Origin of the sequence: Pseudomonas delhiensis (assembly GCF_900187975.1) — a bacterium.
GTDB lineage: Bacteria > Pseudomonadota > Gammaproteobacteria > Pseudomonadales > Pseudomonadaceae > Pseudomonas > Pseudomonas delhiensis.
In genome coordinates this window covers 56,424-170,809 of sequence record NZ_FZPC01000014.1, presented here as the reverse complement: position 1 = coordinate 170,809, position 114,386 = coordinate 56,424, and the positions used below count along the sequence as shown (strand labels likewise).

Sequence of the window (114,386 nt, the reverse complement as noted above, 5' to 3'; positions counted from 1 at the left end):
TCCTGGTGGGCCTGGGCGCCCAGCACGCTGTCGCGCACCTGGGCCAGCAGGCGCTCCACCGGCGTCTGCCCGTCGAATACCGCGCGCAGCACCTGGGTGTTGACGAACAGGCCGATCAGCCCCTCCACCTCGGCGCGGTTGCGGTTGGCGATGGGCACGCCGACGCGCAGGTCGCCCTCGCCGCTGTAGCGTTGCAGCAGCACGTCGAAACCGCCCAGCAGCAGCATGAACAGGGTCAGCCCCTGGCGCCGCGCGGCGGCGCGCAGCGCTTCGGCCAGCGCAGGCTCCACGGCGAATTCGTAGCGGGCGCCGCGGTAGCTGGCCTGGGCCGGGCGCGGGTGGTCGCCGGCCAGCTCCAGCACCGGGTGCTGCTCGCCGAGCTGCTTGCGCCAGTAGTCCAGCTGGCGTTCCTGCTCGCCGGCCTCCAGCCAGCTGCGCTGCCACAGGGCGTAGTCGGCGTACTGCACCGGCAGCGCCTGCAGCTGCGCCTCGCCGCCCTGGGCGTAGGCGCTATAGAAGCGGCCGAATTCCTCGATCAGCAGGTTCATCGACCAGCCATCGGAGACGATGTGGTGCAGCGTCAGCAGCAGCACGTGCTCCCGTTCGCCCAGGCGGATCAGGCGCACCCGCAGCAGCGGGCCATTGCCCAGGTCGAAGGGCTGCAGCGACTCGCGCTGGGCCTCCTCGCGCACCCGCGCTTCCCGCTCGTCCACCGCCAGGGCGCTGAAATCCTCGTACACCACCTGCAGCTCGCCGGGCATGGGCGCCAGCCGCGGGGTGCCGTCCGCACCGGGGACGAACACCGTGCGCAGCGTCTCGTGACGCTCGACCAGGCTGGCGAAGGCGCGCTCCAGGGCCTGGCGGTCCAGCGCCCCGTCCAGGCGCACGGCGCCGGGCAGGTTGTAGGCGCCGCTGTGCGGGTCCAGCTGCCAGAGCAGCCACATGCGTTGCTGGGCGTAGGACGGCCGGTCGCGCTCGGCGCCCGGCACCCCGGCCGGAATCGGGAACAGCGAGAAGTCGACGCCTTCCGCGCTCAGGCTCGCCAGGAACATCCGGCGTTTTTCCAGGGGCAGCTCGAGGAAGCGGCGGGCGAGTTTCAGGGACTGTTCTGCGTTCATCTGTCTTCTTCCGTGCACGTGGGCAACGAGCGCCAGGGCTCGAGTGGGCTCATGGTGAACGGACAGCAACGCCGGAAAATTAGCTTCGCGGCGCAGCCGGGAACCGCCGGTTGAAGCGAATTTTCAAATTGATATCAAATACTTGTGGGCAGGCAACGACGAAAGCCGGGTGCCCTCGCCTGCACCCGGCTCGACCGTCATGCGCGAGACGTCAGAAGGTCGCGGCGGCCGCCGCCGGCGCCAGCGAACCCTCGCCGGCGCGCCAGCGTTGCAGGCGCTGCTCGATGCAGCCCAGCACGGCGGCCTCGTGCTCGTGGATGAAGAAGTGCCCGCCGTCGAACAGTTGCAGTTCCGAGCCGGCGCAGGTCTCCTCGCCCCAGGCCCGCAGCTGTTCCTCGCTGGCCTTGTCGGCGCGGCCGCCGAGCACCTGGATCGGGCAGGCCAGGGGCGCGCGGCGCTGGTAGCGGTAGCCGCCGCAGAGCAGGAAGTCGGCGCGCAGGATGGGCAGCGTAAGGCTCATCAGCTCCTGGCTGGCCAGCACTTCCTCGGGGGTGCCCTGCAGGTCGCGCAGGTCGGCGATCAGCTCGGCGTCGCTCTTGGGTTCGGCGAAGCCACGGTCGTATTCCGCGCGCCGCGAAGGCGCCGCGGTGCCCGAGGCGAACAGCCCCAGGGGCGTCGGGCTGCCCAACTCGCGCAGGGCGTAGAGCAGCTCGCAGGCGAGCAGCGCGCCCAGGCTGTGGCCGAGCACCGCGTAGGGGCCCTGGCGCACTTCGTCGTGCAGCTCACGGGCCAGTTGCCGGGCCAGGCCGGCGAGGTCGGTCTGCAGCGGCTCGGCCATGCGCGTGCCGCGGCCCGGCAGCTCCACCGGGCGCAGTTGCAGCCAGGCCGGCAGCTTGCGCCGCCAGCGCCCGTAGACCATGGCGCTGGCGCCGGAGTACGGCAGGCAGAAGAGTCGCAGCGCCACTCAGCCGGCCGCCTTTTCCATGTGCTGGCGCAGGCTCAGCGGGCGCATGTCGGTCCAGACCTCCTCGATGTAGGCCAGGCAGTCCTTCTTCAGCCCACTCTTGCCCACGGCGCGCCAGCCGGCGGGGATTTCCTTGTATTGCGGCCAGATGGAGTACTGCTCCTCGTGGTTCACCACCACTTCGAACTGGATGTCTTCGCGGTCGAATACGGACGTCATTGCACTTTCCTCAACTGGATGGACAGGCCGCCCCGTGGGTGGCCGCTATGGGTTAACGAAGTTGGCGGGGAGAAAATTAGGTGATCTTCGTAGGAGCGAGCTTGCTCGCGAACGGTGCTAGCCGGTGGTTCAGGTGTTTGGGGTTGACGCCGTCCCCTCTCCCCAACCCTCTCCCTGAAGGGAGAGGGGGCCGTTCGGCGTGGGCGGGACGTTCGGCGTCAACCTGTAGGAGCGCGCCCTGCGCGCGATTTCGCGGGCAGGGCGCGTTCCTACGGTTTGCCGGCAGGCACGGCCGCGGTCAGGGCGCGGGCGAAGCGCCGTGCCACCTCGTCGATCTGTTCGGCGCTGATGATCAGCGGCGGCAGGAAGCGCACCACCGCGCCGTGGCGGCCGCCCAGTTCGAGGATCAGCCCGCGGCGCAGGCATTCGCGCTGGATGCGCGAGGCCAGCGCGGGGTTGGCCGGCGGGTGGCCGAGGCTGTCGGCGGCGCCCTCGGGGTCGACCACCTCCACCCCGAGCATCAGCCCGCGGCCGCGGATGTCGCCCAGCTGCGGGTAGCTGCGCTGGAGGATGCGCAGGTGCTCGGCCAGGCGCTCGCCCATGGCCGCGGCATGGGCCGGGATGTCGTGTTCCTTCAGGTAGCGCATCACCGCGGAGCCCGCGGCCATGGCCATCTGGTTGCCGCGGAAGGTGCCGGCGTGGGCGCCGGGCTGCCAGGTGTCCAGCCAGTCGCGGTAGACCACCACCGCCAGCGGCAGGCTGCCGCCGATGGCCTTGGACAGCAGCACCACGTCGGGGACGATGCCGGCGTGCTCGAAGGCAAACATCCGCCCGGTGCGGCCGAAGCCGGTCTGGATCTCGTCGACCACCAGCGCCACCCCGGCCTTCTCGGTGATGCGCCGCAGGCCGCGCAGCCACTCCAGGTCGGCCGGGACCACGCCGCCCTCGCCCTGGACCACCTCGACCACCACCGCCGCCGGCAGCGGCACGCCGCTCTCCGGGTCGTTCAGCACGCTTTCCAGGTAGTGCAGGTTGGCTTTCACCCCGGCCTCGCCGCCGAGGCCGAAGGGGCAGCGGTAGGCGTAGGGGTACGGCAGGAACTGCACGCCGTTGCCCAGCAGCGCGCCCAGGGCCTTCTTCGGCCCGAGGTTGCCCATCAGCCCCAGGGCGCCCTGGGTCATGCCATGGTAGCCGCCCTGGAACGACAGCACGGTGCTGCGCCCGGTGGCGGTGCGCACCAGCTTGAGCGCGGCCTCGGCGGCGTCGGCGCCGGTGGGCCCGCAGAACTGGATCTTCGCCTCGCGCGCCAGTTGCGCCGAGAGCAGGCCGAACAGGTCCTGGACGAAGGCGTCCTTCACCGGGGTGGTCAGGTCCAGGGTGTGTAGCGGCAGTTCGTCGGCCAGCACCTGCCGGATCGCCTCGATCACCACCGGGTGGTTGTGGCCCAGGGCCAGGGTGCCGGCGCCGGCCAGGCAGTCGATGAAGCGGCGCCCCTCGACGTCCTCCACGAACAGCCCGCTGGCCTTCTTCAGGGCCAGGGGGATGCGCCGCGGGTAGCTGCGCGCGTTGGATTCCTGGTGGCGCTGGCGCGCCAGCAGCGGCGACTCGGCGAATTCGTAGAGGGTTTCGCCCGCGGCCGGTTCGGCATGGGCAGGCTGGTCATCGATGACGCTGGTAGCGACTTGCATGTCTTCAACCTCGAGACGTGGTGGTGTGCCACGGTTGACGGGTGCCCCGCGATGGCGGAGCGGCTGTAGGGAATAACGCAGCGCGGCGCTCGGGATTTACTGCCGGCCGCGCCCTGCCCCGGCGCCATTTCCGCGGGCGCGGGGCGGCCCGGGCGCGGCAGGCCACGCAGGGGTTAAAGGGGTTGGCGATGGGCCCGCGGGACCTCGGCGGCCCCGCGGGAAGCGCCGCTCTAGAGCATTTCCAGCTGCGACATCAGGTCGTCCAGGCGCGCCGCCTTGTGCTCGTCGATCGCGCTGGCCTGGGCCTCGATGTAGCTGGCCAGTTCCTCCACCGTGCTGCACTCGAACATGGCCCGCAGCGGCACGTTGCGTTGCAGGGCCTTCTGCACCCGCGAGGCGATCTGCGTGGCCAGCAGCGAATGCCCGCCCAGCTCGAAGAAGTTGTCCAGCACCCCGACGCGCTCGACCTTGAGCACCTCGGCCCAGATCTGCGCCAGGGTGCCTTCCAGCTCCGTGCGCGGCGCCTGGTAGGCGTGGGCCAGGGCCTGGCCGATGTCCAGCGCCGGCAGGGCCTTGCGGTCGAGCTTGCCGTTGGCGTTGAGCGGCATGCGCTCCAGCACCTGCCAGTGCAGCGGCACCATGTAGTCCGGCAGGTCGGCGCGCAGGTGCTGGCGCACCTGTTCCAGCCAGGCGCCCTCCTCGACTGGCGTCGCGGCGGGCACCAGGTAGCCGACCAGGTACTTGCCGGTGGCGCTTTCCTGCACCGCCACGGCCGCCTCGCGCACGTCCGGCAGCTCGTGCAGGCGCGCCTCGATCTCGCCCAGTTCGATGCGGAAGCCGCGGATCTTCACCTGGTGGTCGACGCGCCCGACGTACTCCAGCACGCCGTCGGCGCGGCGCCGCGCCAGGTCGCCGGTGCGGTACAGGCGCTCCCCCGGCGCCCCGAACGGGTGCGGCACGAAGGCCTGGGCGGTGCGCAGCGGGTCGCCGACGTAGCCGCGGCCAACGCCGGTGCCGGCCACGCACAGCTCGCCGACCGCGCCCAGGGGCACCAGGTCGAAGTCGCCCTCGGCATCCAGCAGGTACAGCTGGTTGTTGTCGGTGGGGCTGCCGATGGGCAGGTAGGTGCCTTCGGTGGAGGCCGCGTCGACGCGGAAGAAGGCCACGTCGTCCGAGCATTCCGCCGGGCCGTAGGCGTTCACCAGGCCCACCTGCGGGTAGCGCTGCAGCCACTGCCGCGCCAGTTCCGGCGCCATGGCCTCGCCGGTGGGCAGCATCCAGCGCAGGCCGGGCAGCGCCCCGCGCTCCTCGGCGAGCATGCCCTGGATCAGCGAGGGCACGCTTTCCAGCACGCTCACGCCCTGCTCCACCACATGCTCCAGCAACGCCTGCGGGTCCTGGGCGATGGCGTTCGGCACTATGGCCACGCGGCCACCGAACAGCGGCGCGGCGAGGAATTGCCAGACCGAGATGTCGAAGCTCTGCGAGGCGGTCTGGGCGATCACGTCGCCCTCGCCGAGGGCCAGGTAGGGCACCTTGCTCAGTTGGTTGTTGAGCATGCCGGCCTGCTCCACCATCACGCCCTTGGGCAGCCCGGTGGAGCCGGAGGTGTAGATCACGTAGGCCAGGTTGCCCGGCCCGCTGTAGCGCTGCGGGTCGTGCTCGGCGGCCGCGCCGTGCTGCACCTCGTCCCACACCAGCAGGCGCGGGCGGCTGCCGCAGCCCAGTTCGGCGAGCAGCGCCAGGGCCTGCTCGTGGCAGGCGGCGCTGCACACCAGCACCGGCGTGCGGCTGAGCTCGAGGATGCGCGTCAGGCGCTGCGTCGGGTGCGCCGGGTCCAGCGGCAGGTAGCCGGCGCCGGCCTTGAAGCTGCCGACGATCATGCCCAGCAGGTCCAGGCCGCGTTCGCCCAGCAGCGCCACCGGCTGGTCGAAGCCCACGCCGGCGGCCAGCAGCGCATGGCCCAGGCGGTTGGCCCGGCGGTTCAGCTCGGCGTAGCTCCACTGCTGGCCGAGGCAACTGGCGGCGATGCGCTGCGGGTGCGCCGCCACCCGCGCCTCGAACAGGCGCACGTAGCCCTGCTCCAGCGGGTAGGCGTGCTCGCTGCGGTTGCAGTCCTCCAGCAGGAAGCGCCGCTCCTGCGCGCCCAGCAGCGGCAACTCGGCCACCTCGCCATGGAAGCCGTCGGCCAGGGCCAGCAGCAGGCGCTTGAACTCGCCGAGCAGCCGTTCGATGGTCGCGGCCTCGAAGTAGCGCTGGTCGTAGGACAGGTGCAGGCCCAGGTCGTCGCCGGGGTAGCAGACCACGGTGAGCGGGAAGTTGGTGTGGGTGCGCCCGGAGTCGGAGCTGGCCTTCAGGCTCTGCGCGCGGTCCAGCACCGAGACTTCCACCGGGGCGTTCTCGAACACGAAGAGGCTGTCGAACAGCGGCTGGCCCTTGGGCAGCTCGCTGCTTTCCTGGATGGCCACCAGCGGCAGGTGCTCGTGCTCGCGCAGCTCCAGGTTGCGTTCGAACAGCCCGGCCAGCCAGTCGCGCACCGTCTGCCGCTCGCCGGGCGCCGGCAGTTGCACGCGCAGCGGGATGCTGTTGATGAACAGCCCCACGGTGCGCTGCATCTGCGGCATGCCCACCGGGCGGCCGGCCACGGTGACGCCGAACAGCAGGTCGCGCTCGCCGCTGAAGCGGCGCAGCACCAGGGCCCAGGCCGCCTGGGCGAAGGTGTTGACGGTCAGCTGGTAGCGCTGCGCCAGTTCGCGCAGGCGCGCGCCGTCGGCGGCGTCCAGGCGGGTGTAGCGGTCGCCCACCATCATCCCGCCGCTGTCCCCGGCGCGCTCGTGGACGATCGGCCGGTCGCTGGGGACGTAGGTGGCGCGCTCGAAGCCGCGCAGGTTGTCGCGCCACCAGCGGCGCGAGTGGTCCAGGTCCTGGCGCTGCAGCCAGGCGATGTAGTCGCGGTAGCGCGGCGGCGTCGGCAGCTCGGCCGCGCGGCCCTCGCCCAGGGCGCTGTAGATCTCGAAGAAGTCGCTCATCAGCAGGCCGCGGCACCAGGCGTCGATGAGGATGTGGTGGTTGCTCATCATGAACCAGTAGCGCGCCGCGCCCAGGCGGATCAGGCGCAGGTGGAAGGGCGGCGCGTTGAGCAGGTCGAAGCCGGCCTCGCGTTCCCGCTTGTGCAGCGCCTGCAGGCGTTCCTCGTGGCCTTCCTCGGGCAGCTCGCTCCAGTCGAGGTAGTCCAGCGCCACCGGGCCGGGCTTGTGGATCACCTGCAGCATGGCCTCGCCGGCGTTCCACGAGAAGGACGCGCGCAGCGCCTCGTGGCGCGCCACCACGGCCTGCCAGGCGGCGGCGAAGCGCTCGCGGTCCAGCTCGCTGTCGATGCGGTAGCGGTCCTGCATGTAGTAGATGCCGGTGCCCGGCTCCAGCAGGGTGTGCAGCAGCAGGCCTTCCTGCATGGGTGTCAGCGGGTAGACGTCGTCGATCTGCGCCGCCGGCACCGCCAGGGCGTCCAGCTGCGCCTGGCTCAGGCGCGCCAGGGGGAAGTCCGAGGGCGTCAGGCCGCCGGCCTTGTCGTCCAGGCAGTGGGCGACCAGGGCCTGCAGCTCGTCGAGGTAGGCGTTGGCCAGGTCGGCGATGGTCCGCTCTTCATAACGCTCGGCGCTGTAGGTCCAGCGCAGCACCAGTTCGCCGCCGTACACCTGGCCGTCCACGCTCAGCTCGTTGGGCAGCGGCGCGGCGGCGTCGTGGATGGCCCCGGTGGGCTCGTCCAGCGGGCGGAACAGGGCGTCCTCGGTGAAGCTCTGGTCGAACTGGCCCAGGTAGTTGAAGGTGATGCGCGGCTGCGGCAGCGCGGCCAGGGCGCGGCGCCCCGCCTCGTCGCCCAGGTGGCGCAGCACGCCATGGCCCAGGCCCTTGTGCGGCACGGCGCGCAGCTGTTCCTTGATCGCCTTGATCGAGGCCGCAAGCCCCTCCTCGCCAGCCTCCAGGGCGGGCGCCAGGCGCAGCGGGAAGGCGCTGGTGAACCAGCCCACGGTGCGGCTGAGGTCGATGTCGTCGAACAGCGCCTCGCGACCGTGGCCTTCCAGCTGCACCAGCACCGAAGCCTCGCCGGTGGCGCGGCAGAGCACCCGGGCCAGGGCGGTCAGCAGCAGGTCGTTGACCTGGGTGCGGTAGGCCGCCGGCGCCTGCTGCAGCAGCTGGCGGGTGCGCTCGCGGTCCAGGCGCAGGCTCAGGCTGCGGGCCAGGGCCTCGTCGTTGCGCCCCTCGGGGTTGTCGCAGAGCCAGGTGCCGGGGGCGCCGTCCAGCTGGCCGTGCCACCAGTGCAGCTCCTCGCGCAGCGGTTCGCTGCCGGCATAGGCCTGCAGGCGCGCGGTCCAGTCGCGGAAGGCGCTGGTCTTGGCCGGCAGTTGCACGGCCTCGCCGGCGGCGAGCTGGCGGTAGGCCTGCTGCAGGTCTTCCAGCAGCACGCGCCAGGACACGCCGTCCACCACCAGGTGGTGGATGGCCAGCAGTAGGCGCTGGGCGCCAGGGCCGTCCACCAGCACCGCGCGCAGCAGCGGGCCGTCCAGGGCCAGGCTGCGCTGGGCGCGCTCGAACACCTCGGCGCAGTCGGCGAAGCTCGCCACCTGCGCCTGCCACACCAGCCAGGCGCCGTCGTCCGGCGCCCGGTGCCCGGCCTGCCAGCGGCCGTCTTCCTGACGGAACGCCAGGCGCAGCGCGTCGTGGTGCCTGGTCAGCTGCAGCAGGGCCTGGCGCAGCAGGTCGGCGTCCAGCGCCTGGCGCGGCTCCAGCAGCAGCGACTGGTTCCAGTGCGCGCGGTTTTCCAGGGGCAGTTCGAAGAACCAGTGCTGGATCGGCGTCAGCGCGCTGCCGCCCTGCACTTCGCCCTGCTCCGCCTGGCTTGCGCCGACAGCCCGGGCGACGCCGGCCAGGCTGCGCACGCTCTGGTGCTGGAACAGGTCCCGCGGGCTGAACTGGATGCCCTGCTGGCGGGCGCGGCTGACCACCTGGATGGACAGGATGGAGTCGCCGCCCAGCTCGAAGAAGTTGTCGTCCAGGCCGACCTGGGCGACGTTCAGCACCTCGCCCCAGATCGCCGCCAGCTGGCGTTCCAGCTCGCTGCGCGGGGCTTCGTAGACACGCTCGCCGAGGCCGGCGTCCGGCGCCGGCAGCGCGCGGCGGTCGAGCTTGCCGTTGGCGGTCAGCGGCAGGCCCTCCAGCAGCACCAGGTGCGCCGGCACCATGTAGTCCGGCAGTTGCTGCTTGAGGTGGGCCTTGAGCGCCTCGCGCAGTTCGGCCTGGGCGGCCGCGTCGGCAGTCGCCAGGGCGGTGCCGACGTAGCCCACCAGTTGCTTGCCGCTGGGCCCGTCCACCGCCAGCACGGCGGTTTCGCGAACCTGCGGGTGTTCCTGCAGGCGCGCCTCGATCTCGCCCAGTTCGATGCGGAAGCCGCGGATCTTCACCTGCTGGTCGATGCGCCCGAGGTATTCCACCTGGCCATCGGTGCGCTGGCGCACGCGGTCGCCGGTGCGGTACAGGCGGCCGCCGGGGGCGCCGAAGGGGTCGGGCACGAAGCGCTCGGCGGTCAGGCCGGGGCGCTCGTGGTAGCCGCGGGCCAGGCCGGCGCCGCCGACGTACAGCTCGCCGCCGGCGCCCTGGGGCACCAGGGCCAGGTCGGCGTCGAGGATGCAGGCGCTGCGTTCGCCCACCAGGCTGCCGATGGGCACCCCGGCGCCGGCTTCCACCTGCTCCGGGGCCAGGGCCGCCAGGGGCATGACCACGGTTTCCGTCGGGCCGTAGGCGTTGAAGAAGTAGCGCGGCGCGAAGGCCTGGCGGATGCGCTGCAGGTGCTCGGCGGTCAGCGCCTCGCCGCCGGTGATGCACAGGCGCACCGGCAGTTGGCGGTTCTGCGTCTGCAGCCACTGGGCCAGCTGGCTGCCATAGCTGGGGGTGAAGCCGAGGATGCTCACGCGGTGCTCGGCGATCAGCTGGCAGATGTCCTCGGCGCCCCATTGGCCCTGGGCCCGCAGCACCACGTGGGCGCCGCACAGCAGCGGCGTCAGCAGGCGCTCGCTGGCAGCGTCGAAGTTGATGGAATAGAAGTGCAGCTCGCAATCGTCGGCGCGCATGCCGAAGCGCTCGATCACCGCCCGGCAGTGCATGGCGATCTCGCCGTGGGACACCACCACGCCCTTGGGCTTGCCGGTGGAGCCGGAGGTGTAGATCAGGTAGGCCTGGTGCTGCGCCTGGCTGAACGACGGCAGCGGGCCGTCGTCCAGCGCCGCCAGGGCCGCGCCCTCCTCCGCCGGGCAGCAGCGGCCGACGCCGGCGGGCAGCTCGCCCAGGGCCTCGAACAGCGCCGGCTGGCCGAGCAGCAGGCGCACGCCGCTGTCCTCGATCATGTAGCGCAGGCGTTCCAGCGGGTATTCCGGGTCCAGCGGCACATAGGCGCCGCCGGCCTTGAGGATGGCCAGCAGGCCGACGACCATCTCCAGCGAGCGCTCCAGGGCCAGGCCGACACGCACTTCGGCGCCCACGCCGCGTTCGCGCAGCAGGCGCGCCAGGCGGTTGGCGCGCTCGTCCAGCTCGGCGTAGCTCAGCGTCCGGCCGGCGAAGGTCAGCGCCGGCGCCCGTGGCGCGGCCGCGGCCTGGGCGGCGAACAGGCCGTGCAGGGTGTCGCTGAGTTGCGGCCCGCTGCAATGCAGCAGCGCATCGCGCTCGCCGGCCTCGAGCATCGGCAGCTCGCCCAGGCGCTGCTGCGGGTCGGCGATCATCGCCTCCAGCAGGTTCTGCCAGTGGCGCGCCATGCGGGCGATGCGCGGCTCGTCGAAGAGGTCGCGGCTGTAGGTCAGGCAGCAGCCCAGGCGCTGGTCGAGGTCGGTGACCTCCAGGTTGAGGTCGAACTTGGTGGCGCGGGCGTCGTTGACCAGGTATTCCACGGTCATCCCGGCCAGTTCGCGGGTCTGCTGGAACTCCCAGCGCTGGACGTTGCACATCACCTGGAACAGCGGGTTGTAGGCGGCGCTGCGCGGCGGCTGCAGGGCGTCCACCAGGTGGTCGAAGGGCAGGTCCTGGTGCGACTGGCCGTCGATCACCGTCTGCCGCACCTGTTCCAGCAGCTGGGCCACGCTCATCTGCCCGTCGAGGCGGCAGCGCAGCACCTGGGTGTTGAGGAAGGCGCCGATCAGCCCTTCGCTCTCCGGGCGGATGCGGTTGGCCACCGGCGCGCCGATGCGCAGGTCCTGCTGGCCGCTGTAGCGGTACAGCAGCACGGCCAGGGCGGCGGTCATGGTCATGAACTGCGTCAGGCCGTTGCCGGCATTGAAGCGGCGCACGCGCTCGGCCAGCTGCGGCGCCAGGTCGAAGCGGTAGAGGTCGCCGCGGTGGCTCTGCAGCGGCGGCCGCGGGCGGTCGCCGGGCAGTTCCAGCACCGGGTGCTCGTCGCCCAGCTGGGCGCGCCAGTAGTCCAGCTGGCGCTGGCGTTCGCCGGCCTCCAGCCACTGCCGCTGCCAGACGCTGTAGTCCAGGTACTGCACCGGCAACGGCGCCAGGGGCGATTCGCGGCCTTCCAGGAAGGCCTCGTAGAGCGCACCCAGCTCGCGGGCGAAGATGTCCATGGCCCAGCCTTCGGTGACGATGTGGTGCAGGGTCACCACCAGGTAGTGCTCGGCCTCGGCGAAGCGGACCATGTACACCCGCAGCAGCGGGCCCTTCTCGAGGTCGAAGGGCTTGTGCGCCTCGTCGTCGGCCAGTTGCTGCAGGGCCTGCTGGCGGCCCTCGGCGCCGAGGTGGGAGAAGTCCAGGCGCTGCATGCGCAGGTCGCTGTTCTCCTGCACCTGCTGGTGGGGCACGCCGTCCACGCTGGGGAAGCAGGTGCGCAGCGTCTCGTGGCGCCGCACCAGGGCCTGCAGGGCGCGTTCGAAGCAGTCCAGGTCCAGCGTGCCGCGCAGCCGCGCCATGCCGCCGACGTTGTAGGCCGGGCTGTCCGGCTCCAGTTGCCAGAGGAACCACATGCGCTGCTGCGAGTAGGACAGCGGCACCGGCCGGCTGCGGTCCGCCGGGTGGATGGCGCCCTGGCTGTCGGCGCTGCCGGCGGCGCGCAGCTGGCGCACCCGCTCGGCGAAGGCGCCCAGGGCGCTGGCCTCGAACAGCTCGCGCAGCGGCAGCTCGATGGCGAAGGCCTGGCGGGCGCGGGAGACGATGCGGGTAGCCAGCAGCGAGTGGCCGCCCAGCTCGAAGAAGTCATCGTCCAGGCCCACCTGCGGCAGGCCCAGCACTTCGCTCCAGATGGCGGCCAGGCGCTGTTCCACTTCGTCGCGCGGGGCGACGTGCTCGCGCTGCTGCCCGCTCGGTTCGGGCAGGGCCTTGAGGTCCAGCTTGCCGCTGGGGCCCAGGGGCATATTGGCCAGGCGCATGAGCTGCGCCGGGACCATGTATTCCGGCAACGCTGCCTGCAATGCAGTGCGCAGGGCCTGGTTGTGTTCGGCCTCGGCCGGGGCGTCGGCGCTGGCGGTGTAGTAGCCCACCAGTTGGCTGCCGAGGTTGCCGGCCTGGCGGATCACCACCACGGCCTGGGCCACGCCGGGCTGGGCCAGCAGGCGCGCGCGGATTTCGTCCAGTTCGATGCGGAAGCCGCGCAGTTTCACCTGGCCGTCCTGGCGGCCGAGGTATTCCAGCACGCCCCGCTCGTTCCAGCGCGCACGGTCGCCGGTACGGTACAGGCGCGCGCCGGGCGCGCCCAGCGGGTCGGCGACGAAGCGTTCGGCGCTCAGCCCCGGGCGGCCCAGGTAGCCGCGGGCCAGGCCGGCGCCGCCGATGCACAGCTCGCCGGCGGCGCCCGGCGGCAGCGGGTTCAGCTCGCTGTCGAGGACGCGGCAGATGACGTTGCCCAGCGGCCGGCCGATGGGCGAGCGCGCGCCGTCTTCCACCGAGCACTGCCAGTGGGTGACGTTGATCGCGGTTTCCGTGGGGCCGTAGCGGTTGTGCAGGGCCACGCCCGGCAGGCGTTGCAGCACGCGGTCGCGCAGCTGCGCCGGCAGCGCCTCGCCGCCGGAGAACAGGCGGCGCAGGCTGGTGCAGGCGTCCACGCCGGGCTCGTCGATGAACAGTTGCAGCAGCGGCGGCACGAAGTGCAGCGTGGTCACGCCGAACTGCCGCACCAGCTGGGCGATGCGCGCCGGGTCGCGGTGCTCGCCGGGGCCGGCCAGCACCAGCCGGCAACCCGCCAGCAGCGGCCAGAAGCATTCCCACACCGAGACGTCGAAGCTCACCGGCGCCTTCTGCATCAGCACGTCGTCGGCCTGCAGCGCATAGGTGGCCTGCATCCATTGCAGGCGCTCGGCCAGGGCGGCGTGGGTGTTGCCCACGCCCTTAGGCTGGCCGGTGGAGCCGGAGGTGTAGATGACGTAGGCCAGGTTGTCGCCATGCAGGTGCAGGCCCGGCGCGCTGGCGGGCCAGCCGTCCAGCTTGAGGCCGTCGAAGCACAGGGTGGCCACGCCTTCCTGGCTGGGCAGGCGGTCCAGCAGGTGGGCCTGGGTCAGCAGCAGCGTGGCGCCGCAGTCGGCCAGCATGTAGGCCAGGCGCTCGGCGGGGTAGTCCGGGTCCAGCGGCACGTAGGCGCCGCCGGCCTTGAGGATGGCCAGCAGGCCCACCAGCAGCTGCGGCGAGCGTTCGGCGCAAATGGCCACCGGCACGTCGGGGCCCACGCCCTTGTCGCGCAGGTAGTGGGCCAGGCGGTTGGCCTGGGCGTGCAGTTCGGCGTGGCCCAGTTCGCCGCCGTCCCATTGCAGCGCCACGCGCCCGGCATATTCCGCCTGTGCGCGTTCCAGCTGCTCCGGCAGCCAGCTTCGCGCCGGTTCGCAGGGCGCGCTGCCCCACTGTTCCAGGCGCGCCCGCTCGGCGTCGCCGACCAGGGCGATGTCGCCCAGGCACAGCTGCGGCTGCGCCACCACCTGGCGCAGCAGGGCCACGTACTGGTCGGCCAGGCGCTGGATGCTCACCGCGTCGAACAGGTCGGCGGCGTAGTCGAAGTTCAGGCGCAGGCGGCCGCGGCCGTCTTCCTCGGTCTGCAGCTGCAGGTCGAACTTGGCCTCGCGGCTGTGCCAGGGCAGTTCCTCGGCGAGCAGGCCGGGCAGCCGGCGCAGGGCCGAGAGGTCGCGCTGCTGGTGGTTGAACAGCACCTGGAACGGCTGGCCGCCGTGGCCCGGCAGGGCTTCCAGCAGGCGGTCGAAGGGCAGGTCCTGGTGTTCCTGGGCGCCAAGGGTGGCCTCGCGCACCTGGGCCAGCAGCTGGCCGAAGGCCTGCCGCGGGCCGGGGGTGGCGCGCAGCACCAGGGTGTTGATGAAGAACCCCACCAGCCCCTGTACTTCCAGGCGCTGGCGGTTGGCGCTGGGCACGCCGACGCGGATGTCGGCCTGCCCGCTGTGGCGGTGCAGCAGGGCCTGGAAGGCCGCCAGCAGCCACATGAACACGCTGGCCTGGCTGGCCCGGGCCGCCTCGCCCAGGGCCTGGCCGAGCTTGTCGTCCAGGCGCAGGCTCAGGCGCGCCGCCGGCGAGGCGGCGTTGCCGCGCGGGTGGTCGGTGGGCAGTTCCAGGCGCGGCGCTTCCTCGCCCAGTTGCGCCTGCCAGTAGGCCAGCTGGCAGGCGCCCTCGCCCGCCTCCAGCCACTGCCGCTGCCAGCTGGCGAATTCGGCGTAGCCGATGGGCAGCGGCGCCAGGTCGGCGCCCTGGCCGCCCTGGCTCTCGGCGTACAGGCGGGCGAACTCGTCCAGCAGCAGGTTCAGCGACCAGCCGTCGGCCACGATGTGGTGCAGGGTCACCCACAGCTGGTGCAGGTCGTCGCCCAGGCGCACCAGGCTCACGCGCAGCAGCGGGCCCTGTTGCAGGTCGAACGGCTCGCGGGCCTCGGCTTCGCGGCGTTGCGCGGCTTCGGCGGCGTCCAGTTCCAGCGCCTGCCAGTGGAACTCGCCCCTGGGCTCGATGCGCTGCAGGGCCTGGCCGTCGCGTTCGAGGAAGCGCGTGCGCAGCGCTTCGTGGCGCTGCACCAGGCGGGCGAAGGCGTCGTACACCGCGTCCTCGTCCAGTTCGCCGCGCAGTTGCAGGCCGCCGGGGATGTTGTAGGCACAGCCCCGGGGCTCGATCTGCCAGTTCAGCCACAGCCGGCGCTGGGCCGCGGACTGCGGCAGGTCGCCGCCGCGCGGCAGGCTGGCGATGGCCGCCTGGGGCGTGGCGCCGGCGGCCAGGCGGGCGGCCACGGCGGCGCTGAAATCGGCCAGGCGCGGCGCCTCGAACAGCAGGCGCAGGTTGAGCTCGGCGCCCAGGCCATCGCGCAGCGCGGCCATGACCTGGGCGGCGGCGATGGAGTTGCCGCCGAGCAGGAAGAAGTTGTCGTCCGCGCCCACGCGCTCGACGCCCAGGTGCTCGCGCCAGACCTGGGCGATACGCGCCTGCAGGGCGTCATCGGTCTCGACGGCGGGCACGGCGGCTGCCTGAACTCCGGGGTAGACGGCGTAGGAGTCCAGGCTGCCGTCGGCCAGGCGCGTGCGGCAGGCCGAGCGTTGCAGCTTGCCGCTGGAGGTGCGCGGCAGCGCGCCGGGGTTGAGCAGCGCCACCACCCTGGGCGCCTCCTGGCAGGCTTCGGCCACCGCCTGGCGGATCGCGTCGATCAGCTCGGCGGCCGGGATGCGTTTCTGCAGGGCGCGGCCGACCTCGGCGGCGATGCCGATGCCCTCCTCGCCGTCGACCTCCACGGCGAAGGCCGCCACCCGCCCCTTGCGCACCGCGTCCACTTCGGTTTCCACGGCGCGCTCGATGTCCTGCGGGTAGAGGTTGTGGCCGCGGATGATGAGCATGTCCTTCAGCCGCCCGGTGACGTACAGCTCGCCGTCGCGCAGGCAGCCCAGGTCGCCGGTGCGCAGCCAGGTGCGGCCGTCGCGCTCGACGAAGGCCCTGGCGCTGGCCTCGGGGTTGCGCCAGTAGCCGTGGGCGATGCTCGGCCCGGCGGCCCAGACCTCGCCCACCCGGTTCTCGCCCAGGCTGGCGCCGCTGTGCGGCTCGACGATCATCACCGCGTGCTCCGGCTGGCTGCGGCCGCAGCACATGAGCACGCTGCCGCTGCCCGCCTCGATGCGGTTCTGCGCCAGGGCCGCCTCGTCCACGCCCAGGGCGGCGATGCCCTGGCCGCGCCGGCCGCCGGTGACGAACAGGGTGGCCTCGGCCAGGCCGTAGCAGGCGAAGAAGCTGGAGGCCTCGAAGCGGCTGGCGGCGAACCTGGCGGCGAAGCCGTCCAGGCTGTCCTGGCGGATCGGTTCGGAGCCGGAGAAGGCCACGCGCCAGCGGCTCAGGTCCAGCCCGGCCAGGGCCGACTCGCTGACGCGCTCGGTGCACAGGCGGTAGGCGAAGTCCGGCCCGCCGCTGACGGTGCCGCCGTGCTGGCTGATGGCTTCCAGCCAGCGCAGCGGGCGTTCGAGGAAATAGCGCGGCGACATCAGCACGCAGGGCACGCCGCTGTAGACCGGCTGCAGCAGGCCGCCGATCAGGCCCATGTCGTGGTACAGCGGCAGCCAGCTGACGATCACGTCGTCGGCGCCGATGCCGAAGCCGCCGCGGATCAGCCGTTCGTTGGCCACCAGGTTGCCGTGGCTGACCTGCACGCCCTTGGGCAGCGCGGTGGAGCCGGAGGTGTACTGCAGGAAGGCGATGTGCTCGGGGCGGATGTCCACTTCCCGCCAGGCCTCGGCGCCGGCCGGCTCCAGCTCGTCCACGCACAGCAGCTGCGGCGCGGCGGCGCCGGACAGCGCCGGGCAGCCTTCCAGCAGCGCCCCGCGCAGTTCGGCCTGGGTCAGCACCAGGCGCGGCGCGCAATCGTCGATGATCGACAGCAGGCGCTCCTGGTGGTGGCGGCGCGCCGATTCCGGCGGGTAGGCGGGCACCGCGACCATGCCGGCGTACAGGCAGCCGAAGAAGGCGGCGACGTAGTCCGGGCCGCTGGGGAACAGCAGCACCGCGCGCTCGCCCTGCCCCGCCCGGGCCTGCAGCGCGGCGGCGATGCAGCGGGCGCGGCGGTCCAGCTCGGCATAGCTGAGCACCACGTCGCCCGCGCCGTCCTCGGCCAGGAAGCGCAGGGCCAGCCGGTCGGGTTGGGCGCCGGCGCGCATGCGCAGGGCCTGGGCCATGGAGAGGGGATGTTCGAACGCGTCCATTGTGTGTTTCCTGCTGAGTGCACCGCGACTGGTCAATCGACCGGCAAAGGCCTACTCGGGCCTACAGCCGGTTCTCTCAGAGGTGTACGGACGGTCATTCGAAATAATTAGTAATCTCAACTGGCCAAAGGCGCTGGCGGAGATAGCACAAAGCCAGTCCGGACGGGGCTTTCCGGCCTGGAAGAACATTCCTTTACAATTGTTGACAATGATTCTCATTTCAAATACTTTCCGGCTCGGCTCGCTGGATGCGTACCCCCACTAGCGAATTGCCCACCCATACTGCCGCTAGGTGATTCTCATGCTGGATGAACTGCCCACCTCCCGTTATGCCTCGCCGTTGGTCGCGACCTTCATCGAGAATCGCTCCATCCTGGTCAAGTTCGCCTCGCGCTTCCTCGGTTGCCGCGCCCATGCCGAGGACGTGGTGCAGGACACCTTCTTCCGCCTGCAGAACGCCTCCGGCAGCTCCATTCCGCTGAAGGCGCAGATGAGCTACCTGTTCCAGGTGGTGCGCAACCTGGCCATCGACCACTACCGCAAGCAGGCGCTGGAGCAGCGCCACACCGGCGCGCCCCAGGAGCTGATGGAGGCCGAGGCGGCCTACGGCGCCACGCCGGAAACCCTGCACATCAACTTCGATACCCTCGAGCAGATCGACGAGGCCCTGAGCCAGTTGCCCGAGCGCACTCGCTACGCCTTCGAGATGTACCGCCTGCACGGCGTACAGCAGAAGGAGATCGCCCGCGAGCTGGGGGTTTCCCCGACCCTGGTCAACTTCATGATCCGCGATGCCCTGCTGCACTGCTGCGCCAGCGTGGCCAGGGACGAACAGCCGGCCCGCCGCGCCTGAAGCCCCTTGCACCCCGCTGCCGACGCCAGGCACGCCGGGGCAAGGGGCGGCCCTCCCCGGCCCGTCCCCCTTCTCGTCCCCTTCTCGTCCCCTTCTCGTCCTATAGTTCCGACGGAACATTCCCGCTTTCCAAGCCCCATCTCTGAATCTCCGCCGATACCCCCGGCGCGCGCCCGGCCTTGTCCATAATGGCGCCCTAGCGTCCGCGATCCACCCGCCGCCGGCCAGGGTGGATGGCGAGGCGATATCCATAGCATCGACGGAATTCGCCATGTCCTTGGGGCCCATGCCCAGGCTCAACCTGCGCACCTTGATCCTCCTGTTCGCCTCGCTGGCGGCCATCGCGACCCTGGCCAACGACCTCTTCACCACCTACCGCATCCAGCGGGAGGCGCTGGTCCTCAGTGCGCTGGAGCACAACCGCGCCTATGCGGCCAAGGTGGCGCTGAGCATCAGCCAGAGCCTGGCCTCGTCCCTCGACCGCCTGGCCTACAGCGCGGCCCTGCTCGGGCAGGATTTCGCCGATGCGGCGGTCCGCGACGCCGAGGTGGAACGCCTGGCCCGCCAGGACGGCAGCTTCAACACCGTGGTCATCGCCGACGCCTCGGGGCGGATCCTCACCGCCGTTCCCCGCTGGCTCGGCGCCAACGGCCGCAAGATACTGTCCCGGCGCCCCCTGGAAGAGCGCCAGGCGATGATCAGCCCGGCCTTCCACTCGCAGTCCGGCGAACGGGTGGTGTTCGTCTCCCAGCCGGTGTGGAACGCCCGCGGCGACTACCTGGGCCTGGTGGGCGGCACCATCTACCTGAACCGCGCCAACTCGCTGAACCACATCGTCAGCCGGCACTTCCAGGAGGACACCTCCTTCATCTACCTGGTGGACGAACAGCGCCAGTTGCTCTACCACCCCCAGCGCGAGCGCATCGGCCAGACGGTCGGCCCCAACGCCGCGGTGGACGCCGCGCTGCGCGGCGAAAGCGGCGCCCTGCAGCTCGTCAACACCCTTGGCCTGGAGGTGCTCGCCGGCTACGCGGCGGTGCCGGACAGCGGCTGGGGCGTGGTCTCGCAGCAGCCGCTGAGCGTCACCCTCGGCGCGGTGCGCACGCTGATGCTGCAGGTGCTGGCGGGAATCGTGCCGATGATCCTGCTCGGCTTCCCGCTGCTGTGGTGGATAGCCGCGCGGATCAGCCACCCCCTGCGCCGGCTGGCCGACTACGCGGCGCAGCTGGACAACACCGAGCGCATCGAGGAAGTGCGCGCCTGGTACTTCGAGGCCTGGCGCATCCGCCGGGCGCTGATCATCGGCGGGCGGATGACCCAGGAGCGCATCGGCCAGCTCAACCGCCAGGCCCAGAGCGACCCGCTGACCGGCCTGGCGAACCGCCGGGCGCTGGAGGCCACCCTGGCGAGCTGGGTGGCGCGCGGCGAGCCCTTCGCCGTCATCAGCATGGACATCGACCACTTCAAGCAGGTCAACGACAGCTTCGGCCACGCCGCCGGCGACCAGGTGCTGCAGGCCTTCGCCGAGGTGCTGCGGTGCAACTCGCGCAGCGGCGACCTGCCGTGCCGCGCCGGCGGCGAGGAATTCATCCTGCTGCTGCCGGGCACCTCGCTCGGCGTGGCGGCGGAAGTCGCCGAGCGCATCCGCCTGTCGACGGAACAGACGGCGTTCCCCCGGGTGGGCCGGGTGACCCTGTCGCTGGGCGTGGCCTTCAGCAGCGAGGGGCGGACGGACGCCGACGCGGTGCTGGCGGCGGCCGACGCCCTGCTCTACCAGGCCAAGCAGGCCGGCCGCAACCGCGTCGTGGCGGCGGACGAACGCCCGGCCGGCGTGGCGCAGCCTCATCCTTCCTGAGGGGCGGTGACTCCGTCCGCGATTTTCCGTCGCTGAAAACCCGGCATGTTGCCAGGGAGCTTCGCGATTGCGCTTCGCGCCGAACGGTCCCCTCTCCCGCTTGCGGGGGAGGGTTAGGGAGGGGGGTGACGTCAGGGTTGGCAGAGGTGTGTGAGTGGAGTCCGTAACCCTCTCCCCAGCCCTCGCCTACGCGGCCCGCCCTGAAGGGAGAGGGAGCCGTTCGGCGTGCACGGATAACACAGCGTCAGCCGGCAAACTCGTAGGGCGAATAACCGTTCGCGGTTATCCGCCGTTGGCCGATGCGCCGATACACGACGCAAACGGCGGATAACGCCGTAGGCGTTATGCGCCCTACGGGTTTCCAGAGGAATATCCGCGCGCACCGGAGCGCCCCTTCAGAAGGCCGAGCGAAACCGGCGCTCAGGAGGTCATGCGACATGGATGTCGCGAGAGCCCCGATCAGCACAGGGACGTGCTGTCGGGGCGGGCCTCCGTGGCGGGGGAATTTGCGAGGGTAGCCCGGCTCCATCGGGCCCGTATGCGGGGCAAGCCTTTTTGGTTCCTTTTTGCGGGGGTGGCCTTCCACCGACTGACAAAAGGGACTCGCCCGAGGGGGCGAAACGAGAGACATCCGAGCACTCGGAGCGGCGCGCTACACCAAACCCGACGTCTTTTTTAGGTTCCCGCGTTCGCGGGATTGAGTGCAAAGGCTCGCAAACGAAACCATAACCCCACCCCATATGAAAAATGCCGTTTCTCCCATGAAGAGAAACGGCATTCTTCCTTAAGTGAACAGCAAGGACATTCTCGTTACGCGAACCTCAGGCAGGCTGCTTGGCATAGCGCGCCAGCGTCGGATCACGCTGCATCACCGCCAGGGTGTTGGCATAGACCTGCTCCCCAGTCGCATCCTTACTGGCAAAAATCTCACCAAAATGCCGCTGAGTAACCTGCGCGAAATGCGCACGATCCTGAGCCTGCACCCCCAGCAGGGTGGCGTAGGCGTCCAGCGCCTCGCCGTGCCCCTTGGCCATGTCCTCGGCGATGTTGTCGAGCATGCCGTTCATGGCGAAGATCGAGCGGCCGCCATAGCCCAGGCGCGCATCGGAGTTGCAGCCGTTGGTGCCGGAGGTCAGGCCGAAGGTGGCGTTGCCCGAAGTGCCGTTGGTGGTGGTCGCCAGCAGGTGCGGGAACAGCCCGCGCTGCCCTTCGAACACCATGTTGCCCCAACCGCAGCCGTTGCCGCCGGCCTGGTCCGCCTGGGCCAACAGGCTGGCGGCGCTGAGAACCGCGAAGATCGCACTCTTGTTGAGCAGTTTGCTTGTCATGGATGTCGTTCCTTGGTCGTTAGACATGGTTGGCGTGCCCTACCCCTTCGCTGCCCAGCACGGCTGAACAGCCTGGCTCGACTTTAGGTTTAGGCAAGGAATGGCCAGGTTTCAAACCCGGCGGCGCCAGGATCCGCAGAATCAATACAAAAGGGCGCGCGTATGGCGCGGAATTGTCGAGGAACCAGGGCCTGGCAGCGTTTCCAGGCACATCGGCGTCGAATCCAGGCAATTCCACTTCGGGCAATGCCCCTATGGTGACGGGCCATACCCCACCGACCTGGAGCTGACATGTCCGATTTCATCACCGTGCTGCGCGAAACCTGCCCCACCCCCGTGCTGGACGCCACCAAGTGGAAGCGCATCGGCGGCGACCCGCACACCGTCAACCTCAACGCCTACACCTCGGCGGACGGCAGCAAGATCATGGGCACCTGGATCTGCACCCCCGGCAAGTTCGAGGTGAACTACGAGAAATGGGAGTACTGCCACTTCCTCGACGGCTACTGCGTCATCACCCCCGAGGGCGAGCAGCCGGTGCACCTGAAGGCCGGCGACGTGTTCGTCATCGAGCCGGGGATGAAAGGCACCTGGGAAGTGGTGGAGACGGTGCGCAAGTACTTCGTGTTCGCCTGATGGGCCCACGGCTGTCGTAGGAGCGACACGCGCCGAGCCGCGCTTCGCAGGATGGGTTGAGCCTTGGCGAAACCCATGCGGCCATGGGTATCGCTTCGCTCAACCCATCCTACGATGGCGTCTCTCCTGTAACTGTCTTCTGGGCTCCCGCGTTCGCGGGAGTGACGGGGATTAGAATTTCTGGCGCCATGCCTCAGCGTAGGAGCAACTGTCTTGTGGCCCGCGCCGAGATGCTCTTTGTAGGAGCGAGCTTGCTCGCGAACCGCATGGCACCGTGTTTGTTCGCGAGCAAGCTCGCTCCTACGAGAAGCCATGCTCGCCTGCAACGTAGGACTCCGTCCGCGATCGGGCTTGCCAGCGGCACTGAACCGTCCGCTGGCACCCGCCCTATTCGCCCTGCTCCCGAACCAGGCTCGCGCGATAACTCCCGCAGCCTTTCCACAACAGCCCGATGGTCAGCAGCGTGGCCGCCGCGGAGACGATGGCGATGGACGCCCCCACCGCCGCCGGGTCGCCGAACACCCGGTCGGTGATCAGCGCCACCAGGGTGGTGCCCAGGCCCACCGCCAGCAGGTTGCTGACCAGCAGGAAGATCGCCGAGACCTGCGCGCGCACCTGGTTCGGCGCCAGGTTCTGCATGGCCGTGGTGGAGGTCGGCAGGGGGAAGGAGGCGAAGAACATCGCCGGCACCAGCAGCGCCAGGGACAGCCACAGCGGCTCCACCAGGGCGAACAGGGCCACCGGCACGAGCATGCCGATGGCGCCGATCACGCCGGTGCGCATGGCCGCGTCGCCGTGGCCGCGGCGGGCCAGCACGTCGGTCAGCCAGCCGCCGCAGTACACGCCGGCGGTGTTGGCCAGCAGCAGTACCACGCCCAGGGTGTAGCCGGTGCTCACCGGGTCCAGGCCGTGCTTGCGCATGTACAGCGCCGGGGTCCAGCTGAGCATGGCGTACAGGGCCATGGCGTAGCAGGAGAAGCCCAGGTACAGGCAGGTGAAGGTCAGCCGGTGGCGGCCGAGGAAGCGCACGCCGTCGCCCGGCGCCACGGCCCTGGCCTGGCCGCTGGCGTCGCGGCTCAGGCCCTTGCGCTGCGGGTCGCGCACGGTCAGCCAGATCAGCAGGCCCACCAGCACCCCGGGCAGGCCGACGATGAAGAAGGTCAGCTGCCAGGCCTTGACCTCGCCCAGCAGCGGCAGCGCCACGGCGTGGGTGTCCTTGAGCAGGTCGATGACGTAGCCGCCGACCAGGAAGGCCAGGCCGCCGCCGACGAAGGAGCCGATGGAGTAGATGCCCACCGCGCGGCCGAGCTTCTCTCTGGGGAACAGGTCGCTGAACATCGAGTAGGCCGCCGGCGACAGCGCCGCCTCCCCCACGCCGACGCCGATGCGCGCCAGGAACATGTGCAGGAAGTTCTTCGACAGCCCGCAGGCGGCGGTGGCCAGGCTCCAGAAGACCACGCCGACGGCGATGATCCGCGGCCGCGAGAAGCGGTCGGCCAGGTAGGCGATGGGCCAGCCCATCACCGCATAGAACAGCGAGAACGCCAGCCCGTGCAGCAGGCTGAACTGGGTGTCGCTGAGCTGCAGATCGGCCTTGATGGGCTCGATCATCAGCGCCAGGATCTGCCGGTCCACGAAGGAGAAGATGTACGCCACCATGCACAGGCTGACGACGTACCACTCGTAGGCGTAGCGCCTGGGGCGCAGCTGCGCCGGGGTCTTGGCCTGGGTGTTCATGGGGTCCGCTCCTCTTGGGCCACTGCGGGCGTATCCGGCAGGAACCCATCAAGGACGGGCGAAAGCGTGCGCGGGGGGAATTGGCGCATGGGGGGCCTCTTGTTGTTATTGGCGGGCGTGTCGCTACAAGGCGGCCCCGCCTTCGTGGGGCGGGGGCCAGGGGCACCTTAGGGGATGGGCCCCGGGCGGGACCATACGGGGAAACGGCCTCGGCATGGGGGTAGGCTCCCGTAGGCATTGGGGTTTTCCTTAGGCGGAAAATCCGCCCGGCAGCGCACCCATGCGCAGGAATATGCAAGACGCCCGCGCCCTGGCGCCCTAACCTGGCCGCTTCGACGATCCAGGAGCTGAAACATGCCGCAAACATCCGCACACCCTCATCAACCGGTCAACCTCGCCGCCAAGCTGGCGGCCATCCACGAGCAGTGGCAGCCGCGCGTGGTGGCCGAGATGAACGACTACCAGTTCAAGCTGGTGAAGCTGGAGGGCGAGTTCGTCTGGCACAGCCATGCCGACACCGACGAGACCTTCATGGTGCTCGACGGCGAGCTGCGCATCGACTTCCGCGACGGCGCCGTGCGACTGCGTGCCGGGGAGCTGTACGTGGTGCCCCGCGGCGTGGAGCACAAGCCCTTCGCCGCGCAGGAGGTGCATGTGCTGCTGATCGAGCCGCGCGGCGTGGTCAACACCGGCGACCAGGGCGGCGAGCGCACCGCGCCCAACGACGTCTGGATCTGAGCCCGGGCTTCAGGCCAGGCGGTACCAGGCCACGCCCTGCGCGTCCTCGCTGGCCGCCACCCGGCCGCGCTGCACCAGGTAGTTGAGGTTGGCCAGGCACTCGCCGGTGGCCAGCGCCAGCAGGTCCTGGTCGATGCGCCGGGCGAAGAGCGCGCCGAACAGGTCGATGGCGCGCTTCGGGCCTTCCGCCAGCAGCTCCTGCAGGCGCTCCAGGGCCCGCTGGTGGCCGCGCTCCAGGTGCGCCAGGCGCGCGTGCAGGGGCTGGAAGGGCTCGTTGTGGGCCGGCAGCACCAGCACGTCGTCGGGCACCTCGCGGCGCACCTTGGCCAGGGACTCCAGCCATTGGCCCAGCGGGTCGGCCTCGGGCTCCGTGGGGAACACCGAGACGTTCGGCGAAATGCGCGGCAGCACCTGGTCGCCGGCGACCAGCAGGCGCAGGTCGGGGCAGTGGAAGCTGGCGTGCTCCGGCGAATGCCCGCTGCCCACCACCACCCGCCAGTCATGCCCGCCGATGCGGATGCGCTCGCCGTCGCGCAGGCGCCGGTAGCTTTCCGGCAGCGGCCAGATGAACTTGCCGAAGCCGCCGAAGCGCGCCCGGTAGTGGGCGATGGCCGCGTCGTCCCAGCCGGCCCGGCGGTAGAAGCGGATGCCCTCGGGCGGCGCCTCGCGGCCGCTGTCGGCGGCCAGCACGCGGCAGTTCATGTACTCGCCGAAGGTCATCCGCAGTTCGCAGCCGTACTCGCGGGTGAGCCAGCCGGCCAGGCCGACGTGGTCCGGGTGCATGTGGGTGACGAACAGCCGCGTCGGCCGCCGCCCGCCCAGGGCGCCGCCGGGGCCCAGCAGCGCGCGCCAGGCGTCCAGGCTCGCCGGGGTGTGCATGCCGGTGTCGAACAGCGCCCAGCCGTCGCCGTCCTCCACCGCCCACAGGTTGATATGGTCCAGGCTCAGCGGCAGTGGCATGCGCAGCCAGTGCACGCCCGGGGCGATCTCGCGGCTGGCGCCGGGCTCCGGCGCCGGGCCGCAGGGGTAGTCCAGGGGAATGCGTTCGAATTTCATGGGGTTGCCTGAATCCTGGTGCGGTTCATCTGGGGGGGCAACGCCTGCGGCGTTATCCGCGATAGGGCTCGCCGGCCACGCCGGACGCCCCGGTAGGCCCCCACCCGACACTCATGGCAATACTGTGCCAAAGAGTCGCGCCCAGCCCCAGCCACACGGACTATCCGGCCAGGAAATGGCGCATATGCCCTCGGCAAAGGCACAGCTGCCTGCAACCCACCCCACGCGAGGCTCGCCGCCGGCCGGCGCCTGCGCTATCGTCGCCGCCGGCGCCCGCGGGCCCCCCGCTTCGATTCCAGAGAGGACTGACAAGACATGAGCACCCAAGACTCCCCCCTCGACATCCGCAAGATCGGCGTGATCGGCGCCGGCACCATGGGCAACGGCATCGCCCAGGTGTGTGCCGCCGCCGGCCTGCAGGTGGCGATGGTCGACGTCTCCGACGCCGCCGTCGAGCGTGGCCTGAAAAGCATCGACGGCAACCTCGAACGGCTGATCAAGAAGGACAAACTGGCCGCCGCCGACAAGCCGGGCATCCTCGCGCGCATCCACGGCGGCACCGACTATGCCGCGCTGAAGGACGCCGACCTGGTGATCGAGGCCGCCACCGAGAACCTCGAGCTGAAGCTGCGCATCCTGCGCCAGGTGGACGAGCTGGTCGGCCCCGACTGCGTCATCGCCAGCAACACCTCGTCCATCTCCATCACCCAGCTGGCGGTGGTGGTGCGCAACCCGCAGCGCTTCATCGGCCTGCACTTCTTCAACCCGGTGCCGGTGATGGGCCTGCTGGAGGTGATCCGCGGCCTGCAGACCGCCGACGAGACCCACGCCCGCGCCATGGCCTTCGCGGCCCTGGTGGGCAAGACCGCGGTGAGCGTGAAGAACGCCCCGGGCTTCGCGGTCAACCGCATCCTGGTGCCGATGATCAACGAGGCCATCTTCGTGCTCCAGGAAGGCCTGGCCAGCGCCGCCGACATCGACGCCGGCATGCAGCTGGGCTGCAACCACCCGATCGGCCCGCTGGCCCTGGCCGACCTGATCGGCCTGGACACCCTGCTGGCGATCATGCAGGTGCTCCACGACGGCTTCGACGACTCCAAGTACCGCCCCGCCCCGCTGCTCAAGGAAATGGTCGCGGCCGGCCGCCTGGGGCGCAAGAGCGGCCAGGGTTTCTTCAGCTATTGACCGCCCCGCGGAAGGGGCCGCGCGCCCCTTCCGCCAGGCAAACGCTATTAGATAGCCATCACATGATCCGCAGCGCCAGGCTCTAGCACGCGGCTTCCAGCCGTAGGAAATTTCCGACGAATGACGATCCGGTCACTGGTACCAGTACGAAAAGCTGCTAAAACCTGAGCGTTGGAAACCAAAGGAGCTATATCCATGAGGATCATGAAACGTCATGCGCTGGCCTTCGCCGTGATGGCCGCGGGCACCCAGCTGGCACAGGCCAGCGCCCAGGACGAGTCGAAGGGATTCATCGAGGACGCCAGGCTCGACCTGCTGCTGCGCAACGTCTACTGGAACCGCGACTACAAGGACCACACCAACGACGCCAAGGTCTGGGGCCAGGGCTTCATCGGCACCTTCGAGTCCGGCTTCACCCAGGGCACCGTGGGCTTCGGCGTCGACGCCTACGGCCTGCTCGGCGTCAAGCTCGACAGCGGCCGCGGGCGCAACTACACCGGCATCTTCAACGAACACGACGACGGCAAGCCGGTGGACAGCCTGTCCGAGGCCGGCGGCGCGGTGAAGCTGCGCTTCTCCAACACCGTGATCAAGTACGGCAACCAGTTCCCCGACCTGCCGGTGCTCTCCCGCGACGACTCGCGCATGCTGCCGCAGGCCTTCACCGGCGTGCTGCTGAGCGGCGAGGAGATCAAGGGCCTGCAGCTGAACGTCGGCAAGTTCACCGCCGACAGCCCCATGGGCAGCCCGGCGCGCGACCCCAACCACCTGGACGAGATCTACCTCTACGGCGGCAGCTACGCGATCACCGACGACCTCAGCGTGGCGCTGTACCACAGCGACGTGCGCGACGTGTTCGAGAAGAACTACGCCAACGTCAACTACACCCTGCCGCTGGCCGCCGAGCAGGCGCTGAACTTCGACTTCAACATCTACCGCACCAAGTACGACGACGGCTCCCAGGCCGCGCTGGACTTCGGCGGCGACGGCGACAACGACCGCAACACCATCTGGAGCCTGGCGGCCAGGTACAGCGTCGGCCCGCACGCCTTCATCCTCGCCCACCAGCGCAGCACCGGCGATGCCGGCTACGCCTACGACTACGGCGACGGCGGCGGCACCATCTACCTGGCCAACTCCTACTACGCCGACTTCAACCTCAAGGACGAACGCTCCTGGCAGGCCAGCTACGAGCTGGACTTCGGCGGCTACGGCGTGCCCGGCCTGACCTACAAGATCGCCTACGTGCGCGGCGACAACATCGACACCGGCGGCGACTCCGACGGCACCGAGCGCGAGCTGTTCAACCAGGTCAAGTACGTGATCCAGAGCGGCCCGGCCAAGGACCTGTCGTTCAAGCTGCGCAACTCCATCTACCGCGCGGACAACGACGTCGGCCCGGACCTCAACGAGGTGCGCGCCTTCATCGAGTACCCGCTGAGCATCCTCTGATGCCGGGGGCCCGCGGCGCCGGCCGCGGGCCCTGTGCCCTACCGTTCGTCGCTGCGGCGCCAGCCACCCGCCTGCGCGGGCCTGGCGGCGGCAGCCACGGCCGCTGCGCTTCCCAGCCCGACTGCCATTTTTTCGCCAGTATCCCGGGCCCGCATTGGCCAGTACGGTGACACCATTGCGCCCCCCTGGCGCTGAACTATGGTGGTCAACAGACCTTCGGCCCGTCTGGGCAATCGGGTTCCCGCAGTCCCGCATCAAGGCCTGACCTCGCAGCAAGGACGCGATCCCCCATCCCCCTTCCTGCCACGCCGGGCATCGATGCCCGTCTTCCCGATCGCGTGCTGTCCTGCAGTCCGCATCGTCCTCTGTGCACCGAGTAGTTCAATACCCGGTCCGCGCGCCGTTCTGCTGAGACCGGACTTCAGAGTGATTGCTGAGGAGTTCCGCTCATGCCGTCCAACCTCACCTACCCCGGCGTCTACATCGAAGAAGTACCCAGCGGCGTGCGCAGCATCACCGGCGTCGCCACCTCCATCACCGCCTTCGTCGGCCGTGCCCTGCGCGGCCCGGTGAACCGCCCGGTGCGCTTGCAGGGCTTCGCCGAGTACAGCCGGCTGTTCGGCGGCCTGTGGCAGCCGAGCACCCTGGGCTACGCGGTCATGCAGTTCTTCCAGCACGGCGGCAGCGACGCGCTGATCGTCCGGGTGTTCAACGGCGACCTCGACGACGACACCGCCACCCTCACCCTGGCCACCGCCGGCGGCAGCCTGGTGCTCGCCGCCGCGAGCCCGGGCGCCTGGGGCAACCGCCTGCGGGCGACGGTGGACCACGCCACCCGCGACAGCGCCGACAGCCTGCACCTGAGCACCCAACTGGAACGGGCCATCGTCATCGGCAACGCCAGCAGCGGCAACATCAGGGTGCTCAGCGGCGCCACGGTGCCCAACGACATCAACCTGTGCAACCTCATCGGCGTCTAAGGAAGGTGCAGCATGCCCGTCATCCCGTTCCGCGGTGAAAAGAGCCTCGGCGAAATCGCCGACAAGCTGTACAGCCGGCTCACGGTGAAGCAGCGTGAGAAGGTCGAGAGCGCCCTGCTCCGGCAGAATCCGCAGCTGGCCGACCTGGCCGCCCTGCCCAGCGGCACCCTGGTGCAGTTGCCGGCGCTGCCGGAGCTGAGCGCCAAGGCCCGGGCCGGCAGCCAGGGGCCCCAGGCCGAGGTGGCCGCGCAACTGGGCGACGGCCTCGGCGCCTACGCCAGGCAACTGACCCTGCGTTACCGCCAGGCCATGGAGGCGCTGGCGCAGGCCCAGGCGCTGCTGGGCGACGCCGAGCTGCGCCGGGCCATCGCCAAGGAGCCCGCCCTGCAGGCGCTGGCCAAGGACCTCGGCCCCGCCTGCGAGGCCCGCGCCAAGCAGTTGGAACAGCGCCAGAAGGCCGCCAGCGAGGGCCTGAAGCAGGCCCTGGCGGACCTGCAGGCGGGGTTCGGCAAAGGTTGATCAGAGCGCGGCGGCGACCTTGGCCCGCGCCGGTTCCGGCAGCCAGCCCTGCCACACCTGCGGATGCGCCTTGAGGAAGGCGCGGGCGGCTTCGCGCGGGGCCTGGCGCGTCTCGCTCATCTTCGCCAGGGCGGCATTGAGCGGCTCGATGGGGATGTCGACCTTCTGGAACAGCGCCACCAGGTCCGGGTAGTCCTCGCGGAAGGCCGCCGAAACGCCGATGGACAGGCGCGCCGGCAGCGACTGGCAGCCGCGCGGGTTGGGGTTGCCGGCGTCCACCAGGGTCTTCCAGGCCTCGGCGTCGAAGGGCGGTTCTTCCAGGCGCACCAGCTTGTAGCGGCCCATCAGCGGCGTCGGCGACCAGTAGTAGAACAGCACCGGCTTGCCGCGGCGGATGGCCGAGGCGATCTCGGCGTCCATGGCCGCGCCCGAGCCGCTGCGGAAGTTCACGTAGCTGTCTTCCAGGCCGTAGGCCTTGAGCTTCTGCGAATTGACGATCTCCGAGGTCCAGCCGGTGGGGCTGTTGAGGAAGCGCCCCTTGTCCGGCGCCTCGGCGTCGCGGAACACCTGGCGGTAGCGCGGCAGGTCGCTCACCGAGCGCAGCTGCGGCGCGGCGGCGGCGATGCCGCGGGCGGGGTCGCCGTGGATCACGTAGTCCGGCACCCACCAGCCCTCGTTGGCGTTCTTCACGATGTCGCCCAGGCCGGCCACCTTGCCTTCGGCCTCGGCCTTGATCCAGGCGGGGCTGCGCCCGGCCCACTCCTCGCCTATCACCTGGATGTCGTTGTGCGCCAGGGCCGTCTCCAGGCTCACGGTGCTGCCGGGCAAGGTGTCGGTGGGGTAGCCGTAGCCCTGCTCCACCAGCAGGCGCAGCACCTCGGTGATCAGGCTGCCGCTTTCCCAGGTGAGTTCGCCGAAATGGATCGGCTTGCGTTCCTCGGCCGCCTGCGCGCCCTGCGCCAGGAGCCCCAGGGCCAGCAGCGCGGTCCCCAGCCAGCGGGTGATCGAATGCATCGGGTCGTTCCTTCTTCGAGCCGGCCACGAGGCCGGTGCCAGGTCGAAGGCGCGCCGGCAAGCACGCCGCGTCGCCACCCGCGCGAAGCGGGCCGCCCTGTATTGATAGCCGAAACTCGCGCCGCGCGCCGCAACCGGGCCTGCCGGCGGACCATCGCCCTGGCCCATATGCACTATCAAGCGCATTCATCATTAGCCTGCGAACAGTTTGCTAGCTTATTACCCCATCAGGTGTTGCTCGCCTGGTTTTGAAGCCTCAAGGCCGTTACCACTCCCCGCTTCCCCCGCGACTCGGTAACGGCCTTTTTTTCGCCTGCCCCCGGTGCAGCCTGCGGGTTCGATCGCGGGCGGGGCCCGCTCCTACAGGAGGTACGGCATCCGCCGTCGACCTCGCGCATCGGTGCCCGGCCGCGGCGGATAACCGCGAACGGTCATTCGCCCTGCGCCATCCATGCCATTCCCCCGTAGGGCGCATAACGCCTACGGCGTTATCCGCCGTTGCCCCGCCCATCGGTGCCCGGCCCGCGAACGGTCATTCGCCCTACGGGTGCCCGTCATAGGCCCGGCGCAACGCCGCGATATCCAGTTTCTTCATGCCCAGCAGCGCCTGCATCAGGCGCTGCGACGCCGCCGTCGCCGGGCCGGCCATCATGTCCGCGAGCGCCGCCGGCAGTATCTGCCACGACAGGCCGTACCTGTCCTTCAGCCAGCCGCACTGTTGCGCCTCCACCGGGCCGCCGGCGGACAGGCGTTCCCAGTAGTGGTCGATCTCCTCCTGGCTGTCGCAGTTCACCTGCAGCGACAGCGCCTCGCTGAACTGGAACACCGGCCCGCCGTTGAGCGCGGTGAAGGCCAGGCCGTCCAGTTCGAAGGCCACGGTCATCACCGAGCCCGGCGGGTGGCCATGGATTTCCCGGCCGGCCTCGCCGTAATGGCTGACGGCGGTGATGCGCGAGTTGGGGAAGATGGCCGTGTAGAAGGCCGCGGCCTGCTCCGCCTGGTCGTCGAACCACAGGCAGGGGGTGATGCGCTGGATGCGTGGCATGGGCTGTCTCCTGTCGGGTGCGCGGCCACCGTGGCCGCGCCCTGTTCCTGGTCGTCCGGCGGGACGCGGAATCGACAAGTCTGGAACAGGCTCGACGAACGTGCCCGTGCGCGCCGCTCAGCGGCCGAAGCGGCTGGTCTGCATCTCGCGCAGGCGGCTCAGGGTGCGGCGGAACGGGAACTCCAGGCCGCCGCGGGTGTAGAGCGCCTCCAGCGCCACCTCGGCCTCCAGGTACAGCGGCACGCCACGGTCGTAGCATTCGTCGACCAGGGCGATGAAGCGGCGCACGCCGTCGTCCCGGGCCGACAGCGCCGGCAACTGGCGGTCGCCGGCCAGCACGCGCCGGGCGCCGTCCTCGGTGCCGCGGGCGATGCGCGCCTCGCGGCGTTCGCCGCCCAGTTCGGGGATGTCGCCCAGCAGGATGGCGTGGAAGCGGTCGCACAGGGCGATGAAGTCCTGGGCCGACCAGGGCCGTTCGCACAGGTCGGCATAGCGGCACCAGAGCACCCCGCGGCCATGGCGCACCACGGCCAGTTCGCGGCCGCCCAGCGCCAGCGGCGCCGCGCTGCCGCTGCCGGCCAGCGCGGCGAACACGTAGCCCAGGGCGCTGGGCACCCCGGCGCGGGCGAGCCAGTAGCGCTGCACCGGCGCGCCCGGGTGCAGGCGGTGGTCCTGGCCGCCATCGGTGGCCAGCACCTGCATGTGGCGCTCCAGCGCGGCGATGGCCGGGAGGAAACGCTCGCGGTTGAAGCCGTCGGCGTAGAGCCCCTCGGGCGGCTGGTTGGAGGTGGCGACCACCACCACGCCCTGTTCGAACATGGCCTGCAGCAGGCCGCCCAGCAGCATGGCGTCGCCGATGTCGCTGACGAAGAGTTCGTCGAAGCACAGCACCCGCACTTCCCCGGCCAGTTCGGCGGCCAGGGCCTGCAGCGGCGAGGCGGTGCCGGAGAGCTGGAACAGGCGGCGGTGCACCCATTGCATGAAATGGTGGAAATGCTGGCGCCGCGCGGGCACCCGCAGGCTGGCGTGGAAGCGGTCCAGCAGCCAGGTCTTGCCGCGCCCCACCGGGCCCCACAGGTAGACGCCCGGCGGCCGCTCGCCACGGTGCAGGGCCGCCTGGCAGGCCTCCAGGTGCTGCGCGGCGCGATGCTGCGCGAGGTCCTCGACGAAGCCCCGTTCGCTCAGGGCCAGGTGGTAGGCTGCCAATGGCGAAGACCGCTCCATGGCGACTCCTTACTCGGCCGGGACGATGATGGATACCCTGCGGTTCTCCATGCGCCCGGCGGGGCTGCTGTTGTCCGCCACCGGCCGCTGCATGCCGCGGCCGATGACTTCGAGGTTCTCCCGGGGCATGCCGATGCCGGCCAGCACCTGGGCCACCGACTGTGCCCGGCGCACCGAGAGCTGCTGATTGTAACCTGCATCGCCGTAGGAATCGGTATGGCCTTCCAGACGCAGCCTGTCGATGCCCACGCCCAGCAGCACGCGGCCGATGCGCTCGACCTCGCCACGGCTGGCCGGGTCGATGTTGTCGAGGTTGTTGCCGAACAGCACCTTGCTCGACAGCCCCAGCTCCCAGCCTTCCTCGCCCAGCGCGAAGCCCTGCTGGCGGAGCACGGCGACCTGCTCGGCGCTCAGCCCCTTCTGCGGCGCGGGCGGCGTCTGGCAGCCGGCCAGCAGCAGGCTCAGCAGCAGGCCGATGAACAGGCGGCTAGGTTTCAGGGGCTTGGCTGTCACGGGCTGTCTCCTCGTGGTCCTCGGGGGTGGAATCCGCTTCCTCGCCGGCCAGGCTGCGCATGCCGCGGCCGCTGCGCTTGGCGTGGTACATGGCGCCGTCGGCGCGCTGCAGCAGCTCCGCCAGGGTGCGCCCGTGCTGCGGGTAGAGCGCCACGCCGATGCTCAGCGAGGTGGTGATGCTGCTGCCGTCCGGCAGGGCGATGGGCGCCGCCATGCTGGCCAGGATGTCGTCGGCGATGCGCAGCGCCGCGCGGCCGTCCGGCAGCGGCGCCAGCAGCACGGCGAACTCGTCGCCGCCCAGGCGCGCCACCAGGTCGCTGTCGCGAAGCTGGCCGCGGATGCGCTCGGCGATGGCCACCAGCACGCAGTCGCCGGCCGCGTGGCCGAGTTCGTCGTTGATCGCCTTGAAGCGGTCGGAGTCGATGTACAGCACCGCCGCCTGCCCGCCGTGCTGGGCCAGGTCGCGCAGGGTGCGGCTCAGGCGGCCCTCGAAGAAGGCGCGGTTGGGCAGGTGGGTGAGGCTGTCGTGGTTGGCCTGGTGCGCCAGGGAGGCGTTCTCGCGCTCCAGGTGCTGCTGCCAGGCTTCCAGTTCGTCGAGCAGCGCGTTGAAGTCGCCGCCCAGTTCGTCCAGCTCGGCGATGCGCGCCGAGGGCACTCGCCGCGAGAACTGGCGGTCGCGGCGCACCGCGTGGGCCACCTGGGCCAGGCGGTCGAGCGGCGTGACGATGCGGCTGACCATGCGCCGCGACAGGTAGAAGGCGCCCAGGGCGGTCAGCGCCAGGCAGCCGAGCATGCCGCCCAGGCCGGTGAGCAGGAAGCTCAGCAGGCGCCCGCCGGTGCCGGTCAGGCGGACCTCGCCGATCGCCCGGCCGTCGTGGACGATGGGCTGCACCGACTCGTGGTTGAGCCACCAGCGGCCGATGAAGTGGCGCAGCGGGCTGCCCCCGTGGCTGCGCTCCCAAGTGGCCAGCAGGCGGCCCTGGGCGTCGTACACGGCGCAGCGGCGAACCTCCTCGGTGCTGGCCACCAGGCGCAGGGCCTCCTCGGCGGCGGCGCTGTCGTTGAACACCACCGCGGCCTCGACGGTGTAGGCCATCGAGCGGCCTATCAGGTGCAGGTTGTGCTCGGCATAGGCGCGCAGGGTGAGCAGGCCGACCACGCTCACCGCCAGGCCGGCCATGCACACCGAGGCCAGGGCCACCCCCAGGTGCGCGCGGTACAGCAGGCGGCCCAGCGACTTGCGCCGGGTACTGCGCCGCTCGGTCAGGCGTGGCAGGCTCATGGCGCGCCCCTCCGCCGGCCTAGGCTCAGCACGCTGGGGTGCACCCGCACGCCGCTGCGCGCCACCGAGTCCAGGTTCACCGCGAAGGACGGCGGCGCGGCGCCGAGGTCCAGGCAGAACACGCTGCCGACGCTGCAGTCGGGGTCGTCCTCGCTGAGCGACAGCACCGGGTGCCCGGCGATGTCGGCGAATGCCCGCTGGCGCTGCTCCGCATCCAGCCTGCCGAGGTAGAGCACGTTGCAGCGCTGGCCCAGGCCGGAGTCGTCCACCCGGGCCCGGCGCACCTCGACGCGGCGGCCACTGGCCTGCAGCAGGCTGCCCCGGCGCAGCAGGTCGTCGGCGTATTCGCTCTCGCCCAGCACGCACAGCTCCAGGGTCTGCGGCTCCCGCGGCCAGCGCACGTAGCTGAGGATGCCCAGCAGCATGCCGCGCAGGGCCGCGCCGTCGCCCGCCGAGGCGTTGGAAGCCGCCAGGCACAGGGGCGCCGCCAGGCCCAGCAGGGCCAGCAGCGCCGCGCGTTGCAGCACAGAGGAGCGACGGATGGCGGTGGAAGCGAAGAACACGGTGATGGCTCGGCGAGGACCAGAATACGGCGACAAAACCCGCAGCATCTTAATGGATTACCGTAAGAATGTGACGGACAACCGACTTCTGATTTGACGTGCGACAAGATTCGTCAGTTTTATGACGTCATTTTCAGCGGAGTCTCATTCCACAAGGCTGGCAGGGCATCGGCGTTGGTTGGCAGGATTCGGTCCACCCTGTCGATTGCTGCCAAAGCGCTACGGACTTCCAATGGAGGCACGGCACGACATCGCCGCGACACTCATCAGGAGGCCACCATGACGCTCGACATCCAGGGGGTGAAAGTCCCCGACAGCCAGCTCGCCCGCGAAATCACCGAACTGGTGCGCGACACCGCCACCCCGCTGCTGTTCCACCACTCCTCGCGGGTGTACTACTGGGGCGCACTCGCCGGCGCGCGCCGGGGCCTGAAGTACGACGCCGAGCTGCTGTACGCCGGCGCCATGTTCCACGACATGGGGCTGCTGCCGCGCTACTGCAGCAAGTGCGAGCGCTTCGAGGTGGACGGCGCCGACTGCGCCGCCGAGTTCCTGCGCAGCCACGGCATCGCCGAGCGCGACGTGGAAACCGTGTGGACCGCCATTGCCCTGCACACCACCCCCGGCATCCCGCAGCACATGCGGCCGGAGATCGCCCTGGTCACCGCCGGGGTGGAGATGGACGTGCTGGGCATCGACTACGCCGAGTTCCCCGACGCGGTGCGCGACGCCGTGGTGGCCGCCCACCCGCGCGGCGGCGACTTCAAGAACGACATCATCGAGGCCTTCTACCAGGGCATCAAGGACAAGCCGCAGACCACCTTCGGCAACGTCAAGGCCGACGTCCTGGCGCTGAAGGACGCGCAGTTCGAGCGCATCGACTTCTGCCGGATCATCCTCGATTCGGACTGGCCGAGCTGAGCGGGCGCGCGGCCGGCTCAGCGGCCGGCCACCTCCTCCACCAGACCCTGCAGCCACTGCATGAACACCCGCACCCGCGTTGGCTGCTGGCGGTGAGCGTAGAGCAGCGTCACCTCCAGCGGCGCCGGGCGCAAGTCCGGCAGCACCTCCACCAGGCGGCCGTCGGCCAGGTAGTCGCACAGACCGTGGCGCGGCGCCTGGATCAGCCCCAGCCCGCCGAGGCAGGCGCCTTCGTAGGCTTCGGCGTTGTTCACCGTCACGCCGCCGGCCATCGGCAGGAAGTGCGTCGCACCCTCGCGACGGAACTCGAAGCCGGCCGGGCGCATGCCCAGCACGGGTACGTAGTGCACCAGGCGGTGCCCGGCCAGGTCCTCCAGGCCACGGGGCGTGCCGAAGGCGGCCAGGTAGGCGGGGCTGGCGCAGTTGATCTGCTCGAAACCACCCAGCGGCCGGGCTACCAGCGAAGCTTCCGCGGCGCCGCCCACGCGCAGCACGCAGTCGAAACCCTCGCGCACCAGGTCGACGCGGCGGTCGGTGCTGCTCACCTCCAGCTCCAGGCCCGGATGGCGGGCGGTGAACTCGCCCAGGCGCGGCATCACCACCTTGCGCGCCACTATGGTCGGCATGTCCACCCGCAGGCGCCCGGCGAGCACCTCGCCGTCGCGGCGGAACAGCCCCTGCAGTTCGTCCATCTGCGCCAGCAGCGCCTTGCTACGCTCGTAGAACACCAGGCCGTCCTGGGTCGCCCGGACCTTGCGGGTGGTGCGCTGCAGCAGGCGGGTGCCGAGCAGGCCCTCCAGTTGCCGGACCTGCTCGGAAACGCTGGAGCGCGGCAGGCCCAGCTGCTCGCCGGCCTGGCTGAAGCTGGAGAGTTCGGTGACACGCACGAAGGTGCGCAACAGTTCGGGTTTGATCATGGGCGGCGAGGCCTGCTGATTGTTCGGCTGTGCCGACCAGTATTTCCGATTTTGCCGTGTTTATCAGAACCAGCCAGGACAATAACCTTGTCCCCGAAGCCACCCCACACAGGAGCCACGCCATGTCCCGCAAGATCGCCCTCATCACCGGCGCCAGCCGCGGCCTGGGCCGCAACGCCGCACTGCACCTGGCCGCCGCCGGCGTCGATATCATCGGTACCTACCGCAGCCAGGCCGACGAGGCGCGGATCGTCGCCGACGAGATCGAGCAGCACGGCGCCCGGGTGCGGATGCTGCCCCTGGACGTCGCCGACAGCGCCAGCTTCGCCGACTTCGCCCGGAACGTCGAAAGCGTGCTGAAGGAGCACTTCGGCCGCCCGCATTTCGACTACCTGGTGAACAACGCCGGCATCGGCCTCCACGCAGCCTTCGCCGAGACCACCGAGGCGCAGTTCGAGCAGTTGCTGAAGATCCAGTTCAAGGGCCCCTTCTTCCTCACCCAGAAGCTGCTGCCGCTGCTCGCCGACGGCGGGCGCATCCTCAACGTCTCCACCGGCCTCACCCGCTTCGCCCTGCCCGGCTATGCCGCCTATGCGGCCATGAAGGGCGCCATGGAGGTGCTGACGAAGTACCAGGCCAGGGAACTGGGCGGGCGCGGCATCTCGGTGAACATCCTCGCCCCCGGCGCCATCGAGACCGACTTCGGCGGCGGCCTGGTGCGCGACAACGCCGAGCTCAACCGGCAGATCGCCGGCAACACCGCGCTGGGCCGCGTCGGCCTGCCGGACGATATCGGTGGCGCCGTGGTCGCCCTCTTGAGCGACGACAGCCGCTGGATCAATGGCCAGCGGGTGGAGGCCTCCGGCGGCATGTTCCTCTGAGAACCGGTCCATGACCTCCTGAGCGCTGGTTTCGCTCGGCCTTCTGAAGGGGCGTTCCGGTGCGCTCGGTGGTTTCTCTGGAAACCCGTAGGGCGCATAACGCCTACGGCGTTATCCGCCGTTTTCAACGACGGATGATCGCGGACAGAGTCCGCTCGGTTCCAGGAAGCACGGTCGTAGGAGCGGGCCCTGCCCGCGATTCGCGCGCAGGGCGCGCTCCTACAGGGGAATGGCATGGCTCGGCCAGCGTAGGACTTTGTCCGCGATTGGATTCACCGGCCACGCCGGACGCCCCGGTAGCACGGCCAGCGGCGGATAACCGCGAACGGTTATTCGCCCTACGGTCGGGCACGGGTGTAGGAGCGGACTTTGTCCGCGATTGGATTCACCGGCCTCGCCGAACGCTCCGGTGGCACGGCCAGCGGCGGATAACCGCGAACGGTTATTCGCCCTACGTTCCCGCCTTCGCTGAAGCACGAACGGCATTACGCTCCCTCGCCTGCTTTCGCTCACGAGATCGTGACCGGGCTCCAGGCGGCACCGGCTACTTCAGCTGGCGCTGGGCGCAGATTTCCGGCAGGTCGGTGCGCCGCAGGTAGGTCTGCAGCGCCTCGCCGAACTCCAGGCGCTCGGCGATGTTCTGCGCCTGGAGTATCTGCAGGCATTCGCGGCTCAGCGTCATCAGCTCGCCGGTCTTCTGCGCCCAGACGAACTCGCAGGCCGGGACGATGCTGTCCTGGTCCACGTCGAGGCCGAAGGAGTCCTCGCTGAAGCGCACCAGGTACTTGCCGGTCTTGCGGTTGAAGCCGACGAAGCCCTTCAGGCGATCGGCGGCGGCGCAGATGTCGGTGGATGTCAGGGCCATGGTCTTTCCTCCCGTACTTTCTTGGCTCGCGGCCCGCGCCCTCCCCCGGCGCGGGCCGTCTGTTTCAGGCGTTCTGCGTCAGGTGCCGGGCGATGGCCTGGCGCAGCGGCGGCAGGCCCTGGGCCAGGCGCAGGCCGGCATTGCGCAGCAGGCGCGCCGGTGGGCGCGGGTCGTTGTACAGCCCGGCGATCAGGCTGGTGGCCTGGTACAGCGGCCAGGTCGCCAGGCGGTGCGCCAGGGCGTAGCGACGCAGGGGGCCGGCGGCGCCCCAGTCACCGCCCTTGCGCCTGGCCGCCAGCACTTCGGCGGCCAGGCGCCGGGCGCTCTGCAGGCCGAAGTTGAAGCCGTGGGCGGTGACCGGGTGCATGCCCACTGCGGCATCGCCCAGCAGCGCGCAGCGCGGGCCGGCGAAGCGGTCGGCGTAGACGCCCACCAGCGGGTAGCAATGGCGCGGCCCGAGCAGGGCCATGCTACCCAGGCGGCTTTCGAAGCGGCGCTCGACGTCGCGGGCGAAGGCCGCCTCGTCCAGGGCCAGCATCGGGTTCATCTCGTGCTGCGGCAGGGTCAGCACCACCGACGAGACGTCGCCGTTGAGCGGCAGCAGGGCCAGGGTCTGGCCGTAGCCGAACCATTCCCAGGCCACCTGCTGGTGGGGCTTGGCGTGGGCCATGCGACAGACCAGCATGGTCTTGCCGAAGTCTTCCATGCGCGCGCCTATGCCGAGCATGCGGCGGGTTTCCGAGAAGCGGCTGTCGGCGGCCACCAGCAGGCCGGCGGTCAGTTGCTCGCCGTCATCGAGGGTGAGCCGGGCGCGTTCGCCGGTGACGCGCACGGACTGCAGCGCGCGCCCGTCGAGCAGGGCCACGTCGGCACAATCTTCCACCGCCGCGAAGGCGGCGCGGCGGATCGCCTGGTTCGGCACCAGGTGGCCGAGCTGGCCGGCGCCGGCCAGGCCGGCATCGATGCGCAGGGCGAACAGCGAGGGGCCGTTGAGCACCTGGGCGTCGCGCAGCGGCGCTATGTCCTGGGCAGCCAGCCGCGGCCAGATGTCCAGGAGTTGCAACTGGCTGCGCGAGGCGTGCGTCAGGGCGATCTCGCGGCCGTCCTCCGCCGGCTCGGCCAGGGCGGCGCGGGCCTGGCGCTCGATCAGCAGGATCGACAGGCCATGGCCGGACAGGGCGCGGGCCAGGCAGAGCCCGGCGGGGCCGGCGCCAACGATGGCGATATCCACGTGCATGGGTGACTCCTCTCGCGGGGATGGGCGGTCCCGGAGTCTAGGGCGGGCGATCGGCGCATTTCTTGTCGTGGATCAGTAGCCGGCGGCGGATGGGCCTGCGGCGCCGGCGCGCATACCCCCTTGGAGGCATCAGGCGCCGGGGCGCAATGGCCCCAGCTCGCGCAGGCCATGGCGCACGCTCAGGCCTTGCAGCTCGGCGAGGTAGTCGTCCAGGCCCAGCAGGCCGATGCAGGGCGTGGCGCCGCGCTTGTCCAGGCGCCCGGCCGCCAGCTTGCGGGCCAGGGCGACCGCCGCCATGCAGGGGATGTTCGGCCCGTGGTCGTCGGCCGCCTGCAGCTCCCAGCACAGGTGCAGGGGCCGGCCGTCCGCGCCCTCGCCTTGCAGGCGCACGAACATGCCGCTGCGCCCGTCGCCCAGCGGTTCCAGGCCCTGGGCCAGGCGCTGCAGCCAGGGGCTCAGGCGGCTGGCGTCCCGCAGCAGGCCCAGGCGCACCAGCCAGGACAGCGCCCAGGTGCCGAAATGCGTGGTGCGCAGGCCCAGGCCGGCGCCGAAGCGCACCTCGCGCACCGTCGGGTAGCGTTGCGGGAAGAGTTCCAGGTCGGGCACGTCGCAGTTGGCCAGCCAGCGGCGCCCCAGCGGCGCCGGGAAGCGGTGGGCGACCAGGTCCTGCCAGCCGTACACCGCCTGCCAGCGGCCGTCGCGCAACTGGCGCAGCGGCTTGCCGCAGTAGCCGAGCACGGCCGCCAGGGTAGCCTGGCCGGGAATCTTCGCCGACGAACTGATGCCGTGGTGGATGGCGTCCAGGCGGGCGAAGCGCGGCAGCAGTTCATCGACCACCGCGGCGCTGAGCGCCGGCACCGAGCTGGCGCCGGCGCACACCAGCACCCCGGCGCTGCGCGCCGCCCGGTCCAGCTCGCCGATGGCGCAGACGAACTGGCGGGCGTCGGCCAGGTCGACGTAGTGCGCCCCCGCCGCCACCGCGGCGCGCGCCACCCGGTAGTCCTGGGCCTGGAAGGGGCCGGCGGTGGAGATCAGCAGGTCCACGCGCAGCTCGCGCAGGCGCCCGGCGAGGGTCGGCTGGTTCATGTCCAGGCACACCGCCTCGCCGCCCACCTCCGCGGCCAGCAGGCCGGCGCGCTTCTGGTCGCGCCCGGCGACCAGCACGCGCATGCCCTCCGCGCCGGCCAGGCGGCGGACGATCAGGCTGCCGAAATTGCCATAGCCACCGAGCACCATGACGCGAAAGCGGCTGGGTGATGCCGACATCGTTCCTCCTTGACGATCAGCCACTCAGGCGGCCCATAGGGTAACGTGCGGCGGGTGCTGCGAACATGACAAATGCCGCCTCGCTCAGCCGGGCTTGCCGGCGGGGTGCCGCGGCAGGCCGTCGTCCAGCGGCCACCAGTTGGCCGCCGAGGCCACGTGGTAGTGGGCCTCCGGCCGGGTGCGCAGCTCGCCATCGAGGGTGCCGGCGCGCAGCCGCAGGATGCCGGGCAAGGCATCGCGTTCGCTGTAGATCGGCGAGCCGCAGTTCGCGCAGAACCAACGCCGTTTACCCGGCGAGGACTCGAAGGCGCGCAACTGCTCCTGGCCCGCCAGCAGGCGCAGGGCCTCGCGGCGCACCGGGATGTTGGTGGCGAAGGGCCCGCCCTGGGCCTTGCGGCACTGTCCGCAATGGCAGACCTGGATGGGCGCCAGCTCACCTTCCAGCTCGAAGGCGACGGCGCCGCACAGACAGCTTCCCCGGTACATGCCCTGCTCCTCGACTTGCGCAAAGCGGCAGTCTAGGGCATGTGCCGGCGCCGCGCAGCCCCGCCGTCCGGGGGCAGGGCTCAATCGCCGTAGGGCGGGTACTGCTCGCCCGGCGCGCGCTTGTGGCGCTGCGGGCTGGGGCCCCCGCGGGGCGGGTGTGGCGGCTGCGGCGGGTCGATCTGCGGGTCGGCCAGGTCCGGCGAGTCGGGGTCGAAGCCCAGGGTCCTGACGATTTCCGCGTCCTGCTCTGCGTCCCGCGGGTAGCCCGGCAGGCCGCGGGCGGCATTGTCGCCGTCGCGTTGCGGCCAGGGATTGCCCAGCCATTTGTGCAGTGTCGGGTTCATGGTGACCTCCGGTCGATGCGGGGATGGCCATTGGAGGGCCGCCGGCCGCCCCGGGTTCGTTCTGTTCGTCGGGTGGTCGTTCAGCGCCCGATGGATTGCGGCAGGCGGATGTGCCGCGCCAGTTCCTCGAACAGCGTGACCACGGTGCGCAGGGCCCGGCAGTCCGGCCGCGTCAGCAGCCACAGCGCGGTGCCGCAGCCCGGCAGGTCGTGCTGCAGCACGCGCAGGCCGTCGCCTTCGTGCAGCAGGTAGTCCGGCAACGCCGCCAGGCCCAGGCCGGCGCTGCACAGCTCCAGTACCGAGAGGATGCTGCCGCAGCGGTAGGCCGGAGTGAGCGCCGGGTACAGCTGGCGGCGCCAGGCGACGCTGGGGTGGTCGGGCATGAACTCGTCCGGGGCGATCCAGCTCAGCTCGCTCCAGTCGCGCCCGGCCTGGGTGGCCAGGTAGTCCTCGTGGGCGCACAGGGCGTAGCGCACCTCGCCCAGGCAGCGGCCCACCAGGTAGTCCGGCGGCGCGGTGGTCAGGCGCAGGGCGACGTCGGCGTCGCGCCGGCTGAGGTTGGCGAAGGCGTTGGAGGTGGACAGCTCCAGGTGCAGGCCGGGGTAGCCGCCCATGAAACGGCCCAGGGCCGGCAGCAGCAGGCCGTGCAGCACGGCGTCGGTGCAGGTCAGGCGCACCGTGCCGCTGAGCACTTCGCGGCCCTGCTCCAGGCCCACCCGCGCCGCCTCCAGGGCCTGCTCGGCCAGTTCCGCCTGGCGCGCCAGCTGCTGCGCGGTGGCGCCGGGCAGGTAGCCGGCGCGGCCCTTCTCGAACAGCGCCATGCCCAGGGCCTTCTCCAGCCGGCGCACGGCGCGGAACACCGTGGACACGTCCACCGCCAGCAACTCCGCGGCCCGCGCCAGGGTGCCGCCGCGCACCAGGGCCAGTACCAGGGAAAGGTCGGCGTATTCCAGTCGATATTGCATGAGCGCACTCTTGGATTGCGCAACCGCCCATTTCGATTGCATCGGCGCAACTATAGATTGCCCAGCGACGCCCGCCAACGGGCACCAGCGCAGGGGGACGGAGCGATGCGGAAGGTGCGGAAACTACTGCGGATCGGCCTGATCGGCGACCGCGACAGCCGGGTCACCGCGCACTGGGCCATTCCCCTGGCGCTGCAGCAGTCGCTGCTGCCCCACGCCGGCACCCTGCGCCTGGAGTGGCTGGACACCGCGCGCCTGGCCAGCGGCCTGGCGCTGGACGCCTATTCCGGCTTCTGGTGCACCCCCGGCAGCCCCTACCGCAGCACCGAGGGCGCGCTGCGCGCCATCGCCCACGCGCGCACCCGCGGCGTGCCCTACCTGGGTACCTGCGCCGGCTTCCAGCACGCCTTGCTGGAGCGAGCCCGCAACGTCCTGGGCTGGGACGACGCCGCCCACGGCGAGGTCGAACCCCGCGCGGCACGGCCGGTGATCCACGCCCTGCCCTGCTCGCTGATCGAGGTGCGCGAGGACATCCGCCTGCAACCGGGTTCGCGCCTGGCCAGCGTCTACGGCAAGCCGAGCATCCGCGAAGGCTACCGCTGCAGCTACGGCGTCAACCCGGAGTACCAGCAAGCGCTGTTCGGCGACACCCTGCACGCCACCGCCCACGGCGAGGACGGCAGCATCCGCGCCCTGGAGGCCAGCGACCATCCCTTCTTCGTCGCCACCCTGTTCCAACCCGAGCGCAAGGCCCTGGCCGGTGTCAGCGTGCCCCTGGCCGAAGCCTTCCTGCGCGCCGCCAACCAGTATGCGAGGAACGCAGCATGACCGCCACGACGCCAGAACCGCCCTACTATGCGGTGATCTTCACCTCCCTGCGCACGCCGCTGGAGGCCGGCTATGCCGAGGCGGCCGAACGCATGGTCGAGCTGGCCGCCGCGCAACCGGGTTTCCTCGGCGTGGAGTCGGCGCGCGGGGAGGATGGGCTGGGGATTACCGTGTCCTACTGGAAGGACGAGGACAGTATTCGCCGGTGGCGCGAGCATGCCGAGCACCGGCTGGCGCGGGACGCTGGGCGGCAGAACTGGTACGAGCGCTTCGCCGTGCGGGTGGCCAAGGTCGAGCGGGCGTATGGGTTCGAGCGTAAGGGTTGAAAGGGATTTCGTAGGGCGTTAGCCGGGACGTCGGCGCCGGGCGGGGTTCCGCGCCCTCTCCCCAGCCCTCTCCCGCAAGCGGGAGAGGGAGCCGTCCGGCGTTGTCGGGAAGTCCGGAGCCATCCTGCAAGCCCGATCGCGGACGGAGTCCGCTTGTACGGGCGTGCCTGACCGTACCGCCGCGCCGGGCGTGATTCCGCACCCTCTCCCCAGTCCTCTCCCGCAAGCGGGAGAGGGAGCCGTCCGGCGTTGTCGGGAAGTCCGGAGCCATCCTGCAAGCCCGATCGCGGACGGAGTCCGCTCCTACGCACGTGCCTGACCGTAGGGCGCATAACCGTTCGCGGTTATCCGCCGTTGGCCCGGACACCGGTACCCAGGACGACGGCGGATAACGCTTGGGGCGTTATGCGCCCTACAGCCACCAGCGCAGCAGGAAGAACACGCCCATGCTCAGCAATACGCTGAGCAGGGTGTTGCGCGTCCACAGCACCAGCCCCACCGCCACCAGCGAACCCAGCAGGTAGGGGTTGTCCGGGCGCAGGTTCAGCTGGTGCTCGGGCAGGAACACGATGGGCCCGCAGATGGCCGTGAGCATGCCCGGCACGGCGAAGCCAAGGAACTGCCGGACGTTGCTGCCCAGGCGGATCGGCAGGCGCGGTTCGAGGAACACGTAGCGGTTGAAGAAGACGATCAGCCCCATGCCGACGATCACGGCCCAGACCATCATGCCGACCTCCCGCCGAACCTGTTGCAGAGAAAGCCCGCGGTCATGCCCGCCAGGCCCGAGAGCACCAGGGCCGAGCCCAGTTGCCAGTAGCTGAACAGCACCGAGCAGAACAGCGACACCGCCACGCAGACCACCGTCGGCACGCTGCGCACCACCGGCGCGATCAGCGCCACGAAGGTGGCGGCCACGGAGAAGTCCAGGCCCAGGTGTTCCAGGCCCGGGATGCTGCTGCCCAGCAGCACGCCGGCCAGGGTGAAGAGGTTCCAGGCCACGTAGAAGGTCAGGCCCACGCCCAGGGCGTACCAGCGGTTGAAGGTCTCGCGGTCGTGCTGGCTGGTCAGGGCGAAGAATTCGTCGGTGAGCAGGAAGCCCAGGCCCAGGCGCCAGCGCCCGGGCAGGTCGGCGATCAGCGGGCGCATGCTCATGCCGTAGAGCAGGTGCTGCGAGGTCAGCAGCAGCGTGGTGATCATGATCGAGAAGAACCCGGCACCGCCCTTGAGCATGCCGATGGCCACCAGTTGCGCGGCGCCGGCGAAGACGATGGCCGACAGGCCCTGGCCGTGCAGCGGCGAAAGCCCGGCCTCGATGGCCAGGGAGCCGGCCAGCAGGCCCCAGGGCAGCACCGCGATGGACAGCGGCATGATGGCGATGGCGCCCTTGAGGAAGGCGCGGGAGGGAAGCAGTTGTTGGGACATGGATGATGCTTTCGAGGCAGTGAGGCCACCAGCTTGGCAGAAACCCCCAGCGCCCGCCTTGAACGTTCTTGCGCAGTTGCAGGCTGCGCCCCCGGCACCGATTGGTATTTTCCGCCTGGTACAGGCGAATTTTCCGACTGACCGCTCACGCACCGGATGCCTAGGATGACGCCCTGTTCCTAATGCTTCCCTGCGGTACCTGTCGTGCGTAGTTTCCTGCTGTTGCTGATTTGCCTGTCACCCCTGTTCGCTTCGGCCGACCTGCTGGATGCGCCCGCCTGGCGCAGCTACCAGTCGCAGGAAGGCAGCCTGGCGCAACTCTTCCGCCCCGGCGCACAGCCCGGCCTGAAACCCGGGGTGCCGGACGGCGACATGCACCGCCTGCTGCAGAGCGCGCGGCAACTGGTGGGCACGCCGTACCGCTGGGGCGGCACCTCGGCGAAGACCGGCTTCGATTGCAGCGGCCTGCTGGTCTACCTGTTCCGCAAGGAAATCGGCCTGGAACTGCCGCGCACCACCCGCTCGATGATCCGCCAGAAGCACCGCCAGGTGCCGCGCCATGCGCTCAAGCCGGGGGATGCGGTGTTCTTCAGCCACAATGGCGGCGCGCGGGTCAGCCACGTCGGGCTGTACCTGGGCGATGACCGCTTCATCCACGCGCCGCGCAGCGGCAAGACGGTGCGCATCGATTCGCTGAGCAACAGCTACTGGGATCGTAATTTCACCACGGCGCGGCGGTTCAGGCATTGAAGGCCCACCCACGCCATTCCCTCATGTTCGCGGTTATTCGCCGATACACCGGGGTCATGGCCAATGCCCAGATCAACCCCGGAGCCGCCGGGAACCAAGGTCAAACGGCGGATAACGCCGTAGGCGTTATGCGCCCTACGCCAGACCCGACCTTGGCGTAGGGCGTATAACCGTTCGCGGTTATACGCCGATACACCGAGGCCACAGCCAACGCCCAGGTCAACCCCGGAGCCGCCGGGAACCGAGGCCAAACGGCGGATAACGCCGTAGGCGTTTGCGCCCTACGGAGAAGGGCGGGGTCAATCGGCCTTGGCCGCCCTCTCGCCCTCGCTGGCGATCTGGCCGGCGTCCCAGCCGCCGCCCATGGCGGCGATCAGTTGCACGCTGGCCACCAGGCGGTTGCCGTACAGGCTCAGCACGTTGCGTTCGTTGGACAGCGCCGTGGTCTGGGTGGTGACCACGCTGTTGTAGTCCACGGTGCCGGCCTTGTACTGGTTGCTGGTCAGGCGCAGGGCTTCGCGGGCGGCGTCCAGGGCTTCATTCTGCGCCCCGCTCTCCTCTTCCAGCACCTTGAGCTGGACCATGTAGTCCTCCACCTCGCGCATGCCGTCGAGCACGGTCTGGCGGTAGCTGGCCACGGTCTGGTCGTAGCTGGCCTCGGCCTGTTCCACCTGGGAAGAGATCAGGCCGCCGTCGAACAGCGTCATGGCGAACTGCGGGCCGATGGACCAGTAGCGGTTGGGCGTCTCGATCCAGTCGTGGAAGCTGCCGCTGCGGTAGCCGCCGGCGGCGCTCAGGGTCAGGTCGGGGTACCAGGCGGCCTTGGCCACGCCGATCTTGGCGTTGGCCGAGATCACCTGGCGCTCGGCGGAGGCGATGTCCGGGCGCCGCTCCAGCAGTTGCGAGGGCACCAGCGCCGGGATCGACGGCAGCTTCGGCACCTGGCCGGTGGCGGCCAGGCTGAAGTTGGCCGGGGCCTGGCCCACCAGCACGGCGATGGCGTGCTCCAGCTGCGCGCGCTGGTACTTGAGGTCGATGGCCTGGGCCTCGGTGCTCTTGAGCTGGGTGCGCGCCTGGGCCACGTCGGCCTTGGTGACGATGCCGGCGTCGTACTGGTTGGTGGTCAGCTTGAGCGCGCGCTCGTAGGCCTCGACCGTGTCGTTGAGCAGCTTGATCTGCTGGTCCATCACCCGCAGCTGCAGGTAGTTCTGCGCCAGTTGCGACTGCAGCGACAGGCGCGAGGCGGCCAGGTCCGCGGCGCTGGCGTCGCGGCTGGCGGTGTCGGCTTCCAGCTGGCGGCGCAGCTTGCCCCACAGGTCCAGTTCCCAGCTCACGCCCAGGCTCGCGCTGTAGCTGTTGCTGATGCCGCCGCTGCCACCGCTGCTGACCGTGGAGCCGTCGGGCAGGCGCACGCTGCCGCTGCCGCTGCCGCCCTGGCCGGAGCGGGTCTTGCCGACGTCGGCGCTGATGGTCGGGAAGAAGGAGGCGCGCGAGCCCTTCACCAGTGCCGCGGCCTGGCGGTAGGAGGCCTCGGACTGGGCGAGGGTCTGGTTGGCCTCGAGCAGGCGTTGCTGCAGGTCGTCCAGGGTCGGGTCGGCGTACAGCGTCCACCACTGGCCGTGGCCCGCCAGGTCGGCCGGCTGCGCCAGGCGCCAGCCCTCGCCCTCCTTGAAGGCGGCCGGCACGCCCAGCTCGGGGCGCTTGTAGTCGGGGCCGACCGCGCAGCCGGCGAGCGCCGCGCACAGCGCCAGGGCGAGCAGGCTGCGGGATGGGTTCGGGCGGTTCATAGCGGAGTCTCCAGGGCGCCGTCGGTGCGCACGCCGCGCTTCTGGTTGACCCAGTGGCGCAGGCGGTCGAGGTAGAGGTAGACCACGGGGGTGGTGTAGAGGGTGAGCAGCTGGCTGCCGATCAGGCCGCCGACGATGGTCATGCCCAGCGGGCGGCGCAGCGCGGCGTCGCCGCCGATGCCGAAGATCAGCGGCAGCGCGCCGAGGATGGCCGCCAGGGTGGTCATCATGATCGGCCGGAAGCGCTTCATGCAGGCTTCCAGGATGGCCTCGCGCGGCGACAGGCCGAGGGTGCGCTCGGCGTCCAGGGCGAAGTCGATCATCATGATGGCGTTCTTCTTGACGATGCCGATCAGCAGGATCACCCCGATCAGCGCGATCAGCGACAGCTCGGTGCGGAACAGCATCAGCGTCAGCAGCGCGCCCACCCCCGCCGAGGGCAGCGTGGAAAGGATGGTCAGCGGGTGCACGTAGCTTTCGTAGAGGATGCCCAGGACGATGTAGACCGCCACCAGCGCCAGCAGGATCAGCCAGGGCATGTCGTTCTGGGTGTCCTGCACGGCGCCGGCGTTGCCTTCGAAGCTGGCCTGGATCTCCAGCGGCAGATGCAGCGGCTCCAGCGCCGCCATCACGGCGTCGCGGGCCGGGCCGATGAGCGCGCCGGGGGCCAGGTTGAAGGAGAAGGTAGTGGCGGCGAACTGCCCCTGGTGGTTGACCGACAGCGGCGCGCGGCTGGGCTCCACGTGGGTGAAGGCCGACAGCGGCACCTGCTGGCCGTCCGCGCCGATGACGTAGACCTGGCGCAGCTCTTCCGGGCTCTGCTGGAACGGCTGGTCCACTTCCATCACCACGTGGTACTGGTTCAGCGGGTTGAAGATGGTCGACACCTGGCGCTGGCCGTAGGCGTTGTTCAGCACCGCGTCCACCGCCGCCACGTCGACGCCGAGGCTGGCGGCGCGGTCGCGGTCGATCACCAGGCGGCTCTGCACGCCCTTGTCCTGGGCGTCGCTGTTGACGTCCACCAGCTGCGGGACCTTGTTCAGCACCGCCTCGACCTTGGGCGCCCAGTCGCGCAGCAGGGTGAGGTCGTCGCTGCGCAGGGTGAACTCGTACTGCGCGTTGCTCTGCCGGCCGCCGATGCGCACGTCCTGGCCGGCCGTGAGGTAGAGGTTGGCGCCGGGGATTTCCGCCAGCTTCTTGCGCAGCCGCGCGACTATGGCCTCGGCGGAGTCGCGCTGGGTGATGGGTTTCAGGGTGACGAAGAAGGAGCCGGTGTTGCTCGACTGCCAGCGGCCGCCGCCGACGAAGCCGACCACGTTCTCCACCCCCGGGTCCTGGGCGAGGATGTTGCGGAACTCCGCCATCTTGCGGTCCAGGGCCTGGAAGGAAATGCTCTGGTCGGCCACCGCGAAGCCGCGCAGGCGCCCGGAGTCCTGCTGCGGCAGGAAGCCCTTGGGCACGATGGCGAACAGGTAGAGGTTCAGCGCGATGCAGCCGAACATGATCGCCACCATCAGCCGCGAGTGCTCCAGCGCCCAGCTCAGGCTGGCGCGGTAGCGCAGCATGAAGGCGACGAAGTAGCGGTTGCTCTGCCGCGCCACCGAGGCCTTCTGCGGCCGCTCGGCGCGGCGCAGCAGGCGCGCGCAGAGCATGGGCGTGAGGGTCAGGGAGACCACCAGCGAGACCAGGATGGCCGCCGCCAGGGTCACCGAGAACTCGCGGAACAGCCGCCCGGTGATGCCGCCCATGAGCAGCAGCGGGATGAACACCGCCACCAGCGAGAGGGTCATCGACAGCACCGTGAAGCTCACCTCGCGGGCGCCGCGGATGGCCGCCCGGACCGGGTGGTCGCCCTCCTCGATGCGCCGGGCGATGTTCTCCACCACGACTATGGCGTCGTCCACCACGAAGCCGGTGGCGATGATCAGCGCCATCAGCGACAGGTTGTTCAGCGAGAAGCCGCACAGGTACATGACGGCGAAGGTGCCCACCAGCGACACCGGCACCGCCAGGCTGGGGATCAGCGTGGCGCGGCCGTTGCGCAGGAACAGGTAGACCACCAGGATCACCAGCAGCACCGAGATCACCAGGGTCAGCTCGGCCTCCTCCAGGGAGGCGCGGATCGACGGGCTGCGGTCGTCCATGACGCTGAGCTTGACCTGCGGGCCGAGGACGTCCTGGATGATCGGCAACTGCGCGTGGATGGCGTCGGTGGCCTCGATGATGTTGGCGCCGGGCTGGCGGGTGACGATCAGCAGCACCGCCGGCAGGTTGTCGGAGAAGCCGGCGTTGCGCACGTCCTCCACCGAGTCGCTGACCTTGGCCACGTCGCGCAGGCGCACCGCGGCGTTGGTCTCGGCGTTGTAGTGGATGATCAGCGGCGCGTACTCGCTGGCCTTGCGCAACTGGTCGTTGGCGTCCACCTGCCAGTGCCGCTCGCCGAACTCCAGGGCGCCCTTGGGCCCGGTGGCGTTGGTGTTGTCGATGGCGCTGCGCACCGTCTCCAGGGAAATGCCGTAGTGGCTGAGCTGGTCCGGGTTGACATCCACCCGCACCGCCGGCAGCGAGGAGCCGCCGATGCTCACCTGGCCCACGCCCTTCACCTGGGCCAGCTTGGGCGAGACGATGGTCGAGGCCAGGTCGTACATCTGCCCGCGGGTGAAGGTGTCCGAGGTCAGGGTGAGGATCATGATCGGCTGGTCCGACGGGTTCGCCTTGCGGTACGTCGGGTTGTTCGGCATGCCGGTGGGCAGCAGGCTCATGGCCGCGTTGATCGCCGACTGCACCTCGCGGGCGGCGCCGTCGATGTCTTTCGACAGGTCGAACTGGACGATGACGGTGGTGTTGCCCAGGGAGCTGGTGGAGGTCATGTCGGTGACCCCGGCGATGCGCCCCAGCGAGCGCTCCAGCGGCGTGGCCACGGTGGAGGCCATGGTCTCCGGGCTGGCGCCGGGCAGCGCCGCCTGCACCACGATGGTCGGGAAGTCGACGTTGGGCAGCGGCGCCACCGGCAGCAGGCCGAAGGACAGCGCCCCGGCCAGCACCATTGCCAGGGTCAGCAGCAGGGTCGCCACCGGCCGCAGGATGAACGGGCGGGAGATGTTCATCAGCCCTGCTCCAGGCCTTCGTCGGGGCTGTTCACGTCCAGCCCGTGGCGCTTGCGCCAGTTGGCCCAGCGCAGCGCCAGGCGGTCGAAGTAGAGGTAGATGACCGGGGTGGTGAACAGCGTCAGCAGCTGGCTCAGCAGCAGGCCGCCGACCATGGTGATGCCCAGCGGCTGGCGCAGCTCGGCGCCGGCGCCGCCGGCGAGCATCAGCGGCAGCGCGCCCAGCAGCGCGGCCATGGTGGTCATCAGGATCGGCCGGAAGCGCAGCAGGCAGGCCTGGTAGATGGCCTCATGGGACGGCTTGCCCTCGTTGCGTTCGGCGTCCAGGGCGAAGTCGATCATCATGATCGCGTTCTTCTTGACGATGCCGATCAGCAGGATGATGCCGATGATCGCCACGATGCCGATGTCCTGCCCGGCCAGCATCAGCGCCAGCAGCGCGCCCACGCCGGCTGAGGGCAGCGTGGAGAGGATGGTCACCGGGTGGATGAAGCTCTCGTAGAGGATGCCCAGCACGATATACATGGTGACGATGGAGGCCAGCACCAGCAGCAGGGTGTTGGACAGCGACGCCTCGAAGGCCTCGGCGGCGCCGCGGAAGCTGCCTTCCAGGCTGGCCGGCATCTGCATCTGCGCCTCGACGTCGCGGATGGCCTGCACCGCCTCGCCCAGGGCCACGCCCTTGGCCAGGTTGAAGGAGATGGTCGCCGCCGGAAACTGGGCGATGTGGTTGACCGCCAGCAGGGTGTGGCGCTCCTCCACCTTCGCCAGGCTCGACAGGCGCACCTGGGTGCCGTCGCTGGCCGGCACGTAGAGGTTTTCCAGGGACTGCGGGCCGAGCTGGAAGTCCGGCGCCACCTCCAGCACCACGCGGTACTGGGTGGCCTGGGTGAAGATGGTGGAGATCAGCCGCTGGCCGAAGGCGCTGTAGAGCACGCTGTCGATGCTCGACAGGCTCACGCCCAGGCGCGAGGCGGTGTCGCGGTCGATGTCGATGTAGGCCTGCAGGCCCTTGTCCTGCCAGTCGCTGGCCACGTCGGCCAGCTGCGGCAGCTGCTGCAACTGGTCGACCAGCTTCGGCACCCACTCGGCGAGCACGTCCGGGTCGGCGTCCTGCAGGGTGAACTGGTACTGGGTGCGGGCGATGCGGTCCTCGATGGTGAGGTCCTGCACCGGCTGCAGGTACAGCTTGATGCCGGCGACCTTGTCCAGCTCCGGCTGCAGGCGGCGGATCACCTCGCTGGCGGTGAGGTCGCGCTCGCTGTGGGGCTTGAGGTTGATCAGCATGCGCCCGGTGTTGAGGGTGGCGTTGCTGCCGTCGACGCCGATGAAGGACGACAGGCTTTCCACGTCCGGGTCGGCCAGGACCACCTTGGCCAGTTCCTGCTGGCGGCTCGCCATGGCCTGGAAGGAGATCGACTGCGGCGCCTCGGCGATGCCCTGGATCACCCCGGTGTCCTGCACCGGGAAGAAGCCCTTGGGCATGAAGACGTAGAGCGCGGCGGTCAGCAGCAGGGTGCCGATGGCCACCAGCAGGGTCAGCCCCTGGTGCCGCAGCACCACGCGCAGGGCGGCGGCGTAGCGCTCGATCATGTTCTCGATGAAGCGCCCGGCGGCGCGGGCGAAGCGGCCCTCCTGCTCCGGCTCGACGTGCCTGAGCAGCTTGGCGGCGAGCATGGGCGTGAGGGTCAGGGAGACGAAGCCGGAAATCAGGATGGCCACCGCCAGGGTCACGGCGAACTCGCGGAACAGCCGCCCGGCCACGTCGCCCATGAACAGCAGCGGGATGAGCACGGCGATCAGCGAGAAGGTCAGCGAGATGATGGTGAAACCGATCTGCTTCGAGCCCTTGAGCGCCGCTTCCAGTGGCGGGTCGCCCTGCTCCAGGTAGCGGGCGATGTTCTCCACCATGACGATGGCGTCGTCCACCACGAAGCCGGTGGCGATGGTCAGCGCCATCAGCGTCAGGTTGTTGATGGAGAAGCCGGCCAGGTACATGACGCCGAAGGTGCCGATCAGCGACAGCGGCACGGCGAAGCTGGGGATCAGGGTGGCCGAGAGGTTGCGCAGGAACAGGAAGGTGACCATCACCACCAGGCACACGGCGAGGAACAGCTCGAACTGCACGTCGGCCACCGAGGCGCGGATGGTGGTGGTGCGGTCGGTCAGCACCGTGACCTCCAGGCTGCCGGGCAGGGTCGCCTGCAGCTGCGGCAGCATCTTCTTGATGCTGTCCACCACCTCGATGACGTTGGCCCCCGGCTGGCGCTGGATGTTCAGCACCACCGCCGGGGTGTTGTTGGCCCAGGCGGCCAGGCGCACGTTCTCGGCGTCGTCCTCGACGCTGGCGACGTCGCGCACCCGCAGCGGCGAGCCGTTCTTGTAGGCGAGGATCAGGTCGCGGTAGGCGTCGGCGGACTTGAGCTGGTCGTTGGCGTCCAGGGTCGAGGAGCGCGTCGGGCCGTCGAAGCTGCCCTTGGGCCCGTTCAGGTTGTTGTTGCTGACGGTGCTCTGCAGGTCTTCCAGGCTCAGCCCGGCGGCCGCCAGGGCCGCGGGGTTGGCGCGGATGCGCACGGCCGGGCGCTGGCCGCCGCTGATGCTGACCAGGCCGACGCCGGAGATCTGCGAGATCTTCTGCGCCAGGCGGGTGTCCACCAGGTCCTGGATCTTCGGCAGCGGCATGTCCGGGGACATCACCGCCAGGGTCAGGATGGGCGCGTCGGCCGGGTTCACCTTGCTGTACACCGGCTGGTTGGGCAGGTCCTTGGGCAGCAGGCTCTGCGCCGTGTTGATCGCCGCCTGCACTTCCTGCTCGGCCACCTCCAGGTCGACCTGCAGGCTGAACTGCAGGGTGATCACCGAGGCGCCGCCGGAGCTGGTGGAGGACATCTCGTTGAGCCCCGGGATCTGCCCCAGCTGGTTCTCCAGCGGCGCGGTGACCGAGGAGGTCATGATCTCCGGGCTGGCGCCGGGGTACAGGGTGACCACCTGGATGGTCGGGTAGTCCACCTCCGGCAGCGCCGAGATCGGCAGGAAGCGGTAGGCGATGATGCCCGACAGCAGGATCGCCACCATCAGCAGCGTGGTGGCGACCGGCCTCAGGATGAACAGGCGCGACGGGTTCATTCGCTCTTACCGTCGTCCTGGGCCGGGGAGCCCGAGCCGAACGGCTTCGGCGAGGCCGCCTCGCCTTCCTCGGTGGCGGCGGCGCGGGCCTGCTCGTCGCTGGCGACTATGTGCAGGCGGGTGCCGTCGCGCAGGCGGTCGGTGCCTTCGACCACCACGCGCTGGCCTTCCTTCAGGCCCTCGGTGACCACCACCCGCTCGTTCTCGCTGGTGCCCAGGGTGACCAGCTGGCGCTTGGCCTTGCCGTCGGCGTCGGCGATGTACACGTAGGTGCCGTCGTTGCCGCGCTGCACCGCGTTGGCCGGGATGCTCAGCACGCCGTGGAGGGTCTCGGCGAGCAGGCGCACGTTGACGAACTGGTTGGGGAACAGCCTCTGGTCGGCGTTCTCGAAGGCGGCCTTGAGCTTGACCGTGCCGGTGGTGGTGTCGATCTGGTTGTCGAGGGTCTTGAGCACGCCGCTGGCGAGGGTCTGGTTCTGGTTGCGGTCCAGCGCCTCCACCGGCACCGGCTGGCTGCCGGACAGCTGGCGGGCGACGGTGCCCAGCTGCTGCTGCGGCAGGCTGAACACCACGGAGATCGGCCTGACCTGGGTGATGACCACCAGCGGCGTGGTGTCGCCGCTGGTGACCAGGTTGCCGACGTCCACCTGGCGCAGGCCGACGCGGCCGGAGATGGGCGCGCGCACCTGGGTGAACTCGAGGTTGAGCTTGGCGTCGTCGACCTGGCCCTGGTTGGTGCGCAGGGTACCCTCGTACTGGCGCACCAGGGCTTCCTGGGTGTCGAGGGTCTGCTTGGCGATGGAGTCCTCGGCGTACAGGCCCTTGTAGCGCGCCAGGTCGATCCGGGCGTTCTTCAACTGCGCCTGGTTCTGCTGCAGGGTGCCCACCGCCTGGTCCAGGGCCGCCTGGAAGGGCCGCGGGTCGATCACCGCGAGGACGTCGCCGGCCTTCACCTGCTGGCCTTCCTGGAACGGCACCTTGACCAGTTGGCCGCTGACCCGCGCCCGCACGTTCACCGTGTTGTAGGCGGTGACGGTGCCCAGCGCATGGTAGTGCACCGGCAGGTCGCCCTTGACCACCGGCGCCACGCTGACGGTGATGGCCGTGCCGCCGGGCCCGCGCCCGGCCATGGCCGCCCCGCGGGCGCCGCGTCCGCCGCCGGCCTGGGGCTCTGGCGCCGAGCTGGTCTGGTGCAGCCACATGCTCAGCCCCACCACGGCGGCGAAGACGGCGGCGGTGATCAGCCAGGGGCGCAGCTTGCGGAGTTTCGAGGGCGTTCCATTGCTTGGAGTCATAGCGGTCATCAGGCGGCCAAAGGTTTGGATGATAGCGAGGCGCAGGGCAAAGCGCCGCATCCATGACGCGGCGCGCAGCAGGAAATCCTCAGGGTGGAACGATAAGCACAGCGGGGCTGCGGGCAAAGCCTCTTTACCCGCTATTTACCTTTGTTTTACCGAGGGTTACGGCGCTTGGACGGTGCCAGGCGGCAAGTGTTCCGCCAGCAGCAGAAGAACGACTGTCGCCCCCGCCACAGTGGAGTGGAAACGAAGATGCCGCCCGGCCATCGGCGGGGCGGCATCCAGGCACCTGCGCAGCCGGGGCTGCGGCGGGCGATCAGCTCAGCGCGGCGACTGCGGCGGCGTAGTCGGGCTCGTCGGCGATCTCGCCGACCAGTTGGCTGTGCAGCACCAGGTCGTTCTCGTCCAGCACCACCACGGCACGGGCGGCCAGGCCGGCCAGCGGGCCGCTGGCGATGGCCACGCCGTAGTTGGCCAGGAAGTCGGCGCCACGCAGGGTCGACAGGTTGACCACGTTGTCCAGGCCTTCGGCGCCGCAGAAGCGCTTCTGGGCGAACGGCAGGTCGGCGGAGACGCACAGCACCACGGTGTTGGCCAGCTTGCTGGCCTCGACGTTGAACTTGCGCACGGAGGTGGCGCAGGTCGGGGTGTCGACGCTGGGGAAGATGTTCAGCACCTTGCGCTTGCCGGCGAAGTTCTCCAGGGTCACGTCGGCCAGGTCGCCGCCGACCAGCTTGAAGGCCGGGGCCTTCTCGCCCTTCTGCGGCAGCTTGCCATCGACGTTGACCGGGTTGCCCTTGAGGGTGACTTGAGCCATTGCGGTATTCCTTCTATCGAGGGGATGGCCCCGCCGGAGAGGCCGGCGGGGCCGGGGAATTCGGGGCCGGAGGCAATCCTAGCACGAACTTGTCCGAGCGAATCCGTCGGGAATGGTTCGGGTGGCATTGCAGGGGCGAGCGCGGGGGATGGTTCGTAGGGCGCATAACGCCTACGGCGTTATCCGCCATTGGCCTCAGGCACCGGCGCCCGGGCCGACGGCGGATAACCGCGAACGGTTATTCGCCCTACGGACTACGCCCATGCACCTCTGCCAAACCCTGACCCCGCACCCCCTCCCTAGCCCTCCCCCGCAAGCGGGAGAGGGGACCGTTCGGCGTGAAGCGGAATCACGAAGCTCCCGGGCTCCCCGTAGGGCGCATAACACCTACGGTGTTATCCGCCATTGGCCTCAGGCACCGGCGCCCGGGCCGACGGCGGATAACCGCGAACGGTTATTCGCCCTACGGACTACGCCCATGCACCTCTGCCAAACCCTGACCCCGCACCCCCTCCCTAGCCCTCCCCCGCAAGCGGGAGAGGGGACCGTTCGGCGTGAAGCGGAGTCACGAAGCTCCCGGGCTCCCCGTAGGGCGCATAACGCCTACGGCGTTATCCGCCATTGGCCTCAGGCACCGGCGCCCGGGCCGACGGCGGATAACCGCGAACGGTTATGCGCCCTACGGTCGGGCACGTGCGTAGGAGCAGGCTCACTCCCCGCGCAGGACATTTCCTCCCCTGCGACGTTATCCTGCAACGACCAACCCAGGAGCCCCCATGCGACTACCCCGCCCCGCCCTGCTGTTCATCCTCGCCCTCCCCGCCGTCGCGCTGGCCGACGGCCCCTGCCAGGTCACCGCCGTCGCCAGCGGCGATCGCCTGACCTGCCGTCTGGCCGAGCGCAGCGTCGAGGTGCGCCTGCGTGGCGTCGAGGCGCCCAGGGCCGGCGAACCCTATGCCCAGGCCTCGCTGGACAACCTGCAGCGCCTGGCCTTGGGCCGCGGCGCCACCCTGGTGCTACCGCGCGAGGAGGCCGCCGGGGCGCTCAGCGCGGCGGTGTGGGTGGAGCCGGCCGATTGCCCGGGTTGCGGGCATACCCTGGACGTCGGCCGGGCCCAGCTTTCCGTGGGCATGGCGCGCTGGCGGGTGGCGGATGCCCAGGGCGAGGAGGAGCGCGCCCAGTACAACTTCGAGGAGCAGGAAGCGCGGGCGCGCAAGGTCGGCCTGTGGCGGCCGGCGCCCTGAAAGCACGAAGCCCCGGCAATGCCGGGGCTTCGTCGTTCGACGCTGGGTGGATCAGGCGCTGGCGAAGGCCGCGGCGATCTCCGCGCGGGCGCCCTTGAGGGCGTTGGCGCGCGGCTCCTCGCCGTAGGCCAGGCCCTGGGCGCGGACCACCTCGATGTCGGTGATGCCGAGGAAGCCCAGCACCAGCTTCAGGTAGTCCTCGTGGGCGGCGCCGCTCGGCTGGCCGGCGTGCAGGCCGCCGGCGGTGGAGACGATGATCACCTTCTTGCCGCCGGCCAGGCCCTGCGGACCGTTCTCGGTGTAGCGGAAGGTCTTGCCGGCCACGGCGATGCGGTCGATCCAGGCCTTCAGCTGGCTGGGCACGGTGAAGTTGTACATGGGCGCGCCGATGACGATGGCGTCGGCGGCGAGGAACTCCTCGATGCTGCTCTCGCCCAGGGCGGCTTCGTGCTTCTGCGCGGCGTCGCGCAGTTCCGCCGGGGTGCCGGCGGCGACCAGGCTGGCGGCGGACAGGTGGCTGATGGCGTCGGCGGCCAGGTCACGGTAGGTCACCTGTACGCCCGGCTCGGCGGCGGCCCAGGCCTGGACCACTTCCTGGCTGAGCTGGCGGGAGGCGGAGGCGTCGCCGAGGATGCTGGAATCGATGTGCAGAAGTTTCATGGGGTGGCTCCTGTGAATGGGGGTAGGAAGCGATGGGAGGCATACTACGCATGTGGCCAATGAGCGATAAGTCGGCAAAAATGCGATGAATCGTCCCACCAGCAGGACAATCCCATGCAGGACCTCAACGATCTCTTCTATTTCGCCAAGGTGGTGGAGGCCGGTGGCTTCGCCGCCGCGGGCCGCGAGCTGGGGCTGCCGAAGTCGCGCCTGTCGCGGCGCGTCGCCGAACTTGAGGCGCGCCTGAACGCGCGCCTGCTGCAGCGCACCACCCGCAAGCTGGCGCTCACCGACATCGGCGAGCGCTACTACCGGCACTGCCAGGCGATGCTGGTGGAGGCGGAGATGGCCGACGAGGTGGTCGCCCAGCTCAGCGCCGAACCCCGCGGGCGGGTGCGCCTGTCGTGCCCGGTGGCGATGGCCGAGACCTCCCTGAACGCCATGCTGCCGGGCTTTCTCGCCAGCTTCCCGCAGGTCAACCTGGAACTGCTGCTGACCAACAGGCGCGTCGACCTGGTCAACGAGGGCGTGGACGTGGCGCTGCGCGTGCGCGCGCCCGGCGACGAGGACCCGTCGCTGGTCACCCGCCGCCTGCGCCCGGCCGCGGCGGTGCTGGTGGCCGCACCGGAGCTGCTGCGCGGCCGCCAGCTGCAGGGCCCGGACGACCTCGTCGGGCTGCCGGTGCTGGGCGCCATCGGCAGCGATCGCAAGGTGCACCTGCAGTTGCACGGGCCCGGCGGCGAAGTCCGCGAGCTGGCCCTGGAGGCGCGCCTGGCCGCGGAGGACTTCAACCTGCGCAAGAACGTGGCGCTGGCCGGCCTGGGCATCACCACCCTGCCCCTCTACTACTGCCAGGAAGAACTGGCCAGCGGCCAACTGGTGCGGGTACTGCCCGACTGGCAGGAGCCGGCGGCCTTCCTCCAGGCGGTGTACCCGCACCGGCGCGGGCTGCTGCCGGCGGTGCGGGCGCTGATCGACTACCTGGCCGAGGGGTTCGGCCATAGCGACGAGCCGCTGTAGATCGACTCAGAAGGCGGGCAACACCCGCGCCAGAAGGACGCCACCGAGCAAGCGGTCCAGCCAGAACAGCTGGTGCACCAGCACTATCGCCCAGAACACCAGCTGGTAGCCGGGCTTGCGCGTCTTGTGGCGCAGCAGGCGCTGGGCCAGGAAGGCGCCCGGCCAGCCGCCCAGCAGTTCCAGCAGGTGCAGGGTCTGCTCCGGGGTGCGCCAGGCGCCCCGCTCGGCGCTGCGCTTGTCGCGCCAGTAGGCGAAGAAGGCGGCCAGGCTGAACAGCGGGTAGGCCAGCAGCCACCAGGGCGCGGCGCCGGCGAGCAGCAGGCGGCCGGCACCGGCCAGGGGCAACAGCAGCAAGGCGGCGAGCCAGCCCAGGCCCCTGCCCCAGCCGCCCGGTTGGGCCGGCTCGGCGATCTGCCGGCCGCTGCGGACCTTGGCGCGGGTGGCGGGCGCCGCCGGCTTGCGGCGGATTTCCGGCATGTCCACGGCCAGGCCGGCCAGGCGCGCATGCTCGGCGCGCGGGCGGCCCTGGCGGTCGAAGCCTGCGACGAAGCGTACCGCGTCGCCGGCCTGGGGCCGGCGGTCGCCGCGGAAGGCCGAGATGTGCAGGAAGAGTTCCTCGCCGCCGGCGCGCGGGCGGATGAAGCCGAAGCCCTTGTCGTCGTCCCAGCGGCTGATCACGCCGTCCTTTTCCGTGCTCATCCGTGCGGCCTCAGGCAGCGGCGCTGCTCCAGTCGATCAGGCTGAACTGCCAGGTCGCCAGGATCAGCAGGCCGAAGCCGATGCGGTACCAGGCGAACATCGCGTAGCTGTGGTTGGCGATGAATTTCAGCAGGCCGCGCACGGCGATCATGGCGAAGATGAAGGAGGTGACGAAGCCCACGGCGAACACCGGCAGGTCGCCGGGCTGGAACAGGTCGCGGTACTTGTAGCCGGAATAGACGGCGGCGCCGACCATGGTCGGCATGGCCAGGAAGAAGGAGAACTCGGTGGCCGCCTTGCGCGACAGGCCGAACAGCAGGCCACCGATGATGGTGGCGCCGGAGCGCGAGGTGCCGGGGACCAGCGCCAGGCACTGGGCGCACCCGACCTTCAGGGCGTCCTTCCAGGTCATGTCGTCGACGCTCTCGGCGCGGATGCGGTGCTCGCGCTTCTCCGCCCAGAGCATGACCACCCCGCCGACCACCAGCGCCGCCGCCACCGTGATGGGGTTGAACAGGTAGTGGTGGATCAGGTCGGCGAAGGCCACGCCCAGCACCACGGCGGGAAAGAAGGCGACCAGCAGGTTGACGGTGAAACGCTGTGCACGAGGCTGGCTGGGCAGGCCGCAGACGACCTCGAGGATCTTGCCGCGGAACTCCCAGACCACCGCCAGGATGGCGGCCAGCTGGATGATGATGTTGAAGGCCTGGGCCCGCTCACCGACGAACCCCAGCAGGTCGGCGACTATGATCTGGTGCCCGGTGCTGGACACCGGCAGGAACTCGGTCAGCCCCTCGACCACTCCCAGGACGAACGCCTGAAAGGCACTCCAAAACTCCATACTGCTTCCCCCGAAGGCGCATTTCTCTTTCGTTTTCTTCTGTTTTCGTGCAGCCGCCGGAGCACCCGCGGGTGGGCCCGACGAAAGGCTGGGCATGCTACTGCATTGCAGTGCCGCGGGTCAGCGTGTAACGAAAATTTCTCGCATTGGCGCGTTTCACCCTGCGGCCATGGCTGTAGGCAAGCGGTGGAATGAGACACCCGGGGCCCGCGATCATTCCCTTAACAGTGCCGTCGCCTTCTCTAAACCCTTGAAATGAAAAGTGCACATTCGTACCAAAAGCACCTCTGCCTGGCCATCATGTCTCAGCCCTGAAACAGCCGAAGACCGCCAGGCCCCAGGAATGGCGCAATCGTCGATGGCATCACGGAAAACTGTTTCAGCACTGATACGCATGCACGCAAAGCCCCATTCCAGAGCACTTCCCCCACTTTCGGTGGGGGTGCGTTCCCCGCTCGCTGTCTCAGCCGCGAAACAGATTTCTTTCAGGCATTTCTGACAGCTATTCGTAAGCCTCTGAATTTCAAGCGATAAGCAAAAGCGGCACGGCTTCTGCTCCATCCCGGTACTGCTGTTTAGGGCACAGCGCACCAGAAGGGATCGCCATCATGGGGAACATCGACTCAAGGATCGTCGGACTGCTCGCTTCCCTCGCGTGCCTGACCGCTGTTCCGCTGTCGGCACCGGTCCAGGCAGGCGACGGCACCATCGTCATCCAGCGCACCGTACAGCCCCGGGTCGCCACCCGCCCCACCATGGTGCCGGACCCGAACCCCATCACCGTCAATCCGAACATCTCCTCCCAGGTCAACCAGCAACTCGGCAACGCCGAGCTGGATGACGCTGACTTCGCCCGCGTCACCAGCGGTTCCAGCCTGACCCAGCGGATTCTCCCCGGCGGCAACCTGGTCGGCATGGACAACGGCGCCAACCAGACGCTGCAGTCCGGCAGCCTGGGGGGCGGCGGCGGCAGCGGCGCCAGTATTTCCAACTCGGTCAATCGCACCGTGCAGCAGGGCCTGTCGCCGCTGCGCATGCTGACGGGAGATCGCTGACATGAAAGCACGCCTGACCCTCCTCGCCCTGCTCTGCTGCTCCAGCGCCTTCGCCGCCGACCCGCAGCTGGTGAACAACGCCAGCATCGACAGCGCCGGCCGCGGCTACAACGGCGTGGCCAGCGTCAACCAGGCCGCCGGCGACGAGCAGCAACAGGCCAACGGCCGGGCCATCGCCATCGGCACCAGCGGCGGCGCCAGCACCCGGTTCCAGCAGACGGTCATCACCACCGCCGACCCGAGCCAGGCCGCCAAGGCCTCGATCACCGGCAACTCCTTTTCCAACGGCAGCGGCGCCCTGGGCGTGAACCAGGCCGCCGGTACCGCCAACCAACAGGTCAACGCCATGAGCATCAGCGTCAACGCGGTGCAAAGCGTCGACGACGACGTGCTGTCCCAGCAGAACATCACGTTGTCACAGAACTCCGGCCCAACCGGATCCACCCTGGGCAGTCGGCAGGTCGTCACCAGCGACCAGGCATTCGCCGGCAGCCGGGGGGTGGTCCAGGTGAGCCAGAGTGCCGGTATCGGCAATCGCCTTGCCAATACCTTGAGCATCCGGGTCGCAGACTGACCCACGCCAACAACCAGAAACACTAAGCACACTAAATGCAAGGAGATACACCATGAAACCTACAATGGCCCTCAAGCCTCTGGTTTTCGCTGTCACGGCAGTCATGGCTGTAAGTGTTTACGCAGGCAACGACCATGATCGTGACCGTCGCCACGGCCATGACCATGACAACCACCATGGCCAGCAGCAGTACGATCCGTACAAGGACCCGCGGATTCCGGCCGGTGCCAGCGCTACCGTCATCGATACCCAGTCCAGCTACGACAACAACGTCGTCAACCAGGGGACCAAGAACACCGCCGGCGTCAGTGGCTCGCTCGGTGGTGCCTCGGGCAACGTCGGGGCCAACGTCGCCGCTGGCGACATGAACCAGCAGGCCAATGCCGCCGCCCTGGCCACCGCGGATGAGCAGTTCATCTTCGGTTCCGCCTATGCGGCCACCTCCGTGACCCAAGGCAACGCCAACAACACCGCCTGGAACTTCTCCACCGCCAACAACGCCGCGCTGAACAGCTCGGCCAACGGCGCCTCGGGCAACGTCGGCATCAACATCGCCGCCGGCAACTACAACCAACAGAAAAACGACATGGCTGCCGCCGTTTCCGGTGGGCGCCTGGCCGGTGCCAGCAGTGGCGCCAGCCAGACCTCCACTGGCAACAACGTCGCCAACCTGGGTATCGCCACCTTCGATACCAAGACCCTCAAGTCCAGCTTCTACGCCCATGGCACCTACAAGGGCCATGGCTCGGGCGTAGTGCTGGATGATCAGGAAAAAGGCAACCATTACGGCAACAAAGGCAAGGACCACGACAAGGTGGACAAGGATCCGCTGTACTTCAGCGAGTCGGGCACCATCGACCTGCGTGGCCAGGCTACCTACCAGGTCCTGGTTCCCACCGGCTGGAAGGACCCGGTCGTCAACAACGCTTCCATCAACAACTCGCTCAACGGCGTGTCGGGTAACGTGGGCGTGAACGTTGCTGCCGGCGTCGGCAACCAACAGAGCAACTCGCTGTCCATCGCTGCCGGTTGCCAGGCCTGCGTAAGCACTGGCGCTGTCACTGGCTTCTAAGCGACATCGTGCTGTACCTGGAGGCTCCGGCAACGGAGCCTCCCCTTTTCCCAGCGCTGGCATAGGCGTCACGATCATGCGCACGCTCGTTTTCCTGCTACTCGCACTCTGCTCGGGCCTGATCCAGGCTGCGCAGCTGCCCTTCGCCATACTGCCCGGGGGCACGCTGGCCTATAAGCATGTGGAGAGCATCCGCGAGCGCCGCTTCAGCAACCTGGTGGAGCAGAAGACCGACTTCAGCTGCGGCGCCGCCGCCCTGGCCACCATCCTGCGCACCGGCTACAACCTCGACGTGGACGAGGAGTTCGTCATCCGCGGCATGCTGGTCAAGGCCGACCCCCAACTGGTGCGGACCCAGGGCTTCTCGATGCTGGACATGAAGACCTACCTGGAAAGCATCGGCATGCGGGCCCGCGGCTACCGCATCCCGATCTCCTCGCTGGAGAAACTGACCATTCCGGTGATCGTGCTGCTGGACGTGCGTGGCTACAAGCACTTCGTCGTGCTGCAGCGCACGCACAACGGCTACGTCTACGTGGGCGACCCCGTGCTCGGCCACAAGCGCTACAAGGAAGACGATTTTCTCAAGGGCTGGAACGGCATCATCTTCGCCATCATCGGCCCCGGCTACGACAGGGCGAACGCCCTGATGAACCCGCCGGAACCGCTGACCGCCAAGAACCGCCTCGATACCTTCCGCCCCGTCAAGGACGCGGAGCTCATGGATTTCGGATTCATCCAGAGCGACTTCCTGTGAGCCACAAACGATAACGAGGGGTGGGATCCTCTCGGGGAGCGAACGATGAGAACCATTCCGCTGCTCGCCACCGCCTGCCTGGTGGCCAGCCTGCCGATCCAGGCCGCCGAGGTGTTCCGGCCGATCGAGCTGCACGACCAGGAGCTGGCCCAGTTGCGCGGCCGCTACGTCATGCCCGGGCGCATCATCAGCTTCGGCATCGTCATGAGCAGTACCTGGAAGAACGCCGTGGGCGACAACATCGGCGCCAAGGTGAGCATGCAGGTCCAGCAGTCCACCATCAAACCGCAGTTCTACGTCACCACCACCAAGGAAACCGGCAACGGCGGCACACCTTCGGCCGCGACCGGCAGCATCGTCGGTGGCGCGGGGCTCAACCAGACCCAGGGCGTCACCCAGAGCACGCGCTCCGCGGGTGACTACAACACCGCCTACAACAATGTCGGCATCAACGTGAGCGAAGCCGACCAGGCGCCCCCCGCAAGCAACCAGGGCACGCCCCTGAACGGCCCGGTCAGCGCCAGCAACGGCGCCGGCACCGTCACCGTCTCCCCCGGCAACGGGAACATCCAGTTGGCGATCAACGCCAACGGCCAAGGCTCCAGCCTCCAGCAACTGGGGGCCGGCGGCCTGGTGCAGGCCACCAACCTGCTGGGTAGCAGCAACCTGGTCAACAACCTCACCCAGCTGAACGTGGTCCTGCGTAACAACGCACCTTCCGTCGGTGCGCTGGATTGCAATCTCGACCAGCTCAAGGGCCTGCGATCCATGGGAATGTGATCTACGCTCAGTGGCGGAAGCAGTGCCCCAACGATAAAGATAGGGATAGCGCGCCATGCACCGATCGCTCTCGCTTCGCACCGCAATCTGTGTATCCGCTTTGCTCCCCTCGGCCTTCGTCCATGCTGCGACGGAGGCCGAGGTGGAGGCTCTGAAACAGGAACTCATCGAGCTCAAGCAACGCTACGAGTCGCAACAGAAAGCGCTCATGGTGCTCGAGCAGCGGGTTCGCCAGGTCGAGGAGCAGCCGGCCACCCCGGCGCAGCCCAAGCGGCTGGTCACCTCCACCAACAAGCCGACGCCGCCGGGCACCGGAAGCTCCTACGGCGAATCGCTCAAGGACGACAGCAACAACCCGCCCAAGAGCGTGGAGAACCTCTACGACGAGGCCAGCGGCTTCTTCGGCAACGGCGCCTTCAGCTTCGAGACGGGCCTGACCTACACCCACTACGACACCAAGCAGCTGATCCTCAACGGCTTCCTGGCGCTGGACACCATCTTCCTGGGCAACATCGGCGTGGACAACATCAAGGCCGACAACTGGACCCTGGACCTGACCGGCCGCTACAACTGGAACAACCGTTGGCAGTTCGACATCAACGTGCCCGTGGTCTACCGCGAAAGCACCTACTCCTCGGCCGGCGCCGGCAACTCCACGGCGCAGTCCACCGACGAGAAGGTCGACCGCGACCCGACCCTGGGCGACGTCAACCTCGGCATCGCCTACAAGTTCATGGACGAGACCGAGTCGCGCCCGGACGCGGTGTTCAGCCTGCGGGTGAAAGCCCCCACCGGCAAGGACCCGTACGGCATCAAGCTGGTCCGCGCACCGGACAACGACAGCCTCAACGTGCCCGACGACCTGCCCACCGGCAACGGCGTCTGGTCGATCACCCCGGGCCTGTCGCTGGTCAAGACCGTCGACCCGGCGGTGCTCTTCGCCAGCCTGAGCTACACCCACAACTTCGAGCGCGACTTCAGCGACATCAGCCCGCAGCAGGGCACCAAGCTCGGCGGCAAGGTGGACCTGGGCGACTGGTTCCAGGTCGGCGCCGGCGTGGCCTTCGCGCTGAACGAGAGGACCAGCATGTCGTTCTCCTTCTCCGACCTGATCTCGCAGAAGAGCAAGCTCAAGCCCGACGGCGGCGACTGGCAGTCGATCACCGACAGCGACGCCAACGCCGCCTACTTCAACTGGGGCCTGACCTACGCCTGGAGCAACAACCTGACCATAGTGCCGAACCTGTCCATCGGCATCAGCCCCGATGCCCCGGACTTCAGCTTCAGCGTCAAGTTCCCCTACTACTTCTGATCCCCCGCACACGACAACGGCCCCGAAAGGGGCCGTTGTCGTTACGGCGCGGCGCTCAGCGCAGCTGGTGCTTGTGCAGCAGGCGGTAGAAGGTCGGCCGCGAGATGCCCAGCATGCGCGCCGCCAGGCTCAGGTTGTCGCCGTGGCGGGCCAGGGCGTCGCACATGGCCTGGCGCTCGGCGCCCAGCTTGTACTCCTCCAGGGTCACCAGCGGCACCTTGCCGGAGCCGCCGCGCTGGCGCTCCAGGCCCAGGTCGCGGGCCTCGATCTGCCTTCCTTCGGCCAGCACCAGGCCGCGGCGCACGCGGTTGGCCAGTTCGCGCACGTTGCCCGGCCAGGCGTGCTCGGCCATCGCCGCCAGCGCGTCGTCGCTGAAGCGCCGCGGGCGGCGGCCGGTCTCGACGCTATAGAGGTGGGCGAAATGGTTGGCCAGCAGCGCCAGGTCGCCATTGCGCTCGCGCAGCGGCAGGGTGGACACCTGCAGCACGTTCAGGCGGTAGTACAGGTCCTCGCGGAAGCCGCCGGTGCGGATGGCGTTCTCCAGGTCCAGGTGGGTGGCCGCCAGCACCCGCACGTCCACGGCGATGGGCTGGCTGCCGCCGACGCGCTCGATCTGCTTCTCCTGCAGCACCCGCAGCAGGTTGGCCTGCAGCTCCAGGGGCAGGTCGCCGATCTCGTCGAGGAACAGGGTGCCGCCGTTGGCCTGCTCGAAGCGGCCGATCTTGCGCTGGTGCGCGCCGGTGAAGGCGCCCTTCTCGTGGCCGAACAGCTCGGACTGGATCAGGTGCTCGGGGATGGCCCCGCAGTTGATCGCGATGAACGGCCGGTTGGCCCGCCGCGACTGGCGGTGCAGGGTGCGCGCCACCAGCTCCTTGCCGGTGCCGCTCTCGCCGCGGATCAGCACCGGCGACTCGGTGGGCGCGAACTTCGCCAGCAGGCGGCGCAACTCCTGCATCGAGCGGCTTTCGCCGAGCAGCTCGTGCTGGTGCTCCAGGCTGTGGTAGGTGCCGCCGCGCCCGCGCAGGCGCGCCATGCCGAAGGCGCGGCCGAGGGTGACCTGCACCCGCGCCACGTCGAACGGCAGGGTGTGGAAGTCGAAGAACCATTCGCAGACGAAATCGCCCACCTCCTGGATGGGCAGTGCGTCCGGGCTGAGCACCGCGATCCACTCGGTGCCGCTGCGGGTGATGAGGTCCTTCACCGACTCCGGGCGCTCCAGGTGTTGCGGATGCAGGCGCAGCAGGCCGACGTCGCAGTTGTGTTCGCTCGCCACGTCGAGCCCGCAACTGTCTACCTCCCACCCTGCTGCCCGGAGTCCGGGTAATAATCTCTGGCAGTCGTCACACGGATCGACCACCAGCAGACGACGTCGCTTCGACGCGGCTTCAAGCATGCTCCCTTCCTTGGCGCCATTTTTTTGAAAAACTTTATAAAACAGAAACTTGGCGCTTCAAGTTGTAAAGCTAGCAATATCTTGACGCGCCCATTGACCGTTTTCCTATAAGGTCGATGCCGAAACGATCTCATCCCTGCGCTCGTTTCGCTTGACTTGCCCCCGGCCTCTCTGCTTGAGCGCCAAAGGCGCCCGCGCGGACGCCTTCGCCCCGCTCCCGGCGGCCGCTTCAGGGCACCATGGCCTTGTAGGCCTCGGGGGACTGCCCGGCCCATTCGATACGTGCACTCATGGTTCTCTCCAGTGGGGCCCGCCGGTGGCGGGAATGGGCCCACCTTAGCGTCCGCGCCGCGCCCGCCGAATAGCCAATGCGGCGCTATTGCGGGAGTCCATTGGCGCCGCCGGGCTCAGCGGTCGATGCGGGTGGAGAGGATGATCGAGGACATGGTGCGCTCCACGCCGTCCAGCGCGCCTATGCGGTCGAGCAAGGCATCCAGGTCGCGGATCGACAGGGCTTCGACGATGGCGATCATGTCGAACTGGCCGCTCACCGAGTGCAGCGTCTTCACCTCGGGGATCTTCTCCAGCGCCTGCACCACCGGGTGCGACAGCTTGGGCAGCGCGGTCACCAGCACGTGGGCGCGCACCAGCGACTGCGCGTAGCTGTCGGCCACCTTGACCGAATAGCCGCTGATGACGCCCTGCTGCTCCAGGCGCTCGATCCGGCTCTGCACCGTGGAGCGCGACACCCCGAGCTTGCGCGCCAGTTCGGAAACCGACTCGCGGGCGTTGGCGCGCAGGAGGTTGAGCAGGGCCGCATCGGCGCTTTTCGTCATTTTGCCTGATCCATCGCTTTAATTGCCTTGAATAGACTCGTCATTTTGCAGATTGGCGGATTCATTTCAACGACCGGCTTTGCCACCATGTGCACCAGCGCCGGCCCGCCAGGGCCGGCCGACAAGCCTGGCCAGGCTTGCCCTCTCCGCGCCGCGCCATCCATCGGAAGGCCGGCCGCGGAGCGCGTGCGGCGGTGCAAGAGACACCGGCCTGGGCAATGCTGGAACAAGGACCAGGCACGCCAGAACCGTTGGGAGAGACAAATGCACGACAACCGCCACCCCCACACCCCCGGCAAGCAACCGGTGACCATCTTCGGCCCGGACTTTCCCTTCGCCTTCGACGACTGGCTGGAACACCCGGCGGGCCTGGGCAGCATCCCGGCGCACAACCACGGCAAGGAAGTGGCCATCGTCGGCGCCGGCATCGCCGGCCTGGTGGCGGCCTACGAACTGATGAAGCTGGGCCTGAAGCCGGTGGTCTACGAGGCCTCGAAGCTGGGCGGCCGGCTGCGCTCGGAGCCCTTCGAGGGCGCCGACGGCATCATCGCCGAGCTGGGCGGCATGCGCTTCCCGGTCTCCAGCACGGCCTTCTACCACTACGTCGACAAGCTCGGCCTGCAGACCAGGCCCTTCCCCAACCCGCTGACGCCGGCCTCCGGCAGCACCGTGGTGGACCTGGAAGGCACCAGCCACTACGCGGAGAAGATCGACGACCTGCCGCCGATCTTCCGCGAGGTCGCCCAGGCCTGGGCCGACGCCCTGGAGGACGGTGCGCGCTTCTCCGAGATCCAGGACGCCATCCGCGCGCGCGACACCATCAAGCTCAAGGCGCTGTGGGACGAGCTGGTTCCGCTGTGGGACGACCGCACCTTCTATGACTTCGTCGCCACCTCCAAGGCCTTCTCGCGCCTGTCCTTCCACCACCGCGAGATCTTCGGCCAGGTCGGCTTCGGCACCGGCGGCTGGGACTCGGACTTCCCCAACTCGATGCTGGAAATCTTCCGCGTGGTGATGACCAACTGCGACGACCACCAGCACCTGGTGGTGGGCGGCGTCGAGCAGGTGCCGCGCGGCATCTGGAACCACGTGCCGGAACAGTGCGCGCACTGGCCGGCCGGCACGTCCCTGGCCAGGCTGCACAACGGCGCGCCGCGCCCGGGGGTGAAGAAGATCGCCCGCGCCGCCAGCGACAACCTGGCGGTCACCGACTACTGGGGCGACACCCGCGAGTACGCCGCGGTGCTGACCACCTGCCAGAGCTGGCTGCTGACCACCCAGATCGAATGCGAGGAAGCGCTGTTCTCGCAGAAGATGTGGATGGCCCTGGACCGCACCCGCTACATGCAGTCGTCGAAGACCTTCGTCATGGTCGACCGGCCGTTCTGGAAGGACAAGGACCCGCAGACCGGCCGCGACGTCATGAGCATGACCCTCACCGACCGCCTGACCCGCGGCACCTACCTGTTCGACAACGGCGACGACAAGCCCGGGGTGATCTGCCTGTCCTACTCCTGGATGAGCGACGCCATGAAGATGCTCCCGCACCCGGTGGAGAAGCGCGTGCAGCTTGCGCTGGATGCCCTGAAGAAGGTCTACCCGAAGGTGGACATCGCCAGCCACGTCATCGGCAACCCCATCACCGTGTCCTGGGAGGCCGACCCGCACTTCCTCGGCGCCTTCAAGGGCGCCCTGCCCGGCCACTACCGCTACAACCACCGCATGTACTCGCACTTCATGCAGGACGAGTTGCCCGCCGAGCAGCGCGGCATCTTCATCGCCGGCGACGATGTATCCTGGACCCCGGCCTGGGTCGAAGGCGCGGTACAGACCTCGCTCAACGCCGTGTGGGGCATCCTGCACCACTTCGGCGGCGCCACCCACCCGGACAACCCCGGCCCCGGCGACCGCTATGCCGAACTGGGCCCCGTGGCCCTGCCCGATTGACCAAGGAGGAAGCGCCATGCGTCTCGCCCTCTACCAATGCCCCCCGGGGCCCGATGACCTGCCCGGCAACCTGCGCCGGCTGCGCGAGGCCGCGCAACGCGCGGCCGCCCAAAGCGCAGACCTGCTGGTCTGCCCGGAAATGTACGCCAGCGGCTACAACATCGGCGCCGAACGCGTCGCCGCCCTGGCCGAAGCTGCCGACGGCGCCATCGCCGAAACCGTGGCCGGGATCGCCCGGGAATTCGACCTGGGCATCCTCTACGGCTACCCGGAACGCAACCCCGACGGCGCGCCCTTCAACAGCGTCCAGTTGATCGACCGCCAGGGCGAGCGCCGCGCCAACTACCGCAAGACGCACCTGTACGGCGACCTCGACCGCGACCAGTTCAGTCCCTCGGACGAGTCGCCGGCGATCGTCGAGCTGGACGGCTGGAAGCTCGGCCTGCTGATCTGCTTCGATGTCGAGTTCCCCGAGGCGGTGCGCACCCTGGCCCTGGCCGGCGCCGACCTGGTGCTGGTGCCCACGGCCAACATGCACCCCTACGAGTTCGTCTGCCAGGTACTGGTGCCCACCCGTGCCTACGAGAACCAGGTGTTCCTCGCCTACGCCAACTTCCAGGGCCGCGAAGGCGAGCTGGAATACTGCGGCCTGAGCTGCGTGGTGGCCCCGGACGGCCAGGTGATCGCCCGGGCCAGGCAGGCCGGGGAGCTGCTGATCGCCGACCTCGAGCCGGAACGCATCGCCATGGTCCGCGAGGGCTACAGCTACCTGCGCCTGCGCAGGCCGATGCTGTACCGGTCCTGATGGCGCCAACGGCGGATAACCGCGAACGGTTATTCGCCCTACGAACGTGCCGGCTGGCGCTGCGTTATCCGTCCGGTGTGGTGCGGAACCACGAGGCTCCCGGGTTCCCATAGGGCGCATAACGCCTACGGCGTTATCCGCCGAATCGCGGACAGAGTCCGCTCCTACGGTTCCAGGAAGCACGGTCGTAGGAGCGGGCCCTGCCCGCGATTCGCGCGCAGGGCGCGCTCCTACAGGGGAATGGCATGGCTTGGCCAGCGCAGGAGCGGACTCCGTCCGCGATTGGCATCCGCCACGCCGGACGCTCCGGTGGCACGACCAACGGCGGATAACCGCGAACGGTTATTCGCCCTACGAACGTGCCGGCTGACGCTGCGTTATCCGTTCGGTGTGGTGCGGAACCACGAGGCTCCCGTAGGGCGCATAACGCCTACGGCGTTATCCGCCGAATCGCGGACAGAGTCCGCTCCTACGGTTCCAGGAAGCACGGTCGTAGGAGCGGGCCCTGCCCGCGATTCGCGCGCAGGGCGCGCTCCTACAGGGGAATGGCATGGCTTGGCCAGCGTAGGAGCGGACTCCGTCCGCGATTGGACTCACCGGCCACGCCGGACGCCCTGGTGGCACGGCCGGCAGCGGATAACCGCGAACGGCTATTCGTCCCCTTCCCCGAATGAAAAACGGCGCCCACAGGCGCCGTTCTTCTTTCACCAGGGGCTCAGCCGTTGTTCTTCTTCACGATGGCATCGGCGATGTTCGCCGGCGCCTCGGCGTACCTGGTGAACTCCATGGAGTAGCTGGCGCGGCCCTGGGACATCGAGCGCACGTCGGTGGCGTAGCCGAACATCTCGCCCAGCGGCACCTCGGCGCGGATCACCTTGCCCGCCGGGGTGTCCTCCATGCCCTGGATCAGGCCACGGCGGCGGTTCAGGTCGCCCATCACGTCGCCCATGTAGTCCTCGGGGGTCACCACCTCGACCTTCATCACCGGCTCCAGCAGCACCGCGCCGCCCTTCTGCGAGAGCTGCTTGGTGGCCATGGAGGCGGCGATCTTGAAGGCCATCTCGCTGGAGTCGACGTCGTGGTAGGAACCGTCGTACACCGTCGCCTTCAGGCCGATCAGCGGGTAGCCGGCGAGCACGCCGTTGTGCATCTGCTCCTCGATGCCCTTCTGGATCGCCGGGATGAACTCGCGGGGGATCACCCCGCCGACGACCTCGTTGTGGAACTCCAGGCCGTCCTTGCCCTCGTCGCCCGGCTCGAAGCGGATCCAGCAGTGGCCGAACTGGCCGCGGCCGCCGGACTGGCGGACGAACTTGCCCTCGATCTCGCACCTCCTGCGGATCGCCTCGCGGTAGGCCACCTGCGGCTTGCCGATGTTGGCCTCGACGTTGAACTCGCGGCGCATGCGGTCGACGATGATGTCCAGGTGCAGCTCGCCCATGCCGGAGATGATGGTCTGCCCGGTCTCCTCGTCGGTCTTGACGCGGAACGAGGGGTCCTCCTGGGCCAGCTTGGACAGGGCGATGCCCATCTTCTCCTGGTCGGCCTTGGTCCTGGGCTCCACCGCCACCGAGATCACCGGGTCGGGGAAGTCCATGCGTTCGAGGATGATCGGCTTGTCGATGGCGCACAGGGTGTCGCCGGTGGTCACGTCCTTCATGCCGATCAGCGCGGCGATGTCGCCGGCGCGCACCTCCTTGATCTCCTCGCGCTGGTTGGCGTGCATCTGCACCATCCGCCCGACGCGCTCCTTCTTGCCCTTCACCGAGTTGAGCACCGCGTCGCCGCTGCTCAGCACACCTGAGTAGACGCGGGCGAAGGTCAGGGTGCCGACGAAGGGGTCGGTGGCGATCTTGAAGGCCAGCGAGGAAAACGGCTCGCTGTCGTCGGCGTGGCGCTCGTCGTGCTTCTCCTCGTCGTCCGGGTGGGTGCCCTTGATCGCCGGGATTTCCGAGGGCGCCGGCAGGTAGTCGATCACCGCGTCCAGCACCAGGGGCACGCCCTTGTTCTTGAACGAGGAGCCCAGCACCGCCGGGACGATCTCGTTGGCCAGGGTGCGCTGGCGCAGGCCGGCCTTGATCTCCTCCTGGCTCAGCTCCTCGCCTTCGAGGTACTTGTTCATCAGCTCGTCGTTGGCCTCGGCGGCGGCCTCGACCATGTGCGCGCGCCATTCCGCGGCCAGGCCCTGCAACTCGGCGGGAATCTCCTCCTCGCGGTAGCTGGTGCCCTGGTCGTCGTCGTTCCAGTAGATGGCCTTCATCTTCACCAGGTCGATCTGCCCGCTGAAGTTCTCCTCCGCGCCTATGGCCAGCTGGATCGGCACCGGGTCGTGGCCCAGGCGGCGCCTGATCTGCTCGACCACCCGCAGGAAGTCGGCGCCCTGGCGGTCCATCTTGTTCACGTAGGCCAGGCGCGGCACGTGGTACTTGTTGGCCTGGCGCCACACCGTCTCGGACTGCGGTTCGACGCCGTCGGCGCCGCTGAACACCACCACGGCGCCGTCGAGCACGCGCAGCGAGCGCTCCACCTCGATGGTGAAGTCGACGTGGCCGGGGGTGTCGATGATGTTGAAGCGGTACTTGTGCGGGTACTGCTTGGTCGAGCCCTGCCAGAAGGCGGTGGTGGCCGCCGAGGTGATGGTGATGCCGCGCTCCTGCTCCTGCACCATCCAGTCCATGGTCGCCGCCCCGTCGTGCACCTCGCCCATCTTGTGGTTGACGCCGGTGTAGAACAGGATGCGCTCGGTGGTGGTGGTCTTGCCGGCGTCCACGTGCGCGACTATGCCGATGTTGCGATAAAGCTCGATGGGCGTGGTGCGAGCCATGATCTGCTCCGTATCTCTGGATGGCTGAGGTTTCGACCGCGAACGACGGTGCCGTCCGCCGAGGAAGGCAAACCCGCGAATTTTGCATTCGGGACAGGCTGAAGGTAGCGCGTCTGCGTGGCAATGCCAGTGCAGATGGCAGCGCTCGGCACGCGCGCCGACCGGCTGCGGCGTCGTGGCATTGCGCCCAGCGGCGGAACCGACATAAAATGAGAGTCATTCGCAAATGATCATCTGGCGCACGACACCGTGGCATTCGCCGAACCCTCCGCCGAACAACACCTGCACAGCCTCTACGAACGCCACCACGGCTGGCTGCAGCAATGGCTGCGCGGCCGCCTGGGCAACGCCTGGGATGCCGCCGACCTGGCCCAGGACACCTTCCTGCGCCTGCTGCGCCGGCCGCCGGGCGACATCGGCGAACGCCCGCGGGCGCTGCTCACCCACATCGCCAAGGGGCTGCTGGTGGACCGCTGGCGCCGCCAGGAGATCGAGCGCGCCTACCTCGAGGCCCTGGCCGCGCTGCCCGGGGAACAGGCCCCCGGCCCGGAAGCCCGCGAGCTGATCCTGGAAACCCTGGAGCGCATCGACGCGGCGCTGGGCGAACTGCCGCCCCTGACCCGCGAAGCCTTCCTGCTCTCGCAGCTGGACGGCCTCACCTACCCGGCCATCGCCGAGCGCCTGGGGCTGTCCCTGGCGACCGTCAAGCGCTACATGCGCGCGGCCTTCATCGCCTGCCTGAGCCTGGCCTGATGCACGAGCAGACGCTGGACCCGCGCATCCTCGGCGAAGCCGCCGACTGGCTGGTGCGCCTGGGCGAACGCCCGGCCAGCGCCGCCGACCTGCAGGCCATCGAGCAATCCATCGAGCAATGGCGCGGGCGCAGCGCCCAGCACGCCGAGGCCTGGCGCCGCGCGGAAAGCCTGCTCGGCGGCCTGCACCAGTTGCCCCCGGGCATGGGCCGGCAGAGCCTGCAGCGCCTGGGCGAGCGCGGCCCGAGCCGGCGGCAGATGCTCAACCGCCTGGGCCTGCTGCTGGCGGTGGCGCCCGCGGCCTGGCTGGCGGCGCGCCAGCTGCCCTGGGCCGAATGGAGCGCCGACCAGCGCACCGCCACCGGCGAGCGCAAGCGCGTGCAACTGCCCGACGGCAGCCTGCTGACGCTCAACACCGGCAGCGCCGTGGACATCCGCTTCACCCCGCAGGAACGCCGCCTGCGCCTGCTCGAGGGGGAAATCCTCGTCGCCACCCATGCCGACCCGGCGCCCGAGCCGCGGCCGTTCCTGGTGGAAAGCCGCCAGGGCCTGCTGCGCACCGCCGGCGCGCGCTTCGCGGTGCGCGACCTGGGCGAGGCTTGCCGGGTGGCCGTGCTGGAAGGCAGCGTCGCCGTGGAGCCCTTCGCCAGCGCCGCGCACCGCCAGGTCGAGGCCGGCCAGCAACTGCTGTTCAGCGCCAGCGCCCTGCAGGCCGTGCAGCCGGCGGACGCCAACGCCAGCAGCTGGGAGAACGGCATGCTGCTGGCCCAGGACATGCGCCTGGACGCCCTGCTGGCCGAACTGGGCCGCTACCGCAGCGGCGTGCTGCGCTGCGCGCCGCAGCTGGCCGGGCTGCGCGTCAGCGGCGCCATTCCCCTGGGCAACGACGACGCCGGCCTGCGCCTGCTGGCCGACATGCTGCCGCTGAAGGTCAGCCGCCTGACGCGCTACTGGGTGACCCTGGAGCCCGCCTGAGGCCCCGGAAAAATTTTCATCCGCCGTGACACCTTTTTCCTGCTCGTCCGGTGAAGGAGGAAACAACCCATCCACGCCTCCCGCCGACAGGATCAGCGCATGACCACCCGCCTCCGCCTCAAGCCCCACACCCTCGCCCTGGCCATCGGCCTGGCCCTGCACGGCGCCGCCCTGCCCGCCCTGGCCGCGGAGACCGCCAGCGTGCAACGCCAGTACGACATCGCCCCCGGCCCGCTGGGCGAGGTGCTGGCGCGCTTCGCCGCCCAGGCCGGCGTGCCGCTGGCCTTCGAGGCCGCCACCCTGAACGCCCGCCACAGCGACGGCCTCAAGGGCAGCTACGACGCCGAAGACGGCCTCGGCCGGCTGCTCGAAGGCAGCGGCTACCGCCTGGTCCGCAAGCCCAGCGGCTATGGCGTGGAGCCCATCGCCCGGGACGGCGAGGCCCTGGAAATGGGCGCCACCACCGTCAGCGCCGTGGCCCAGGCCCCCGGCGAGCTGCCGCCGGCCTACAGCGGCGGCCAGGTGGCCCGCGGCGCCCGGCTGGGCATGCTGGGCAACCAGGACATGCAGGACGTGCCCTTCGCCTTCTCCAGCTACACCGCGCAGACCATCCGCGACCAGCAGGCGCAGACCGTCGGCGACGTGCTGCTCAACGACGCCGCGGTGCGCCAGGGCAACGGCTACGGCAACTTCTCCCAGGTCTTCGTCATCCGCGGCCTGCCGCTGAGCACCGACGACGTCTCGCTCAACGGCCTGTACGGCGTGACGCCGCGGCAGATCATCGGCACCGAGTCGCTGGAGCGCGTCGAGCTGTTCAAGGGCCCCAACGCCTTCATCAACGGCGTGACGCCCAGCGGCAGCGGCATCGGCGGCGCGGTGAACCTGCAGACCAAGCACGCCGATGACGTCCCCACCCGCAGCCTGAGCCTGGACTACGGCAGCGACAGCCAGGTCGGCGAACACCTCGACCTGGGCCAGCGCTTCGGCGAGGACAACCGCTTCGGCGCGCGGCTCAACCTGGCCCAGCGCGAGGGCGACACCGCCATCGACGATAACGCCCAGCGCTACAAGCTGGCCAGCGTCAACCTCGACTACCGCGGCGAGCGCCTACGCCTGAGCGGCGACTTCGGCTACCAGAAGCAGCGCATCAACCAGGGCCGCCCGGTGGTCTACGTCGGCAGCGGCGTCACCAGCATCCCCCACGCCCCCGACGCCGGCAGCAACTACGGCCAGGCCTGGAGCTACTCGCAGCTGGAAGACACTTACGGCATGTTCCGCGGCGAATACGACCTCAACGACAACTGGACCGCCTACCTCGCCGGCGGCGCCAAGCACACCCGCGAGAACGGCACCTATTCCTCGCTGACCCTGAGCGACGACAACGGCGGCGCCGGCGGCGGCACCATGGACGCCACCCACGACGAAGACAACAGGAGCGCCCTGGCCGGCCTCAACGGCCGCTTCCAGACCGGCCCGGTGAGCCACCAGATGAACCTCGGCCTGGCCGGCATCTGGGCCGAACAGCGCAGCGCCTACCGCATGGCCCTGAGCAAGTTCCCGGCCAACCTGTACCACCCCGTGCAGGTGGCCAAGCCGGCCACCACCTACTCCGGCGACGACTACAACGACCCCGGCATCGTCGGCAAGACGCGCAACCGCAGCGCCGCCGCCTCCGACACCCTGGGCTTTCTCGACGACCGCGTGCTGCTGACCCTCGGCGTGCGCCGCCAGAGCATCGGCACCGACGGCTGGAGCTACGCCGGCGTGCGCAACGCCGACTACCGCGAATCCATCACCACGCCGGTGTACGGCATCGTGGTCAAGCCCACCGACTACCTGTCGCTGTACGCCAACCGCATCGAAGGCCTGGCCGCCGGCCCCACCGCGCCCTCCACCGCGGTCAACGTCGGCGAGGTGTTCGCCCCGCAGCGCTCCAAACAGGTCGAGGTGGGCGCCAAGCTGGACTTCGGCAGCTACGGCGGCAACCTGGCGTTCTACCGCATCGAACAGCCCACCAGCGTCACCGACCCGGACACCAAGGTCTTCAGCGTCGATGGCGAGCAGCGCAACCGCGGCGTCGAGCTGAACCTGTTCGGCGAACCGCTGGACGGCCTGCGCCTGCTGGCCGGCGCCACCTGGATCGACACCGAGCTGCGCAACACCGCCGGCGGCGCCAACGACGGCAACCGCGCCATCGGCGTGCCGCAGTTCCAGTACAACCTCGGCGCCGACTGGGACGTGCCCGGCATCGACGGCCTGGCGGTCAACGGCCGCCTGTTGCGTACCGGCGGCCAGTACCTGGACCAGGCCAACAACCTGAGCATCCCGGCCTGGACCCGCGTCGACCTGGGCGCCCGCTACCGCTTCAAGGTGGAACAGCGCGACGTGACCCTGCGCGCCAACCTGGAGAACGTGGCCAACGAGGCCTACTGGGCCTCCACCATCGGCGGCTACCTGACCCAGGGCGAGCCGCGCACCCTGCGGGTGTCCGCCACCGTCGACTTCTGAGGCCCCCGAGGTCGGTGCCGGCCGGGCGAGCCAGTGGCGTCGCCCGGTCTGCGTTCGTTTGGGGGGCAGGCCAAAACCTAAAATATAAATTTTTATTGATTTTCAATCAGTTACATTATTTTTCGAATGTAAAATCTTCTGAAAGGTAAGGAAATCCATGCTTTTAAAGAAAAATTTCAATTGAATATCAACTAGTTAAGAGCCACTTCAAGAAACAACTAAAAGAGCTGTAGCTTTTCCCGTCTGCCTCAAGGCGGCCGGAGCCCAGGCGGGGCAAGGCCTGTAGCCTGCTCTCGGGTGGCCAGGAGAGCGCCCAAGTTAAAGTCATTTCTGGAATATAAATTTCAATTAAAAATCATGTAGTTATGAATAAAACCTAAAGTCAAAGGTGATGAAAGGGGCACCCATCGCCCCGCAAGGCTGGATCATCCGACACAAAAAGGTCCATGCTTGAACCCTGGAACCCAAAGGCGGAGATCACCCGCATGCGCGAAGCCATCACCCTCGATTTCGTCTCGGACGTCGTCTGCCCCTGGTGCGCCATCGGCCTTTCCGGGTTGCTGGAAGCCATCCAGCGCGTCGACGGCGAGATCGACGTCGAACTGCACATCAAGCCCTTCGAGCTCAATGCCGACATGCCCGCCGAAGGCGAGGACCTGGTCGAGCACCTGCAGCGCAAGTACGGCAGCAGCGCCGAGGACATCGCCAGCAACCACAAGCGCATCCGCGACTTCGGCGAGGAAGTCGGCTTCCACTTCGACCTGCACAAGCGCCAGCGCATCTACAACACCTTAGACGCCCACCGCCTGCTGCACTGGGCCGCCGAACAGGGCCGCGACCTGGCGCTGAAACAGGCGCTGCTGCACGCCTACTTCGGCGAAGGGCGCAACATCAGCGACAGCGGGGAGCTGCTGGACCTGGCCGCCGGCGTCGGCCTGGACCCGGTGCGCACCCGCGAGATCCTCGACAGCGACGCCTACGCCAGCAAAGTGGTGGAGGAAGAGGAATTCTTCACCAGCCACGGCATCCGCGCCGTGCCGGCGGTGATCATCAACGGCCGCCAGCTGATCTCCGGCGCGCAATCGGCCGACTACTACGAAAAAGCCCTGCGCCAGGTGGCCGAGAAAGGCGAACCGGTGCCATAGCTTGCCGACCGCGCCACAGCGCTCTTCGTAGGACCTTGTCCGCGATAACCCGAACCGCCGGCGTCACTCCCCTGTAGGAGCGCGCCCTGCGCGCGATTTCGCGGGCAGGGCCCGCTCCTACAGGGAAATGCCCAATCGCGGATAAAATCCTGCGCCCACAAAAAAGCCGGGGACATGCCCCGGCTTTTTCCTACCCATCCCGCCTCAGAGCGCCGACCAGCCGTCGGTCTTGCCGCCCAGCGGCTCGGAATGCTCGGCCAGCAGCTCCTCGTAGCCACCGATGTTCTCGTGGGTGGGCTCCATCACCGGGTAGGCCAGGACCTGCCAGGGGTTGGCCGGGTCGCCGTCATACTCGGAATAGGCCACCTTCTGGCCGTTCTGCAGCAGGAGGATGGCGAAATCCAGCGCCGCCTGCTCTTCCGGGAAGATCACGGCGAATTCCACCTCACGCTCGAACGAAAGGTCCTCGCCATCTTCCTGCAGGGCCCACAGGGCGTCGCCGATCTCGTCGTCGGGGAAGAGTTGCTTGTCGCGGGTCATGTCACAGCTCCAGTAGAAAGGGGGCGCCCGGTCGGGCGCCTGCCCACAAGGATACCTGCCTTGGCGCGACCGCGCCGGAAATATCGGGCGCCGGCCCGTTGCACGAGGCAGCGGGCCGCCCTCACCTCCGGCCTCAGGCCTGCAACTGGTTGCCGATCGGCAGGGTGCGGATGCGCTTGCCAGTGGCCGCCGCCAGGGCATTGGCCAGGGCCGGCGCCGCCGGCGGCACGCCGGGCTCGCCAACGCCGGTGGGCGCCTCGCTGGACGGCACTATGTGCACCTCCACCGCCGGCATCTCGTTGATCCGCAACACCTGGAAGTCATGGAAGTTGGACTGCTCCACCACCCCTTCCTTGAGGGTGATGGCGCTGTGCAGGGCCATGGCCAGGCCATAGCCGATGCCGCCTTCCATCTGCGCACGGATCACGTCCGGGTTGATCGCCAGGCCGCAGTCCACGGCGCAGACCACGCGGTCGACCTTGAAGCTCTTGTCGGCCTTCACCGTGACTTCCACCACCTGCGCCACGAAACTGCCGAAGGACTCGTGCACGGCGATCCCGCGGCCGCGCTTCTCGCCTTCCCCGCCGGCCTTCAGCGGCTGCTTCCAGGCGGCCCTTTCGGCCACCAGGTCGAGCACGCCCAGGTGCCGCGGGTACTTCTGCAGCAGCGCGCGGCGGAACTCGTACGGGTCCTTGCCGGCGGCGACCGCGGCTTCGTCGATCAGCGTCTCGGTGGAGTACGCCGTGTGGGTGTGGCCCACCGAGCGCCACCACTGGGTGGGCACCTTGATCTCCGGCACCAGGGTCTGCTCCACGTGCAGGTTGGGCACGGCGTAGGGCAGGTCCGCCGCGCCTTCCACCGCCACCTTGTCGATGCCGTCCTTGACCATCACCTTCTCGAAGGGCGTGCCGACGATGAACGACTGTCCCACCAAATGCTGCTGCCAGCCCACCAGGTTGCCCTGGCCATCCAGCGCCAGCCGCGCGCTATGCAGGAAGGCCGGGCGGTAGTAGCCGCCGCGGGTATCGTCCTCGCGGGTCCAGACCATCTTCACCGGGCCCTTGTGGCCGTGCTCGCGGGCCGCCTTGGCGATGGAGACGGCCTCCAGCACGTAGTCCGAGTGCGGGTTGGCACGGCGGCCGAAGCTGCCGCCGGCGTACAGCTGGGTGATGGCGACCTTCTCCGGGGCGATGCCGAGCAACTGCCCGACGGCCATCTGGTCGCCGGTCTGCCACTGCTCGCCGTTCCAGATCTCGCAGGCGCCGTCGGAGAGCTTGACCACGCAGTTCAGCGGCTCCATCGAGGCATGGGCCAGGTAGGGGAATTGGTACTCGGCCTCGATCAGCCTGGCCGGCTTGTCCAGCGCCTTGGCGATGTCGCCCTCGTTGCGCGCCACCACGCCGGGCTTGGCCGCCAGCTCCCGGTACCTGGCGAAGATCTCGTCGCTGCCCAGGCGGAAGGCGTTGCTCTCGTCCCACTCCACCTGCAGGGCGTCACGGCCCTGGCGCGCGGCCCAGGTGTTCTTCGCCAGCACCGCGACGCCGGCGAAGCGCGAGTCGCTGCCCGGGTACTGCACCACCGCCACCACGCCGGGCACGGCCTTGGCCTTGCTGTCGTCCACCTTCGATGGCACGCCGCCGAAGCGCGGCGGGTGCGCCACCACCGCCACCAGCATGTCCGGCAGGTGCACGTCCTGGGTGAAGCGCGCCTGGCCATCGGTCTTGTCCTGGCTGTCCTTGCGCGGCAGCCTGACCTGGCCGATCAGCTTGAAATCCTTCGGCGCCTTGAGCTGCACGTCCGCCGGCACCGGCTGTTGGGCCGCCGCCTCGGCCAACTGGCCGAACCCGGCCTTGTGCCCGGAAGCCTTGTGCTCGACCACGCCATCGTGCACCTCGATCTGCTCGGCCGGCACCTTCCATTGCTGCGCCGCGGCGGCCACCAGCATGGCCCGGGCGGTGGCCCCGGCCTTGCGCATCTGCTCGAAGGAGTTGGCCATGGCGCTGCTGCCGCCGGTGCCCTGCAGGGTGCCGAAGGCCAGGTTGGCGTAGCGCTTGGCGTCGGCCGGGGCGCCCTCGACGCGGACCTGGCTCCAGTCGGCGTCCAGTTCCTCGGCCAGCAGGGTGGCCAGGCCGGTGTAGCTGCCCTGCCCCATTTCCACGTGCTTGGCGATCACCGTCACCGTGCCGTCCGCGGCGATGCGCACGAAGGCGTTGGGTTCGAAGGCCTTGGCCGCGGCGGCCTCGGGGTCGCCGAAGCGGCCCAGCAGCGGCGCGAAGTAGATGCCCAGGGCCAGGCCGCCGGCGCCGCGCAGGAAATGCCGGCGGCTGAGGTTGAGGATGCCGTTGCCGGCATCTTCCGGCTCGAGGCTGGCTCGTTGCTGCAGGTCTGCCATGTCGAGTCTCCTCAGGCCAGGTTCTGCGCGGCTTCGTGGATGGCCGCGCGGATGCGTACGTAGGTGGCGCAGCGGCAGATGTTGCCGCCCATGGCCGCATCTATGTCGGCGTCGCTGGGGCTCCTGTTGCCGGCCAGCAGCGCCGTGGCGGACATGATCTGGCCGGACTGGCAGTAGCCGCACTGCACCACGTCCAGCTTGCGCCAGGCCTCCTGCACCGCCTTGCCGGCGGGTTGCCCGGCCACCGCCTCGATGGTGGTGACCTGCTTGCCGGCCACCGCCGCCAGGGGCGTCACGCAGGAGCGCGTGGGCTGGCCGTCGACGTGCACGGTGCAGGCCCCGCACAGGGCCATGCCGCAGCCGTACTTGGTGCCGGTGAGCAAGGCGACGTCGCGCAGCGCCCAGAGCAGGGGCATTTCCCCGGGCGCGTCGAATTCATGGTCCTTGCCGTTGAGTTTCAGCTTGATCATCAGGCGCTCACCTCTTGGTTCGGGTGATGTGGAAATTCGGAGCCAAGGCCGCTCCGTGGGAATGGATTCAGCCTAGGCGCTTCCCTGGCCGAATGCCGCGACGATACGGGAAAAGCCCGCCCAGTGGCTTGCCCGGTCCTGCGCAGGCTTGCCCGATCCTGCGCTGGATGCGGCCGGGTTCCAGGAAGCACGGTCGTAGGAGCGGACTCCGTCCGCGATTGGATTCACCGGCCGCGCCGAACGCCCCGGTGGCGCGGCCAACGGCGGATAACCGCGAACGGTTATTCGCCCTACGCCCCACCCACACCGTTCCCCTGTAGGAGCGAGCCTGCTCGCGAACAGCTTCGGCACGGGGTTTGTTCGCGAGCAAGCTCGCTCCTGCGAAAAGCGGGGGCGCGGAAACGCCGAAGCCACTCCGGGGAGTGGCTTCTGGCATTGCGCGGGACGGCAGGTCAGTCGGCGACCTTCATCACCACCCGGCCGCCGCCGGGGCAGCTTTCCATGTAGTTGCTGGCCTCGCGGAACCTGGCGAAGTCGAAGACCTTGTCGATGCTCGGCTTGAGCAACTGGTCGGCGGTCATCTGGTTGATCGCCTGCAGCGCCCGCTGCACCGCCTCGTCGTTGCGCGTCAGGCCGATTTCCGGCTGGCCGGTGAAGTCCAGCACGCAGTGGCGGTAGAACTGCAGGTGCTTCTTGAAGGCCGCGCAGGCCGGGAAGGTGGCGTCGTTGCCGCCGTTGATGCCGTAGAGGATCAGCTTGCCGCGCGGCGCGGCGACGTCGCCCAAGAGCTTCATCTGCGGGCCGGCGCACTGGTCCAGGACCACTTCCACGCCCTTGCCGTCGGTGAAGCGCTCGACTTCCAGCACCAGGTCCTGCTCCTCGGTGTAGATCACCTTGTCGGCGCCCAGGCTGCGGATGAAGTCGCGGGTGTTCTCGTGGCTGGTGGTGGCGATGACCTTGGCGCCCAGGGCCTTGGCCAGCTGGATCGACTGCGGCGCCAGGCAGTGCCCGGCCTCGGTGATCAGCACGTGCTGGCCCGGCTGCAGCCTGGCCAGCTCAACCAGGGCGAAGTAGGCGTACAGCAGGCCGGTGTAGTGCACCGCGGCCTCGACCGGGGTGAGGTTGTCCGGGTAGCGCGTCAGCGAGGTGCGCGGCATCACCACGTAGTCGCCCCAGGCCGGGTACTGGTTCGGCGAATCGGCCGGGAAGCTGGCCACGGCCATGCCGGGCGCAAGATCGGTGACGTTCGCGCCCACGGCCTCGACCACGCCGGCCAGTTCGTAGCCGATCCCGGCGGGCAGCTGGGCCTGGTCGGGCGCCAGGTTCTGCCGCCAGAGCACGTCGCGCCAGCTCACGCCCAGCGCCTGGGTGCGGATCAGGACTTCATCCGGCCCCGGTTGCGGGGTCGGGACTTCCTCGAGTTTGAGTACCGAGGCATCACCGAACTGGTGGAATCGGATCATGCGGGACATCACATACCTCGCCTTTGATGCTTTATAGCCACGGACTCTATCCGGGCTTTCTTGTGCTTGCTACCCACCGCTATCGATAGTCGACATAAATGCCGATGATTCCGCAGGCATATCGATCGCGCAGGCCGGAGCGCCAGGCAACGCCCGAAAAATACGGCTGCGCAGTAGGGAAGGATAACGGCAATGAAGCGTCTTGCTAAGGAAGAATGCGGAAAATGATCAAGGACTTATCTGTCAGACCTTGACGCCAGACGCGCCGCGCTTCACTTTTCCCCCATCGTCAGGGAGCCCCCATGAACCGCAACGACCTCCGCAAGGTTGACCTCAACCTGTTGATCGTCTTCGAAACGCTGATGCACGAACGCAGCGTGACCCGCGCCGCCGAGAAGCTGTTCCTCGGCCAGCCGGCGATCAGCGCGGCCCTGGCGCGCCTGCGCAACCTGTTCGACGACCCGCTGTTCGTCCGCACCGGCCGCAGCATGGAGCCCACCGCCCGGGCCCAGGAGATCTTCGGCCACCTGTCGCCGGCGCTGGACTCCATCTCCACCGCCCTGAGCCGCGCCGCCGACTTCGACCCGGCCACCAGCAAGTCGGTGTTCCGCATCGGCCTGTCCGACGACGTGGAGTTCGGCCTGCTGCCGGCGCTGCTGCGCCGCCTGCGCTCCGAGGCGCCGGGCATCGTCCTGGTGGTGCGCCGCGCCAACTACCTGTTGATGCCGCAACTGCTGGCCTCCGGCGAGATTTCCGTGGGCGTCAGCTACACCGACGAGCTGCCGGCCAACGCCAAGCGCAAGACCCTGCGCCGCAGCAAGTGGAAGGTGCTGCGCGCCGATTCGGTGCCCGGCCAGCTGAGCCTGGACGACTACTGCACCCGACCCCATGCCATGGTGTCCTACGCCGGCGACCTGGAAGGCTTCGTCGACGAACAGCTGGCGACCCTCGACCGCAAGCGCCAGGTGGTGCTGGCGGTGCCGCAGTTCAACGGCCTGGGCGCCCTGCTCGCCGGCACCGACCTGATCGCCACGGTGCCGGACTACGCGGCCCTGGCGCTGACCGCCGCCGGCGGCCTGCGCGCCGAGGAGCCGCCCTTCACCCCGCGCCCGGCCGAGCTGTCCATGGTCTGGCGCGGCGCCCAGGACAACGACCCGGCCGAACGCTGGCTGCGCTCGCGCATCAGTATGTTCGTCGGTGATCCCGACAGCCTGGTCTGAGGCCGCTCGGCGCAGTTCCGGCTTCGGGGTTAGAATGACGGTCGACATGTCATTCGATCCAGGACCAGCCCCATGCGCTACCCCGACGACCACAAGGCCCAGACGCGCCAGCGCATCATCGACGAGGCCTCGCGGCGTTTCCGCAGCGAGGGCGTGGAAGCCACCGGCCTGCAGCCCCTGATGAAGGCCCTGGGGCTGACCCACGGTGGTTTCTACGCGCACTTCAAGTCCAAGGAAGAGCTGGTGGAGATCGCCCTGCAGGCGGCCTCCGACCAGCTCGCCGAGGTGGCCGCCGAGACCTTCCGCGGGCCCAACGCGCTGGCGAACTTCATCGACGACTACCTCTCCGAGCAGCATCGCGACCACCCCGAGCGCGGCTGCCCCTTCCCCACCCTGAGCGCCGAACTGGGCGCCCGCGGCCGCCCCAGCCCGACCACCGACCGGGCCCTGACCCAGCGCCTGGAGCGGCTGGAGAAGGTGCTGCCCGCGGAGCATCCGGCGGACCAGGCGGTGGCGACCCTGGCCACCCTGGTCGGCGCCCTGCTGCTGTCGCGCAGCGTGGCCGACCCGGCATTGTCCGAACGCATCCTGGAAAGCACCCGGCGCTATCTCAAGCGCGATATCGCGGGCGAACTGTAGGAGCGGGCCCTGCCCGCGATTTCGCGCGCAGGGCGCGCTCCTACAGGGGAATAGCGTGGGTGGGGCGACGTAGGGCGAATAACCGTTCGCGGTTATCCGCCGTTGGTCGCGCCACCGGGGTGTCCGGCGCGGCCGGTGAATCCAATCGCGGACTGAGTCCTACGTCCGTGCTTCCTGGAACCGTAGGAGCGGACTCCGTCCGCGATTTAGCGAATGACGCCGTAGGCGTTATGCGCCCTACGGGGTCGATTCCACCTGCACGCCGTAGCGCTCCGCCGGCAGGCGGCCGGAGAGGAAGGGCGCCAGGTTCTGCCGCGCGCGGGTGTAGGCCTCGAAGTCCCGCATGTCGGGCAGCGCCGGGATGGTGATGAGCTCGCCCAGGTCCAGGCCGGCCAGAGCGGCGTCGACCATGTGGCCGACTTCCATGAGGATGTCTTCCGGGACGTCGGTGCCCGAGCGGTCCCAGATTTCCGTGCGGGTGGCGCCCGGCAGCACCGCCTGCACGCGCACGCCCAGGGGCGCCAGTTCCTGCTGCAGCGAGATGCTCAGGTTGAGCAGGAACGCCTTGGTGCCGCTGTACACGCCGTTGAACTGCTCCGGCGCCAGGGCCAGGATCGAGGTGAGGTTGACGATGGTGCCCCGCCCCTTCGCGGCGAAGGCCTTGGCCGCGCAGCCGGCCAGGCGCGCCGAGGCCAGCACGTTGAGGGTGATCATCTGCTCCAGCTGGTCCAGCCCCGCCTCCACCAGGCTGCCCTTGACCGCCATCCCGGCGTTGTTCACCAGCATGTCGATGCCGGCGTCCCCGGCCAGGCGCGCCTCCACCCGGGCGCGTTCCTTCGCCACGGTCAGGTCCGCCGGCAGTATGTCGACGTCCACCCCGTACTCGGCCTGCAGGCAGGCGGCCAGGGCCGCCAGCCGTGCCCGGTCGCGGGCCACCAGCAGCAGGTCGTGGCCCCGCTCCGCCAGGCGCTGGGCGTAGGCCGCGCCTATGCCGGCGGAAGCGCCGGTCACCAGTGCGCGGCCTTTGCTGTTCTTGCTCATCTCGTCACTCCAGGCCCTCGCGGCCCCCATCGTTCGAAACCTGGCGCGCGCACCGGGTGCGCCGCCGTTCCCCCGGATGCTAGGGATATGCCCCGGCGGGTCAATCGCCCGAAAAGACGACGGCAGTTGGAGCGACAGGCCCCGCCCCACGGGCCCTGCGGCGATTAGATTGCCCATTCTAGAGCGCCGGGCGGATGCTGGCCGCGACCGTCGCCAGACAAGAACAAGCCGGGGCGATCCGAACCCACTCTGCCTGTTCTGCGGTCGGGAGCCGCTCCCGACGGGAGGTCTCATGCGATTACGCTGCCTTTTCCTGGGCTGCCGCTGGAGCGAGGGCGTGCCCACCCGCGTGGGCGATGTGCTGATGCTCCACCAGCGCTGCAGCCATTGCGGCGCACAACGCTACCTGAGCACGGAGGAAGCGGAGCCGGAGGTCATCGACCCCGGCGCCTGAAAGGCACGACCGGGCGCCGCCAGCAGGCGGCGCCCGGCGTTTTCAGCGGATGAAGGCCTGGCTGGTGGTGATCGCCATGTCGCCGCCGGGCAGCTTCAGGTCGCCGATGCGCTCCAGGCTGTCGGCGTCGAAGATCGCCACGTCGTTCAGGGTGCCGGTCAGGTACAGCTTGGTGCCGGCCTTGTTGGCGGTCAGGCAGTAGTAGGAGTGGTCGAGGCTGGCGGCCTTCTCCAGCTTCTGCGCCTTGATGTCGTACTTGACCAGGCGGTTGAGCACGCCGTACATCACGTTGCGGTCCTTCGGCGAGCGGATGCCGCTGAAGTACACCTCGGTGACCGGGCCGAAGTCGACGGTCTCGGTCTTGCCGGTGGCCAGGTCGATGTTGAAGAAGCCGTACAGGTAGTCGGCGGTGGCCGGGTCCTGCTTGGCGTCCTTGAACTTCGCGGTGGTGTACAGCAGCGAGAAGTCGCGCGGGTAGGTCTGCTGGTTCCACACGTAGAGCACGTCCGGCGGCGAGTAGTTCGGGCGCTTCCAGTTGCGGCTGGGGATCAGCACGTCGAACTTGCCGGTCTTCACGTCCACCTTGTAGATGTCCGGGCCGGCCACGTACAGGGTGCCGTCGTCGCCGGTCTGCATGATGGTCAGCTGGCGCGGCGCCGGGAAGGTGCGGACCGGCTTGGCGTCCATGCCGCCGTCGGCGGCGTAGACCTGCAGGCGCGGCTGCTGCACCTCGTAGTGCTCGCTGAGGATCAGCGTCGGGTTGGCGATGGCGTAGACCTCCTTGCCGTCGTGGCTGACGGTCATGGAGAACATCGAGCGCGCGTTCTCGCCCGGCTTCTGCGCGATGGTGGCGTGGAACACCGGCTTGCAGTCGTCCAGCTGCAGGCCGTAGATGTCCGCGTAGTGGTTGCTCAGCACGTAGGCGATCCTGCGGTCCGGCGACAGCTGGATCATGCCCGGGCCATAGGCGCCGGGAATGGTGCAGGTCTTGTAGAGCTTGTCGGTCTGCATGTCGATGACGTGCAGGTTGTTCGGGTAGTTGGTGGACACCAGGTACTCGTGGCCACTTTCCAGGGCCTTGTCCTCGTTGGCGGCGGCTGCGGCGTGCAGCGCGCAGGCCAGCGAGAGGCCACCGAGGACGGCGGCGAATGCTTTTCTGGACATGCAGTGCTTCCTCTTGTTCTTCTGTCCGCTCATTTGTCGTCCGGGAATACGGTGCCGAGGTTGCGCCAGTTCTCCGCGGAGGCCTGCGCGTCCTTGTTCCAGTCGGGGTAGGTGCTCATCATGTCCGGCACCTGGGCCGGCCACCAGCAGGGGTCGGAGCAGCCGTAGAGGTCGGCCTCCATCGGCTGGCACAGCGAGGAGACGCCGCCGAACACGTCGATCTCCCAGCCCGGGTCGGTGGTGGAGGCGCAGCCGGCGACCGAGTTCATCGCCACCACGTCCTCGATGCGGTCCTCGGCGGCGGCCTGCTCCAGCTGCTGTGCCTTGTTGTTGATCGCTTTGAGATGTTTCATGTCAGTGCGCCTTCCGCGGAGTGATGTGGCGGTCGATGAAGCTGGGGTTCGAGGCCATGATCCGGCTGTAGACCTCGATGCCGAAGTCCACCCAGTCCCTCATCAGTTCGCAGTAGTGGTAGGTGGGGTGCGCCGGGTCGCCGTAGCGCGCGTAGCTCTCGTGGTAGCAGCCGCCGGAACACAGGTTGCGGATGCGGCAGCTGGCGCAGCCGGTGTCGGTGCGGTCCAGGCGTTGCGAGAGGAAGTCGTTCAGCTCGGCCTGCTTGACCCCGGCGTGCACGTTGCCGAAGGTCGGCAGCGAGGAGCCGGTGAAGCGGTGGCACAGGTTCAGCTCGCCCTTGTGGTCCACCGCCAGCATCTTCAGCCCGGCGCCGCACGGCAGGGCCTTCTTCTGGCCCTCGTGGATGTCGGTGATCAGTTGGTGCAGGTTGGAGAAGCCGATGTTGCGCCCCTCCAGCGCCTCCGCCAGGTAGCGTCGGCCCAGGGCCTTCATGTTGGCGAAGACCTGCTTGAGCTCCTCGCCGGTCAGGTTGAAGCTGCTGATGTCGCCCGAGGTCACCGGGGCGAAGCCGACCTCGGCGAAGCCCAGTTCGTTGAACAGGTGGTCCCAGATGGTCTCGACGTCGGTGACGCCGGTGGTCAGGGTCACCCGCGCGCCCACCGGGCGGCTGGTGTAGCGCGACAGCAGCATGTCGGCCTTGCGCCGCACCACGTCGTAGGTGCCCTGCCCGCCCACGGTGATGCGGTTGCGGTCGTGCACGGTCTTGGGCCCGTCGATGCTGACGGACAGGCCGAAGCGGTGGGCGTTGAGCCAGTCGACGATCTCTTCGGTGAGCAGCGTGGCGTTGGTGGTCATGACGAAGTCCACCGCCTTGCCCAGCTCGCCGAAGCGGCGCTCGCAGTAGGCCACCATGTGCTCGATCAGCGGCCGGTTGGACAGCGGCTCGCCGCCGAAGAACACCACGGTGTAGCGCTTCTCGTCCGGCGATTCCCTGAGCAGCATCTCCACCGAGGCCTCGGCGGTTTCCGCGCCCATCTTCTTGCCGGCGGAGGGCTTGTCCAGGTCTTCCTTGTAGCAGTAGGTGCAGCTGAGGTTGCAGCCGGTGTTGACGTTCAGCACCACGGTGTTGAGCGCGGTGCGGTCGACCTTCTTGATGCCGATCTCAGGCGTCAATGGCGAGCCGTCGCTGACCAGCTCCAGCGCGATCAGCTCGCGCAGGGTCTCGTCGATCTCGCTGGCCTCGAAACGCCCGCCCAGGCGCTGCGTCAGCTCGTCCGGCGAGCAGGCGTGCCCGCGCAGGGCATCGATGATCCCGCCGGTCAGTTCGTCGCTGGCGAACAGCGACGAACTGGGGATGTGGAACAACAGGCGGTCGGCATCCACCCGCACTTCGTGCAGGTTGCGCTCGACCAGATTCAAGATGGCGCCCATGGCGACCTCCCGGAACTTGCTTGGTACGCCCCGCCCGCGGGCGGGGGTTCATGCGTTCAGTTCATCCGAACCCGTGTGACGCGGTGGATCAAGGGATCGGCGGGTTGTTCCAGCGCTGCACGGTGACGATCATGTGGCCTTCGCCCTGGTGCGTCTTGCCGGCGTCGTCCACGGCGGCGATCACCTTCAGGTTGCCGGCGTTGTTGGTCATCATCTTGCGCTCGGGGTTGGGGCCGGCGTCGCCCGGGGTGAACACGCCGCTGGCGGCGTCCATCACACCGGCGAACTTGACGTCCTGGTCCTCTTTCGCGCGGTCGTCGAAGGGCTCCACCGACCACTTGGCCGGGAACACGCCGATGCGGAACGGCTTGCCGTCGGCGCCCTTGCCCCAGGCCTCGGCGTCGAAGCTGCCCTGCACCTTGGGCGTGGAACCGCCGTTGCCGCCGATGCGCGAGACGGAGAACTCCGGTACCACCTTGACCTCGGCGATGTCCTTGTAGACCGCCAGGCTGCCGCCCTTGGCAGTGCCGACGCTGACCTCGCGCTCGCCGGCCGCGGCCGAGGCGTCGGCCTTGACCTTCACGGTCACGCGCTCGGGGGTTTCGGACACCACCGAGAGCACCTCCACGCCCTTGCCGAACGACGGCTTGCCCTTCAGCCCGCTGCCGATGACGCTGACCTCGGTCTCGCTGCCGGCCTTCAGGTACGCCGGCTGCACGCCCAGCACGAGGCTGGTGCCGTTCTGCGCGGCGACGAAATCCAGGCCGCGCTCGTCATGGGCCTTGTCGAACATGCGGCCCTGCATCTGGCCCTTCAGCGCGGCGAACACCTGGCGCATGGTCACCTCGCCCACGGTGACGTTGCCGCGCCATTCGAAGCCGTTGTACAGCACCGCGCTGCCCTCGCCGTTGAACGGGGTGCCGTCGGCGTACTGGCCCTTGACGCTGAGCTTGAACTGGTCGCCGGCGCCGCCGCTGACACTCATGGTGCCGGCCACGTCGCCCTTGCCCGGCATGTGCCCGGCGAAGCTCCATTCCCCGGCCAGGGACTCGGCCTTCGGCCGGTTCTTCTGCCAGTCGCTCCAGGCCTTGCTGTCCAGCGGGAAGCGCTTGGCCAGTTCCGGGACCATCTCCTTCTTCGCCAGGTCGAACCAGTCGCGGTCGCGGGACAGCGCCTGGTATTCCAGCGACGGCCAGCGGCCCAGGTGGAAGTTCACCAGCTTCTCCCACTCCGCCGCCGGGCGGCGCTGCAGGGCGATGCGCGCGGCCGAGTGGCAGCGGGCGCACATCTGCTCGAAGTTGCTATCGAAGTGCTCGACGGTGTTCAACCGGCGCTCCAGGGCGTAGCGCACGCCATCGGTCTCGCTGGGCGCCAGGCCCTGCTTGTCGGCGAGGAACTTGACCACCGCGCGGCGATCCTCGTCGCTGATCTTCAGGCCGTACATCACCTGCATCCGCGCGATGCTCATCAGCCAGCCTTCCGGCGTCTTGCGCTGGTGGCTGATGCGGCTCAGGGAATCGTTGCCCTCTGGGGTGTGGCACGCCATGCACTTGGCGTTGATGATGGTCTGGCCATCGGCGGCATGGGCCGGTTGCTGTAGCGCCATGGCCAGCGTGGCCAGGGCTCCGGCGCCCAGGTAGTGCCGAAGTCGTGTCATCTTCAAGATCAGGCCTCCTCGGTGTTTCTTGTTGAAATTGTTCTGTGCCCACCGCTGGGCGAACAGCTGGTTCCGTCTAGCTCTCCAGCTGTTTAGCAGGTTGTGTGCCACTACTGCGCAAGCCCCGCCGAATCAGGCCTTCGACGGGTTCGGGGGCCACCCTGCGACAAGTTGGCACGTCTAATTTCGCGATTGCCGTCTAACTCTGAGACAAGCCCTCGGGACGCGCCTGGGATGCAGTATGGACGCGCTTGCGCGATGTGCCCGCGCCGGGCAGCAGCAAGGCGCCGAGCAGCATGCAGGCCAGCCCGGTCCAGACGAACGACAGCAGCGGGTAGCGGCGGATCACCACCAGGCTCTCGATGGCCTCGCCCTTCTGCCCCATCAGCCGCGGCGAGGCCGGCACCCACACCTGCAGGTCGCCCAGCCAGCCGCGGATGATGAAGGGGTGCAGCACGTAGCCGCGGTCCGAGGCGAAGCGCGCGTAGTGGTAGTCGAGGATCTCGCACAGTTGCCGCACCGGGCCCTGGTAGGCCGGCGGGTTGCCGCGGCTGTCCTGGAACAGCGCGTGGCCCTCCAGCTGGCGGCCGCCGTCGCGCAGCTCCACCCGCGCCACCGAGTGGTAGCCGGCGCGATCCGCCCGGGTGCTGTCGGGCAGCACCCGCAGCTGCATGCCGTTGGCCAGCGCCTGCCATTGCTCGAAGGAGGCCCCCGGCGGGATGGTCACCTGCAGGTAGGTGTTCAGCGCCGTGGCGGCCAGCCCGCCGACCAGGGCGACCACCGCGCCGCCATGGATCAGCGCCACGCCGCCGCTGTAGCGCAGGTTGCCCAGGCGCCGGCTGCGCCACAGGGCGAGCACGCACCAGAACGCGCAGGACGCCAGCAGGAAGGCCCCGCCCAGCAACGCCGCGTCCAGCCAGGGCAGCACCACCACGACGTTCTGCGAAAGCATGCCCTGGCCGCTGTAGCCGGCGCTCAGCCAGCCGCCGTGCCAGCCCACCAGCAGCATGGCCACGGCCATCGCCAGGCTCGCCGCCAGCGCCAGCCTGGGCCAGCCGCTGCGGCGCAGGAAGCTGTAGCCGCCGATCAGCCCGAGCAGGCCCAGCAGCGGCAGCAGCCAGCGCACCAGGCCGTAGCCATCCACGTCCCACTGGTCGAAGGCCCGGCGCAGGCCGTTCATCTCGTCGGTGGTGGCCCAGGCGGTGAGCGTCTCGAAGAACGGCTTGAGGTCGCCCGGGCGCTCCAGCCCCAGCCATTCGTAGAGGTGCGCCTGCAGCAGCGCGCCCAGGGCCAGCAGCGCGCTGCCGGCGAACAGGTAGATGGCCACGTCCAGGGTCCAGTCCGAGCGGGCCTTGCGCCCTGCCCCGCGGCGCGCCCGCAGCGTCGCCCAGCCGGCCAGCGCCAGCAGTACCGCGGCCAGGCCCAGGTGGGCCAGCCAGGAGGTGGTGCCTATGTAGCGGTGCGAGCTGGCCAGCACCGTGCTGCGCGTCACCGCCATGGCGCCGCAGGCCATGGCCGCCGCCAGCAGGCTGAGCCATGGCAGCAGGCGCCGGTTGGCCCCGTCCGGGCGCCAGCGCCGCGCGCCGTGCAGCACCGCGCCGAGCAGCGCCCAGACCACGAAGGCCGAGGTCTGCACCGGGTCCCAGTGCCACAACTGGCCGAAGGTGAAGTCCTCCATGGCCCAGGCCATGCCCGCGCCTATGCCGGCGCTGAGCACCAGCCAGGCGCGCCGGCCGTAGCGCAGGGCCACCGCGCCATAGGCCTCGCCGCCACCGCCCAGGGCATCCAGCGCCGCCCCGGCCGGCGCCAGGGCCCAGGCGTAGGCAGCCAGCACCAGGGGCGCGTGGAAGGCCATCCAGAAGGTCTGCAGGTGGGCGTTCATGCCCTGGTTGGGCTGCGCCGCCAGCCAGTCCGCCGGGGTGGCGGAAAAGGGCCCGAGCCAGGCCGCGGTGGCTGCGTACCAGGCGGCCACCAGCGCCCCGCAACGCCCGGCCCAGCCGGCCTGGCGCGCCTGGCCGGCAGCGATGGCCATGCAGAAGGTGGCCAGCAACAGTACGGTGCCCTCGTCGCCGCCCCAGAGGTTGGCCATCTTCAGGTAGCCGGGCAAGGCGGCGCTGCTGTAGAGCCAGGCGTAGCGCAGCTGGAAATGGTCGGCCAGCAGGTGCAGCGCCAGCGCCAGGCAGGCGCCGCACAGCGCCCCCAGGGCCAGCGGCCAGGCCAGGGCGCGCCACCGCGGTCGCACGGCGCCCAGGGCGATGAGCACGGCACTGGCCCACAGCCAGGCATTGCCCAGCAACGGCAGGAACCACAGCAGCAGGCAGGTGGCGACGAAGGCGCCAAGCCCGGGGAACACGGGCGATGGGGTGAACGTCCTCTTCAAATCGGGCCTCCTTGGAATGCTTCCCGCCTGTGTTCGCGAGAATACGCATCCGGGCCTCTACATATTGTGTGCCAGCCGCGAAAAGACCTTGCACGACAGTCGCTTGGCGCAAGGCCAGGGGCCACGCGGCGTTGCAATTCGCGACAGCCATTGCAGCCTGAGACAGCACCCTTAGTTCTAGCCGATCCGCCGCGGCTGGATATCTGGGGGATGGCGTTTATGCTTCAAGATGGCCCGCACGCCTTGCCGGGCCAGCCTGAAGCCTGTCTGCAGTCTCGCTTCGACTATCCGTGTTCCGCTGCATCAACCCCATGGCCCGAGTGCGGCAACGGTGGTTAAGGACTCCGGCCCATCACAAGAACAAGACGGAGAAGAACATGGCGCAGACCTACAGCCCGGCCGCGGGCAACACACCCCACAACGGCATCACCCGGGAGGAGCGCAAGGTCATCTTCGCCTCCTCCCTGGGCACCGTCTTCGAGTGGTACGACTTCTACCTCTACGGCTCGCTCGCGGCGATCATCGCGAAGCACTTCTTCGCCGGGGTCAACGAGACGACGGCCTTCATCTTCGCCCTGCTGGCCTTCGCCGCCGGCTTCGCGGTGCGCCCCTTCGGCGCCATCGTGTTCGGCCGCCTGGGCGACCTGGTCGGGCGCAAGTACACCTTCCTCATCACCATCGTCATCATGGGCATCTCCACCGCCGTGGTGGGCATGCTGCCCAGCTATGCCAGCATAGGCGTGGCGGCGCCGGTCATCCTGATCAGCCTGCGCCTGCTGCAGGGCCTGGCGCTGGGCGGCGAGTACGGCGGCGCGGCGACCTACGTGGCCGAGCACGCGCCCCAGGGCAAGCGCGGCTTCTTCACCTCGTGGATCCAGACCACCGCCACCCTCGGCCTGTTCCTCTCGCTGCTGGTGATCATGGCCTGCCGCACCGCCCTGGGCAACGAGGCCTTCGAGGCCTGGGGCTGGCGCATCCCCTTCCTGCTCTCCATCGTCCTGCTGGCCATCTCGGTGTACATCCGCCTGCAACTCTCCGAGTCGCCGGTGTTCAAGCGCATGAAGGAGGAAGGCAAGGCGTCCAAGGCGCCGCTGACCGAGTCCTTCGCCCGCTGGGACAACCTCAAGGTGGTGATCATGTCGCTGCTCGGCGGCACCGCCGGCCAGGCGGTGGTCTGGTACACCGGGCAGTTCTACGCGCTGTTCTTCCTGCTGCAGACGCTGAAGATAGACGCGCAGACCGCCAACCTGCTGATCGCCGGATCGCTGCTGCTGGGCACGCCCTTCTTCGTGTTCTTCGGCAGCCTGTCCGACCGCATCGGGCGCAAGAAGATCGTCATGGCCGGCTGCATCCTCGCCGCCCTGACCTACTTCCCGATCTTCAAGGGCCTGACCGAGTTCGGCAACCCCGACGTGTTCGCCGCCCAGGAGAAGAACCCGGTCACCGTGGTCGCCGACCCGTCCGCCTGCGCCTTCCAGTTCGACCCGGTGGGCAAGGCCAGATTCACCAGCTCCTGCGACCAGGCCAAGAGCCTGCTGGCGAAGAAGGCCATTCCCTACCAGAACGTCAAGGCCGAGAGCGGCGCCGTGGCCCAGGTGCACATCGGCGACAAGGTGATCGCCAGCTTCGAGGGCGGCGGCCTGGCGGCGGCGGACTTCAAGGCGCAGTCCGAGGCCTTCACCGCACAGATGGGCACCGCGCTCAAGGAGGCCGGCTACCCCGAGAAGGCCGACCCGGCCAAGACCAACCACCTGGCGGTCCTGCTGCTGCTCACCGTGCTGGTGATCTACGTGACCATGGTCTACGGCCCCATCGCCGCCTGGCTGGTGGAACTCTTCCCGGCGCGCATCCGCTACACCTCCATGTCGCTGCCCTACCACATCGGCAACGGCTGGTTCGGCGGCTTCCTGCCCACCGTGGCCTTCGCCATGGTGGCGGCCACCGGGGACATCTACTACGGCCTCTGGTACCCCATCGTCATCGCGGTGATGACGGCCATCCTCGGCACCTTCTTCCTGCCGGAAACCAAGGACCGCGAAATCCACCACGCCTGAGCCGCAACCCTGCCTCGAAACAGCCCGCCCCGTGCGGGCTGTTTCGTTGGTGGCTGTCTCAGGGCTGTCGCAAGCTGCGACAGCGGGGCGCGGAACTGCTCGTCCCTCTTTCGATTAAATCGTTTTGATTCAATAAGTTGAATTACATTGACCGGCTTGGCATAGCGGTTGCGATAGCCGCCGGGACAACTCAACAAGAGGCAACCGCAATGCTCGCTTCCCTGCCCATCAAGCCCGAATCCCGCGCCTTCCTGCAGCGCGCGCCGAAGATGCTCATCGGCGCCGATTGGACCGGTGCCGCCGATGGCGCCCTCATGGACCTGCGCAATCCGGCCACCGGCGAAGTGCTCTGCCAGGTGCCCTCTGCCAGCGCCGCCGACGTCGACCGCGCCGTGCGCGCCGCCCGCCAGGCCTTCGACGATTCGCCCTGGAGCCGCATGCGCCCGCGCGAGCGGCAGAACCTGCTGTGGAAGCTCGCCGACCTGATGGAGCGCGACGCCGACCTGCTGGCCGAGCTGGAATGCCTGAACAACGGCAAGAGCGCGGCCGTGGCGCGGGTCATGGACGTGCAGCTGGGCATCGACTTCCTCCGCTACATGGCCGGCTGGGCCACCAAGATCGAAGGCGCCAGCGTCGACGTCTCCATGCCGCTGATGCCCAACGACGACTTCCACGGCTTCATCCGCCGCGAGGCCGTCGGCGTGGTCGGCGCCATCGTCGCCTGGAACTTCCCCCTGCTGCTGGCCTGCTGGAAACTCGGCCCGGCCCTGGCCACCGGCTGCAGCGTGGTGCTCAAGCCGGCCGACGAAACCCCGCTCAGCGCCCTGAAGCTGGCCGAGCTGGCCCTGGAGGCCGGCTACCCGGCGGGCGTGTTCAACGTCGTCACCGGCACCGGCATCAACGCAGGCAGCGCCCTCACCCACCACCCGCTGGTGGACAAGCTGACCTTCACCGGCTCCACCGCCGTGGGCAAGGAAATCGGCAAGGCGGCCATGGACAACATGACCCGCGTGACCCTGGAGCTGGGCGGCAAGTCGCCGACCATCGTCCTCGCCGACGCCGACCTGAACAGCGCCGCCGCCGGCGCCGCCCAGGCCATCTTCTTCAACCAGGGCCAGGTGTGCTGCGCCGGCTCGCGCCTGTACGTGCAGCGCAAGCACTTCGACAACGTGGTGGCCGACATCGCCGGCATCGCCAACGGCATGAAGCTGGGCAACGGCCTGGACCCGAGCGTGGACATGGGCCCGCTGATCTCCGCCCGCCAGCAGCAGCGCGTGCACAACTACATCGAACTGGGCCGCGAGAAAGGCGCCACCATCGCCTGCGGCGGCGAACAGTTCGGCCCCGGCTACTTCGTCAAGCCGACGGTGATCGTCGACGTGGACCAGAAGAACCCGCTGGTGCAGGAGGAAATCTTCGGCCCGGTGCTGGTGGCCATGCCCTTCGACGACATCGACGAAGCCATCCGCCTGGCCAACGACAGCCCCTACGGCCTGGGCGCCAGCATCTGGTCCAACGACCTGGGCGCAGTCCACCGGATGATCCCGAAGATCAAGTCCGGCTCGGTCTGGGTGAACTGCCACAGCGCACTGGACCCGGCGCTGCCCTTCGGCGGCTACAAGATGTCCGGCCTGGGCCGCGAAATGGGCGCCGCCGCCATCGAGCACTACACCGAGGTGAAATCGGTACTGATCCGGCTGTAACGCGAAAAGGTCCTACCTCGCCGGCGCGTTACCCCCTGCGCCGGCGCTTCCATCCCCTGGCCGCGCGAGTGGTCGGGGGATTTTTTTGCCAGGCATCGGCCTGTAGGAGCGGATTTATCCGTGATCCGATACTTTATGAAAACAGGCAGGTAAATGTAGGAAAACAACACGATCGCGCATGGAAAATTCTATTTCCAGCGCAACTGCCCAATCCCGGCCCTATGACATCAACGCACCGCCCTCTCATCGCCCGCTCATCTGATCGGAACGCCGTTCCCGGGAGGAGCGATGGGATTGAACCAGACCCAGCTGGACCAACTCGGCCGCCAACTCGACAACAACCCGCTCGAAGTCCTCATCCTCTCGGCCGAACAGGCCAACCTTCTGGCCGCCGACCACGCGACCAGCCACTGGTCCCCGACCCAGGCTCCCAGCCTCTGCGTCAGAGACGACATCACCCAGGCAAGCGGGCTGCTGGACAGCATCCGGCCCCACTACAACGACAGCCTCCACGAATTCGTGAATACCGCCTGGGGCATGCCGGCCTTGCTGGGTAGCCATGACGCGGTCAACTTCGCTCGCTTCGTCCGCGACATGGGCGGCCTCAACACCCGGGTCAGATACGTCAACCACAACGGCCGCCAGTACGTGGTGCTGTCCGGCTACCCGGGCCTGCGCAGAATACTCACGGGCACCCGCTACTCGGTGACCAACACGCGGCTGATCGAAATGGGCATCGGCCGCTACGGCATTCGCGGCAGCTCCCTGAGCGGCTTCAAGTTGTCCTGCTACTTCGCCGTGGGGGTCGAATTCCTGGAGTGGTTCTTCAATAGCGAGGTGAACATGTTGGACCTGCTCGGGGGCATAGGCGTCGAGCTGGTCAAGGCGGGGATCGCTTCGGCGGTTGGTTATGCGGTGGCTGTTGCTGCCGGCAGCATTCTGGGGTTTGCTGCCGCTCCAGTGATAGCAGGTGCGCTACTCGTCTTTATTGTAGGTGTCGGCCTGAATTGGCTGGATAAAAGGTATGGGATTAAGCAGCGCGTACAAGACTCTTTAAATTACGCTACGGATAATGCCTCCATGATTGCCGAACGCTTCCAGGAGCTGGACAGCCGCAAGATCCGGAGCTATGTCGAACATACCTTTGGAGAAGTGGTCGATGCGGCAGTGGACTACGCCACTCAAGAAACCAAGTCGTGGATTCTGCGCCGCCTTCCTTCTGGCACACTGCCCGAACCCCCTTACCGCCTACCCAATCTTGATATTTTAAAATTTCCAAAGCTTTGAGAACTTCAATGAAGCTGCGTGAAAGAGCTGTAACTCCCGTTGCTGAACATTGGCTGAGGCCGTTGGGCTTGTTTGGAGTTCTGATCGGCCTGGTGGCTCTCCTGGCCGCCATGCTGATCTGCACGGAAGTACTATTGCCCAACTACATCCGGCTCTGGCGGCAGGCGCCAATAGTCGAGACGGTCTACCCGACCTTCTTCATCGTTTCGGGACTTGCGATAGGCCCCATGATGCTGGTGGCTGGCGTGCATACGCTGCTCTACCGAAAGCCGCTCACCTCGCAAAGCCCTACCTGGTTCAAGATCGCCGGCCACCTGCTCGGGGTGGGAATCATTCTGCTGCTGGTCGTTGGACCTGTACTTGCCATCGGGACGACCATCGCCCTGAAATACATGGATTATCGGGCCTGCAGTCAACTGCGAGTATCCGGATCCGGCTGGCAGGTATTCTGGGTGAATAACGACAACTACTGCTTCAAACCGGACAGCTACATCGAAGACAACTGGCCCTGCAGGAACATGGACGGCAAGACCTATTGCCTCAGGGCCGACGGGTTGTAAGGCATTCCCCGTAGGGCGCATAACGCCCCAGGCGTTATCCGCCGTTTCCACATGCGACGGCGGGTAAATGTCCGCCCGTGGCGAGCCCCCGCAGGTACGCGCAGAACATATCCGCCATCGCCCCGGCATAACGCTCGATTTCCTCATCCGTCCGCGGCGTTTCCGAGAACTGCTTGCCCACCGCGCCGAGCGTGGTCGTGACCAGTTCCACGGCCAGCGCCCGCGCCTCGCTCGAAGCATCGGGCAGCACCTGCGCCATGAAGGTGTGGAAGATGCGCTCGCCGGCCGCCTTGGCCTCCCGCGCCTCGGGTGCGTCGCGGTAGAGCGGCGCGGCGTCGTTGAGCGCGATGCGGACCGTCGCTTCCTCGCATTCCGAACGGACGAAGGCGTGCACCAGGGTGCGCAGGCGCGCCAAGGGCGGTTGCCGGGGGTCTTCGAGGATGCCGCGCAGCATCTCGCTGGTCTGGCGCCATTCGTCGCTCTGCAGGCGGAACAGGATCGCCGCCTTGTTGGGGAAGTACTGGTACAGCGAGCCGACGCTGACGCCGGCCCGTTCGGCCACCCGCGCGGTGGTGAAGCGCTGCGCGCCCTCCTTCGCCAGAACCTGAACAGCGGCGTCGAGAATGGCGGCGACCAGCTCGGTCGAGCGGGCCTGCCGGGGCTGCTTGCGCGAGGAAATCCGCGGGCTGCGGCGTTCGCCCATGGGGGACTCCGGGAATGCGAATAGTGAAACATGACGAATTCGTCGCATTCTAGTCGGGCGCCCTGAAGCGCTCAACCCACCTTCGGAGTCACCCCATGACCACCCTCACCACCACCCCCGTCGCCCCCCTGCTGGAACGCCTGTTCGCCGAGGCCGACGCCAGCGAGCCGGCCAGAAGCCCCGCCATCACCGGCCTGTCCGGCGAGGAACTGTCGCGCCTGATGGGCAGCAAGACCGAGTACCGCGACCTCTACGGGCGCCTAAAGGACCTGCCGCTCGCCGTCTCGCGCGCCACCGGCGCGCTGCTGTACATGCTGGCGCGCAGCTGCCAGGCACGCAGCATCGTCGAGTTCGGCACCTCCTTCGGCATCTCCACCCTGCACCTCGCCGCGGCCCTGCGCGACAACGGCGGCGGCCGCCTGATCGGCAGCGAGTTCGAACCGTCCAAGGTGCAGCGCGCCCGGGCCAACCTGAGCGCCGGCGGCCTGGCCGACCTGGTGGAGATCCGCGAGGGCGACGCCCTGCAGACTCTGGCGCGCGACCTGCCGGAACGCATCGACCTGCTGCTGCTCGACGGAGCCAAGGCGCTCTACCCGGAAATCCTCGCCCTGGTGGAAAGCCGCCTGCGCCCCGGCACGCTGATCGTCGCCGACAACGCCGACCACAGCCCGGAGTACCTGGCGCGGGTGCGCGACGTCGGCAACGGCTACCTGTCGGTGCCTTTCGCCGAGGACGTCGAGCTATCTATGCGCTTGGGCTGATCGCAGCCTCATCTCATCAGAGACCACGCTCCAGCTCTCCAGCCTACTTTAGGCTGCATGATGGATCAGAAACCGAACAGTAATGGCCAAGATGGCTGGCCAGTCCCCTGGACTAGCCAGCCATGTCATCACCTGCTTACTGAAGAATCTGGATGCTTGGCTTCATCAAATTCAGAATTTATACTCGCAATAAGCCTCTCAATATCTGCAGGCTTACTCCAATTCTTAACGCACTCAACAGATCTAAATTGAAATCCAAGTTTCTTGTCAGGAATTGCAATTACTGCTTTCCCAATCTCCAAGTATGCGATCCTTGCCCCCAGAGCCTCTTTAATCCCGCACTCTTCCGGACTTATATGAAAACTGGCATCAACCAGTTCTTCACGAACAAACTTCTCAGCACCTGAGGATTTCAATAGAAAACTCGCTATACTAACAGGCGACACAGCCAAGACAACAAAGCCTAAAGTCAGCAGTAATCCATTAGGAATCTTTGACGATGACTTAGCGCTAGAGCACTGCGAAACATGTATTCCCCTGCGTCTTTCTTCACGCACCTCATTGTAAATAGTATAAATCAATGTCACTACATGAATCGCCATGGACCACATTGAAATAGTTATTGCCCACGCAACCGGAACCATAAGGATGCTAATCCATGTAAGGCCCGTAGGTAACTCACTAGCCCTTACCCCAACAAACTATCCCTTCCGCATAGCTTGTAGCCCTCGACAGATTAATAGCTGCAAATGCGGCCACAATTAAATTTATTCCATAGAAAAACCTCTTATAAAAATCCCTTATCAAAGGCGAAGAGTATATTGCAACAATAGAAACAACCATCATAAAAACCATCAAAACTAAAGCAATAAGACTCGCCAACCCACTTGACGGCCCTATAAATTTCTTATAAATAAATATCGGACACATAAAGATCATGAAAAATATTATAGAGATAACGTATCGCCCATCAATTGAGGAATACTTTATCGCCTTAAAAAGATAAGAAAATACTGAATCAGCTGTATTGCCCTGCATGCCTGCCGCATTCGCAACAACCCCAAATACCGCCGGAAAATACACGAACAACAAGACCAAAACAAAAATAACTTCCATCCAGAACACCTCTCGCATAAAATCAAATTAAATCTTCACCCCTAGCCATTCTTAGGCCAGTGATCAGTCTTACACTGAGAAAGCCTTTAAAACTCAATTTTTACTTTCTAGCGACCATATCCACCACTTCCTTAAGCCTCAAATAAAAATTTTCGTACATTGATATTGCCCGCTCCACGACAATGCTTGCATCACAAACTTTCAAACATATGAGATAAAGGATATGCAAGTCTTTCGCCAAGCCACCCCCGACGACGCCCCCGCCATCGCCCGGCTGGTGGACGAGGCCTACAGCCCCTACATCCCGCGCATCGGCCGCAAGCCCGCACCCATGCTCGACGACTACCGGCAGGTGGTCGCCGAGGCCGATGTGTTCGTGTGCGCACGCGATGGCGAAGTGGCCGGTGTGCTGGTGCTCCGCCTCCAGGGGCCGGTAGTGCTGCTGGAGAACATCGCGGTTGCGCCGGCGTTCAAGGGCCGGGGCATCGGCAAGGCGCTGCTGGCGTTCTGCGAGGACTATGCGCGGGCCCGGCGCCTTGAGGCCATCGAACTCTATACGAACCAGTTGATGACCGAGAACATCGCCCTCTACACGAAGCTGGGCTACCGGGAAACGCACCGGGCCACGGAGGACGGTTTTGCGCGGGTGTTCATGCGCAAGGGGGTTGTCGGGCCCGCGTAGGAGCGAGATTGCTCGCGAAGGGGATTCAGCGGCGGGCTCAAGAGCCCCTCTCCCCAACCCTCTCCCGCAAGCGGGAGAGGGGGCTGTCCTGAGCCGCTGGGCAGTCAGGCACGATCCTTCACCCGCGACCTTGGGTTGGTGTGCACCCCGTTTCGGCAGAAATCGAAAATCGTAGGGCGCATAACGCCTACGGCGTTATCCGCCGTTTTCCCGAGGCACCGGTGTTCCAGCCGGCGGCGGATAACCGCGAACGGTTATGCGCCCTACGCGCTGGAACGGCGAAGCCGGGGCTTGCTACCCTGCCTGCCCCGAACAGCCGGCCGAGCCCGATGGACATTCCGCACCGCCTCATCGTCCACCAGACGCAGCACTGGACGCTCAACCACCACATGGCCTCGGCCCTGCCCGGCTACCTGATGCTGGGCTCCCGGGCCGCGGCCGGTTCCCTGGCTGACCTGCCCGCGGCTGCCCTGGCCGAACTCGGCGTGCTCCAGGCCCGTACCCAGCGCATCCTGGAAGAGCAGTTGCAGCCCAGGTGGCTGTACATCGGCCGCTACGGCCATTCCCCCGGCTTCCCCGTGCATTTCCATTTCATTCCGGTCTACCCCTGGGTCGAGGACGCCTTCTGGGCCGACGAACGCTATCGTGCGCTGCAGCGCTTCGGCAACCCCGCCCTCGGCGGCACCGACGGCGCCGAGCTGACGCTGTTCATCTGGCGCGAGTTCGGTGAGGCGGAGCAACCGCCGGCCATCCACGGGCCCGACATCGATAGCGTGATCGCGCGCCTGCGCGAGGCCTTCGGCGCCTGAACAGGCGCGGCACGATGAACCCGCCCGCCTATTCAGCCAACTCGCCACACAGGTCCAGGGCGAACCAGCGCTCGGCCTCTTCCACGTCCAGCCCCGCGCCCAGCAGGGCGAACAGCTTGCCCAGGGCCGCTTCGCGGGTCATGCCGCCGCCGGACACCAGGCCGGTGTCGCGCAGGCGGCTGCCGGCGGCGTAGGTGTCGAACACCACGCTGCCCGCCGGGCACTGGCTGATGGCGGCCAGCAGCACGCCGCGGCGGCGGGCCCGGCTCAGGGCATCGAGCAGCGCCTGGTTGTCCGAGGGGCCGGTGCCGCTGCCGTAGCACTCCAGCAGCAGGCCCTGCACGCCGCTGTTCAGCACGGCGTCCAGTTGCTCGGCCTGCAGGCCGGGGAACAGCGGCTGCACCGCCAGGCGTACGGGCCTGCGCGCTTGCCGGTAGCCCAGCGCCTCGGGCAGTTGCGCGGCGTGCCCGCCGTCGCGGTGGCGCGGCAGCGTGGTGAAGGCGTCGAAGGCTTCGCTGTGCAGCTTGGTGGCGCGCGCGCCGTGCAGTAGCGCGCCGCCGAAGTAGAGTTGCACGCCGCTGGCCTGGCCGCCTTCCAGCACGTCCAGGGCGCCGCCGAGGTTGGCCCAGGCGTCGCTGCCGGGCGCGCCGGCGGGCAGCATGGAGCCGGTCAGCAGCACCGGCGCATCCAGGCCCAGCAGCAGGAACGACAGCGCCGCCGCGGTGTAGGCCAGGGTGTCGGTGCCGTGCAGCACCAGCACGCCGTCATGGCCGCCCTGCTCCACCGCTTCCACTATGGCGTCGCGCATGGCCAGCCAGTTGGCCTGCCGCATGTTGGCGCTGTCCAGCAGCGGCTGCATTTCCCGGAAGCCCCAGGCGAAGGTCGGCTGCCGGCCGCTGCCGGCCAGCCATTCGCGCATGCGCGCCTCGAAGCCGCTGGCCGGGGCCAGGCCTTCGGGCGTCTGCAGCATGCCGATGGTGCCGCCGGTGTAGAGGACGAAGAGGTTCTTGACTGCGCGCATGGGCTGATCCTGCGTTCTTGTTGTGGCGCGGGCCGACCGCCGGGACGGCCCGCGCGGCCGTCAGCGTTGCGCCTGCGGCAGGCCAGCGGGGATTTCGCGGGCGGCCTCGGCGCTCCGGCCGGCCGGCCAGGCATCGCGGTCCAGGTCGAGGTCGGCGAACTGGGCGGAGTCAAACACCGGCTGGTCGATGCCGGCGCGACGCTGTGCATCGTAATCGCCCATCACCCGCAGGCCAACCTTGAACAGCAGGGCCAGGGCCAGCAGGTTGACGAAGGCCAGGCAGGTCATGGTGATGTCGGCGAAGGCGAACACCGTGGACAGGTTCTGCACCGAGCCCCAGACGATCAGCGCCAGCACCAGGGCGCGGTAGCCGATCAGCACCAGGCGGTTGCGGCTGAGGAACTGCAGGCTGTTCTCGCCCAGGTAGTAGTTGTAGAGGATGCAGGTGAAGACGAACAGCGACAGCGCGACGCTGACGAACAGCCGGCCCCAGTCACCGACCACCGCCGCCAGGGAGTTCTGGGTGAGCGTGATGCCGTCGCCCTCGAAGCCGGGGGTGTAGAAGCCCGAGAGCAGGATCAGCAGCGCGGTGCAGGTGCAGATGACGAAGGTGTCGAGGAACACGCTGAAGGCCTGCACCACGCCCTGCGAGGCCGGGTGGCGCACGGCGGCCACGGCGGCGACGTTGGGCGCGCTACCCAGGCCCGCCTCGTTGGCGAACACGCCGCGCTTCACGCCCATGACGATGGCGCTGCCGAGCAGGCCGCCGAACGCCGGGTCGAGGCCGAAGGCGCTCCTGAAGATGGTTTCCAGCATGGCCGGCACGTGCTCGATCTGGCTGCCGATCACGTACAGGGTGACACCGATGTAGGCCAGGGTCTTGACCGGCACCAGCAGGTCGGACACCGCGGCGATGCGCTTGATGCCGCCGACGAAGACGATGGCCAGCAGCACCGCCAGGGCGATGCCGGTGTGCTGCGGAGCGAAGCCGAAGGCGTTCTGCAGCGAATGGGTCACGGTGTAGGACTGCAGGCCATTGAAGGCGAAGCCGTAGGTCACCAGCAGCAGCACGGAGAACACCACCGCCATGCCCTTGAGCTTCAGGCCGTGCTGGATGTAGTACGCCGGGCCGCCGCGGTACAGGCCATCGCCGTCGGCGCGCTTGTAGACCTGGGCCAGGGTGCACTCGAAGAAGCTGCTGGACATGCCCACCAGCGCGGTCACCCACATCCAGAACACCGCGCCGGGGCCGCCGAGGGTCACGGCGATGCCGACGCCGGCGATGTTGCCCGCGCCCACGCGCCCGGCGAGGCTCAGCATCAGCGCCTGGAACGAGCTCAGCTGGCCGGCCTGGCCGCGGATGGACTCCTTGAACACGCCGAACATGTGGCCGAAGTGGCGGAACTGGACGAACCGGGAGCGCAGGGTGAAGTAGCTGCCGAGTCCGACGATGAGCACGATGAGAACCTTCCCGGAGAGGAAGTCGTTGAGCGCTTCGAGCATGGGTATGACCTCGATTCTTGTTCTTCGGATGGAAGAGAGGCGTCAGGCGCCGGGTGGGGCCTGGCGTTGGCGGGCAAGGTTGGCCAAGGCGCGGGCCCGTGACAATTTCGCATCCTGTTACGAGTTGATGCGACCTGATGCTATACTTGCGCCACTCGCATCACCCCGGAAGCCACCGATGTCCGACCACCTGGGCGAAAACCTCAAGCTCGCCTGCAGCCACTACCGCTCCATCTCCGAGGTCTGCCGGCAGCTGCAGATCAACCGCGCGCAGTTCAACAAGTACCTCGGCGGGCAGAGCCAGCCCACCCCCTTCAACCTCAAGCGCATCGGCGACTTCTTCGGCGTCGAGGACTACGAGCTGGGCCTGCCGCCGGATCAGTTCGCCCGCCTGATCGGCGCCCGCGCCAGCCAGGCCAGCGTGCCGCGCAACGACCCGCTGCTGCGCCTGCTGGAGCCGCTGCGCGAACAGTCCGGCAACCTGTCGCGCTACTGCGGCTACTACTTCGAATACTCCAACTGCATGTCGGTGCCCGGCTCCATCCTGCTGTCGCTGGTGCACCTGTGGGAGGAGGACGGCAGCTTCCTGTTCGAACGCCAGGAGCGCCAGGAGCGCTCCAGCAGCACCGACGTGCAGGCCGAGGACTGGGTGCGCTGCCGCTACCTGGGCGCGGCCTTCCAGCTGCAGGACCGGGTGTTCCTGATCGACTACGAGTCGCTCACCGTCAACGAGATGAGCCAGACCATCCTCATCCCCAGCTTCAAGAGCCGCATCACCCGCCTGAACGGCCTGAAGACCGGCGTCTCCAGCGGCGACCGGCGCACCCCGGCGTGCACCCGGGTGGTCTGGGAATACCTGGGCCTGGAGATCAACCGCATCAGCGCCTACCGCCAGGTGAAGCTGTACCGCCCGGACGCCCCGCGCATCGACGACGACGTGCGCGAGCGCCTGAACGTGGGGCCGATCCGCAACGGGTTGTTCGAGATCGAGTGAGGACGATCGCGGACAGAGTCCGCGATTGGACTCACCGGCGGCACGAATGGCGGCGGATAACCGCGAACGGTTATTCGCCCTACGAGTTTGCCGGCTGACGCTGCGTTATCCGCTTGCTCGGGACAGCCCCCTCTCCCTTCAGGGCGGGCCGCGTAGGCGAGGGTTGGGGAGAGGGGACGGACTTCGCTCACGTACCTCTGCCAACCCTGACGCCGCGCCCCCTCCCTAACCCTCCCCCGCAAGCGGGAGAGGGGACCGTTCGGCGTGAAGCAGAATCACGAAGCTCCCGGGTACCCACGTAGGGCGCATAACGCCTACGGCGTTATCCGCCGAATCGCCGCGGCGATCTACTCGGGATGACTGAGCAGCCCCGCCACAGCTTCAGACTGCATTCAGATTCGCTGCCGATACTCCCCTCCCATTGCCAGTCCCGCCTTGGGGGAAACATGACACAAGCAGAATGGAGTGCCCTCTTTCCATTCCAGTTCGGCACCCACCCCGAGCGCAGGGCCAGCCTGGTCCTGCGCCGCGAGGGGGAGCCCGGGCGCGAGGCGCTGGAGGCTTTCGTCCACGAGCGCTTCGCGCGGATGCACCATGCCGACGTCCAGCACTTCCTGCCCGACCTGCTCGGCCTGTACGACGGCCAGGGCCGGCTGAGCGCCGCGGTGGGCATCCGCCTGGCCGCCGGCGGGCCGCTGTTCCTCGAACGCTACCTGGACGAACCGCTGGAGGTGCCGGTATCGCGCCTGGCCGGGCGCATCGTCGGGCGCGAGGAGTTGGTGGAGGTGGGCAACCTGTCCGCGCTCAGCGCCGGCAGCGCGCGCCTGATCGTTGTCGCGATGACCTGGCTGCTGGCCGCCCGCGACCTCGACTGGGTGGCCTTCACCGGGGCCGCGAGCCTGGTCAACAGCTTCCACCGCCTGGGGCTGGAGCCGAGCGTGCTGGGCCGCGCCGACCCCGCCCGCCTGGGTGGCGAAGGCGCCAGCTGGGGCAGCTACTACGACCAGCACCCACAGGTGTTCGCCGGCGATATCCGCTACGGGCACGCGCAGCTGGAGCGCAACCAGGTGCTCGACCGCCTGGGCTTTCCCCTGTTGCTGACGGAGGCCGGCCATGCAGCCTGAATTGCAGGCCTTCCGCCAACGCCTGGAGGAACTCGCGCGGCAGCGGGGCGAACGCATTGCCCTGCGCGGCGCCAGCGAACGCTACAGCCATGCCCAGTTGCTGAAGCAGGTGCAAGCCCGCGAGGCGCTGTTGCGCCAGCAACCGCCGGGCGTCCTCGCCATCGCCCTGGACAACGGCCCCGAGGCGCTGTTCTGGGACCTGGCGGCGCTGTTCGGCGAGCGCCCCTGCGTGATCCTGCCGCCCTTCTTCAGCCCGGCCCAGCGCGCCCACTGCCTGCTGCAGAGCCAGGCGACACTGGCCCTGGCCCCGGCCGGGCTGCACGACGAATTGCGCGAACTGGGCTTCAGCCCCGGCGAGCCCTTCTGGCAACGCCCGGCGACGGCGGACGCGGGCCTGCCGCCCGGCACCGCGAAAATCACCTACACCTCCGGCAGCACTGGCACGCCCAAGGGCGTGTGCCTGTCCGCCGGGGCCCTGCTGCGGGTGGCCGGCGAACTGGAACGGGCCAGCCGCCCGGCCGAGCCTTCCAGCTACCTGGCGGTGCTGCCGCTGGCGGTATTGCTGGAGAACCTCGGCCTGTACGCCGCGCTGCTGGCCGGCGCCGGCGTCACCCTGCTGCCCCAGGGGCAACTGGGCATCAGCGGCGCCAGCGGGGTGGACTGGAAGCGCCTGCTCGGCTGCGTTGCGCTCAGCGGCGCGCAGAGCCTGATCCTGGTGCCGCAGCTGCTGCTCGGCCTGGTCAGCGCCATCGAGCGCGGCCTGATGCGCGTCGGCCCGCTGCGTTTCGTCGCGGTGGGCGGCGCACGGGTGTCCACGGGCCTGCTGGAGCGCGCCGCCGCCGTCGGCCTGCCGGTGTACGAGGGCTACGGGCTGTCCGAGTGCGCCTCGGTGGTCTGCCTCAACCGCCCCGGCGAGCGGCGCCCGGGCAGCGTCGGCCAGCCACTGCCGCACGCCCAGGTGCGCCTGGCCGAGGACGGCGAGGTGCTGGTGCGCGGCGCCACCCTGCTCGGCTACCTGGGCGAACCGCCCTTCACCGGGCAATGGTGGCCCACGGGCGACCTCGGCCACTTCGATGCCGATGGCTACCTGTACCTGGCCGGGCGCAAGAAGAACCAGTTCATCACCAGCTTCGGGCGCAACCTCAACCCGGAATGGATCGAGGCCGAGCTGACCCAGGGCGGCGTCATCCTCCAGGCCTTCGTCCATGGCGAGGGCCTGCACCAGAACCTGGCGCTGCTCTGGCCGCTGGACCCGCAGGCCGCCGACAGCGACCTGGAACAGGCGGTGCAGCGCTGCAACGCCGCCCTCCCCGACTACGCCCGGGTGCACGCCTGGCGCCGCCTGCCACGGCCGTTCAGCGCCGCCGAGGGCACCCTGACCGGCAACGGCCGGCCGCGCCGCGCGGAAATCCTCGAACGCTACCGCAACGAACTCTTCTCCCTCGTGACCGAATGAGGTTCACCCCATGGCATTCTTCGACACCCTGCAATCGGCCACCGCCCAGGAGCGCCAGGCGCTGTTCGGCGTACCGGTGATCCGCGACGCCCTGGACGGCGTCGTCAGCCTGGAGGGCTACGTCGCCTTCCTCACCCAGGCCTACCACCACGTGCGCCATACCGTGCCGCTGATGATGGCCTGCGGCGCCCGCCTGCCCCCGCGCCTGGAATGGCTGCGCAAGGCGGTGTGCGACTACATCGAGGAGGAATACGGCCACGAGCAGTGGATCCTCGACGACATCGCCGCCTGCGGCGGCGACCCCGAACAGGTGCGCAACGGCCACCCGGAGCTGCCCATCGAGCTGATGGTGGCCTTCCTCTACGACCTGATCGCCCGCGACAACCCGGTGGGCCTGTTCGGCATGGTCAACGTGCTGGAGGGCACCAGCATCGCCCTGGCCACCCGCGCCGCCGGCAGCATCCGGGAGAGCCTCGGCCTGCCGCCGGGCGCCTTCGGCTACCTGAGTTCCCACGGCGCCCTGGACCAGGGCCACATGGCCACCTACCGCACGCTGATGGACCGCCTGGACGACGCCGCCGACCAGCAGGCGGTGATCCACGCCGCCCGGGTGGTGTACCGGCTGTACGCCGACATGTTCCGCGGCCTGCCGCGGGCCCGGGCCGGCCAGGACGAGGTGCAGCATGCGCCTGCCTGACTGCCGCGCGGTGCTCACCGGCGCCAGCGGCGGCATCGGCCTGCAGCTGGCCGAACAGCTGTGCGCCGCCGGCGCCCAGGTGCTGGCGGTCAGCCGCCACCCCGGCCCCCTCGCCGGGCTGCGGCAACGCTACCCGCACCAGCTGCGCTGGGCGTGCGCCGACCTGCGCACGGCCGGCGGCCGCCAGGCGGTGGTCGAGGCGGCGTGGCAGATGGGCGGCGCCAACCTGCTGATCAACGCCGCCGGGGTGAACCGCTTCGCCCTGCTCGAACAGTTGGACGAACAGGCCCTGGACGACCTGCTGGAACTGAACATCAACGCCACCCTGCAACTGACGCGGGTGATGCTGCCGCTGCTGCGCGAACAGCCCCACGCCCTGGTGGTGAACGTCGGCTCCACCTATGGCTCCATCGGCTACCCCGGCTACGCCACCTACTGCGCCAGCAAGTTCGCCCTGCGCGGCTTCTCCGAGGCCCTGCGCCGGGAGCTGGCCGACACCCCGGTGGATGTGCTCTACGTCGCCCCGCGGGCGACCCGCACCGGCATGAACTCGGCCGCCGCCACGGCGCTGAATCTGGCCCTGAAGGTCGGCATGGACGAGCCGCGCGACGTCGCCCGGGCGGTGCTCGACGCCGTGCAGAAGAACCGCAGCGAGCTGTACCTGGGCTGGCCGGAGAAACTCTTCGTGCGCCTGAACGGCATGCTGCCGGGCGTGGTCGACCGCGCCCTGCGCAAGCAACTGCCGCTGATCCGCCGCTACAGCAGCGACGCCAACGCCCGCGGGCCGGCCGACCAGGGCCGCCGCGGCGAAATCGATGCTTTACTCAAGGCCACCGGGGACAAACAGGACTGAGCATGCGGCTACTGCTGGTGGAGGACGACAGCGCCCTGGGCGAAGGGGTACGTACCGGGCTGCGCCAGGAGGGCTACACCATCGACTGGCTCAAGGACGGCGCCAGCGCGCTGCACGCATTGCAGCACGAGGCATTCGACCTCGTGGTGCTCGACCTGGGCCTGCCGCGCCTGGACGGCGTCGAGGTGCTCAGGCGCCTGCGCGCCGGCGGCGCCAACCTGCCGGTGCTGATCCTCACCGCGCGCGACGCCACCGAGGACCGCATCGCCGGGCTGGACGCCGGCGCCGACGACTACCTGGTCAAGCCCTTCGACCTGGACGAACTCAAGGCCCGCCTGCGCGCCCTGCTGCGGCGCAGCGCCGGGCGCGCGCGGGTGCTGATCGAGCACGCCGGGGTGAGCCTCGACCCGGCCACCCAGCAGGTCAGCTACCGCGGCCAGCCGGTGGTGCTGACGCCCAAGGAATACCTGCTGCTGCACGAACTGCTGGCTCAGCCGGGCAAGGTCTTCACCCGCGAGCGCCTGACGCAACTGCTCTATGGCTGGGACGAGGAAGCCGAGAGCAACACCCTGGAGGTGCACATCTACCACCTGCGCAAGAAGCTCTCCGGCGAGCTCATCCGCACCGTGCGCGGCATCGGCTACCTGGTGGAAGGCCAGGCATGAGCTCGCTGCGCCAGCGCACCCTGCTGCGGGTGACGGCCCTGCTGCTGATCGGCACCGCCCTGCTGACGTTGTACAACTACCACGACAGCAGCCACGAGATCGCCGAGGTCTACGACGCCCACCTGGCGCAGAATGCCCGCCTGCTGCAGGGGGTGATGAGCATGCCGCTGGACGAGGCCGGGCGGCGCAACCTCTACGCCGCCTTCGACGAGGCGCTGAGCCAGGTCGGCAAGCACCGCGTCGGCCACCCCTACGAGAACAAGCTGGCCTTCCAGGTCTGGCGCGAGGACGGCCAGATCCTGGTGCACACCCCCAGCGCGCCCACCTTCAGCGCGCCGCTGCGCACGCCGGGGTTCGCCAACTACGAGGTGGAGGGCCGGCACTGGCGCGGCTTCCTGCTGCCGGTGCCGGCGCAGAAGCTGCTGATCTGGGTGGGCGAGCGCGACGACGTGCGCGAGGACCTGGTGGGGCGCATCGTCCGCCACACCCTGCTGCCCTTCATGCTCGGCAGCCTGGCCCTGGTGCTGCTGGTCTGGCTGGCCATCGGCTGGGGCCTGCAGCCGCTGCAGAACATGGCGAAGGTGATCCGCGCCCGCCACGCCGATTCCCTGGAGCCGCTGCAACTGGTGCCGCTGCCCAGAGAACTGGAGCCCATGCAGGCCGCGCTCAACCGCCTGCTCGGCCAGCTCGAGGCGCTGCTGCGCCGCGAGCACCGTTTCATCGCCGATGCCGCCCACGAGATGCGCACGCCCCTGGCGGTGCTCCGCCTGCACGCACAGAATGCCCTGCAGGCGCGCAACGAGGCCGAGCGCCGCGAGGCCCTGGACTTCCTCATCGGCGGCGTCGACCGCCTCAGCCGGGTGGTCAACCAGTTGCTGACCCTGGCCCGCGTCGAGCCGCAGCTGGCCCAGCGCCAGTTCGCCCCGGTGGACCTGGCCGCGGTGGTCACCGACACCCTCGCCGAACTCACCCCCTGGATGCTCCGCCAGGGCCTGGAGCCGGTGCTGGAGATCGAGCCCGGCGACTACCGCCTGGACAGCGACGCCGGCGCCATCGGCATCGCCCTGCAGAACCTGGTGACCAACGCGGTGAACTTCTCCCCGCCCGGCGCGCTGGTGCGCATCGGCCTGCGCGCGGAGGGCGCGCACTTCGAGCTGAGCGTCGAGGACCAGGGCCCGGGCATCGCCGAGGCCCACCTGGAGCGCGCCTTCCAGCGCTTCTACAGCGAAGGCAACGAGGGCGGCGCGGGCCTGGGGCTATCCATCGTGGCCATGATCATGCAGCGCCTGGGCGGCAGCGTGCAGCTGGCCAACCGCACCGAAGGCGGCCTGCGCGTCCGCCTGCGCCTGCCGCGGGGCCCGTGAGCGGCGCCCAGGGCCCGCTGCCCGGCGGCCTCAGCGCTGGCTGGCGCCGCGGCTGGACAGCCAGTTCAGCGGCACGGCCGGGCGCGTCAGGGCCTCGATGAAACCATGGCCCCAGTAGCGGAT

General features: G+C 68.9%; 93 protein-coding genes and 1 pseudogene (2 of these 94 cut by a window edge). 44 read left to right on the top strand and 50 right to left on the bottom strand.

Annotated elements, in window-relative coordinates:
* From CHC02_RS14685 to CHC02_RS14665, 5 genes are all read right to left on the bottom strand, one after another.
* The coding region annotated (locus CHC02_RS14685; RefSeq protein ID WP_141137693.1) for a condensation domain-containing protein crosses the window boundary (this coding region is incomplete at its 3' end): on the bottom strand, positions 1-1,118 show 1,118 of its 2,252 nt. Its footprint begins 1,134 nt before the window's first position.
* 211 nt (positions 1,119-1,329) lie between these two features.
* Positions 1,330-2,082: a thioesterase II family protein gene (locus tag CHC02_RS14680; protein WP_089392196.1), complete on the bottom strand. Its 753-nt coding sequence runs from the start codon at positions 2,080-2,082 to the stop codon at positions 1,330-1,332.
* Positions 2,083-2,301 carry an MbtH family protein gene (locus tag CHC02_RS14675; RefSeq protein WP_089392195.1) on the bottom strand — a complete coding sequence of 73 codons (219 nt, stop codon included), beginning with the start codon at positions 2,299-2,301 and terminating at the stop codon, positions 2,083-2,085.
* A gap of 269 nt (positions 2,302-2,570) precedes the next feature.
* Complete coding sequence (locus CHC02_RS14670) at positions 2,571-3,989, bottom strand: aspartate aminotransferase family protein (protein WP_089392194.1); 1,419 nt, start codon at positions 3,987-3,989, stop codon at positions 2,571-2,573.
* Positions 3,990-4,219: 230 nt separating this feature from the next.
* Positions 4,220-17,185 (bottom strand): non-ribosomal peptide synthetase, encoded by a 12,966-nt coding sequence (locus CHC02_RS14665; protein WP_089392193.1) that lies wholly within the window; start codon positions 17,183-17,185, stop codon positions 4,220-4,222.
* Between the two features lie 301 nt (positions 17,186-17,486).
* Here CHC02_RS14665 and CHC02_RS14660 point away from each other — a divergent pair, with 301 nt between their 5' ends.
* Complete coding sequence (locus tag CHC02_RS14660) at positions 17,487-18,038, top strand: RNA polymerase factor sigma-70 (RefSeq protein ID WP_089392192.1); 552 nt, start codon at positions 17,487-17,489, stop codon at positions 18,036-18,038.
* Between the two features lie 271 nt (positions 18,039-18,309).
* The gene (locus tag CHC02_RS14655) at positions 18,310-19,893 is read left to right on the top strand and encodes a GGDEF domain-containing protein (RefSeq protein ID WP_089392191.1); all 1,584 of its coding nucleotides are present in this window, start codon (positions 18,310-18,312) and stop codon (positions 19,891-19,893) included.
* 821 nt (positions 19,894-20,714) lie between these two features.
* Here CHC02_RS14655 and CHC02_RS14650 read toward each other — a convergent pair.
* Positions 20,715-21,221, bottom strand: a complete 507-nt coding sequence (locus tag CHC02_RS14650; protein WP_089392190.1) for a DUF3015 domain-containing protein — start codon at positions 21,219-21,221, stop codon at positions 20,715-20,717.
* Between the two features lie 291 nt (positions 21,222-21,512).
* Between CHC02_RS14650 and CHC02_RS14645 the strand changes: the two genes are divergently transcribed.
* Positions 21,513-21,857 carry a cupin domain-containing protein gene (locus tag CHC02_RS14645; RefSeq protein WP_089392189.1) on the top strand — a complete coding sequence of 115 codons (345 nt, stop codon included), beginning with the start codon at positions 21,513-21,515 and terminating at the stop codon, positions 21,855-21,857.
* 387 nt (positions 21,858-22,244) lie between these two features.
* Here CHC02_RS14645 and CHC02_RS14640 read toward each other — a convergent pair whose 3' ends face one another.
* The gene (locus tag CHC02_RS14640; protein ID WP_089392188.1) at positions 22,245-23,594 is read right to left on the bottom strand and encodes a spinster family MFS transporter; all 1,350 of its coding nucleotides are present in this window, start codon (positions 23,592-23,594) and stop codon (positions 22,245-22,247) included.
* A 354-nt stretch (positions 23,595-23,948) separates the two neighbouring features.
* On the opposite strand from CHC02_RS14640, the gene CHC02_RS14635 reads away from it, so the two are divergent.
* Positions 23,949-24,332, top strand: a complete 384-nt coding sequence (locus tag CHC02_RS14635) for a cupin domain-containing protein (protein WP_089392187.1) — start codon at positions 23,949-23,951, stop codon at positions 24,330-24,332.
* Positions 24,333-24,341: 9 nt separating this feature from the next.
* Here the strand turns inward: CHC02_RS14635 and CHC02_RS14630 are convergent, their stop codons facing one another.
* Complete coding sequence (locus tag CHC02_RS14630; RefSeq protein ID WP_089392186.1) at positions 24,342-25,388, bottom strand: MBL fold metallo-hydrolase; 1,047 nt, start codon at positions 25,386-25,388, stop codon at positions 24,342-24,344.
* A 315-nt stretch (positions 25,389-25,703) separates the two neighbouring features.
* Here CHC02_RS14630 and CHC02_RS14625 point away from each other — a divergent pair, with 315 nt between their 5' ends.
* The 4 genes from CHC02_RS14625 to CHC02_RS14610 all read left to right on the top strand — a co-directional run bounded on the left by CHC02_RS14625 (position 25,704) and on the right by CHC02_RS14610 (position 29,524).
* Complete coding sequence (locus tag CHC02_RS14625; RefSeq protein WP_089392185.1) at positions 25,704-26,573, top strand: 3-hydroxybutyryl-CoA dehydrogenase; 870 nt, start codon at positions 25,704-25,706, stop codon at positions 26,571-26,573.
* A 195-nt stretch (positions 26,574-26,768) separates the two neighbouring features.
* On the top strand, positions 26,769-28,025 hold the full coding sequence (locus CHC02_RS14620; protein ID WP_089392184.1) for an OprD family porin: 1,257 nt from the start codon (positions 26,769-26,771) through the stop codon (positions 28,023-28,025).
* A 449-nt stretch (positions 28,026-28,474) separates the two neighbouring features.
* A complete protein-coding gene (locus CHC02_RS14615; RefSeq protein ID WP_089392183.1) occupies positions 28,475-29,005 on the top strand; it encodes a hypothetical protein in 531 nt (176 codons plus the stop codon).
* Positions 29,006-29,017: 12 nt separating this feature from the next.
* A complete protein-coding gene (locus CHC02_RS14610) occupies positions 29,018-29,524 on the top strand; it encodes a tail protein X (RefSeq protein WP_089392182.1) in 507 nt (168 codons plus the stop codon).
* On the opposite strand, the gene CHC02_RS14605 is transcribed toward CHC02_RS14610, so the two are convergent.
* The 6 genes from CHC02_RS14605 to yfiR all read right to left on the bottom strand — a co-directional run bounded on the left by CHC02_RS14605 (position 29,525) and on the right by yfiR (position 35,165).
* Positions 29,525-30,538 carry an ABC transporter substrate-binding protein gene (locus CHC02_RS14605; RefSeq protein WP_089392181.1) on the bottom strand — a complete coding sequence of 338 codons (1,014 nt, stop codon included), beginning with the start codon at positions 30,536-30,538 and terminating at the stop codon, positions 29,525-29,527.
* A 541-nt stretch (positions 30,539-31,079) separates the two neighbouring features.
* Positions 31,080-31,583: a VOC family protein gene (locus CHC02_RS14600; protein ID WP_089392180.1), complete on the bottom strand. Its 504-nt coding sequence runs from the start codon at positions 31,581-31,583 to the stop codon at positions 31,080-31,082.
* Between the two features lie 117 nt (positions 31,584-31,700).
* Complete coding sequence (gene zapE, locus CHC02_RS14595; RefSeq protein WP_089392179.1) at positions 31,701-32,807, bottom strand: cell division protein ZapE; 1,107 nt, start codon at positions 32,805-32,807, stop codon at positions 31,701-31,703.
* A 9-nt stretch (positions 32,808-32,816) separates the two neighbouring features.
* On the bottom strand, positions 32,817-33,320 hold the full coding sequence (gene yfiB / locus CHC02_RS14590) for an outer membrane lipoprotein YfiB (RefSeq protein WP_089392178.1): 504 nt from the start codon (positions 33,318-33,320) through the stop codon (positions 32,817-32,819).
* On the bottom strand, positions 33,295-34,602 hold the full coding sequence (dgcN, locus tag CHC02_RS14585) for a diguanylate cyclase DgcN/YfiN (protein WP_089392177.1): 1,308 nt from the start codon (positions 34,600-34,602) through the stop codon (positions 33,295-33,297). The genes yfiB and dgcN overlap by 26 nt, the downstream gene beginning before the upstream one ends.
* Positions 34,599-35,165, bottom strand: coding sequence for a regulatory sequestration protein YfiR (gene yfiR / locus CHC02_RS14580; protein ID WP_244160913.1), 567 nt, complete (start codon positions 35,163-35,165; stop codon positions 34,599-34,601). The genes dgcN and yfiR overlap by 4 nt, the downstream gene beginning before the upstream one ends.
* 279 nt (positions 35,166-35,444) lie before the next feature.
* Between yfiR and CHC02_RS14575 the strand changes: the two genes are divergently transcribed.
* Positions 35,445-36,086: an HD domain-containing protein gene (locus CHC02_RS14575; protein ID WP_089392175.1), complete on the top strand. Its 642-nt coding sequence runs from the start codon at positions 35,445-35,447 to the stop codon at positions 36,084-36,086.
* 17 nt (positions 36,087-36,103) lie between these two features.
* Here the strand turns inward: CHC02_RS14575 and CHC02_RS14570 are convergent, their stop codons facing one another.
* Positions 36,104-37,003 (bottom strand): LysR substrate-binding domain-containing protein, encoded by a 900-nt coding sequence (locus CHC02_RS14570; protein ID WP_089392174.1) that lies wholly within the window; start codon positions 37,001-37,003, stop codon positions 36,104-36,106.
* 122 nt (positions 37,004-37,125) lie between these two features.
* On the opposite strand from CHC02_RS14570, the gene CHC02_RS14565 reads away from it, so the two are divergent.
* The gene (locus tag CHC02_RS14565) at positions 37,126-37,884 is read left to right on the top strand and encodes an SDR family NAD(P)-dependent oxidoreductase (protein WP_089392173.1); all 759 of its coding nucleotides are present in this window, start codon (positions 37,126-37,128) and stop codon (positions 37,882-37,884) included.
* Positions 37,885-38,428: 544 nt separating this feature from the next.
* Here the strand turns inward: CHC02_RS14565 and CHC02_RS14560 are convergent.
* From CHC02_RS14560 to CHC02_RS14535, 6 genes are all read right to left on the bottom strand, one after another.
* Positions 38,429-38,749, bottom strand: coding sequence for a DUF2025 family protein (locus tag CHC02_RS14560; RefSeq protein ID WP_089392172.1), 321 nt, complete (start codon positions 38,747-38,749; stop codon positions 38,429-38,431).
* A gap of 64 nt (positions 38,750-38,813) precedes the next feature.
* The gene (gene ubiM, locus CHC02_RS14555; protein WP_089392171.1) at positions 38,814-39,986 is read right to left on the bottom strand and encodes a 5-demethoxyubiquinol-8 5-hydroxylase UbiM; all 1,173 of its coding nucleotides are present in this window, start codon (positions 39,984-39,986) and stop codon (positions 38,814-38,816) included.
* A 129-nt stretch (positions 39,987-40,115) separates the two neighbouring features.
* Positions 40,116-41,252 (bottom strand): saccharopine dehydrogenase family protein, encoded by a 1,137-nt coding sequence (locus tag CHC02_RS14550; protein WP_089392170.1) that lies wholly within the window; start codon positions 41,250-41,252, stop codon positions 40,116-40,118.
* A gap of 84 nt (positions 41,253-41,336) precedes the next feature.
* Complete coding sequence (locus tag CHC02_RS14545) at positions 41,337-41,738, bottom strand: GFA family protein (protein WP_089392169.1); 402 nt, start codon at positions 41,736-41,738, stop codon at positions 41,337-41,339.
* Between the two features lie 80 nt (positions 41,739-41,818).
* A complete protein-coding gene (locus CHC02_RS14540; RefSeq protein ID WP_089392168.1) occupies positions 41,819-42,082 on the bottom strand; it encodes a DUF6021 family protein in 264 nt (87 codons plus the stop codon).
* 80 nt (positions 42,083-42,162) lie between these two features.
* Complete coding sequence (locus CHC02_RS14535) at positions 42,163-43,047, bottom strand: LysR family transcriptional regulator (RefSeq protein ID WP_089392167.1); 885 nt, start codon at positions 43,045-43,047, stop codon at positions 42,163-42,165.
* 105 nt (positions 43,048-43,152) lie between these two features.
* Between CHC02_RS14535 and CHC02_RS14530 the strand changes: the two genes are divergently transcribed.
* Entirely contained in the window at positions 43,153-43,875 is a 723-nt protein-coding gene (locus CHC02_RS14530; RefSeq protein WP_089392166.1) for a CTP synthase C-terminal region-related (seleno)protein, read from the top strand.
* A complete protein-coding gene (locus CHC02_RS14525; RefSeq protein WP_089392165.1) occupies positions 43,872-44,201 on the top strand; it encodes an antibiotic biosynthesis monooxygenase family protein in 330 nt (109 codons plus the stop codon). The genes CHC02_RS14530 and CHC02_RS14525 overlap by 4 nt, the downstream gene beginning before the upstream one ends.
* Before the next feature lie 412 nt (positions 44,202-44,613).
* On the opposite strand, the gene CHC02_RS14520 is transcribed toward CHC02_RS14525, so the two are convergent.
* Together CHC02_RS14520 and CHC02_RS14515 are read right to left on the bottom strand one after the other, a co-directional pair.
* Positions 44,614-44,928, bottom strand: coding sequence for an AzlD domain-containing protein (locus CHC02_RS14520; protein ID WP_089392164.1), 315 nt, complete (start codon positions 44,926-44,928; stop codon positions 44,614-44,616).
* Complete coding sequence (locus CHC02_RS14515) at positions 44,925-45,623, bottom strand: AzlC family ABC transporter permease (protein ID WP_089392163.1); 699 nt, start codon at positions 45,621-45,623, stop codon at positions 44,925-44,927. Before CHC02_RS14515 ends, CHC02_RS14520 begins: the two co-directional genes overlap by 4 nt.
* 204 nt (positions 45,624-45,827) lie before the next feature.
* On the opposite strand from CHC02_RS14515, the gene CHC02_RS14510 reads away from it, so the two are divergent.
* Positions 45,828-46,373, top strand: a complete 546-nt coding sequence (locus CHC02_RS14510) for a C40 family peptidase (RefSeq protein WP_244160912.1) — start codon at positions 45,828-45,830, stop codon at positions 46,371-46,373.
* A 299-nt stretch (positions 46,374-46,672) separates the two neighbouring features.
* On the opposite strand, the gene CHC02_RS14505 is transcribed toward CHC02_RS14510, so the two are convergent.
* From CHC02_RS14505 to tpx, 5 genes are all read right to left on the bottom strand, one after another.
* Positions 46,673-48,160, bottom strand: coding sequence for an efflux transporter outer membrane subunit (locus CHC02_RS14505; RefSeq protein WP_089392162.1), 1,488 nt, complete (start codon positions 48,158-48,160; stop codon positions 46,673-46,675).
* Positions 48,157-51,267 carry a multidrug efflux RND transporter permease subunit gene (locus tag CHC02_RS14500; RefSeq protein ID WP_089392161.1) on the bottom strand — a complete coding sequence of 1,037 codons (3,111 nt, stop codon included), beginning with the start codon at positions 51,265-51,267 and terminating at the stop codon, positions 48,157-48,159. The genes CHC02_RS14505 and CHC02_RS14500 overlap by 4 nt, the downstream gene beginning before the upstream one ends.
* Positions 51,267-54,392, bottom strand: a complete 3,126-nt coding sequence (locus CHC02_RS14495) for an MdtB/MuxB family multidrug efflux RND transporter permease subunit (RefSeq protein ID WP_089392160.1) — start codon at positions 54,390-54,392, stop codon at positions 51,267-51,269. The genes CHC02_RS14500 and CHC02_RS14495 overlap by 1 nt, the downstream gene beginning before the upstream one ends.
* Positions 54,389-55,687, bottom strand: a complete 1,299-nt coding sequence (locus tag CHC02_RS14490) for an MdtA/MuxA family multidrug efflux RND transporter periplasmic adaptor subunit (protein ID WP_089392159.1) — start codon at positions 55,685-55,687, stop codon at positions 54,389-54,391. Before CHC02_RS14490 ends, CHC02_RS14495 begins: the two co-directional genes overlap by 4 nt.
* Positions 55,688-56,006: 319 nt before the next feature.
* Entirely contained in the window at positions 56,007-56,507 is a 501-nt protein-coding gene (gene tpx, locus CHC02_RS14485; protein WP_089392158.1) for a thiol peroxidase, read from the bottom strand.
* A gap of 776 nt (positions 56,508-57,283) precedes the next feature.
* On the opposite strand from tpx, the gene CHC02_RS14480 reads away from it, so the two are divergent.
* A complete protein-coding gene (locus CHC02_RS14480) occupies positions 57,284-57,751 on the top strand; it encodes a thermonuclease family protein (RefSeq protein WP_089392157.1) in 468 nt (155 codons plus the stop codon).
* A 51-nt stretch (positions 57,752-57,802) separates the two neighbouring features.
* Here CHC02_RS14480 and CHC02_RS14475 read toward each other — a convergent pair whose 3' ends face one another.
* Positions 57,803-58,411, bottom strand: a complete 609-nt coding sequence (locus tag CHC02_RS14475) for an FMN-dependent NADH-azoreductase (RefSeq protein WP_089392156.1) — start codon at positions 58,409-58,411, stop codon at positions 57,803-57,805.
* Between the two features lie 114 nt (positions 58,412-58,525).
* On the opposite strand from CHC02_RS14475, the gene CHC02_RS14470 reads away from it, so the two are divergent.
* A complete protein-coding gene (locus CHC02_RS14470; protein WP_089392155.1) occupies positions 58,526-59,431 on the top strand; it encodes a LysR substrate-binding domain-containing protein in 906 nt (301 codons plus the stop codon).
* 6 nt (positions 59,432-59,437) lie between these two features.
* Here the strand turns inward: CHC02_RS14470 and CHC02_RS14465 are convergent, their stop codons facing one another.
* Entirely contained in the window at positions 59,438-60,130 is a 693-nt protein-coding gene (locus tag CHC02_RS14465) for a DUF1294 domain-containing protein (RefSeq protein ID WP_089392154.1), read from the bottom strand.
* 10 nt (positions 60,131-60,140) lie between these two features.
* A complete protein-coding gene (locus tag CHC02_RS14460) occupies positions 60,141-60,971 on the bottom strand; it encodes an undecaprenyl-diphosphate phosphatase (protein WP_089392153.1) in 831 nt (276 codons plus the stop codon).
* A gap of 608 nt (positions 60,972-61,579) precedes the next feature.
* Here CHC02_RS14460 and CHC02_RS14455 point away from each other — a divergent pair.
* The 6 genes from CHC02_RS14455 to CHC02_RS14430 all read left to right on the top strand — a co-directional run bounded on the left by CHC02_RS14455 (position 61,580) and on the right by CHC02_RS14430 (position 66,521).
* Positions 61,580-62,026: a hypothetical protein gene (locus CHC02_RS14455; protein ID WP_089392152.1), complete on the top strand. Its 447-nt coding sequence runs from the start codon at positions 61,580-61,582 to the stop codon at positions 62,024-62,026.
* Position 62,027: 1 nt separating this feature from the next.
* Complete coding sequence (locus CHC02_RS14450; protein ID WP_089392151.1) at positions 62,028-62,600, top strand: adhesin; 573 nt, start codon at positions 62,028-62,030, stop codon at positions 62,598-62,600.
* A 52-nt stretch (positions 62,601-62,652) separates the two neighbouring features.
* Positions 62,653-63,672 (top strand): heme utilization protein, encoded by a 1,020-nt coding sequence (locus tag CHC02_RS14445; RefSeq protein WP_089392150.1) that lies wholly within the window; start codon positions 62,653-62,655, stop codon positions 63,670-63,672.
* 76 nt (positions 63,673-63,748) lie between these two features.
* Positions 63,749-64,429 carry a C39 family peptidase gene (locus CHC02_RS14440; RefSeq protein WP_089392149.1) on the top strand — a complete coding sequence of 227 codons (681 nt, stop codon included), beginning with the start codon at positions 63,749-63,751 and terminating at the stop codon, positions 64,427-64,429.
* A gap of 45 nt (positions 64,430-64,474) precedes the next feature.
* The gene (locus CHC02_RS14435) at positions 64,475-65,209 is read left to right on the top strand and encodes a hypothetical protein (protein WP_089392148.1); all 735 of its coding nucleotides are present in this window, start codon (positions 64,475-64,477) and stop codon (positions 65,207-65,209) included.
* Between the two features lie 55 nt (positions 65,210-65,264).
* On the top strand, positions 65,265-66,521 hold the full coding sequence (locus CHC02_RS14430; protein ID WP_089392147.1) for a coiled-coil domain-containing protein: 1,257 nt from the start codon (positions 65,265-65,267) through the stop codon (positions 66,519-66,521).
* A 55-nt stretch (positions 66,522-66,576) separates the two neighbouring features.
* Here CHC02_RS14430 and CHC02_RS14425 read toward each other — a convergent pair whose 3' ends face one another.
* Both CHC02_RS14425 and CHC02_RS14420 read right to left on the bottom strand, forming a co-directional pair.
* On the bottom strand, positions 66,577-67,914 hold the full coding sequence (locus CHC02_RS14425) for a sigma-54 dependent transcriptional regulator (RefSeq protein ID WP_089392146.1): 1,338 nt from the start codon (positions 67,912-67,914) through the stop codon (positions 66,577-66,579).
* 407 nt (positions 67,915-68,321) lie between these two features.
* Entirely contained in the window at positions 68,322-68,750 is a 429-nt protein-coding gene (locus tag CHC02_RS14420) for an Lrp/AsnC family transcriptional regulator (RefSeq protein ID WP_089392145.1), read from the bottom strand.
* 264 nt (positions 68,751-69,014) lie between these two features.
* Here CHC02_RS14420 and CHC02_RS14415 point away from each other — a divergent pair, with 264 nt between their 5' ends.
* Complete coding sequence (locus tag CHC02_RS14415; RefSeq protein WP_089392144.1) at positions 69,015-70,697, top strand: flavin monoamine oxidase family protein; 1,683 nt, start codon at positions 69,015-69,017, stop codon at positions 70,695-70,697.
* Positions 70,698-70,713: 16 nt separating this feature from the next.
* The gene (locus CHC02_RS14410) at positions 70,714-71,502 is read left to right on the top strand and encodes a carbon-nitrogen hydrolase family protein (RefSeq protein WP_089392143.1); all 789 of its coding nucleotides are present in this window, start codon (positions 70,714-70,716) and stop codon (positions 71,500-71,502) included.
* Between the two features lie 715 nt (positions 71,503-72,217).
* On the opposite strand, the gene fusA is transcribed toward CHC02_RS14410, so the two are convergent.
* A complete protein-coding gene (fusA, locus tag CHC02_RS14405) occupies positions 72,218-74,326 on the bottom strand; it encodes an elongation factor G (RefSeq protein WP_089392142.1) in 2,109 nt (702 codons plus the stop codon).
* Positions 74,327-74,575: 249 nt separating this feature from the next.
* Between fusA and CHC02_RS14400 the strand changes: the two genes are divergently transcribed.
* The 4 genes from CHC02_RS14400 (at position 74,576) to CHC02_RS14385 (ending at position 79,706) form a co-directional block, all read left to right on the top strand.
* Positions 74,576-75,079 (top strand): sigma-70 family RNA polymerase sigma factor, encoded by a 504-nt coding sequence (locus tag CHC02_RS14400; protein ID WP_089392141.1) that lies wholly within the window; start codon positions 74,576-74,578, stop codon positions 75,077-75,079.
* Positions 75,079-76,053, top strand: coding sequence for a FecR domain-containing protein (locus CHC02_RS14395; RefSeq protein ID WP_089392140.1), 975 nt, complete (start codon positions 75,079-75,081; stop codon positions 76,051-76,053). Before CHC02_RS14400 ends, CHC02_RS14395 begins: the two co-directional genes overlap by 1 nt.
* A gap of 99 nt (positions 76,054-76,152) precedes the next feature.
* Positions 76,153-78,561: a TonB-dependent receptor gene (locus CHC02_RS14390; RefSeq protein WP_089392139.1), complete on the top strand. Its 2,409-nt coding sequence runs from the start codon at positions 76,153-76,155 to the stop codon at positions 78,559-78,561.
* 485 nt (positions 78,562-79,046) lie between these two features.
* Positions 79,047-79,706: a DsbA family oxidoreductase gene (locus CHC02_RS14385; RefSeq protein ID WP_089392138.1), complete on the top strand. Its 660-nt coding sequence runs from the start codon at positions 79,047-79,049 to the stop codon at positions 79,704-79,706.
* A 204-nt stretch (positions 79,707-79,910) separates the two neighbouring features.
* On the opposite strand, the gene CHC02_RS14380 is transcribed toward CHC02_RS14385, so the two are convergent.
* From CHC02_RS14380 to CHC02_RS14365, 4 genes are all read right to left on the bottom strand, one after another.
* The gene (locus tag CHC02_RS14380) at positions 79,911-80,246 is read right to left on the bottom strand and encodes a ribonuclease E inhibitor RraB (protein ID WP_089392137.1); all 336 of its coding nucleotides are present in this window, start codon (positions 80,244-80,246) and stop codon (positions 79,911-79,913) included.
* A gap of 133 nt (positions 80,247-80,379) precedes the next feature.
* A complete protein-coding gene (locus tag CHC02_RS14375; protein WP_089392136.1) occupies positions 80,380-82,638 on the bottom strand; it encodes a xanthine dehydrogenase family protein molybdopterin-binding subunit in 2,259 nt (752 codons plus the stop codon).
* Positions 82,639-82,649: 11 nt separating this feature from the next.
* Entirely contained in the window at positions 82,650-83,108 is a 459-nt protein-coding gene (locus tag CHC02_RS14370; protein ID WP_089392135.1) for a (2Fe-2S)-binding protein, read from the bottom strand.
* 452 nt (positions 83,109-83,560) lie between these two features.
* Complete coding sequence (locus CHC02_RS14365) at positions 83,561-84,580, bottom strand: zinc-dependent alcohol dehydrogenase family protein (protein ID WP_089392134.1); 1,020 nt, start codon at positions 84,578-84,580, stop codon at positions 83,561-83,563.
* A 293-nt stretch (positions 84,581-84,873) separates the two neighbouring features.
* Between CHC02_RS14365 and CHC02_RS14360 the strand changes: the two genes are divergently transcribed.
* Together CHC02_RS14360 and CHC02_RS14355 are read left to right on the top strand one after the other, a co-directional pair.
* On the top strand, positions 84,874-85,791 hold the full coding sequence (locus CHC02_RS14360) for a LysR family transcriptional regulator (RefSeq protein WP_089392133.1): 918 nt from the start codon (positions 84,874-84,876) through the stop codon (positions 85,789-85,791).
* A gap of 72 nt (positions 85,792-85,863) precedes the next feature.
* Complete coding sequence (locus CHC02_RS14355) at positions 85,864-86,430, top strand: TetR/AcrR family transcriptional regulator (protein WP_089392132.1); 567 nt, start codon at positions 85,864-85,866, stop codon at positions 86,428-86,430.
* Positions 86,431-86,667: 237 nt separating this feature from the next.
* Here CHC02_RS14355 and CHC02_RS14350 read toward each other — a convergent pair whose 3' ends face one another.
* The gene (locus CHC02_RS14350) at positions 86,668-87,471 is read right to left on the bottom strand and encodes an SDR family NAD(P)-dependent oxidoreductase (RefSeq protein ID WP_089392131.1); all 804 of its coding nucleotides are present in this window, start codon (positions 87,469-87,471) and stop codon (positions 86,668-86,670) included.
* A 292-nt stretch (positions 87,472-87,763) separates the two neighbouring features.
* On the opposite strand from CHC02_RS14350, the gene CHC02_RS30210 reads away from it, so the two are divergent.
* Entirely contained in the window at positions 87,764-87,925 is a 162-nt protein-coding gene (locus CHC02_RS30210) for a PSPA7_2676 family Cys-rich small protein (RefSeq protein WP_167364790.1), read from the top strand.
* A gap of 42 nt (positions 87,926-87,967) precedes the next feature.
* Here the strand turns inward: CHC02_RS30210 and peaD are convergent, their stop codons facing one another.
* The 5 genes from peaD to ccsA all read right to left on the bottom strand — a co-directional run bounded on the left by peaD (position 87,968) and on the right by ccsA (position 94,911).
* Complete coding sequence (gene peaD / locus CHC02_RS14345; RefSeq protein ID WP_089392130.1) at positions 87,968-89,089, bottom strand: quinohemoprotein amine dehydrogenase subunit beta; 1,122 nt, start codon at positions 89,087-89,089, stop codon at positions 87,968-87,970.
* A gap of 29 nt (positions 89,090-89,118) precedes the next feature.
* Complete coding sequence (gene qhpC, locus CHC02_RS14340; RefSeq protein ID WP_009620363.1) at positions 89,119-89,442, bottom strand: quinohemoprotein amine dehydrogenase subunit gamma; 324 nt, start codon at positions 89,440-89,442, stop codon at positions 89,119-89,121.
* A gap of 1 nt (position 89,443) precedes the next feature.
* Positions 89,444-90,874, bottom strand: a complete 1,431-nt coding sequence (gene peaB, locus CHC02_RS14335; protein WP_089392129.1) for a quinohemoprotein amine dehydrogenase maturation protein — start codon at positions 90,872-90,874, stop codon at positions 89,444-89,446.
* An 88-nt stretch (positions 90,875-90,962) separates the two neighbouring features.
* Positions 90,963-92,480: a quinohemoprotein amine dehydrogenase subunit alpha gene (gene peaA, locus CHC02_RS14330; protein ID WP_425262393.1), complete on the bottom strand. Its 1,518-nt coding sequence runs from the start codon at positions 92,478-92,480 to the stop codon at positions 90,963-90,965.
* A 250-nt stretch (positions 92,481-92,730) separates the two neighbouring features.
* A complete protein-coding gene (gene ccsA, locus CHC02_RS14325; RefSeq protein WP_089392127.1) occupies positions 92,731-94,911 on the bottom strand; it encodes a cytochrome c biogenesis protein CcsA in 2,181 nt (726 codons plus the stop codon).
* 377 nt (positions 94,912-95,288) lie between these two features.
* Between ccsA and CHC02_RS14320 the strand changes: the two genes are divergently transcribed.
* From CHC02_RS14320 to CHC02_RS14305, 4 genes are all read left to right on the top strand, one after another.
* Entirely contained in the window at positions 95,289-96,965 is a 1,677-nt protein-coding gene (locus CHC02_RS14320) for an MFS transporter (RefSeq protein WP_089392126.1), read from the top strand.
* 209 nt (positions 96,966-97,174) lie between these two features.
* Positions 97,175-98,668 carry an aldehyde dehydrogenase family protein gene (locus tag CHC02_RS14315; protein WP_089392125.1) on the top strand — a complete coding sequence of 498 codons (1,494 nt, stop codon included), beginning with the start codon at positions 97,175-97,177 and terminating at the stop codon, positions 98,666-98,668.
* Positions 98,669-98,962: 294 nt separating this feature from the next.
* Entirely contained in the window at positions 98,963-99,955 is a 993-nt protein-coding gene (locus CHC02_RS14310; RefSeq protein WP_139210193.1) for a hypothetical protein, read from the top strand.
* An 8-nt stretch (positions 99,956-99,963) separates the two neighbouring features.
* Positions 99,964-100,515: a hypothetical protein gene (locus tag CHC02_RS14305; protein WP_139210192.1), complete on the top strand. Its 552-nt coding sequence runs from the start codon at positions 99,964-99,966 to the stop codon at positions 100,513-100,515.
* Positions 100,516-100,549: 34 nt separating this feature from the next.
* Here CHC02_RS14305 and CHC02_RS14300 read toward each other — a convergent pair whose 3' ends face one another.
* On the bottom strand, positions 100,550-101,218 hold the full coding sequence (locus CHC02_RS14300; RefSeq protein ID WP_089392122.1) for a TetR/AcrR family transcriptional regulator: 669 nt from the start codon (positions 101,216-101,218) through the stop codon (positions 100,550-100,552).
* Positions 101,219-101,313: 95 nt separating this feature from the next.
* Here CHC02_RS14300 and CHC02_RS14295 point away from each other — a divergent pair, with 95 nt between their 5' ends.
* Positions 101,314-101,979, top strand: coding sequence for an O-methyltransferase (locus tag CHC02_RS14295; RefSeq protein ID WP_089392121.1), 666 nt, complete (start codon positions 101,314-101,316; stop codon positions 101,977-101,979).
* A 128-nt stretch (positions 101,980-102,107) separates the two neighbouring features.
* Here the strand turns inward: CHC02_RS14295 and CHC02_RS29970 are convergent, their stop codons facing one another.
* Complete coding sequence (locus CHC02_RS29970; protein ID WP_141137692.1) at positions 102,108-102,623, bottom strand: hypothetical protein; 516 nt, start codon at positions 102,621-102,623, stop codon at positions 102,108-102,110.
* 37 nt (positions 102,624-102,660) lie between these two features.
* Complete coding sequence (locus CHC02_RS29965) at positions 102,661-103,095, bottom strand: hypothetical protein (RefSeq protein ID WP_139210190.1); 435 nt, start codon at positions 103,093-103,095, stop codon at positions 102,661-102,663.
* 223 nt (positions 103,096-103,318) lie between these two features.
* Between CHC02_RS29965 and CHC02_RS14290 the strand changes: the two genes are divergently transcribed.
* Complete coding sequence (locus tag CHC02_RS14290; protein ID WP_089392120.1) at positions 103,319-103,777, top strand: GNAT family N-acetyltransferase; 459 nt, start codon at positions 103,319-103,321, stop codon at positions 103,775-103,777.
* Positions 103,778-104,106: 329 nt separating this feature from the next.
* Positions 104,107-104,586: an HIT family protein gene (locus CHC02_RS14285; protein ID WP_089392119.1), complete on the top strand. Its 480-nt coding sequence runs from the start codon at positions 104,107-104,109 to the stop codon at positions 104,584-104,586.
* 28 nt (positions 104,587-104,614) lie between these two features.
* Here the strand turns inward: CHC02_RS14285 and CHC02_RS14280 are convergent, their stop codons facing one another.
* Positions 104,615-105,607, bottom strand: a complete 993-nt coding sequence (locus CHC02_RS14280) for an asparaginase (RefSeq protein WP_089392118.1) — start codon at positions 105,605-105,607, stop codon at positions 104,615-104,617.
* A gap of 60 nt (positions 105,608-105,667) precedes the next feature.
* Positions 105,668-107,110, bottom strand: a complete 1,443-nt coding sequence (locus tag CHC02_RS14275) for an alanine/glycine:cation symporter family protein (RefSeq protein ID WP_089392117.1) — start codon at positions 107,108-107,110, stop codon at positions 105,668-105,670.
* A 178-nt stretch (positions 107,111-107,288) separates the two neighbouring features.
* On the opposite strand from CHC02_RS14275, the gene CHC02_RS14270 reads away from it, so the two are divergent.
* The 7 genes and pseudogenes from CHC02_RS14270 (at position 107,289) to CHC02_RS14240 (ending at position 114,263) form a co-directional block, all read left to right on the top strand.
* Positions 107,289-108,104 carry a helix-turn-helix domain-containing protein gene (locus CHC02_RS14270; protein ID WP_089392116.1) on the top strand — a complete coding sequence of 272 codons (816 nt, stop codon included), beginning with the start codon at positions 107,289-107,291 and terminating at the stop codon, positions 108,102-108,104.
* A 446-nt stretch (positions 108,105-108,550) separates the two neighbouring features.
* Positions 108,551-109,228 carry a thermostable hemolysin gene (locus CHC02_RS14265; protein WP_089392115.1) on the top strand — a complete coding sequence of 226 codons (678 nt, stop codon included), beginning with the start codon at positions 108,551-108,553 and terminating at the stop codon, positions 109,226-109,228.
* The gene (locus CHC02_RS14260; RefSeq protein WP_089392114.1) at positions 109,218-110,684 is read left to right on the top strand and encodes an AMP-binding protein; all 1,467 of its coding nucleotides are present in this window, start codon (positions 109,218-109,220) and stop codon (positions 110,682-110,684) included. The genes CHC02_RS14265 and CHC02_RS14260 overlap by 11 nt, the downstream gene beginning before the upstream one ends.
* A gap of 10 nt (positions 110,685-110,694) precedes the next feature.
* Complete coding sequence (locus tag CHC02_RS14255) at positions 110,695-111,381, top strand: iron-containing redox enzyme family protein (RefSeq protein WP_089392113.1); 687 nt, start codon at positions 110,695-110,697, stop codon at positions 111,379-111,381.
* Positions 111,368-112,141, top strand: a pseudogene (locus tag CHC02_RS14250) (SDR family oxidoreductase); the annotation flags it as partial. The gene CHC02_RS14255 and the pseudogene CHC02_RS14250, both read left to right, overlap by 14 nt.
* A 95-nt stretch (positions 112,142-112,236) precedes the next feature.
* On the top strand, positions 112,237-112,899 hold the full coding sequence (locus CHC02_RS14245) for a response regulator (RefSeq protein WP_089392111.1): 663 nt from the start codon (positions 112,237-112,239) through the stop codon (positions 112,897-112,899).
* Positions 112,896-114,263, top strand: coding sequence for a sensor histidine kinase (locus tag CHC02_RS14240; RefSeq protein ID WP_089392110.1), 1,368 nt, complete (start codon positions 112,896-112,898; stop codon positions 114,261-114,263). The genes CHC02_RS14245 and CHC02_RS14240 overlap by 4 nt, the downstream gene beginning before the upstream one ends.
* Positions 114,264-114,293: 30 nt before the next feature.
* Here CHC02_RS14240 and otsA read toward each other — a convergent pair whose 3' ends face one another.
* Positions 114,294-114,386, bottom strand: partial view of an alpha,alpha-trehalose-phosphate synthase (UDP-forming) gene (gene otsA, locus CHC02_RS14235; protein WP_089392109.1) — the 3' portion only. 1,323 nt of this gene lie beyond the right edge of the window; the window shows 93 of its 1,416 coding nt (coding positions 1,324-1,416); its start codon lies beyond the right edge, outside the window — the gene reads right to left on this strand; it ends in the stop codon at positions 114,294-114,296.

Excerpts from the sequence above, each read along its gene's own strand:
- CHC02_RS14675 (WP_089392195.1), bottom strand. The coding sequence starts at position 2,301 with ATGACGTCCGTATTCGACCGCGAAGACATCCAGTTCGAAGTGGTGGTG.
- CHC02_RS14670 (WP_089392194.1), bottom strand. The coding sequence starts at position 3,989 with ATGCAAGTCGCTACCAGCGTCATCGATGACCAGCCTGCCCATGCCGAA.
- CHC02_RS14665 (WP_089392193.1), bottom strand. The coding sequence starts at position 17,185 with ATGGACGCGTTCGAACATCCCCTCTCCATGGCCCAGGCCCTGCGCATG.
- CHC02_RS14660 (WP_089392192.1), top strand. The coding sequence starts at position 17,487 with ATGCTGGATGAACTGCCCACCTCCCGTTATGCCTCGCCGTTGGTCGCG.
- CHC02_RS14655 (WP_089392191.1), top strand. The coding sequence starts at position 18,310 with ATGTCCTTGGGGCCCATGCCCAGGCTCAACCTGCGCACCTTGATCCTC.
- CHC02_RS14650 (WP_089392190.1), bottom strand. The coding sequence starts at position 21,221 with ATGACAAGCAAACTGCTCAACAAGAGTGCGATCTTCGCGGTTCTCAGC.
- CHC02_RS14645 (WP_089392189.1), top strand. The coding sequence starts at position 21,513 with ATGTCCGATTTCATCACCGTGCTGCGCGAAACCTGCCCCACCCCCGTG.
- CHC02_RS14640 (WP_089392188.1), bottom strand. The coding sequence starts at position 23,594 with ATGAACACCCAGGCCAAGACCCCGGCGCAGCTGCGCCCCAGGCGCTAC.
- CHC02_RS14635 (WP_089392187.1), top strand. The coding sequence starts at position 23,949 with ATGCCGCAAACATCCGCACACCCTCATCAACCGGTCAACCTCGCCGCC.
- CHC02_RS14630 (WP_089392186.1), bottom strand. The coding sequence starts at position 25,388 with ATGAAATTCGAACGCATTCCCCTGGACTACCCCTGCGGCCCGGCGCCG.
- CHC02_RS14625 (WP_089392185.1), top strand. The coding sequence starts at position 25,704 with ATGAGCACCCAAGACTCCCCCCTCGACATCCGCAAGATCGGCGTGATC.
- CHC02_RS14620 (WP_089392184.1), top strand. The coding sequence starts at position 26,769 with ATGAGGATCATGAAACGTCATGCGCTGGCCTTCGCCGTGATGGCCGCG.
- CHC02_RS14615 (WP_089392183.1), top strand. The coding sequence starts at position 28,475 with ATGCCGTCCAACCTCACCTACCCCGGCGTCTACATCGAAGAAGTACCC.
- CHC02_RS14610 (WP_089392182.1), top strand. The coding sequence starts at position 29,018 with ATGCCCGTCATCCCGTTCCGCGGTGAAAAGAGCCTCGGCGAAATCGCC.
- CHC02_RS14605 (WP_089392181.1), bottom strand. The coding sequence starts at position 30,538 with ATGCATTCGATCACCCGCTGGCTGGGGACCGCGCTGCTGGCCCTGGGG.
- CHC02_RS14600 (WP_089392180.1), bottom strand. The coding sequence starts at position 31,583 with ATGCCACGCATCCAGCGCATCACCCCCTGCCTGTGGTTCGACGACCAG.
- zapE (WP_089392179.1), bottom strand. The coding sequence starts at position 32,807 with ATGGAGCGGTCTTCGCCATTGGCAGCCTACCACCTGGCCCTGAGCGAA.
- dgcN (WP_089392177.1), bottom strand. The coding sequence starts at position 34,602 with ATGAGCCTGCCACGCCTGACCGAGCGGCGCAGTACCCGGCGCAAGTCG.
- CHC02_RS14575 (WP_089392175.1), top strand. The coding sequence starts at position 35,445 with ATGACGCTCGACATCCAGGGGGTGAAAGTCCCCGACAGCCAGCTCGCC.
- CHC02_RS14570 (WP_089392174.1), bottom strand. The coding sequence starts at position 37,003 with ATGATCAAACCCGAACTGTTGCGCACCTTCGTGCGTGTCACCGAACTC.
- CHC02_RS14565 (WP_089392173.1), top strand. The coding sequence starts at position 37,126 with ATGTCCCGCAAGATCGCCCTCATCACCGGCGCCAGCCGCGGCCTGGGC.
- CHC02_RS14560 (WP_089392172.1), bottom strand. The coding sequence starts at position 38,749 with ATGGCCCTGACATCCACCGACATCTGCGCCGCCGCCGATCGCCTGAAG.
- ubiM (WP_089392171.1), bottom strand. The coding sequence starts at position 39,986 with ATGCACGTGGATATCGCCATCGTTGGCGCCGGCCCCGCCGGGCTCTGC.
- CHC02_RS14550 (WP_089392170.1), bottom strand. The coding sequence starts at position 41,252 with ATGTCGGCATCACCCAGCCGCTTTCGCGTCATGGTGCTCGGTGGCTAT.
- CHC02_RS14545 (WP_089392169.1), bottom strand. The coding sequence starts at position 41,738 with ATGTACCGGGGAAGCTGTCTGTGCGGCGCCGTCGCCTTCGAGCTGGAA.
- CHC02_RS14540 (WP_089392168.1), bottom strand. The coding sequence starts at position 42,082 with ATGAACCCGACACTGCACAAATGGCTGGGCAATCCCTGGCCGCAACGC.
- CHC02_RS14535 (WP_089392167.1), bottom strand. The coding sequence starts at position 43,047 with ATGCAATATCGACTGGAATACGCCGACCTTTCCCTGGTACTGGCCCTG.
- CHC02_RS14530 (WP_089392166.1), top strand. The coding sequence starts at position 43,153 with ATGCGGAAGGTGCGGAAACTACTGCGGATCGGCCTGATCGGCGACCGC.
- CHC02_RS14525 (WP_089392165.1), top strand. The coding sequence starts at position 43,872 with ATGACCGCCACGACGCCAGAACCGCCCTACTATGCGGTGATCTTCACC.
- CHC02_RS14520 (WP_089392164.1), bottom strand. The coding sequence starts at position 44,928 with ATGATGGTCTGGGCCGTGATCGTCGGCATGGGGCTGATCGTCTTCTTC.
- CHC02_RS14515 (WP_089392163.1), bottom strand. The coding sequence starts at position 45,623 with ATGTCCCAACAACTGCTTCCCTCCCGCGCCTTCCTCAAGGGCGCCATC.
- CHC02_RS14505 (WP_089392162.1), bottom strand. The coding sequence starts at position 48,160 with ATGAACCGCCCGAACCCATCCCGCAGCCTGCTCGCCCTGGCGCTGTGC.
- CHC02_RS14500 (WP_089392161.1), bottom strand. The coding sequence starts at position 51,267 with ATGAACATCTCCCGCCCGTTCATCCTGCGGCCGGTGGCGACCCTGCTG.
- CHC02_RS14495 (WP_089392160.1), bottom strand. The coding sequence starts at position 54,392 with ATGAACCCGTCGCGCCTGTTCATCCTGAGGCCGGTCGCCACCACGCTG.
- CHC02_RS14490 (WP_089392159.1), bottom strand. The coding sequence starts at position 55,687 with ATGACTCCAAGCAATGGAACGCCCTCGAAACTCCGCAAGCTGCGCCCC.
- tpx (WP_089392158.1), bottom strand. The coding sequence starts at position 56,507 with ATGGCTCAAGTCACCCTCAAGGGCAACCCGGTCAACGTCGATGGCAAG.
- CHC02_RS14480 (WP_089392157.1), top strand. The coding sequence starts at position 57,284 with ATGCGACTACCCCGCCCCGCCCTGCTGTTCATCCTCGCCCTCCCCGCC.
- CHC02_RS14475 (WP_089392156.1), bottom strand. The coding sequence starts at position 58,411 with ATGAAACTTCTGCACATCGATTCCAGCATCCTCGGCGACGCCTCCGCC.
- CHC02_RS14470 (WP_089392155.1), top strand. The coding sequence starts at position 58,526 with ATGCAGGACCTCAACGATCTCTTCTATTTCGCCAAGGTGGTGGAGGCC.
- CHC02_RS14465 (WP_089392154.1), bottom strand. The coding sequence starts at position 60,130 with ATGAGCACGGAAAAGGACGGCGTGATCAGCCGCTGGGACGACGACAAG.
- CHC02_RS14460 (WP_089392153.1), bottom strand. The coding sequence starts at position 60,971 with ATGGAGTTTTGGAGTGCCTTTCAGGCGTTCGTCCTGGGAGTGGTCGAG.
- CHC02_RS14455 (WP_089392152.1), top strand. The coding sequence starts at position 61,580 with ATGGGGAACATCGACTCAAGGATCGTCGGACTGCTCGCTTCCCTCGCG.
- CHC02_RS14450 (WP_089392151.1), top strand. The coding sequence starts at position 62,028 with ATGAAAGCACGCCTGACCCTCCTCGCCCTGCTCTGCTGCTCCAGCGCC.
- CHC02_RS14445 (WP_089392150.1), top strand. The coding sequence starts at position 62,653 with ATGAAACCTACAATGGCCCTCAAGCCTCTGGTTTTCGCTGTCACGGCA.
- CHC02_RS14440 (WP_089392149.1), top strand. The coding sequence starts at position 63,749 with ATGCGCACGCTCGTTTTCCTGCTACTCGCACTCTGCTCGGGCCTGATC.
- CHC02_RS14435 (WP_089392148.1), top strand. The coding sequence starts at position 64,475 with ATGAGAACCATTCCGCTGCTCGCCACCGCCTGCCTGGTGGCCAGCCTG.
- CHC02_RS14430 (WP_089392147.1), top strand. The coding sequence starts at position 65,265 with ATGCACCGATCGCTCTCGCTTCGCACCGCAATCTGTGTATCCGCTTTG.
- CHC02_RS14425 (WP_089392146.1), bottom strand. The coding sequence starts at position 67,914 with ATGCTTGAAGCCGCGTCGAAGCGACGTCGTCTGCTGGTGGTCGATCCG.
- CHC02_RS14420 (WP_089392145.1), bottom strand. The coding sequence starts at position 68,750 with ATGACGAAAAGCGCCGATGCGGCCCTGCTCAACCTCCTGCGCGCCAAC.
- CHC02_RS14415 (WP_089392144.1), top strand. The coding sequence starts at position 69,015 with ATGCACGACAACCGCCACCCCCACACCCCCGGCAAGCAACCGGTGACC.
- CHC02_RS14410 (WP_089392143.1), top strand. The coding sequence starts at position 70,714 with ATGCGTCTCGCCCTCTACCAATGCCCCCCGGGGCCCGATGACCTGCCC.
- fusA (WP_089392142.1), bottom strand. The coding sequence starts at position 74,326 with ATGGCTCGCACCACGCCCATCGAGCTTTATCGCAACATCGGCATAGTC.
- CHC02_RS14395 (WP_089392140.1), top strand. The coding sequence starts at position 75,079 with ATGCACGAGCAGACGCTGGACCCGCGCATCCTCGGCGAAGCCGCCGAC.
- CHC02_RS14390 (WP_089392139.1), top strand. The coding sequence starts at position 76,153 with ATGACCACCCGCCTCCGCCTCAAGCCCCACACCCTCGCCCTGGCCATC.
- CHC02_RS14385 (WP_089392138.1), top strand. The coding sequence starts at position 79,047 with ATGCGCGAAGCCATCACCCTCGATTTCGTCTCGGACGTCGTCTGCCCC.
- CHC02_RS14380 (WP_089392137.1), bottom strand. The coding sequence starts at position 80,246 with ATGACCCGCGACAAGCAACTCTTCCCCGACGACGAGATCGGCGACGCC.
- CHC02_RS14375 (WP_089392136.1), bottom strand. The coding sequence starts at position 82,638 with ATGGCAGACCTGCAGCAACGAGCCAGCCTCGAGCCGGAAGATGCCGGC.
- CHC02_RS14370 (WP_089392135.1), bottom strand. The coding sequence starts at position 83,108 with ATGATCAAGCTGAAACTCAACGGCAAGGACCATGAATTCGACGCGCCC.
- CHC02_RS14365 (WP_089392134.1), bottom strand. The coding sequence starts at position 84,580 with ATGTCCCGCATGATCCGATTCCACCAGTTCGGTGATGCCTCGGTACTC.
- CHC02_RS14360 (WP_089392133.1), top strand. The coding sequence starts at position 84,874 with ATGAACCGCAACGACCTCCGCAAGGTTGACCTCAACCTGTTGATCGTC.
- CHC02_RS14355 (WP_089392132.1), top strand. The coding sequence starts at position 85,864 with ATGCGCTACCCCGACGACCACAAGGCCCAGACGCGCCAGCGCATCATC.
- CHC02_RS14350 (WP_089392131.1), bottom strand. The coding sequence starts at position 87,471 with ATGAGCAAGAACAGCAAAGGCCGCGCACTGGTGACCGGCGCTTCCGCC.
- CHC02_RS30210 (WP_167364790.1), top strand. The coding sequence starts at position 87,764 with ATGCGATTACGCTGCCTTTTCCTGGGCTGCCGCTGGAGCGAGGGCGTG.
- peaD (WP_089392130.1), bottom strand. The coding sequence starts at position 89,089 with ATGTCCAGAAAAGCATTCGCCGCCGTCCTCGGTGGCCTCTCGCTGGCC.
- qhpC (WP_009620363.1), bottom strand. The coding sequence starts at position 89,442 with ATGAAACATCTCAAAGCGATCAACAACAAGGCACAGCAGCTGGAGCAG.
- peaB (WP_089392129.1), bottom strand. The coding sequence starts at position 90,874 with ATGGGCGCCATCTTGAATCTGGTCGAGCGCAACCTGCACGAAGTGCGG.
- peaA (WP_425262393.1), bottom strand. The coding sequence starts at position 92,480 with ATGGCGCTACAGCAACCGGCCCATGCCGCCGATGGCCAGACCATCATC.
- CHC02_RS14320 (WP_089392126.1), top strand. The coding sequence starts at position 95,289 with ATGGCGCAGACCTACAGCCCGGCCGCGGGCAACACACCCCACAACGGC.
- CHC02_RS14315 (WP_089392125.1), top strand. The coding sequence starts at position 97,175 with ATGCTCGCTTCCCTGCCCATCAAGCCCGAATCCCGCGCCTTCCTGCAG.
- CHC02_RS14305 (WP_139210192.1), top strand. The coding sequence starts at position 99,964 with ATGAAGCTGCGTGAAAGAGCTGTAACTCCCGTTGCTGAACATTGGCTG.
- CHC02_RS14300 (WP_089392122.1), bottom strand. The coding sequence starts at position 101,218 with ATGGGCGAACGCCGCAGCCCGCGGATTTCCTCGCGCAAGCAGCCCCGG.
- CHC02_RS14295 (WP_089392121.1), top strand. The coding sequence starts at position 101,314 with ATGACCACCCTCACCACCACCCCCGTCGCCCCCCTGCTGGAACGCCTG.
- CHC02_RS29970 (WP_141137692.1), bottom strand. The coding sequence starts at position 102,623 with ATGGTTCCGGTTGCGTGGGCAATAACTATTTCAATGTGGTCCATGGCG.
- CHC02_RS29965 (WP_139210190.1), bottom strand. The coding sequence starts at position 103,095 with ATGGAAGTTATTTTTGTTTTGGTCTTGTTGTTCGTGTATTTTCCGGCG.
- CHC02_RS14290 (WP_089392120.1), top strand. The coding sequence starts at position 103,319 with ATGCAAGTCTTTCGCCAAGCCACCCCCGACGACGCCCCCGCCATCGCC.
- CHC02_RS14285 (WP_089392119.1), top strand. The coding sequence starts at position 104,107 with ATGGACATTCCGCACCGCCTCATCGTCCACCAGACGCAGCACTGGACG.
- CHC02_RS14280 (WP_089392118.1), bottom strand. The coding sequence starts at position 105,607 with ATGCGCGCAGTCAAGAACCTCTTCGTCCTCTACACCGGCGGCACCATC.
- CHC02_RS14275 (WP_089392117.1), bottom strand. The coding sequence starts at position 107,110 with ATGCTCGAAGCGCTCAACGACTTCCTCTCCGGGAAGGTTCTCATCGTG.
- CHC02_RS14270 (WP_089392116.1), top strand. The coding sequence starts at position 107,289 with ATGTCCGACCACCTGGGCGAAAACCTCAAGCTCGCCTGCAGCCACTAC.
- CHC02_RS14265 (WP_089392115.1), top strand. The coding sequence starts at position 108,551 with ATGACACAAGCAGAATGGAGTGCCCTCTTTCCATTCCAGTTCGGCACC.
- CHC02_RS14260 (WP_089392114.1), top strand. The coding sequence starts at position 109,218 with ATGCAGCCTGAATTGCAGGCCTTCCGCCAACGCCTGGAGGAACTCGCG.
- CHC02_RS14255 (WP_089392113.1), top strand. The coding sequence starts at position 110,695 with ATGGCATTCTTCGACACCCTGCAATCGGCCACCGCCCAGGAGCGCCAG.
- CHC02_RS14245 (WP_089392111.1), top strand. The coding sequence starts at position 112,237 with ATGCGGCTACTGCTGGTGGAGGACGACAGCGCCCTGGGCGAAGGGGTA.
- CHC02_RS14240 (WP_089392110.1), top strand. The coding sequence starts at position 112,896 with ATGAGCTCGCTGCGCCAGCGCACCCTGCTGCGGGTGACGGCCCTGCTG.